This window comes from Pseudanabaena sp. PCC 6802 (assembly GCF_000332175.1).
Lineage (GTDB): Bacteria > Cyanobacteriota > Cyanobacteriia > Pseudanabaenales > Pseudanabaenaceae > PCC-6802.
On the sequence record NZ_KB235914.1, the window covers coordinates 3,889,577 to 4,004,919 of the forward strand.

101 protein-coding genes, 1 other RNA gene and 4 pseudogenes (1 of these 106 cut by a window edge) are annotated in these 115,343 nt (G+C 47.4%); 60 read left to right on the forward strand and 46 right to left on the reverse strand.

Features of this window, described 5'->3' with window-relative positions:
• From PSE6802_RS0123980 to PSE6802_RS0123995, 4 genes are all read right to left on the reverse strand, one after another.
• On the reverse strand, positions 1 to 1,202 hold the 5' portion of the coding sequence (locus PSE6802_RS0123980; protein WP_019502551.1) for a ComEC/Rec2 family competence protein. Its footprint begins 1,072 nt before the window's first position; only the first 1,202 of its 2,274 coding nucleotides appear in the window; it begins with the start codon at positions 1,200 to 1,202; the stop codon falls past the left edge of the window.
• A 127-nt stretch (positions 1,203 to 1,329) separates the two neighbouring features.
• A complete protein-coding gene (locus PSE6802_RS0123985; RefSeq protein WP_225902705.1) occupies positions 1,330 to 1,743 on the reverse strand; it encodes a type II toxin-antitoxin system VapC family toxin in 414 nt (137 codons plus the stop codon).
• A gap of 11 nt (positions 1,744 to 1,754) precedes the next feature.
• Positions 1,755 to 2,063 (reverse strand): type II toxin-antitoxin system HicB family antitoxin, encoded by a 309-nt coding sequence (locus PSE6802_RS0123990; RefSeq protein WP_019502553.1) that lies wholly within the window; start codon positions 2,061 to 2,063, stop codon positions 1,755 to 1,757.
• A gap of 239 nt (positions 2,064 to 2,302) precedes the next feature.
• Positions 2,303 to 3,073 (reverse strand): TIGR00297 family protein, encoded by a 771-nt coding sequence (locus PSE6802_RS0123995; protein WP_019502554.1) that lies wholly within the window; start codon positions 3,071 to 3,073, stop codon positions 2,303 to 2,305.
• A gap of 15 nt (positions 3,074 to 3,088) precedes the next feature.
• Here PSE6802_RS0123995 and PSE6802_RS0124000 point away from each other — a divergent pair, with 15 nt between their 5' ends.
• Positions 3,089 to 3,718, forward strand: a complete 630-nt coding sequence (locus PSE6802_RS0124000; protein WP_019502555.1) for a DUF1361 domain-containing protein — start codon at positions 3,089 to 3,091, stop codon at positions 3,716 to 3,718.
• A 150-nt stretch (positions 3,719 to 3,868) separates the two neighbouring features.
• Here PSE6802_RS0124000 and PSE6802_RS0124005 read toward each other — a convergent pair whose 3' ends face one another.
• Together PSE6802_RS0124005 and PSE6802_RS0124010 are read right to left on the reverse strand one after the other, a co-directional pair.
• Positions 3,869 to 4,192, reverse strand: coding sequence for a 4a-hydroxytetrahydrobiopterin dehydratase (locus tag PSE6802_RS0124005; protein WP_019502556.1), 324 nt, complete (start codon positions 4,190 to 4,192; stop codon positions 3,869 to 3,871).
• On the reverse strand, positions 4,173 to 4,985 hold the full coding sequence (locus PSE6802_RS0124010) for a SpoIID/LytB domain-containing protein (protein WP_019502557.1): 813 nt from the start codon (positions 4,983 to 4,985) through the stop codon (positions 4,173 to 4,175). The genes PSE6802_RS0124005 and PSE6802_RS0124010 overlap by 20 nt, the downstream gene beginning before the upstream one ends.
• Before the next feature lie 228 nt (positions 4,986 to 5,213).
• On the opposite strand from PSE6802_RS0124010, the gene rnpB reads away from it, so the two are divergent.
• From rnpB to PSE6802_RS0124025, 4 genes are all read left to right on the forward strand, one after another.
• Positions 5,214 to 5,736, forward strand: an RNA gene (rnpB, locus tag PSE6802_RS31590) — RNase P RNA component class A.
• A 25-nt stretch (positions 5,737 to 5,761) separates the two neighbouring features.
• Positions 5,762 to 8,155, forward strand: a complete 2,394-nt coding sequence (locus tag PSE6802_RS0124015; RefSeq protein ID WP_026103517.1) for an HD family phosphohydrolase — start codon at positions 5,762 to 5,764, stop codon at positions 8,153 to 8,155.
• Positions 8,152 to 8,988, forward strand: a complete 837-nt coding sequence (locus PSE6802_RS0124020) for an inositol monophosphatase family protein (protein WP_019502559.1) — start codon at positions 8,152 to 8,154, stop codon at positions 8,986 to 8,988. Before PSE6802_RS0124015 ends, PSE6802_RS0124020 begins: the two co-directional genes overlap by 4 nt.
• Positions 8,989 to 9,092: 104 nt before the next feature.
• On the forward strand, positions 9,093 to 10,757 hold the full coding sequence (locus tag PSE6802_RS0124025) for a GMC oxidoreductase (RefSeq protein ID WP_019502560.1): 1,665 nt from the start codon (positions 9,093 to 9,095) through the stop codon (positions 10,755 to 10,757).
• A gap of 93 nt (positions 10,758 to 10,850) precedes the next feature.
• Here the strand turns inward: PSE6802_RS0124025 and PSE6802_RS0124030 are convergent, their stop codons facing one another.
• Both PSE6802_RS0124030 and PSE6802_RS36000 read right to left on the reverse strand, forming a co-directional pair.
• Complete coding sequence (locus tag PSE6802_RS0124030) at positions 10,851 to 11,156, reverse strand: helix-turn-helix domain-containing protein (protein ID WP_019502561.1); 306 nt, start codon at positions 11,154 to 11,156, stop codon at positions 10,851 to 10,853.
• Positions 11,153 to 11,506, reverse strand: a pseudogene (locus tag PSE6802_RS36000) (type II toxin-antitoxin system RelE/ParE family toxin). Before PSE6802_RS36000 ends, PSE6802_RS0124030 begins: the two are co-directional and overlap by 4 nt.
• 374 nt (positions 11,507 to 11,880) lie before the next feature.
• Between PSE6802_RS36000 and PSE6802_RS0124040 the strand changes: the two are divergent.
• The 4 genes from PSE6802_RS0124040 to PSE6802_RS0124055 all read left to right on the forward strand — a co-directional run bounded on the left by PSE6802_RS0124040 (position 11,881) and on the right by PSE6802_RS0124055 (position 15,037).
• Positions 11,881 to 12,189: a hypothetical protein gene (locus PSE6802_RS0124040; protein WP_071592321.1), complete on the forward strand. Its 309-nt coding sequence runs from the start codon at positions 11,881 to 11,883 to the stop codon at positions 12,187 to 12,189.
• Positions 12,186 to 12,341: a hypothetical protein gene (locus tag PSE6802_RS34355; RefSeq protein WP_019502564.1), complete on the forward strand. Its 156-nt coding sequence runs from the start codon at positions 12,186 to 12,188 to the stop codon at positions 12,339 to 12,341. The genes PSE6802_RS0124040 and PSE6802_RS34355 overlap by 4 nt, the downstream gene beginning before the upstream one ends.
• 348 nt (positions 12,342 to 12,689) lie before the next feature.
• Positions 12,690 to 13,700 carry a nucleoid-associated protein gene (locus tag PSE6802_RS0124050; protein ID WP_019502565.1) on the forward strand — a complete coding sequence of 337 codons (1,011 nt, stop codon included), beginning with the start codon at positions 12,690 to 12,692 and terminating at the stop codon, positions 13,698 to 13,700.
• Between the two features lie 2 nt (positions 13,701 to 13,702).
• Entirely contained in the window at positions 13,703 to 15,037 is a 1,335-nt protein-coding gene (locus PSE6802_RS0124055) for a hypothetical protein (RefSeq protein ID WP_019502566.1), read from the forward strand.
• A 91-nt stretch (positions 15,038 to 15,128) separates the two neighbouring features.
• Here the strand turns inward: PSE6802_RS0124055 and PSE6802_RS0124060 are convergent, their stop codons facing one another.
• The 3 genes from PSE6802_RS0124060 to tatC all read right to left on the reverse strand — a co-directional run bounded on the left by PSE6802_RS0124060 (position 15,129) and on the right by tatC (position 17,589).
• Positions 15,129 to 15,512 (reverse strand): hypothetical protein, encoded by a 384-nt coding sequence (locus PSE6802_RS0124060; RefSeq protein WP_019502567.1) that lies wholly within the window; start codon positions 15,510 to 15,512, stop codon positions 15,129 to 15,131.
• A 122-nt stretch (positions 15,513 to 15,634) separates the two neighbouring features.
• Entirely contained in the window at positions 15,635 to 16,732 is a 1,098-nt protein-coding gene (locus PSE6802_RS0124065; protein ID WP_019502568.1) for a potassium channel family protein, read from the reverse strand.
• A 20-nt stretch (positions 16,733 to 16,752) separates the two neighbouring features.
• A complete protein-coding gene (gene tatC / locus PSE6802_RS0124070) occupies positions 16,753 to 17,589 on the reverse strand; it encodes a twin-arginine translocase subunit TatC (RefSeq protein WP_019502569.1) in 837 nt (278 codons plus the stop codon).
• Positions 17,590 to 18,060: 471 nt separating this feature from the next.
• Here tatC and PSE6802_RS31480 point away from each other — a divergent pair, with 471 nt between their 5' ends.
• From PSE6802_RS31480 to PSE6802_RS0124090, 3 genes are all read left to right on the forward strand, one after another.
• Positions 18,061 to 20,889: a response regulator gene (locus tag PSE6802_RS31480; RefSeq protein ID WP_019502570.1), complete on the forward strand. Its 2,829-nt coding sequence runs from the start codon at positions 18,061 to 18,063 to the stop codon at positions 20,887 to 20,889.
• 69 nt (positions 20,890 to 20,958) lie between these two features.
• Positions 20,959 to 22,752: an iron uptake porin gene (locus tag PSE6802_RS0124085; RefSeq protein ID WP_019502571.1), complete on the forward strand. Its 1,794-nt coding sequence runs from the start codon at positions 20,959 to 20,961 to the stop codon at positions 22,750 to 22,752.
• A 418-nt stretch (positions 22,753 to 23,170) separates the two neighbouring features.
• Positions 23,171 to 24,352, forward strand: a complete 1,182-nt coding sequence (locus tag PSE6802_RS0124090; protein ID WP_019502572.1) for an AI-2E family transporter — start codon at positions 23,171 to 23,173, stop codon at positions 24,350 to 24,352.
• 394 nt (positions 24,353 to 24,746) lie between these two features.
• On the opposite strand, the gene PSE6802_RS0124095 is transcribed toward PSE6802_RS0124090, so the two are convergent.
• Entirely contained in the window at positions 24,747 to 26,612 is a 1,866-nt protein-coding gene (locus tag PSE6802_RS0124095) for a hypothetical protein (RefSeq protein ID WP_019502573.1), read from the reverse strand.
• Between the two features lie 879 nt (positions 26,613 to 27,491).
• Between PSE6802_RS0124095 and thiS the strand changes: the two genes are divergently transcribed.
• The 3 genes from thiS to nadB all read left to right on the forward strand — a co-directional run bounded on the left by thiS (position 27,492) and on the right by nadB (position 30,030).
• Positions 27,492 to 27,722, forward strand: a complete 231-nt coding sequence (gene thiS / locus PSE6802_RS0124105) for a sulfur carrier protein ThiS (RefSeq protein WP_225902706.1) — start codon at positions 27,492 to 27,494, stop codon at positions 27,720 to 27,722.
• A 177-nt stretch (positions 27,723 to 27,899) separates the two neighbouring features.
• Positions 27,900 to 28,286: a photosystem II complex extrinsic protein PsbU gene (gene psbU, locus PSE6802_RS0124110; RefSeq protein WP_225902707.1), complete on the forward strand. Its 387-nt coding sequence runs from the start codon at positions 27,900 to 27,902 to the stop codon at positions 28,284 to 28,286.
• 52 nt (positions 28,287 to 28,338) lie between these two features.
• The gene (nadB, locus tag PSE6802_RS0124115; RefSeq protein ID WP_019502577.1) at positions 28,339 to 30,030 is read left to right on the forward strand and encodes an L-aspartate oxidase; all 1,692 of its coding nucleotides are present in this window, start codon (positions 28,339 to 28,341) and stop codon (positions 30,028 to 30,030) included.
• Here the strand turns inward: nadB and PSE6802_RS0124120 are convergent.
• Together PSE6802_RS0124120 and PSE6802_RS0124125 are read right to left on the reverse strand one after the other, a co-directional pair.
• Positions 30,027 to 30,605, reverse strand: coding sequence for a Uma2 family endonuclease (locus PSE6802_RS0124120; RefSeq protein ID WP_019502578.1), 579 nt, complete (start codon positions 30,603 to 30,605; stop codon positions 30,027 to 30,029). The two genes, nadB and PSE6802_RS0124120, sit on opposite strands and share 4 nt — an antisense overlap.
• A gap of 61 nt (positions 30,606 to 30,666) precedes the next feature.
• Positions 30,667 to 31,905, reverse strand: coding sequence for an FtsW/RodA/SpoVE family cell cycle protein (locus tag PSE6802_RS0124125; RefSeq protein ID WP_036945736.1), 1,239 nt, complete (start codon positions 31,903 to 31,905; stop codon positions 30,667 to 30,669).
• Positions 31,906 to 32,121: 216 nt separating this feature from the next.
• On the opposite strand from PSE6802_RS0124125, the gene PSE6802_RS0124130 reads away from it, so the two are divergent.
• Positions 32,122 to 32,991, forward strand: coding sequence for an alpha/beta fold hydrolase (locus PSE6802_RS0124130; RefSeq protein ID WP_019502580.1), 870 nt, complete (start codon positions 32,122 to 32,124; stop codon positions 32,989 to 32,991).
• Positions 32,992 to 33,122: 131 nt separating this feature from the next.
• Here the strand turns inward: PSE6802_RS0124130 and PSE6802_RS0124135 are convergent, their stop codons facing one another.
• The 11 genes from PSE6802_RS0124135 to PSE6802_RS30200 form a co-directional block, all read right to left on the reverse strand.
• On the reverse strand, positions 33,123 to 34,418 hold the full coding sequence (locus tag PSE6802_RS0124135) for a glucose-1-phosphate adenylyltransferase (protein WP_019502581.1): 1,296 nt from the start codon (positions 34,416 to 34,418) through the stop codon (positions 33,123 to 33,125).
• 151 nt (positions 34,419 to 34,569) lie between these two features.
• The gene (locus tag PSE6802_RS0124140; RefSeq protein WP_019502582.1) at positions 34,570 to 36,276 is read right to left on the reverse strand and encodes a DUF3352 domain-containing protein; all 1,707 of its coding nucleotides are present in this window, start codon (positions 36,274 to 36,276) and stop codon (positions 34,570 to 34,572) included.
• 205 nt (positions 36,277 to 36,481) lie between these two features.
• Positions 36,482 to 36,808, reverse strand: coding sequence for an MGMT family protein (locus tag PSE6802_RS0124145; RefSeq protein WP_019502583.1), 327 nt, complete (start codon positions 36,806 to 36,808; stop codon positions 36,482 to 36,484).
• A gap of 76 nt (positions 36,809 to 36,884) precedes the next feature.
• Positions 36,885 to 37,571 carry an SH3 domain-containing protein gene (locus PSE6802_RS0124150; protein ID WP_019502584.1) on the reverse strand — a complete coding sequence of 229 codons (687 nt, stop codon included), beginning with the start codon at positions 37,569 to 37,571 and terminating at the stop codon, positions 36,885 to 36,887.
• Between the two features lie 58 nt (positions 37,572 to 37,629).
• A complete protein-coding gene (locus tag PSE6802_RS0124155; RefSeq protein ID WP_019502585.1) occupies positions 37,630 to 37,884 on the reverse strand; it encodes a ribbon-helix-helix domain-containing protein in 255 nt (84 codons plus the stop codon).
• Positions 37,885 to 38,141: 257 nt separating this feature from the next.
• Positions 38,142 to 38,537: an MliC family protein gene (locus PSE6802_RS30195; protein WP_019502586.1), complete on the reverse strand. Its 396-nt coding sequence runs from the start codon at positions 38,535 to 38,537 to the stop codon at positions 38,142 to 38,144.
• 184 nt (positions 38,538 to 38,721) lie between these two features.
• A complete protein-coding gene (locus tag PSE6802_RS0124165) occupies positions 38,722 to 39,963 on the reverse strand; it encodes a sensor histidine kinase (protein ID WP_026103524.1) in 1,242 nt (413 codons plus the stop codon).
• Between the two features lie 31 nt (positions 39,964 to 39,994).
• A complete protein-coding gene (locus PSE6802_RS0124170) occupies positions 39,995 to 40,687 on the reverse strand; it encodes a response regulator transcription factor (protein ID WP_019502588.1) in 693 nt (230 codons plus the stop codon).
• A gap of 7 nt (positions 40,688 to 40,694) precedes the next feature.
• Positions 40,695 to 41,414: an ABC transporter ATP-binding protein gene (locus tag PSE6802_RS0124175; protein WP_019502589.1), complete on the reverse strand. Its 720-nt coding sequence runs from the start codon at positions 41,412 to 41,414 to the stop codon at positions 40,695 to 40,697.
• Between the two features lie 8 nt (positions 41,415 to 41,422).
• Positions 41,423 to 42,715, reverse strand: a complete 1,293-nt coding sequence (locus PSE6802_RS0124180; protein ID WP_019502590.1) for a homoserine dehydrogenase — start codon at positions 42,713 to 42,715, stop codon at positions 41,423 to 41,425.
• Between the two features lie 220 nt (positions 42,716 to 42,935).
• Positions 42,936 to 43,844, reverse strand: coding sequence for a ferredoxin reductase domain-containing protein (locus tag PSE6802_RS30200; RefSeq protein WP_019502591.1), 909 nt, complete (start codon positions 43,842 to 43,844; stop codon positions 42,936 to 42,938).
• Between the two features lie 549 nt (positions 43,845 to 44,393).
• Between PSE6802_RS30200 and ilvB the strand changes: the two genes are divergently transcribed.
• Both ilvB and PSE6802_RS33890 read left to right on the forward strand, forming a co-directional pair.
• Positions 44,394 to 46,139 (forward strand): biosynthetic-type acetolactate synthase large subunit, encoded by a 1,746-nt coding sequence (ilvB, locus tag PSE6802_RS0124190; protein WP_019502592.1) that lies wholly within the window; start codon positions 44,394 to 44,396, stop codon positions 46,137 to 46,139.
• Positions 46,140 to 46,260: 121 nt separating this feature from the next.
• Complete coding sequence (locus PSE6802_RS33890; RefSeq protein WP_019502593.1) at positions 46,261 to 46,437, forward strand: hypothetical protein; 177 nt, start codon at positions 46,261 to 46,263, stop codon at positions 46,435 to 46,437.
• Between the two features lie 34 nt (positions 46,438 to 46,471).
• On the opposite strand, the gene PSE6802_RS0124200 is transcribed toward PSE6802_RS33890, so the two are convergent.
• The 4 genes from PSE6802_RS0124200 to PSE6802_RS0124215 form a co-directional block, all read right to left on the reverse strand.
• Positions 46,472 to 47,242 (reverse strand): COP23 domain-containing protein, encoded by a 771-nt coding sequence (locus PSE6802_RS0124200; protein ID WP_019502594.1) that lies wholly within the window; start codon positions 47,240 to 47,242, stop codon positions 46,472 to 46,474.
• Between the two features lie 125 nt (positions 47,243 to 47,367).
• Positions 47,368 to 48,192, reverse strand: coding sequence for a fumarylacetoacetate hydrolase family protein (locus PSE6802_RS0124205; RefSeq protein ID WP_019502595.1), 825 nt, complete (start codon positions 48,190 to 48,192; stop codon positions 47,368 to 47,370).
• Positions 48,193 to 48,266: 74 nt separating this feature from the next.
• Positions 48,267 to 49,766: an anthranilate synthase component I gene (gene trpE / locus PSE6802_RS0124210; protein ID WP_019502596.1), complete on the reverse strand. Its 1,500-nt coding sequence runs from the start codon at positions 49,764 to 49,766 to the stop codon at positions 48,267 to 48,269.
• A 155-nt stretch (positions 49,767 to 49,921) separates the two neighbouring features.
• Positions 49,922 to 50,362 (reverse strand): photosystem I reaction center subunit II PsaD, encoded by a 441-nt coding sequence (locus PSE6802_RS0124215; RefSeq protein WP_051050598.1) that lies wholly within the window; start codon positions 50,360 to 50,362, stop codon positions 49,922 to 49,924.
• Between the two features lie 563 nt (positions 50,363 to 50,925).
• Here PSE6802_RS0124215 and PSE6802_RS0124220 point away from each other — a divergent pair.
• From PSE6802_RS0124220 to PSE6802_RS0124235, 4 genes are read left to right on the forward strand one after another with little or no spacing between them, the layout of a single operon-like run.
• Positions 50,926 to 51,888, forward strand: coding sequence for a phosphate/phosphite/phosphonate ABC transporter substrate-binding protein (locus PSE6802_RS0124220; protein ID WP_019502598.1), 963 nt, complete (start codon positions 50,926 to 50,928; stop codon positions 51,886 to 51,888).
• Positions 51,889 to 51,910: 22 nt separating this feature from the next.
• Positions 51,911 to 52,666, forward strand: a complete 756-nt coding sequence (locus tag PSE6802_RS0124225) for a phosphonate ABC transporter ATP-binding protein (protein WP_026103525.1) — start codon at positions 51,911 to 51,913, stop codon at positions 52,664 to 52,666.
• Positions 52,663 to 53,478: a phosphonate ABC transporter, permease protein PhnE gene (phnE, locus tag PSE6802_RS0124230; protein ID WP_019502600.1), complete on the forward strand. Its 816-nt coding sequence runs from the start codon at positions 52,663 to 52,665 to the stop codon at positions 53,476 to 53,478. Before PSE6802_RS0124225 ends, phnE begins: the two co-directional genes overlap by 4 nt.
• 32 nt (positions 53,479 to 53,510) lie before the next feature.
• Positions 53,511 to 54,344 (forward strand): carbohydrate ABC transporter permease, encoded by an 834-nt coding sequence (locus PSE6802_RS0124235; RefSeq protein ID WP_019502601.1) that lies wholly within the window; start codon positions 53,511 to 53,513, stop codon positions 54,342 to 54,344.
• Here PSE6802_RS0124235 and PSE6802_RS0124240 read toward each other — a convergent pair.
• Complete coding sequence (locus tag PSE6802_RS0124240) at positions 54,307 to 54,774, reverse strand: GIY-YIG nuclease family protein (RefSeq protein WP_019502602.1); 468 nt, start codon at positions 54,772 to 54,774, stop codon at positions 54,307 to 54,309. The genes PSE6802_RS0124235 and PSE6802_RS0124240 overlap by 38 nt on opposite strands.
• A gap of 211 nt (positions 54,775 to 54,985) precedes the next feature.
• Here PSE6802_RS0124240 and PSE6802_RS0124245 point away from each other — a divergent pair, with 211 nt between their 5' ends.
• The 7 genes from PSE6802_RS0124245 (at position 54,986) to PSE6802_RS0124275 (ending at position 61,665) form a co-directional block, all read left to right on the forward strand.
• The gene (locus tag PSE6802_RS0124245; RefSeq protein WP_019502603.1) at positions 54,986 to 55,300 is read left to right on the forward strand and encodes a muconolactone Delta-isomerase; all 315 of its coding nucleotides are present in this window, start codon (positions 54,986 to 54,988) and stop codon (positions 55,298 to 55,300) included.
• 167 nt (positions 55,301 to 55,467) lie between these two features.
• Positions 55,468 to 56,118 (forward strand): Uma2 family endonuclease, encoded by a 651-nt coding sequence (locus PSE6802_RS30205; RefSeq protein ID WP_051050599.1) that lies wholly within the window; start codon positions 55,468 to 55,470, stop codon positions 56,116 to 56,118.
• Entirely contained in the window at positions 56,115 to 57,989 is a 1,875-nt protein-coding gene (locus tag PSE6802_RS0124255; protein WP_019502604.1) for a sensor histidine kinase, read from the forward strand. The genes PSE6802_RS30205 and PSE6802_RS0124255 overlap by 4 nt, the downstream gene beginning before the upstream one ends.
• 100 nt (positions 57,990 to 58,089) lie before the next feature.
• The gene (locus tag PSE6802_RS0124260; RefSeq protein ID WP_019502605.1) at positions 58,090 to 59,151 is read left to right on the forward strand and encodes an ABC transporter ATP-binding protein; all 1,062 of its coding nucleotides are present in this window, start codon (positions 58,090 to 58,092) and stop codon (positions 59,149 to 59,151) included.
• Positions 59,152 to 59,154: 3 nt separating this feature from the next.
• Entirely contained in the window at positions 59,155 to 60,081 is a 927-nt protein-coding gene (locus PSE6802_RS0124265; protein WP_019502606.1) for a substrate-binding periplasmic protein, read from the forward strand.
• On the forward strand, positions 60,000 to 60,896 hold the full coding sequence (locus PSE6802_RS0124270) for a J domain-containing protein (RefSeq protein ID WP_019502607.1): 897 nt from the start codon (positions 60,000 to 60,002) through the stop codon (positions 60,894 to 60,896). Before PSE6802_RS0124265 ends, PSE6802_RS0124270 begins: the two co-directional genes overlap by 82 nt.
• Positions 60,853 to 61,665: a hypothetical protein gene (locus tag PSE6802_RS0124275; RefSeq protein WP_156815647.1), complete on the forward strand. Its 813-nt coding sequence runs from the start codon at positions 60,853 to 60,855 to the stop codon at positions 61,663 to 61,665. Before PSE6802_RS0124270 ends, PSE6802_RS0124275 begins: the two co-directional genes overlap by 44 nt.
• 303 nt (positions 61,666 to 61,968) lie before the next feature.
• On the opposite strand, the gene PSE6802_RS0124280 is transcribed toward PSE6802_RS0124275, so the two are convergent.
• Positions 61,969 to 63,240 carry a glycosyltransferase family protein gene (locus PSE6802_RS0124280; protein WP_019502609.1) on the reverse strand — a complete coding sequence of 424 codons (1,272 nt, stop codon included), beginning with the start codon at positions 63,238 to 63,240 and terminating at the stop codon, positions 61,969 to 61,971.
• 91 nt (positions 63,241 to 63,331) lie between these two features.
• On the opposite strand from PSE6802_RS0124280, the gene btpA reads away from it, so the two are divergent.
• From btpA to PSE6802_RS0124335, 12 genes and pseudogenes are all read left to right on the forward strand, one after another.
• Positions 63,332 to 64,207: a photosystem I biogenesis protein BtpA gene (gene btpA / locus PSE6802_RS0124285; protein ID WP_019502610.1), complete on the forward strand. Its 876-nt coding sequence runs from the start codon at positions 63,332 to 63,334 to the stop codon at positions 64,205 to 64,207.
• Positions 64,208 to 64,262: 55 nt separating this feature from the next.
• Positions 64,263 to 65,156 carry a vitamin K epoxide reductase family protein gene (locus tag PSE6802_RS0124290; protein ID WP_019502611.1) on the forward strand — a complete coding sequence of 298 codons (894 nt, stop codon included), beginning with the start codon at positions 64,263 to 64,265 and terminating at the stop codon, positions 65,154 to 65,156.
• Positions 65,157 to 65,208: 52 nt separating this feature from the next.
• On the forward strand, positions 65,209 to 65,481 hold the full coding sequence (locus PSE6802_RS30210; protein WP_019502612.1) for a hypothetical protein: 273 nt from the start codon (positions 65,209 to 65,211) through the stop codon (positions 65,479 to 65,481).
• A 376-nt stretch (positions 65,482 to 65,857) separates the two neighbouring features.
• Positions 65,858 to 66,775, forward strand: a complete 918-nt coding sequence (locus PSE6802_RS0124300) for an EthD domain-containing protein (RefSeq protein WP_019502613.1) — start codon at positions 65,858 to 65,860, stop codon at positions 66,773 to 66,775.
• A gap of 62 nt (positions 66,776 to 66,837) precedes the next feature.
• Positions 66,838 to 67,173, forward strand: a pseudogene (locus tag PSE6802_RS36005) (carboxymuconolactone decarboxylase family protein); the annotation flags it as partial.
• 102 nt (positions 67,174 to 67,275) lie between these two features.
• Positions 67,276 to 67,548: pseudogene (locus PSE6802_RS36010) on the forward strand (carboxymuconolactone decarboxylase family protein); the annotation flags it as partial.
• An 80-nt stretch (positions 67,549 to 67,628) separates the two neighbouring features.
• A complete protein-coding gene (locus tag PSE6802_RS0124310) occupies positions 67,629 to 68,813 on the forward strand; it encodes a low temperature requirement protein A (RefSeq protein WP_019502615.1) in 1,185 nt (394 codons plus the stop codon).
• Positions 68,814 to 69,074: 261 nt separating this feature from the next.
• Entirely contained in the window at positions 69,075 to 69,641 is a 567-nt protein-coding gene (locus tag PSE6802_RS0124315; RefSeq protein ID WP_019502616.1) for a hypothetical protein, read from the forward strand.
• Between the two features lie 164 nt (positions 69,642 to 69,805).
• Positions 69,806 to 70,417 (forward strand): DJ-1/PfpI family protein, encoded by a 612-nt coding sequence (locus PSE6802_RS0124320; protein ID WP_019502617.1) that lies wholly within the window; start codon positions 69,806 to 69,808, stop codon positions 70,415 to 70,417.
• A gap of 96 nt (positions 70,418 to 70,513) precedes the next feature.
• Positions 70,514 to 71,452 carry a DUF5602 domain-containing protein gene (locus tag PSE6802_RS0124325; protein ID WP_019502618.1) on the forward strand — a complete coding sequence of 313 codons (939 nt, stop codon included), beginning with the start codon at positions 70,514 to 70,516 and terminating at the stop codon, positions 71,450 to 71,452.
• Positions 71,453 to 71,717: 265 nt separating this feature from the next.
• A complete protein-coding gene (locus PSE6802_RS0124330) occupies positions 71,718 to 72,236 on the forward strand; it encodes a GNAT family N-acetyltransferase (protein ID WP_019502619.1) in 519 nt (172 codons plus the stop codon).
• Positions 72,237 to 72,317: 81 nt separating this feature from the next.
• Positions 72,318 to 73,154, forward strand: a complete 837-nt coding sequence (locus PSE6802_RS0124335) for a Cof-type HAD-IIB family hydrolase (protein ID WP_019502620.1) — start codon at positions 72,318 to 72,320, stop codon at positions 73,152 to 73,154.
• Positions 73,155 to 73,225: 71 nt separating this feature from the next.
• Here PSE6802_RS0124335 and PSE6802_RS0124340 read toward each other — a convergent pair whose 3' ends face one another.
• The 3 genes from PSE6802_RS0124340 to PSE6802_RS0124350 all read right to left on the reverse strand — a co-directional run bounded on the left by PSE6802_RS0124340 (position 73,226) and on the right by PSE6802_RS0124350 (position 78,797).
• Positions 73,226 to 74,065 (reverse strand): SWIM zinc finger family protein, encoded by an 840-nt coding sequence (locus PSE6802_RS0124340; protein ID WP_019502621.1) that lies wholly within the window; start codon positions 74,063 to 74,065, stop codon positions 73,226 to 73,228.
• Positions 74,066 to 74,209: 144 nt separating this feature from the next.
• On the reverse strand, positions 74,210 to 77,686 hold the full coding sequence (locus tag PSE6802_RS0124345) for a DEAD/DEAH box helicase (RefSeq protein ID WP_019502622.1): 3,477 nt from the start codon (positions 77,684 to 77,686) through the stop codon (positions 74,210 to 74,212).
• A 97-nt stretch (positions 77,687 to 77,783) separates the two neighbouring features.
• Positions 77,784 to 78,797, reverse strand: coding sequence for an adenylate/guanylate cyclase domain-containing protein (locus PSE6802_RS0124350; protein ID WP_019502623.1), 1,014 nt, complete (start codon positions 78,795 to 78,797; stop codon positions 77,784 to 77,786).
• Between the two features lie 312 nt (positions 78,798 to 79,109).
• Between PSE6802_RS0124350 and PSE6802_RS0124355 the strand changes: the two genes are divergently transcribed.
• Positions 79,110 to 80,030 (forward strand): carbohydrate ABC transporter permease, encoded by a 921-nt coding sequence (locus tag PSE6802_RS0124355; protein ID WP_019502624.1) that lies wholly within the window; start codon positions 79,110 to 79,112, stop codon positions 80,028 to 80,030.
• Positions 80,021 to 80,875 (forward strand): carbohydrate ABC transporter permease, encoded by an 855-nt coding sequence (locus tag PSE6802_RS0124360; RefSeq protein ID WP_019502625.1) that lies wholly within the window; start codon positions 80,021 to 80,023, stop codon positions 80,873 to 80,875. The genes PSE6802_RS0124355 and PSE6802_RS0124360 overlap by 10 nt, the downstream gene beginning before the upstream one ends.
• A gap of 21 nt (positions 80,876 to 80,896) precedes the next feature.
• Here the strand turns inward: PSE6802_RS0124360 and PSE6802_RS0124365 are convergent, their stop codons facing one another.
• Positions 80,897 to 81,766, reverse strand: a complete 870-nt coding sequence (locus tag PSE6802_RS0124365; protein ID WP_019502626.1) for an Rpn family recombination-promoting nuclease/putative transposase — start codon at positions 81,764 to 81,766, stop codon at positions 80,897 to 80,899.
• Positions 81,767 to 82,083: 317 nt separating this feature from the next.
• Positions 82,084 to 82,263 (reverse strand): 50S ribosomal protein L32, encoded by a 180-nt coding sequence (rpmF, locus tag PSE6802_RS0124370; RefSeq protein WP_019502627.1) that lies wholly within the window; start codon positions 82,261 to 82,263, stop codon positions 82,084 to 82,086.
• A gap of 169 nt (positions 82,264 to 82,432) precedes the next feature.
• Between rpmF and PSE6802_RS0124375 the strand changes: the two genes are divergently transcribed.
• Both PSE6802_RS0124375 and PSE6802_RS0124380 read left to right on the forward strand, forming a co-directional pair.
• A complete protein-coding gene (locus PSE6802_RS0124375; RefSeq protein WP_019502628.1) occupies positions 82,433 to 84,112 on the forward strand; it encodes an AAA family ATPase in 1,680 nt (559 codons plus the stop codon).
• 154 nt (positions 84,113 to 84,266) lie between these two features.
• A complete protein-coding gene (locus PSE6802_RS0124380; RefSeq protein ID WP_019502629.1) occupies positions 84,267 to 84,881 on the forward strand; it encodes a class I SAM-dependent methyltransferase in 615 nt (204 codons plus the stop codon).
• 80 nt (positions 84,882 to 84,961) lie between these two features.
• Here the strand turns inward: PSE6802_RS0124380 and PSE6802_RS0124385 are convergent, their stop codons facing one another.
• Positions 84,962 to 87,175 (reverse strand): phosphoketolase family protein, encoded by a 2,214-nt coding sequence (locus tag PSE6802_RS0124385; RefSeq protein ID WP_019502630.1) that lies wholly within the window; start codon positions 87,173 to 87,175, stop codon positions 84,962 to 84,964.
• Positions 87,176 to 87,454: 279 nt separating this feature from the next.
• Between PSE6802_RS0124385 and PSE6802_RS0124390 the strand changes: the two genes are divergently transcribed.
• From PSE6802_RS0124390 to dxs, 3 genes and pseudogenes are all read left to right on the forward strand, one after another.
• Positions 87,455 to 87,862, forward strand: a complete 408-nt coding sequence (locus PSE6802_RS0124390; protein WP_036947000.1) for an allophanate hydrolase-related protein — start codon at positions 87,455 to 87,457, stop codon at positions 87,860 to 87,862.
• 143 nt (positions 87,863 to 88,005) lie between these two features.
• Positions 88,006 to 88,123, forward strand: a pseudogene (locus tag PSE6802_RS36015) (IS982 family transposase); the annotation flags it as partial.
• A 177-nt stretch (positions 88,124 to 88,300) separates the two neighbouring features.
• Entirely contained in the window at positions 88,301 to 90,220 is a 1,920-nt protein-coding gene (gene dxs, locus PSE6802_RS0124395) for a 1-deoxy-D-xylulose-5-phosphate synthase (protein ID WP_019502632.1), read from the forward strand.
• Positions 90,221 to 90,267: 47 nt separating this feature from the next.
• Here dxs and PSE6802_RS0124400 read toward each other — a convergent pair whose 3' ends face one another.
• From PSE6802_RS0124400 to PSE6802_RS0124425, 6 genes are all read right to left on the reverse strand, one after another.
• Positions 90,268 to 90,843 (reverse strand): antibiotic biosynthesis monooxygenase, encoded by a 576-nt coding sequence (locus PSE6802_RS0124400; RefSeq protein WP_019502633.1) that lies wholly within the window; start codon positions 90,841 to 90,843, stop codon positions 90,268 to 90,270.
• An 87-nt stretch (positions 90,844 to 90,930) separates the two neighbouring features.
• Positions 90,931 to 91,848 carry an SMP-30/gluconolactonase/LRE family protein gene (locus PSE6802_RS0124405; protein ID WP_019502634.1) on the reverse strand — a complete coding sequence of 306 codons (918 nt, stop codon included), beginning with the start codon at positions 91,846 to 91,848 and terminating at the stop codon, positions 90,931 to 90,933.
• 122 nt (positions 91,849 to 91,970) lie between these two features.
• Positions 91,971 to 92,858 carry an AraC family transcriptional regulator gene (locus tag PSE6802_RS0124410; protein ID WP_019502635.1) on the reverse strand — a complete coding sequence of 296 codons (888 nt, stop codon included), beginning with the start codon at positions 92,856 to 92,858 and terminating at the stop codon, positions 91,971 to 91,973.
• A gap of 217 nt (positions 92,859 to 93,075) precedes the next feature.
• On the reverse strand, positions 93,076 to 93,441 hold the full coding sequence (locus PSE6802_RS0124415; RefSeq protein WP_019502636.1) for a VOC family protein: 366 nt from the start codon (positions 93,439 to 93,441) through the stop codon (positions 93,076 to 93,078).
• Between the two features lie 133 nt (positions 93,442 to 93,574).
• Positions 93,575 to 96,490 carry a cation-translocating P-type ATPase gene (locus PSE6802_RS0124420; RefSeq protein ID WP_019502637.1) on the reverse strand — a complete coding sequence of 972 codons (2,916 nt, stop codon included), beginning with the start codon at positions 96,488 to 96,490 and terminating at the stop codon, positions 93,575 to 93,577.
• The gene (locus tag PSE6802_RS0124425; protein WP_036947003.1) at positions 96,487 to 97,047 is read right to left on the reverse strand and encodes a DUF192 domain-containing protein; all 561 of its coding nucleotides are present in this window, start codon (positions 97,045 to 97,047) and stop codon (positions 96,487 to 96,489) included. Before PSE6802_RS0124425 ends, PSE6802_RS0124420 begins: the two co-directional genes overlap by 4 nt.
• Before the next feature lie 52 nt (positions 97,048 to 97,099).
• Here PSE6802_RS0124425 and PSE6802_RS0124430 point away from each other — a divergent pair, with 52 nt between their 5' ends.
• From PSE6802_RS0124430 to PSE6802_RS0124450, 5 genes are all read left to right on the forward strand, one after another.
• Positions 97,100 to 99,322 carry a glycoside hydrolase family 57 protein gene (locus tag PSE6802_RS0124430; protein ID WP_019502639.1) on the forward strand — a complete coding sequence of 741 codons (2,223 nt, stop codon included), beginning with the start codon at positions 97,100 to 97,102 and terminating at the stop codon, positions 99,320 to 99,322.
• 17 nt (positions 99,323 to 99,339) lie between these two features.
• On the forward strand, positions 99,340 to 99,891 hold the full coding sequence (locus tag PSE6802_RS0124435; RefSeq protein ID WP_026103532.1) for a late competence development ComFB family protein: 552 nt from the start codon (positions 99,340 to 99,342) through the stop codon (positions 99,889 to 99,891).
• Between the two features lie 110 nt (positions 99,892 to 100,001).
• Positions 100,002 to 101,135 carry a geranylgeranyl reductase family protein gene (locus PSE6802_RS0124440; RefSeq protein ID WP_019502641.1) on the forward strand — a complete coding sequence of 378 codons (1,134 nt, stop codon included), beginning with the start codon at positions 100,002 to 100,004 and terminating at the stop codon, positions 101,133 to 101,135.
• A 142-nt stretch (positions 101,136 to 101,277) separates the two neighbouring features.
• Positions 101,278 to 101,814, forward strand: coding sequence for a DUF4760 domain-containing protein (locus tag PSE6802_RS0124445; protein ID WP_019502642.1), 537 nt, complete (start codon positions 101,278 to 101,280; stop codon positions 101,812 to 101,814).
• 74 nt (positions 101,815 to 101,888) lie between these two features.
• Positions 101,889 to 102,680 carry an IS5 family transposase gene (locus PSE6802_RS0124450; RefSeq protein WP_019498649.1) on the forward strand — a complete coding sequence of 264 codons (792 nt, stop codon included), beginning with the start codon at positions 101,889 to 101,891 and terminating at the stop codon, positions 102,678 to 102,680.
• 810 nt (positions 102,681 to 103,490) lie between these two features.
• Here the strand turns inward: PSE6802_RS0124450 and PSE6802_RS0124455 are convergent.
• Positions 103,491 to 104,219 carry a biliverdin-producing heme oxygenase gene (locus tag PSE6802_RS0124455; protein ID WP_026103533.1) on the reverse strand — a complete coding sequence of 243 codons (729 nt, stop codon included), beginning with the start codon at positions 104,217 to 104,219 and terminating at the stop codon, positions 103,491 to 103,493.
• A gap of 184 nt (positions 104,220 to 104,403) precedes the next feature.
• Between PSE6802_RS0124455 and ndhC the strand changes: the two genes are divergently transcribed.
• The 4 genes from ndhC to PSE6802_RS0124475 are packed head-to-tail and all read left to right on the forward strand — an operon-like array spanning position 104,404 to position 106,577.
• Positions 104,404 to 104,793, forward strand: coding sequence for an NADH-quinone oxidoreductase subunit A (gene ndhC / locus PSE6802_RS0124460; protein ID WP_193372444.1), 390 nt, complete (start codon positions 104,404 to 104,406; stop codon positions 104,791 to 104,793).
• Complete coding sequence (locus tag PSE6802_RS0124465) at positions 104,790 to 105,533, forward strand: NADH dehydrogenase subunit K (RefSeq protein ID WP_019502645.1); 744 nt, start codon at positions 104,790 to 104,792, stop codon at positions 105,531 to 105,533. The genes ndhC and PSE6802_RS0124465 overlap by 4 nt, the downstream gene beginning before the upstream one ends.
• A gap of 16 nt (positions 105,534 to 105,549) precedes the next feature.
• A complete protein-coding gene (locus tag PSE6802_RS0124470) occupies positions 105,550 to 106,032 on the forward strand; it encodes an NAD(P)H-quinone oxidoreductase subunit J (RefSeq protein ID WP_263970416.1) in 483 nt (160 codons plus the stop codon).
• A complete protein-coding gene (locus tag PSE6802_RS0124475; protein WP_019502647.1) occupies positions 106,032 to 106,577 on the forward strand; it encodes a DJ-1 family glyoxalase III in 546 nt (181 codons plus the stop codon). The genes PSE6802_RS0124470 and PSE6802_RS0124475 overlap by 1 nt, the downstream gene beginning before the upstream one ends.
• Positions 106,578 to 106,726: 149 nt before the next feature.
• Here the strand turns inward: PSE6802_RS0124475 and psbQ are convergent, their stop codons facing one another.
• Together psbQ and PSE6802_RS31485 are read right to left on the reverse strand one after the other, a co-directional pair.
• Positions 106,727 to 107,167 (reverse strand): photosystem II protein PsbQ, encoded by a 441-nt coding sequence (gene psbQ, locus PSE6802_RS30215; protein ID WP_162139241.1) that lies wholly within the window; start codon positions 107,165 to 107,167, stop codon positions 106,727 to 106,729.
• A gap of 86 nt (positions 107,168 to 107,253) precedes the next feature.
• Positions 107,254 to 110,964 (reverse strand): response regulator, encoded by a 3,711-nt coding sequence (locus tag PSE6802_RS31485; protein WP_019502649.1) that lies wholly within the window; start codon positions 110,962 to 110,964, stop codon positions 107,254 to 107,256.
• 219 nt (positions 110,965 to 111,183) lie between these two features.
• Here PSE6802_RS31485 and PSE6802_RS30225 point away from each other — a divergent pair, with 219 nt between their 5' ends.
• The 3 genes from PSE6802_RS30225 (at position 111,184) to rfbG (ending at position 115,299) form a co-directional block, all read left to right on the forward strand.
• Complete coding sequence (locus tag PSE6802_RS30225; protein WP_019502650.1) at positions 111,184 to 113,364, forward strand: GumC family protein; 2,181 nt, start codon at positions 111,184 to 111,186, stop codon at positions 113,362 to 113,364.
• Positions 113,365 to 113,644: 280 nt separating this feature from the next.
• Entirely contained in the window at positions 113,645 to 114,073 is a 429-nt protein-coding gene (locus PSE6802_RS36020) for a hypothetical protein (RefSeq protein ID WP_026103535.1), read from the forward strand.
• Positions 114,074 to 114,222: 149 nt separating this feature from the next.
• Complete coding sequence (gene rfbG / locus PSE6802_RS0124500; RefSeq protein WP_019502653.1) at positions 114,223 to 115,299, forward strand: CDP-glucose 4,6-dehydratase; 1,077 nt, start codon at positions 114,223 to 114,225, stop codon at positions 115,297 to 115,299.
• Positions 115,300 to 115,343 lie beyond the last annotated feature (44 nt).

The window sequence follows — 115,343 nt, forward strand, 5'->3', positions numbered from 1 at the left end:
CTGTAAATACTGATGCGTCCAAATGTATAAAGCTGTAATGGTAAAGTCCAAATGTAGGCAGCCAGCAATACTGCCAATGTGTTAGCAAACAATGGGGGAATGCGTTCCAAGCGTTTAGCGATCGGCTCCGCAGTCGCGATCAAGCCAAACGTTGCCAGGAAACTAAACTGAAATCCCAGATCCCAAATCCACATGGGTTGCCAAATCAATAAAATGACAGCAGCTAGAGCTAGCCACGCTAAGGGTCGCCCTCGGCGTTGCGTTACCAAAGCAATTAGACCGCCAAATCCCATCACCACTGCCCGCGCTACCGAAGGCGCGCTCCCTGTCAGACAGAGATAACCGAGCAAACAGATCGTGCCGCGCAAAAATTGCTGTAAAGGCGAGCTTTTCCTGCTCAGAAATAAAACCGTGCCCAGGATTAAAGACACTTGAAACCCAGATGCAGCTAGAGCACAGGCAAGTCCAACATCTACGAATATATCTTTGAGATCGTTGGGTAAATCTACAGCCCGATTACCAAGAACTAGAGAGCTGAGAAGCACGCCCTCTGGAACTCCTGCTCCTGAGACATGGGCGCGTACCATCCGACTGCGAATCGTCCAGCCGCCCCACGTTGGTGAATCGCCCTGTAATTCCAGGCTGCGCCCGCTCAAGCCTGCGAAGATCCCCGATCGCGCTAAATACTTTTTAAAATCAAACTCGCTTCTATGGTCTGGACTGGCAGGCTGATACAATCTCCCTGAAACTCTCACCACTTGCCCAGGTACCAAACCCGTCGCTTGAGTTAAGGAAATGGTCGCGTACACGTCACCCGACACTGATTCCGACCGATTTTCCCCTAGTTTTACCTCCTCAGATGCCAGGATGAATTTAGCGCGTCCGCTGCGAGTTGTACTGGGAGACTCTTTCACCGTGCCTCTCACTACAACCTCAGCACCAGTAGCAAACCTGGAGATATCATTTGCCTGCGGCTGTGGAGTGCGAAATTGGGCATAGGTACAGGCTAAAGCGGCAACTAAAGCAGCCAGAAACCATATCCATCGCTTTGGCACGCGCTTGCGCCAGATAGCAGGTACAAACAAGCCTAAAGCTATGCCGACACCAAACACGGTGGCACTACTCGTCCAGTCTGGATAAATGCTGGCAAAGGTGCCTACTATAAAAGCAAGGCACAGAGCTAGAGCAATCTGGGCAGTCATTTTTAGTTATTTTAGGTTCAGCAATCAACGCAGTTTTCAGTTAACCATGCTTACCATATTTATTGACACTTATTTGGCTGAGTTGCTTACCTGTTTGTAAGATTCAAAAGTTTGCTAATTAACTCGGTTAAATTGACCAGTCTTGAATCATAAGTCCTGGAACTTTCTCAAAATCACGGCTGTTTCTTGTCAAGAGAATGCCAGCATTGACTAAAGAGATTGCAGCAATTCGCAAATCTCGTGTTCCAATGTGGAGTCCAGTTTTTCTGAATTCGCGAAAGCGCTCGTCAGCTCTAGTGTCATAATCCAAAATCTCTAAATCAGAGAATAAAACAAAGGTGTTTCTGAGGTATTTATAAGCTGAAATCAAATTCTGGGGAGTCGTAGCTTTGCGAATTTGAGCCAATCGTCCGGCAAACTGCTCCTCCACGCTAATTACTGTAATAAACAGAGCATCATCGGTATTTTGTTGGACTGCAAAAATGCGATCGCGAATCGCTGAATAGCCTCGTTCATAGAGGCTGAGATGATCTGTATCCATCACATAAAGGGTCATTCTTCAGACTCTTCGTTAGTTGCTTTACGGTAGGCAGCAACTTCCTCTAGAAAATCTTCAAATGTCGGATCGTTGGCAAAAATCCCGAAATGTTTTAACCAGGGATCGATCTTGGGTTTGATTGCTTGAGGCTCGATCTCGATTGTGACTAATTCACCACGATTCATTTTTTCTGTTAAAACAGTTTTAGCTTTTGAAATGGCTTCTTCTTTAGAAGCTCCCTCAGCAATGCAGTTTGGTAATCCAACTACAGAAGCAACAAACTGATGCTCCGATCGACTCTCTACAAAGACTTGATACTGCATGTTTGACTTTCGTAATTTCATGGGGTAGCTACCACCCTGCTCTTAATTTTAATACAATCCTCTCTCCAAACCTCCTCAACAACCGCACAAATATATCGCAAAGAGCCGCCAGGGCATTATATAAAGTCCCTGGCATGGTTGGTAACGATTCAATCAGGGTTGAAGGGGCTACGCCCCTGCTTGAGAGCAAGCCCCCAACCTTCAAATATCCTTACTTAGTTAGAGCTAACAGGTTCCTGTTATGAGACGATCGCTGCCCAAGCCACCGCCAACAGAACTGCAACTATCGCTCCGATCGCTGTATTAATGCCATTTACTACCTCATTGGTGAGCCAGTTCCATTTAGCTTGTAGGGTCGCACCGATCAGGCTTTCCAGGTTAGTGGCGACAAAAGCAGCGATCGCGCACCAGGCTATTTCGAGTGGGTTGACGAGGATGCCTACCAATAAGGCGATCGCCGCGATCGTAAGGGATCCGACGATGCCAGCAACAGTGCCTTCCAAGCTAATTGCACCTTCGGTTCCGGCTGGCACGGGCTTGAGCGTCGTGATTAAGTAGGTAGTTTTACCGTAGGCTTTGCCTATTTCACTGGCAGTGGTATCGGATAGCTTGGTAGCAATACTGGCGGTATATGCCAATAACCAGAAGGGATGAGGCAAAAATGCGTAGCCAATGGCGCATACCGTACCTGTCAAAGCCGAACCCCACAAATTCTCGGGGCCTCTAGCCCCCTTGCGCTTTTCAGCAATTCCTTTTGCAGTTTTGATATCTTTACCAATATATGTAATGCCCGTGCCTAAAATGAGATAGCAAAACATGATGGCGTAGCCTTGCCATCCCACACAACCCCACAGGGTTATACCTAAAAACCAGGCATGAACGATTCCAGCCGTCGTAAGCGCCTTTCTGGGTAAGAATAACGCGATCGCCACCAGCAAGGTATTAAAACCGAGAGCAATTAACCAATTCCCTAGCGGTTGACTATTATATAAACCTATAAGGTCTTGCATACCCTAAATACTCACATGTTAACAGCATTAGAATTTTTTATTGACAACATCACCGGTTTCATGGCGTGGAATCTATTTTTAGCATTTATTCCACTTGTCTTTAGTATTTTTCTATTTAATCGGCGATCGCGTCGTAATATTCTATGGTGGTTAGGCTTAGTTATATTTATTCTCTTTCTGCCCAATGCGGCCTATGTAATTACGGATATTATCCACTTCGTGAGTGATGTCCGCAATCCCGACATACCGCCAAACGGGATCATTTTCTTAATTATTCCTCAATACATTATTTTCATCCTGGCAGGGTTTCAGTGCCACGTCTTATCTGTAATGGCAATAATTAACTATTTGCGCAGGCAGGGTATTGTCTCAAAGCGGAATGGGATAATTGGGATGGAGCTAGGAATCAATTTGCTAACTGCATATGGTGTCTATTTAGGCAGGTTCAATCGCTTAAATAGTTGGTATATCGTAACCAGGCCAGAAAGATTAGTTTATGAGGTTATTGACAGCTTTATGCGCGGTAACTTTTTGCTAGCAATGTTTATTTTCTTCGTTACGATTACATGCTTGTACTACATCTTCAAATGGATAGACATATCCATAATTGCATGGTGGCAAAGAGGGAAGCTCACTAAATCATAGCCAGGGCAAAGGCATATTAACTTCAAAAGCCTTAATGGATAATGGTTGGAGCGATTACATGCAATTTTTTGACAAAATGCTGAAATCCTTGCTAGACAAGGATTTCAAAAAAGGACTTCAAAAGCAGTATGCGTTTGCCCTAGTTAAGTCCTACAGAGAATTGATTTTTTTAGCTAGCTCAATATCTAGATGGCTGATGCCACCAGCATCATGAGTGGTTAGATCTATGACTACGCGGTTGTAGACGTTAAACAGCTCGGGATGGTGATCCATCTTCTCTGCTACGATCGCCACTTTAGCCATGAAGCCAAACGCTTCGACAAAGTTGCCGAAGCGAAAGGCTTTGTTGAGTTTGCCATTCACAATCGACCAGCCAGATAGCTTTGCTACCTCATCGGCAAGCACGGATTCGGGTAATTTCTCGATTGGCATGGTAATCAGAAAAATGGGAACGTTAGCGTTTGATAGGCTCATCTCTATACCACCAGGCAAGGATTTGCTGCCAGTTCCAACCTAGTTTTGCCATCTGCTGGCTCATTTCTTGATCCAGGTGGTGGCCGTCAGATACGGGCATATAACCATTACCCCAACTTACCCAGTTCACGGGTAGCCTGGCACGATAGTAACCTTTAAACCCCGGTCTCAGCATGTAGCCGGAGGTAGAAGCAACAGCCTGGTCGCTGCGAGTATGGATTAATGGCTTGGTTGCAGAAGTGAGGGGATCGAATTTAAAAAATCCCGAATAAACTTGATCGCGAGTATCGCTAACCAGATCGTAGGGAGCACTGCCCCACTTGCGCTGGCGCTGCGTGTTAATCGCATAGCTGCGGGCAGCAACAGCTTGTGCCATCAATGCATCTAGATGCCAACTAGCTGGCATTTCACTGGGAACAACACTGCGTAAATATTCTTCTAAGGGGAGGACATTGACGGCGATCGCCTTACCTCTCCACGGACGCACCTCCATTTCACCAGGGTAAAGTTGATTGCCAATTTGGATTAAGCCGTTGTTGGAGGGTTGGATGCGGTTAACACGGTTAACTGGCAGGATATACCAACGACCGGGATCGAGCCTTGCAGCAGACTGTCCGTCTGTTTGCAGTACCGCAGTCTGAGTGACTGCCACTGGCATGTTCTTCGCACCTGGATCCTCTTTAACCAATACGCGAAGAATAGTTGCAGACGCAGCTTGGGAAAAACCAGCGGACAGCACAAATGCTAGTGCAAAGCCTAGGCTGCGAATACTTCGTGTCAAGCTTGTAATCATGGAGTAACTCTCACACCTAGAAATGAACAAAAAACAAAAATCTGGCTAGCTATTAGCTATTGCAGAAGCCAGGACTTATGAGTATTTCCACCCTAGTAAAGTCATTATACTAGAAAGCTATTGTTAATTTAATTTTACTTTTTGCAGATTAGCGCAACTCTAGAAGTATTGCTAGACTTTTTTAAAGTTTTTATGAAATTATTTTAACTCGGTTAATATGGGTATGAGAAGAGTAGGCGTGGTGGTTGCGGAGATGAAAATCTCTGAGGAAAGTCCGGGCTTCCCTGAAGACCGAACTGCTGGGTAATGCCCAGTGCGAGCGATCGTGAGGATAGTGCCACAGAAACATACCGCCTTAAACAAGGCAAAAGGTAAACGGTAAAGGGCAAAAGAAATTACTTTTTACTTTTTACTTATTTGAGGTAAGGGTGCAAGGGTGCGGTAAGAGCGCACCAGCAGAGTCGTGAGGCTCTGGCTAGGTAAACCCCAGTTGGAAGCAAGGCGAGAGGGTAAAAGGATACTGGTCTTTATATTCTTTGACCCGTTGTCCGCATCTGTGCTACAGCGAAAGCTGGGCGCGGCGATCGGGCGTGAGCCGCTTGAGGTGACTGGTAACAGTCATCCTAGATAGATAACTGCCAGATAGTTAAGATTGAAGATCCTTAAAGAGTTATGGGGTTTACAACCCTAAGACTTAAAAATCTACAGTCAAGGCTATTAACAGAACCCGGCTTATGTCCTGCTCTTCTACAAAAATACTCTGCTTCTGATAAGTTATGGGGAATTTTCCCACTTCGGTTAAGAGACTTGAGACTTGCCCGTTCCGGCGCTGGTTTGGGCGGGCAGTTGTTGGTGTAACTTTCGTTAGCTTGAGTGCGACGTTTGGCGCGCGCTATGTTTGGGAGCCGCAACTGTCTGTTGATTCGGTAGCTCAGAGCGATATTAAAGCCACAAAAACCATCAGGGTTATTGACGAGGAGGCTACCCGCCAAGCTAAGGAAAGAGCGCGCCAGCAGATACCTCAAACTTATTTGGCAAATCCAGAAGCTAACGAGAATTCCCAAAAACATCTCGAAGAGCTACTTCAGATTGGCGATCGCTTGCGGTCTTTGGCAGGCAAAATGCCCTACGTCAGTACGGATGCGATCCCTTATAACGTGCAGTTATATTTGCGCGCATATCCAGAACTAGCCTGGAATGCCTTGCTACAGCAGATCGAATTGATGCATGCCCAGCCCAAGCTATTTTCTACGCCGCTTTTACCTGCTCCCTCCTCATCCGATCTATCTGGGCAGGCGATTAAAGCACTACTAACAAGTAAAGCAGAACTGGGCGATGCTGCTTATCGGCAGTTAATTAACGAGATCGCCAATGCGAGGAAGTCTTACAAGCAAGCAGCAGAGAAGGTGTTAGAAGGTCCAGAGATGTATCGCGAACATCTGCTCGACCTCAAAAATAGCGAATGGGAGGCTGATAAGCAAGCCGTACGAAAAGCATTAAAGGAGATTCTAGCTTGGGGAATCGTACCTGGGTTGCCAGATGAATTTAGAAAATATCGAATCGAACATCAAAGGGATCTCCCTAAGGAACCGAATCGACGCGCGATCGCGACTGGATTGCTCGATCTGGTAGTAGTTTCCAACCTGGAGCCAGATTACGAACATACTGAGCAATTAGCACTCAAAGCCGAGTCTGAAATCAAACCTAAGTTTGTTACGCTCAGAGAAGGACAAATAATCGTCCATGCCGGGCGAAGGGTTACAAAAAAGGAATTTGATTACCTCGATCGCCTTGGATTAGTGCAAAGACGACCTAATCTGCCCATGCTTGCAGCGATCGCGATCGGCGTAGCTGGATCGATGTTCGTTTTTTCCAGGATTAATCGCAGGTGGTCGATATGGTTGAATACCAATCTCAAAAATGGCGATCTCGCTGCAATTGGTATAGTTTGTACGGGAACGGCACTGGCAACCGTGTTGTTAGCACCGGGAAGTATTGCACTCGTACCTTTGGCCAGTACGGGTCTGATTTTAGGTAGTTTTTACGGCTCTCGATTGGCGCTGCTGATTACTTCGCTAGTTTCAGCCTTAATAATTATGAGTGTTAGTGCGCCAATTATTAACTTTGCCCCAATCCTATTGGGTGGTTTGTTGGCAGCAGGGTTGACGAATCGCCCCCATACGCGATCGCAATTGGCAATGACGGGTTTGTTGATAGCAGCGGCTCAAACTGCTACTTACATTGCCTGTGCTATCTTCTTGGGTAATTTAGCACCCATGGGTCTGGCACTCAATGCATTGGGATATGCATCGGGCGGAATTATTGCTTCGATTTTGGCGCTGGGAGCCATTCCCTATCTAGAACAGATATGCTATGCCATCACCCCTATTCGTTTAGCCGAACTAGCCAATTTAGATCGACCTTTGCTCAGGCGGCTGGTTACGGAAGCGCCTGGCACGTTCCAGCACACCATGTTTGTAGCGAATCTAGCTGAGGCGGGGGCGCGAGAACTGGGAGCCGATACGGCCTTAGTCAGAACTGGCACGCTCTATCACGATGTCGGAAAGACATTACGACCGGAATATTTTATTGAAAATCAGTTTGGACAAACTAATCCCCACGATGTGCTGAACGATCCCTGGCGTAGCGCCCAGATTATTAAAGAGCACGTTACAGGGGGCTTGAAATTAGCCCAAAAGTATCGCCTGCCAGAACTTTTACAAACTTTTATTCCCGAACATCAAGGTACGATTACGATCGCCTATTTTTACCACAAAGCCAAGACTCAATCGCCAGAAACGGTTAAAGAGTCTGACTTTCGCTATGACGGCCCCATTCCGCAATCGCGGGAAACAGGGGTAGTAATGTTAGCCGATGCCTGTGAGGCAGCACTGCGCTCCTTGGGCAGCGAGGCAACGCTCGAAGAAGCCAATGAAATGCTCATGCGCATTTTCAAAACTCGATGGGATGACGGTCAGCTCGTGGATTCGGGTTTAACCTTAAACGACTTAGAACGCATTGCCCCCGTATTTTTTAGGGTTTGGCAAGAGCGCAACCACGGTCGCATTAAGTATCCAGCACTGGCGCAAAAACTCGATCCTACGGGTTCTGCCATACCGGAGCAAAAAGCTAGAGAGATCGAATCAGTAACAGGAGTCGAAAAATTTTGAACTGGGATCGTACGTTGGCGATCGCTCAACAGATTACACAGGTAGTAGGCGATCGATTGCTAGAGAATTTTCAACAATTGGAGAGACAAAACCGTTCTCCCTCTGCTAAAGCTGATGGCAGCTTGGTTACTCAATCAGATCGGTGGGCAGATCTGACAATTACGCAGATGTTGAAAGACGAGTTCCCCGATTGCGGCGTACTCAGTGAAGAATCTATCCAGGCTTTCCCAGATCGTGATTGGTGCTGGGTTGTCGATCCGCTGGATGGCACTTCCAATTTCGCCCACGGCATACCAGTCTGGGCGATTTCCCTGGGATTGCTATACAAGGGAGTGCCAGTATTTGGTTGCGTCTACCTGCCGCCTTTACGCCAGTCTTTGCATGGCTGGTTTGCGAGCGATGGCATGGATATCGATCTCCCACCTAACGGTGCGTTCCTAAATGGCAAGCCAATTAGCAGTACTCAGGACTTGCCTTCAGAGATTCCGCTCGGCAACTATTTTTTCAGTTGTTGTTCGCGCAGCTTGGAACGCATTGGTACTACTGTTAACTATCCCTGCAAACTGAGGATGCTTGGTGTTGCTAGCTATAACCTGTTAACTGTGGCGATTGGCTCGACACTGGGCGCAGTAGAGGCAACACCTAAGATTTGGGATATTGCGGCGGCCTGGCCGATCGCTCGAGCGGCTGGTGCAATATGGATACCCTTAGAATCTGGCTCTATCTTCCCCCTCCAAAGTGGTGTTGACTATAGCGATCGCAGTTTCCCCACACTAGTCGTAAGTAATCTGGAAATGAAAGCCATCTTCCAACCGATTGTGGCGGGTATGTAGCGATCGGTTTAGCACCGCAAAGCTCTATAAGGTCTGTAAAGAGTTGGTACTGCTCGATCTAGTGTAAAATCGCAATCTGTGCGTGTAGTTAGGTAGATCGCTGAATGCCCCCCCAACATACTCCTGAAATTTACGATGCCATTGTGGTTGGCTCTGGAGCTACTGGAGGTGTAGCGGCCAAAGAGCTGAGCGATCGCGGCTTAAAAGTTCTGGTATTGGAAGCAGGACGAGCCGTCGATCCGCAGGCCGACCTGGGGCATCAAGTCCGCGATATGGCAAAGCGGTTCTATAATCTGGCGATCTCTCGCCGACAGTCATACCAGTCAGCGCACCCAGGTTATTGGAAAGCCAATCCCGATTTCTTTATTGACGAAAAAGAAAATCCCTACACCACCCCCCCCGATAAGCCCTTCTACTGGATTCGCGGTCGGCAGGTAGGTGGCAAAAGCCTGACCTGGGGCGGCATCACGCTGCGCCTGTCCGACTGCGAATTTAAAGCTGCCAGCCGCGATGGTTTCGATCGCGATTGGCCGATCGCCTATCAAGACCTGGCCCCCTATTACAGCAAGCTGGAACGTTTTTTCCAGGTGCGCGGCGCGCGGGACGGGCTGGCGCAACTGCCAGATGGCGACTATCTGCCGCCCGCGCCGCTAACACCATCCGAACTGCATCTCAAAGCAACGATCGAGGCGCGATGGCCCGACCGTCGCCTGATTGCCTCGCGGGGTTTTCCCCTGCACCGCTCCACCGACGACGATCCCTGGCCCCGTTCCTCCAGCCAGGGGGCTTCGCTGAAAGCTGCGATCGCTACGGGCAACACCACCCTACAATCGGATGCCGTCGTCAGTCACGTTATTTTCGACCGCCACACGCGCAAGGCTCGCGGCGTGGCATATGTCGATCGCATCGCTAGGACAGCGCATGAGGTATCTGGTCGTATCGTAGTCCTGTGCGCTTCGACAATTGAGTCGGTGCGCATTCTCCTGCACTCCACGGAACGCTACCAACCTGGTGGTTTGACTGATGCCTCGGGCACCCTCGGTCGTTTTCTGATGGATCACGTTTCTACTTCAAACTTCTTCTTCTTACCTGGTCTTAAATTTGCAGGCAAGCCCTTCGATCTGTCCGGCTGCGATAGCTTTTTCATTCCCAACTTTTGCAACTTGGGAACCCAACAAGAGGATTTTCTGCGCGGCTATGGCATTTGGGGTGGCGTTCAGCGCTTCGATTTGCCCGGTATTCTGCGTAAAGTGGGAGAGGGCGCGATCGGTTTTCTGATCGCGCACGGCGAAGTTCTACCGCGCTGCGAGAATCAAATTCGCCTGAACTCAGAGGTTGTCGATGCCTGGGGCATTCCCGTTCCGCATATTGAATGTGCCTGGTCGGACAACGAAACCAGCATGCTGGCCCACATGCACGCCCAGATCGATGAAATCATCGACAAGGCGGGGGGACAGTCCATGCAGTTGACCGATATCTTTCACGTTCCCATCTTTGCCGACTACGTCAGCGGCATGCAGTCAAAAATGGCCTTTTCTGCGCCACCCGGCTATTACGTTCACGAGGTGGGAGGAGCGCGCATGGGAACTTCTCCCACCGACTCAGTTGTGAACGATCGCAATCAGTGCTGGGAAGCTCCCAACCTCCTCGTTACCGATGGCGCTTGCTGGGTATCGGCGGGATGGCAAAGCCCTACTTTGACCGAGATGGCAATTACGGCGCGTGCCTGCGAAGCGATCGCCGAAGAGATGCGCAAAGGTAACGTTTAGCACTAAACGAATTATATGACTGCAAGTGCTAAATCGACTTAAAGCTTTGATATAGGTTGGACTTTCTTCTCAAAAAAATCGCGTAGGAAGCTTTTAAGCAACCTTTATGTTTACTTCAAGCTGAACGTCCATACCTGCGCGAGCGAGCATCATTACTAATTTATCAATGCTGAATCTTTCAATATCGCCATTCATCAAGTCGCTAATGCGAGGTTGTGTTTCGCCAAAAAACAGGGCAGACTGCTTTTGAGTCCATCCTTGTACCTGAATAAACCGTTTAATATTCAACATCAGATCGGCTCGAATTTTGAGATTGAGGGCTTCTTCTGGCTCAAAACCTAAATCTTCAAAGACATTGTTGCGACCTTGAGTAACTGTGGAAAACTCGGTTTGACTCATTTGTTCTTTCCTTTTGTAATAGACTGTCGGTATTTCAACATCTGCTGATAACGCTTCTGCCCAATTTCTATGTCTATTTTTGAAGTCTTTTGAGTCTTCTTTTGGAACGCATGAAGTACGTAAATAGCTTCTTCAAACCTCGCGATATAGAATATCCGGTAAGCTTCACCAACTTAAATGCGAATTTCTTCAACTCCTAAACCAACAATTGTCATTGGTTTAAAGTCAGAAGGTGCTTCCCCACTCTGAATCGCTCGGAGCTGAAAGCCAGCTTTTCGACGAGCTGATTCTGGAAAACTTGATAGATCTTCCAGAGACGATCCCATCCAACGAATTGGCTTAGCAAGCATATCTTAGTATATACCTTATTTGGCATATCCAAGGCTATATTTTACAGAGAGATCGCCACGAAAGACGAATTAAAAAACGATTGCCCAAAATTCTCCCTATTGTCAGTTAAAGCGCGATCTCAGTTTTAAGCCGATGGCGCATAGCCTTAATCTCGGTGTAGCGATTGCTTTTCTTCAACAAACATTAGCTGTATGCTCTTAGCAAAGACACATTTTTCTGCCAAATGCCTATTTCCCCGGAGTTAACAAATCTCATCGAGCAACTTAACCAAGAACTATAGCGGTTTTCAGATCAGAAAGAGTAGGGGGTTTGGGGGCGTTGCCCCCAAGAAGGGGTTCCACCCCTTCACCCCAAAAATAAAACCCGTTCTCAAGTGAAAACCGCTATAGATCTGACTGAACAAACTGCTACAAAGGGAATTAACTTAGTGCAGTCTGTAATGTCTCTTTTTCCCAATAATGACGTTTTGATTCAATTCTATGCCTCTTTGAACACCGTATTATTTTTTGCACATACTTACCGACAACGGCTTCAAATCACAACGCAAACTTTCTTGGATGTAGATATGACTGCTGCAGAAGTTCAGGAAACGGGTGAAGAATTGGCTGCAATGCTTGGGGTAGTAATTGAGGTTAAAATAAGGGTTAGTAAAACTGTCACTACTTTGGAGGGTATGCTGTGAAACAATTACCAGATGAAAAGACATTACTAGAGTTGCTGAAACTTGCTAAGGAAGCTGAAAGTAAGGCTAGAGAACTTTATGAGATGGGTGAGTCTTTTGCTCAAAAGTGGGAATCCAGGTTAGGAGATAGACGATTAACGAAAAAGCAGTAGCTCTTGCGATCGCAATTTTATCGATTCTTGTCAAGGGCGATCGCAAAATCACAAATCCAAAAGTGCTATTACTAAGTGGATTTTGCTACATGATGATTTGTTCCTGTCTGAAAAGAGCACTTAAAGTAGTTTAGGAAAAGCACTTTAAGGTAATAATATCGACTAAAATAAATGAATATATTAACAATAATCCATGAACCCAATCATCACTGACCAAGTTTTTGATGGATTTCTTATCATTGGCACTGAGTTATGACTCAACAGTCAGTTTTTATTTCGACAACAGCGCTTCTGCATTGTCAAAGTTACCAGACTCTCTTTCATTGAAATGCAAGTATAAATTAAACTATGCAAATTAATCACGTTATTATTCATGAACTTATTAAAGAGCAATATATCACTGAAGCAAAAGTAGAATTTTCTTCTAATGTTTTGACTGTCGATGATAAGGTGAGTTTATTAATTGCAAAGTTAAATGAAAGATTCTCTATCAGTAGTAGAGCAGGTGTAACTTATGGAGTATTTGACCAAGATGAAGCACTGTTCTTTCCTCAAAAGTATAGAGATTATCACCAAAGTCAAACAGTTGATAGTTTTGTTACTATGACTTCTTCAGTAATGGATAATCTACGGGAGCAAGTTGTAAATATTCCTTTAGCAAAGGGAGGATACTTAGTTTTTGCAGATTATCAATTAAATCATGACTACTTTGGAATTTTCCTAATAAGAAATACTTCGGGAATGCTTTTTTCGAAAGATACTACTTTAGATACTTATAGCATAAATTCTGTTACGCACATAGACCTTGAAAAAATCGCAATGGGCTGTAGAATAAACCAAAATAATTTTGAAGTTGAAGAAATTCGTTACCTAAGTTTCATAAAAAAAGATATTTCAGATGTTTCTGGATATTTTATCAATTGGATATGCGCAGTTGAGCTAATTAACAATCTAGTGTATACGGAAACACTATATAAAATTGCAAATCGCATCCCTCTACCGAAAGATGAGAATAACTCGGATATCATTTCAAGAGAAGAATTAAAAAAGAAGATACATGATATATCACTGACCTCTCCTAGTGAAACTATCAATCTTGCAGACTTAAGTAGCATTTTGTATGGGGATGCAACAACAATTCAACAATTTGCCGAAGAAAATGATTATGAAATTGATTCGGAATTTAAGCCTGATAAAAGGATCTTAAAAAAATTCACAAATATTTCTGTGAATGAAGATGGCATTAAACTTGAATTCACTTTCAAAGACTTTAACGACAAGATAAAAGTAATTGACAATCAAGTCATTATCGAATCTGAAAGACTTGTTGCCGAAATCCAACGAATAATTAGTGAATAATTATGACTTCAGATAATCTTATTGGTTTTCAAACATTATATACACTCTGGGCAGAGAGTCTCGATCAATCTTTTGATGGCAGAAAACTTCAATTAACTGTTGTCAATCAAGAAGAGGCGTATAATCAGTTAAACGAGAAATATAATACTGCTTACATTGAAGATGACAAAATCGAGATAGTTTTAGTTAATGATGAAATAAAGATTTTTTATGATAAAAACACTTTTCTAAAAGATTTTAATGATGAGGATTTAAGCAAAGACTTTGCAATCATCAAATATAGCAATGAGTCGTTTATTTTTTATTCTCATGATGATCAAAAGAAATATGGGCAAAATCTTAACAAGGAAATTGTAGAACTAACGGAAGATCTATTAATTGAAAATACTTGCTATTATTCTAAAATCCTGGACTTAATGAAGGAAAAACTCGCAATTTATCATGCATCAGCTAATCGTGAAATTGTCATTGCTTTCATTCCAATTCAAGAACCTATCTTTTGTATTGGTTATCCATCAATCAAAACCGAGATCCCGGATTGCAGCCTTAAAAAAATTTATACCAGGCTTGAGAGCGATCTTCAAAAAAAAGACTTCATAGGTTTTATAAAGATTCAAATATGCAAATTATTAGATGTTTTTGACAAAGAGAAAAGATATGTTGAGTTCCTACGCAACTTTGAGAAAATTCTTGATTTGGCAGAATTAGACTTTGAAATATATTTGAGGAACTTTTCATTTGAGGAAGTGAGAAATAAATTTAGAGAGAGCAAAGAAAAATATTTGCAATCAATTCAAGAGCAAAATAATAAGCTTTACTCAAGAGCAGGAGCATTAGTTGTTTCAGTCTCTGCTTCTGTTTTTGCTTCGTTCAAGTTTAATAGTGATTCAAATTCAATTGGAGCTTCCTTAATTCTATTTGTTTATGTTCTGTATAGTATCTATTGTTGTTTAGAATTTGCCTCTCTTAAGGATGATATTTCTATCCTTCAAGAGGATTTAAGAGAAGACTTAAAAGTGTTTAAAGAAAAGCTACCTAAAGCTGCTGATATTTTAATAAATGATTCTTCTAAGCTGGAGAGCAAGATCGTTAAGACTAAGGATAGACTAATGATCTTATACTCTTTTATTGCTTTATCAAATTTATCTGTATTTGTCCTTATTTCTCTTCAAACAGGATGGTATTGCTCCGGCAACCTGAGATATTACAGGAGATACGGTTGTTTCAAGGGTCACTACCTAAAAAATGCACGCTCTATCATTGCCGGAGCAATATTTACTTGCGATTATTTTCTGGGGGCTGGTCTTTCTTCTTTTTCATTACATGATTTGGATTGAGCTTCGAAAGCATAACCCAGATACTGACTTTACTACATCATGATTTACCACTTGTAGTAAATCAACCAAATATTTCGCTTGAGAATCCTCGTCAAGCAGCAGTCGTAGACTCAACGGAAACTCCTTTTGCTGCTAAACGGTATCGTTCCTCATCTGCCTCTAATTTCAGCAATTCTTGATGGCTCTCACAGTAACGGACAACTTCGTCGATCGCAGATAAAGGTAAATCCCAATTTTCGGCTACCTGCTCTACTGACATCTCATTGACAAGCATGTCTTGCCAGATAGTCGAAGCAAGCAGCTTGCGTCCTTTGATGTAGAGTTGTCGCCGCCAGGGATGAGTGCGCGTTACCAGATATTGCCAATCTTCAATCTCAGCAGTGTTTTGCAAAGATTGAATGATGGCACCGATCAAAGCCAGGCGATCGCTTTCTGATAGTTTGATAGCTTGTTCTTTAAGTTCTTGCAGTGACATGAGGATGGCTCCACCAATGCTTGATACCTATTCTAGTATGCGCGATCGCGCTTGACCAATCGTTGAGCTTGATAAAACTTGCGATCGCAAAATCATAAACTCAAAAACGCTGTAGCTATGACTCAATCTTTTGGAGGCAAGGACTTAGGTTCGCGGGGCGGGGGTTGCCGTTCGGAAATCGGGCTGAGAATCTGATTGAGTTGCCGCAATTGATCGGATGTCCCCATACAGATCAGGAGATCGCCTTCTAGTAAAACCGTATTAGCATTGGGGCCCCCCAGTAACGTACCATCGGCGCGGCGGATTGCCAAAACTAAAGCACCGGACTGCGATCGCAAGCGGGCTTCATTCAGGGTACGGCCTACCTGCGGGCATTTAGAGTCAATTAAAAATTCTTCGATATAGTACGAGCGATTAGCACCGGAAATAATGCCATCGACAAAGTCCATCACCTGCGGTCGCAGCGCCGCTGCTGCCATGCGCTTGCCGCCCGTAATGTAGGGAGAAATCACCTCGTCTGCACCGCCCCGCCTCAGCTTTTTCATCGCTTCTTCGCTACTGGCTCTGGCGATCGCCCGAATATTAGGACTGAGCGTTTTAGCCGACAGCACCGTATACAAGTTCTCGGCATCGGATGGCAGCGTACAGACAATGCAAATCGCCCGCTCGATTGCTACGCGCTGCAAGGTTTCATCCAGCGAGGCATCGCCTTGCACGGCTCTGTAGCCCAGTTGCTCTGCTTGTTGGATCTGCTCGATTTCCTTATCTAACACGACAAAGGGAATGTCCTCAGAAGCGAACTCAGCAGTTACCTGTCGTCCCGTGCGCCCGAAGCCGCAGACGATGTAATGCCGATCTAGAAATTCCATGAGGCGCTTCTGTTGTCGCAAACGAATTACTTCCTGAAAATAGCCCTGAACCACAGCTTCCGTAAAGCGATTTACAATGAAACCAATGCTGATAATACTCATGAAAATCAGCGCAATTGTAAATATACGACCTTTTTCGTCGAGGGGGTGGGTTTCGCTATAACCGATCGTACCCAGGGTAATCGTAGTCATGTATAGCGCATCCAGCCAGTTCCACCCCTCGATGACCTGATAGCCCACCGTACCGATCAGCAACACTGACAAAAAGATCAGAATGGCGATCGTTAATTCCTGACGCAGGCGTTGGTATTTTACTGCCAGACTGAACCGCTTTGAAGCTTCTGATGCCATTGTTTTAGGATTTATAGGAATTAACGACCCAATAGCTTAACTAAGCCAATGCCACCGAAATACAACCCCCCGATCGCTCCGCCTAATAAACTCTGCGTCATCGGATCGGTGGATGGGGTCAGGACGGCTCCCACTATTGCCGCACCTAGAACCACGTAGCGCCAGCCCGACAACATGCGTTGCGATGTCACGATTCCAGTCAGGGCAAGTAAGGCTTGGATTACAGGGATCTGAAAAGCCAGTCCCGTACTGAAGAGCAGCAACAACACAAACTCAAAGTAGCGATCGATCGACCACAACTGCTCCACCACATCGCCGCCATAGCTGATGAAGAAGTTAAGCGCCGCCGGAATCAGAGCATAGTAGGCAAATAAAATGCCACCCAAGAACAAAATGCTGGACCCAAATACGATCGGCGCCACAAATCGCTTTTCCTTTTTGGTTAAGCCAGGTAGAACAAATCGCACGATCTGGTACAGAATCGTCGGACTGGCCAACAGCAGACCGCTGTAGCCCGCCACCTTGAGCGAGACAAAAAAGTATTCTCCCGGTGATAGCTGCAAAAATTTAGCGCCGTGGGCGGGAATTTCCAGCAAATAAACAATTTTGTTGACAAAGATAAAACAAATAATTATTGCTGCCAGCACAGTCGCGATCGCGTAGAAAATCCTCGTCCTCAGTTCTTCCAGGTGATCGAATAAGGACATTTCCACATCATCAACGGCTTCATCCTCAGAGTCATTATGCTCCTCAAAGTCAGAGTCGGCTGCCAATGCCTCAGATTCAGGGAAAAGCTGCTCGTTACTTGTCGTTTCAATAATAGCTGTTTCGGTAGGATCGGTAGCTGGGCTAGTCATGGGTAAACACTGTGCTTTATCTCAATCCTATACTGTATGACAATGCCTGTAATTGGGCAAAATCTAATAGCACAAGTTAGCAAAAACCCAAATAAAATATCTATATTAGGACTTATGCATGGAATGCTGAAATTCAAGATCCCCCTAGCCCCCCTTTTTAAGGGGAGAAACCCAAAAGCCCCCTTTTTAAGGGGTTTGGGGGATCTGTTGTGCGTAGGTCCTGTATATCTATAACGATCTATAGCGGTTAAAACTGCATATAGTTATTCATAAGCTATTCGTAAGTTTTTCATATTATTCAAACAGTAAATAGGCCAAAAAGCAGTAAGTTTAAGAGCAAGGTTATATCTGCGAAGCTTAACCCCACAATATATGCAGGCAAAGTAGGGTGCCAAAATAAGGTGACCTAGCGATCGAGCTAGAGGTGCAATGAAAGGCTACGGGTTCTTTTGCCGAAGGAAAAGATAGTATATGCAGCAAATCGGTGCGAGTAGTGCCAACATTTTGGTGGTCGATGACAACTTAGATAACCTTCGTCTTTTATCAAAAATCTTGATACAAGAAGGTTATGCGGTGCGCAGCGTTACCAATGGCAAACTGGCACTGATTACTGTTGATGCTGCACCGCCCGACCTCATCCTTTTGGACGTTAACATGCCGGAACTGACAGGTTATGAGGTTTGCCAACAGCTTAAGAGCAACGAGAAAACTGCTGAGATCCCCGTAATTTTCATTAGTGCCTTTAGCGATACTAAGGATAAGGTTAAGGCATTTCAAGTTGGAGGTGTAGACTACATCACCAAGCCATTTCAAGTGGAGGAGGTGCTAGCGCGCGTTCGCAATCACCTCAATCTCAAAAGGATGCAAGAGCAACTGCGATCGCAAAACCAACTGCTCCAACAAGAAATTAACGATCGCAAGGCGATCGAGAGTCAACTACGAGAGGCAGAGAGCAAATATCGCAGTATTTTTGAAAATGCGATTGAAGGAATTTTCCAAACAACCCCCGATGGTCGTTACCTCAATATTAACCCTGCCCTGGCACGCATGTATGGCTATAGCAGTCCAGAAGAAGCGATGGCAGCATTAGTTAATATCGATACGCAACTTTATGTCAAGCCCCGGCGACGACTGGAGTTTGTCACCGCGATCGAGCGCAATGATATCGTGACCAACTTTGAATCCCAAGTGTATCATCGCGACGGTCGCGTAATCTGGATCTCCGAAGCTGCCCATGCCGTTCGCGATACCGAGGGCAAGATTATTTACTATGAGGGTACGGTTAGTGACATTACCAAGCGGAAACAAGCCGACGATACATTACAACGCATTAACTCTCAGTTAGTTGCCCAGTACGAAACGGCGATCGATGGTATTCTGGCGGTTGACGAGCAGGGGCGCATTGTTAATTACAACTTCCGTTTCTGCCAGATGTGGGGCATTGCCCCCGAGATATTACAGGAATGCGATTCTGGTTTAATTGCCTACCTATCAGCTCAGGCAAATATCCCCCGCAAACTAATCGCAGTAATTGAAGGAGCCTACGATCGCGCAGATCGCTTCGATCGCGGCGAGATCCAGATGGATGATGGTAGGGTACTCGACTATTATTCCGGACGCATCATTTCCCCCGACGGGCATTTTTATGGCATCGTCTGGTATTTTCATGACATTACGGAGCTGGTTGAGGCTAGAGAAAAAGCGATCGAAGCCTCTAAGTACAAATCGCGCTTTTTAGCAAACATGAGTCATGAAATTCGTACGCCAATGAATGGAGTCATGAGCATGACCGAGCTATTGCAAAAAACATTGCTCAGTACCGAGCAGCAGGACTACTTGCATACTTTGAGGGTATCAGGTGAAAACTTACTACTGATAATTGACGATATTCTCGATCTATCCAAGCTAGAAGCGCGCGAGATGCATCTGGAATCGCTCGATTTCGATCCAGTCAATAGCGTAGAGGCAGTTGCCGATCTCCTCGCCCCACAAGCTAATGCTAAGGGAATCGAGCTATTTACACTTCTGGATACTAACTTGCCCGCCTTGCTACGCGGCGATCCCACGCGACTGCGCCAGGTAATTATGAACCTGGTAGGCAATGCAATTAAATTTACCGAGCGCGGCGAAGTGCAGATCCAGGCTTCTCTCTACGACACAACCGATACTACAGTAACGGTCAGCTTTACGATTAAAGATACGGGTATTGGGATTGCATCTGAAAATCAGAAATTATTGTTTCAGCCATTCACGCAGGTTGACGCTTCTACAACTCGCAGGTATGGCGGTACGGGACTTGGTCTGGCTATCTGTCGGCAATTGGTGGAAATGATGGGCGGTAATATACAGGTTAAAAGCGAAGTCGGTCGAGGCTCTGCGTTTTCTTTCACTGCTACGTTTGAGAAATCCCAAGAGCAGTCTGCTAACACTTCCATTTTTCAAATCAGGCCACAGTTAGAACATAGAAGGGTATTAATTGTTGACGTTCACCCCACTAGTCGAAGAGTTCTCTCTAATTACGCGCTTACTTGGGGTATGTCGGTGACGGAGTTCGATCGCATCGATCTTGCTTTCAATTCTTTAGATCGTCTCGCGGCAATGGGACAATATTTTGATATCGCATTAATCGGTTTAGATGAATTGGACAATTGCAGGGAACTTTTGGGGAAACTGGGGCAGCTATCGCCAGGGAGTCATTGCACCCACAGCATTATCTACACATCGATTGGTAATCGAGAGACTGCAATTAATTTGGTAGAGAACGATTGCGCCTATGCCTACTTGATCAAACCAATTCGGGCATCGCGCTTGCTGGAATGCTTAATCGGTGCTCTGGATACGGGCACAGCGGTCAGTCCCTCAGTTACCAAAACCTCGATCCCTAACGACGATACTCAACATGCAGAAGATTTATTAGCTAACCTCAAAATTTTGATTGTTGAAGATAATCCGGTGAATCAGAAAGTGGCAATACGTCAACTGAAAACTCTAGGCTGCACTCAGGTGAGTAATACCGCCAACGGTCAAGAAGCTCTGGCTCTACTCAAAGACCATGATTTCGATATTATTCTGATGGACTGCCAGATGCCTGTATTGGATGGTTATCAAACAACCCAAGCAATTCGACAGCTCGAAAGGGGGGCAAAACGCAAAACCGTAGTAATTGGATTGACTGCCAATGCCATGAAGGGCGATCGCGAAAGGTGCCTGGCATCTGGTATGAATGACTACCTGAGTAAGCCAGTTGCACTAGACGAACTATCAGCGATGCTGCGTACTTGGTCAAACCGCCGGTCGTAAATCTGAGATATTTACGATCGCAATAGGTATTAATATGTTGAGGTGGGTGTGTACAAAGGGGATAAGTGAATGCCTAAATTAACACGATATTTAGTTGCCACAGCTTTAGGTTTGACTGTGTTGGGGGCAACAGCGACGATCGCGTCTGCCAATGAGCCAGATAAATTAGATAACGGATCGGCGATCGCGCCAATCAGTCAAGATAACCAGGATAACCAGGATAACCAGGAATTAAGCTTAACCGAACAGTGGAATCGCGATAGCCTGGCGCAAAATGCAGATATCAATGCCCAAAATGTGACATCGGTGTCGCAGCTTAGCGACGTGAAGCCAACCGACTGGGCATTTACGGCTCTACAGTCGTTAGTGGAAAGGTATGGCTGTATTGCTGGCTATCCGGATCGTACTTTTCGCGGCCAGCGTGCCCTCAGTCGCTACGAGTTTGCGGCTGGTTTGAATGCTTGTCTGGACAAAATTAACGAGATCCTCACAGCGGGGCTAGCCGATAAGGTAAGCAAAGAAGATCTAGCCGCCGTACAAAAATTGCAGGAGGAGTTTGCCGCCGAACTAGCAGCTTTGCGCGGTCGCGTAGATGCTTTGGATGCCAAAACTGCCCAAATAGAATCGCAACAGTTTTCTACTACAACCAAGCTGAATGGACTAGCTTTCATCAACATTACTGGTTCGACGGCCAGCAGACCCGTGCTACGGGAACCTGGTCGTCGCTTTCCAGTGCCAGGCGGTGCACCCGTAAGGGAATTCAAAAAAAATCCCAATGTCACATTTAGCAGCCTGGTGTGGTTAAATTTCCTCACATCCTTCACGGGTAAGGATTTGCTCGTCACGCAATTGGTGGCAGGCAACGGAAACTCTCCCAACAGCGAAGATAGTTTTGCTAGTGCGGGATTGCGCAATACCTGGGGCACTCCCTTCACGGAGCAAACGCCAGCAGGGGCAGGGGCAAACTTATTTGCTCTCCAGGAATTCTCTTATCAGTTTCCAATTTTCAACGATAAAACTCAACTCAAAATTGGCCCTGCAATTATTTGGTATCGCGTCTTCGATCAGAATCGATTTACCTTATTCCTAAATGGCAGCGGCACATTTAATTCCATCAACAGTACGCTCAGCAGTCCTGTCAAGCAAGGCGCTGGTGCCATTATTACTACAGCGCTCAGCGACCAGTTTGAGGTAATGCTGGGATATCTGGCAGAAAACAATACCTTCTTGCCGTTTACTCGATCTGCTGGCAATCCCCAAGAGGGTTTATTTGGTGGCACCAATATCTTTACCGGGCAGCTTACTTTCAAACCCAGTTCCGATTTCAATCTACGGCTCTTGTACAGCCATACCAATCAACAACCCAATCCTCCATTCGGTCAAGTTGGTGGTCTGGCTCCTATCAACGGTTTAGCTGATGATGGGTTTGGAGGGGGGTTAAATAATGCCCAATCGGATATCTATATTGCCAATTTCGACTGGCTGGTGACTAAAGGATTTGGTCTATTTGGTCGGTATAGCTTTAGCAATACTAATCTCAATCCCACCAATCCATTACTCAGTAAAGGAAGCATCTCAGCCCAATCATTTCAGATCGGCTTAGCTTTCCCCGATTTATTTAAGGAAGGCGCGCAAGGAACGATATCTTTTGGGATGCCATTTAACTATACTAGCGGACGGAATTTCCTCGTATCCGGCGGTGGGGATGGGGGTATCCAATACGATCTCGAAGCGACCTACTTCTTGCCAATTAGCAGGAATTTAGCGATCGTGCCGAACCTGTATTTAATCTTCAACCCTAACAACTTCAAGAGCAATCCCACTATATTTACCGCGAACCTGCGCATGCAATTTAGTTTCTAGCTCGTTGGCTTTTTTCTATCTTCACGCATTTTAGGCTTTGCGGTCATACCAATTCTCTTAATTAAAACTACACGTTGGCGAAAGGGGGTGTGGGGAACGTTGTTTGTATAACCACGATTTCTAGTCGCCAGGCAATACAGGCTTTGGTTTCTGGTGGAAGTTGCTGTTTGTCAAGTAGCTCGATATGCAACCCCTACCACTAGTGTTTAAGATTCATCGCTTCCCAGATTGTAGTAGGATGGCTTTGATGCGATCTATGCTGTTCTGCGGATTAAAATTTTAGCTATAAACATAGCTAGATTTAGGACGAGTACAGGGTTAGAATCCTTGCGTGCGGCACCGCCCCCCTTTGAATTAACCAAGATGTCTACAACTATAGATAGTTTCAATTTACTGTGTAAAAAGGTAAAAGTGGTGCATGGCTAGACCTGAGTCACCTACAAAGGAACGTAATTTGCTAGGCTGGTGGAAAGCACTAATGCCTATATCGCGTTTATTGGCGATCTCGCTGGCAGCGCCAATTATCGTGCTTAATGCCTGGGCGTTCTCGGAAATTTTTGGTTATTTCGAGTCGCTCTTTGTCGTGATTATTATTGCCTCCTTAGTATCGTTTCTGTTGAACTACCCTCTCAGTTGGCTAGAAAAGCGAGGATTGCGACGGGCTCCAGCAGCAATATTGGTGTTTCTGGTGGCATTGCTCGTACTAACGGCGATCGGTGTCACTTTAGTACCTCTAGCGATCGCGCAGGCGCAACAATTGGTAGCGCGCTTGCCAGAATGGATTGACTCGGGACAGCAACAACTGATGATGCTGAACGAGCGCGTTGATACGATGGGTCTACCAATTAGCCTTGATGGGCTGATTACGCAAATCAACGATCGCCTTAAGGTAGAACTGCAAACCATTGCAGGACAAGCATTAAACCTTGCTCTCAGCGTTACCGTATTGACGGTGGTGAGGTTGCTAGACGTGCTGCTGACGATCATATCCGTCCTTTATTTGCTGCAACACGGCGATGAGGTATGGGCTAGCTTAATTAGTTGGCTCCCAGAGCGCATCCAGCAACCCTTTTCCCGCACGCTCAGCCGCAGTTTCCAGAACTACTTTATTGGGCAAATTATCCTGGCTACTTGTATGGCATCGGGGTTAACCTCCATATTCCTTTTATTAAAAGTGCCCTTTGGCTTACTATTCGGTCTGACGATCGGGGTAATGGCACTCGTACCTTTTGGGGGGTCGGTGGGGATTGCACTAGTTACTACACTTGTTGCCCTGCAAGACATTGGGTTAGCCTTGCAAGTATTAGCTGCATCTTTGGTCGTACAGCAAATCATCGAGAACCTGATTGCGCCAAGAGTACTGGGAAGCGTGACCGGATTAAACCCATTTTGGGTTTTCATTGCAATTCTCACGGGCGTTAGGGTAGGAGGGCTTTTGGGAGTAGTAGTTGCAGTCCCCACCGCAGTTGTGATTAAAGAAGCGCTAGAAGCGATCAAAACAACACAAGCGACCCAGAGGGAACCAGTTGCTAAAGTAGAAGAAGTAGTAGTAGAAACAGTAAGAGAATTACCTCAGAAAACTATCTCTGATGGGGTTTAACTATAGCGGTTTTCAGATGAAAACGAGAAGGGGGTTTGGAGGCGTTGCCCCCAAGAAGGGGTTCCACCCCTTCACCCCATCAATAAAACCCGTTCTCAATTGAAAAGTGCTATAGCTAGGAGATTTCTGGCAAAGAAAATACCCGTAGGGCAGCGCCCCCGTGTCTGCCCTCAACCAATTGGGGTAACCACAGGGGAATTGCCCCTACAATTATCGGTATATTTTTTCATGGCAATCTCCTTAGGGTATTGCCAACAAATAATACCAATTCTCTAAAGCCATACTACGGATTCAGATCCCCCTCAATCCCCCTTAAAAAGGGGGACTTTAAGTAGTTCCCCCCTTAAAAAGGGGGGCTAGGGGGGATCTTCACGTACATTGGTATTAGTTTGAGTCAGTCAGAGGCTGGCTTTAGTTTTTTGATGTTTTCATCGACGGAGCGATTTAGATAATTAACCTTCACTTCTTCCAGTAGATCTCCCAAGAGAGATTCTATCTCTGCTAGAGTGTTGCCATCTTTTAGTTCCAATTGTAATTTGCTCGCGAACTTCTCTACTAAGCGTTTCTGTAGTTCCTCGCTCACCGGATCGGGGATGGCAGTTTGCTTAGATTCGTACGATCTCTTGGGTGTTTCCGCGACCAATGTCACGATTTGGGCGACCAAACTATCTTTAATCTGTTTTGGTAAGCGTTTGAGTAGAGGCCAGCGTTGGAGTTTTTGATAGAAGGATGTCGATCGCATGGCTTTATCTACCTGGTAGTCCAGCCAGGATTCTAGATCGGGCTTGATTTCTGGTAGAACCCTACAAGCGATAATTTCAACTAACCGATCTGCGATCGCTTTCATCTCATTGGTAGCATTTAAATCGACATAGGTAGACTGTGGTTTCTTGTCCTGTTTAAAGATTGCCCTCTGCAAACCACCCTGCGTCACCGATGTTTGCAATCGATCGATGCCCTTACCGATTACTGCTTGCGTCATTTCTTCAGCAAAACTCGTGACAAAGCCCAGACGCAGGTAAGCACGAATTTGGGCAAAGCTAACCAGACCAGCACGATCGAGACGAATCAATGCTGTAATAATCCGCAACGGCGCTAGGAAGGGTATTAGCAAGAATAGATCGAACCAGCGTCTTCCCAATGCCGTCCATAGAGAAATCTTCTCTCGTTTCCGCATTGAGATAATTCTAATTAATAGTTCCGCGCCAAATAGCATCGACCAGGGTAGATCGACTAGCCAGAAGCGATCTACAGGCTTATTATTCACTGCTACATGTCGATAGTAGTTAGAACTGAGAAGGAAGCTAATCTGGCGATCGAAAAAATCTAGTTCGTTCTGCCATCCTGCCGCTTGCAAGTTAGGATAGCTCCAAAATTTGGTAAAGGCTTCATCAGAAGATAAATTTGCCCACAAAAGTTCAGGAGCCAGGAGATCTAGAATCCCAATAGAATCTAGTATTTGTAGTGCTGGTGTCAGTTCGCTGCGATTTTCTCGGTCATGTCGAAACATGTGTCTTTTGATGCGATGTTTGATTTCTTGCAGAGTACCAGTCCTTTGCGATCGCTCAAAGTAATTCCCGTTCACTAATTTGAGACTTAGCTCCCGTAGCTCTGCCAAAATGGGATTAACTTCCCTAGGATTCAAACCACGTAACGTTAACTGAGAACGCAATTCTGCAACTTTGCGTAGATACACTTCCGTATCGGTATAAGGCTCAATTCCCTTAATTAGATCGTAACCCAGTACGGGCTCGTACATTGAAACAAGATAGCGGATTCTAAGATCGAAGAAATCCATCTCTTGCTGCCAACTTCGTTGGGTGAAATACTCTCTACTCCAAAAAGTTTCTAGAGCCTGCTTCAAGTCTTTGTTGCCGACTCGCTGCCGAAATTGGCGCTGAATTACAGCGAGAGTTCCACTCTTATTCAACACCTGAAAAGGTGGATGCTCTGAGAATAGCTGCACGCTATCTTGTCTGATTTCTTGTAATAGCGGGTTAACTTTAGCAGAGGCAAGTCCTTCCTGTTTTAAGATCTGCTGCAAAGTATCTACTTTAGCTAAATATTGTTTCTTCGCACTCGGCTGGGTTTTCTGTAAGCGTATATCTAGCCACAAATAAAAATCCCTTGCTTCTAAATAGCTCAGATCGAATATGGCAAAGACAACATTCACAACTACTAAGACAGCCATAAAACGCTCGCCTAGGAGTTGTAAAGGCGATCGCTTGGAGGGAAATAGTTTATTGTCGTACGAGCGCATATGAACTACAACAAACTGGGGCAACCATCACAGTCTACACTTTACCAGCAGCTACAGGGAGGTATTAAAAAACACCCGCCTTTAAGAGCGAGTGTCTTTCCCCCCTATTTACTTTTTTCACTTCAGTCAAGCACTACCTTGATGTTCTAAATCTAACAGTATCTATTTACTTAACGCTTCACTCGACTGTTTATTCATTGGGGCGATCGATCTCTAGCCAACTGGGTGAGAACTTTATGATTCAAGTGGGGGGTGGCATGACCGAGCTGTAATCCTAAACTAAAACTAGTCATCAAAATCATCTCTCTCCTATCAACCCCCAGCAGATTCTGCTGGGGGTTTTGCCCTTTGATTGCAAGGCAGCTAATGTATTTTGGAGCGATCGCAGCATAAATCTTCAAAGAGCTATTATAGCGTTTTTCAATTGAGAACAGGTTTTATTGACGGGGTGAAGGGGTAGAACCCCTTCTTGGGGGTAACGCCCCCAAACCCCCTTCTCGTTTTCAGATGAAAGACGCTATAGCTATAAAAACACCCGCAATTTCTTGCGAGTGTTGGTTCCCTTTTACTATTTCACTTCGAGTCAAGCAAGTTCTACTTGATGTACTTAGAATAACTAAAATGAGATGTCGAGTACTTCACCTATGCGGCCAGCTTACCGGGCGATTGCTGTTTGTACTGATGGGTGAGGCATAGATGCGGCAGCCAGGTGAGGCGAACGCGATATCCACCAGTTAGTATTTAAACAATCATTTTTACCTCTTTTAGAGACCTGCCAGGCATTCTGTCAGGTTTTTTTATTTATCTGAACACTGTCGTATTGCAGTCCAATCGTACGCACGGGCCTATGGTTGGATTACAATTGAAACTAGACCATCAGTGTTAGTTATTAAGTGTTTTGTGGAAACGATCGCACTACAGGTGAATGGCAGTAGCAAAACTTGTGCCCCGAATACCAACATGCCCCAGTTGCTTAGCTTCCTAGGCTTAAATCCGCGTTTAGTAGCAGTTGAATACAACGGTGAAATTTTGCATCGCCAGTTTTGGGACGATACTATCCTCAAAGAAGGCGATCGCCTGGAGATCGTCACTATTGTCGGCGGCGGGTAAGTTAGTTACATGGAGTGAAACCTGTAATAGCCTGGGTAAAAACCGTAATGGCAGTCTCCAATTACTGATTGGCTAACATAGGTTAAAGTCCCGATTTTACATTACCTTTTTCTGGTAATCTCTAGGATCAGGATTCTTTTCATAAACTAAATTTCTAGATTTGATTTGAGAAATACGATGATGAAAGCTTTAGCCCGCTTTTTGGTTGCCACCGCAGCAATCGCAATGATTTTTGTGGCTGGATTTTTAGGTACGAGCAATAGCAATTATGCTTTTGCCGCGGATTTACCCGATACTAGCTATATCAAAGCTGATAACAGCAAGATCGATCTCAATAATGCCAATATTTATGAATTTCGTAAAATTCCAGGCATGTACCCCACGCTTGGACGCATTATTGTTGAGAATGCTCCCTATAACTCTCTGGATGAAGTCTTAGCAGTCAAGGGACTCACCTCCGAGCAACAGGCAAAAATCAGGGAAAACGCCGATCGCTTTACCCTGTTCAAACCAGATAATTCCATGCAACGCGAGCGCATTAATAATGCCAATTATCGCCTCTAACTTTTGAGTAATTTTTGGGTAATACCAAAGATTGATGTTTGGATTTGTAAGGATGGGCGGCCCCGTGCTTTGTCCATCCTTAATCTATTTAGGACTAACCTTTCATCGAAGCGTGACTGCTAAAAACTTCGACGCAGTAGTGATAGGTGCAGGTGCTGCCGGATTGTATACTGCCCTTTCACTTGCTGACAAATCATCGGGCGATTCTGCTCAGTGGCAAATTGCTCTCATTGCTAAAGACAATCTCTCCATATCGGCTAGCGACTGGGCGCAGGGCGGTATTGCTGCTGTGGTGGCGGGTGACGACTCCCCCAGCTTACATGCCGACGATACGCTCAAGGCTGGCGCTGGTTTATGCGAACCCAGTGCCGTTGCCATTCTAGTTGCTTCAGCAAAGCAACAAATTGAAAACCTGCTCGCTCTGGGCGTAGATTTCGATCGCCACGGGCAGTCGCTAGCTGTCACCCTGGAGGCAGCACACTCGCGGCGACGGGTCTTACATGCTGCCGACGCAACAGGTCGAGCGTTGGTAAGTACGCTAGCTGCTCGAGTTTTGGCTAATCCGAATGTTCATGTTTTTGATTCGACTCTAGCTCTGGATCTTTACCTCAATCGGGGTAGATGTGCTGGGGTGTTTTGTGTATCTTTAGCACCGAATAGTATGGTGGAATGCCTGCTGGCTCCTGTGGTAGTGCTGGCAACAGGTGGTGGTGCTCAGGTGTTTGCTCAGACTACCAATCCGCCGTCTAGTACGGGTGATGGGGTAGCGATCGCCTGGCGAGCAGGTGCTGCAATTAGGGATATGGAGTTCGTTCAGTTTCATCCTACGGCGTTGGCGGTAGAGGGCGCGCCGCGTTTTTTGATCAGCGAAGCCGTGCGGGGCGAAGGCGCGTATCTAGTTGATGCCAATGGCAGGCGGTTTGTATTTGACTACGACTCCAGGGGCGAACTGGCTCCCCGCGATATCGTCAGTCGGGCTGTGTTTAAGCACCTGAGTAAAACTGGCGATTCCACGGTATTTCTAGACTTGCAGGCGATCGCGCCAGAGACGATCTCCCGTCGTTTCCCCAACATTATGCGCATCTGTCAAAATTGGCAGATCGATATTTTTTCAACTCCTATCCCCGTAACACCCGCTGCCCATTACTGCATGGGTGGCATTGTCACGGATACCTATGGAGCCACTTCTATCCCTGGCTTGTATGCGGTGGGCGAAACTGCAAGTACGGGCGTGCATGGTGCCAACCGTCTCGCCAGTAATTCTTTGCTGGAGTGCTTTGTATTTGGGGCGCGTTTGGCCGAACGCGTTCGCGATTTACTCGAAGTGTCAGAATTCCCCGCACCCGTGAATTTAGCAAATCTGGATCTGGATTTGTTAGATCGGCAGGCAGATCGAGAGGAGATAGGGCGTTTGCAAATGTTGAAATCCTCTTTGCAAGAGTTGACCTGGCAAGCGGCGGGAATTTGTCGGAGTGGTGCGGAGCTAGAAACTGCCTTGAGCCAAATTCAGGTTTGGCGGCAAGAAATTACAGCTAAAAAGTATAGCGATCGCCTCTGGGTAGAAACCCGCAACCTCATGGACTTTGCCTACTTATTAGTGAGATCGGCTTTATTTCGCAGCGAGAGCCGTGGCGCTCACTATCGGATCGACTATCCTCAAATCGATCCAGAGTGGCAAGTACATACGGTAATTCAGTTTGAGGAGATCTGGCGATCGACACCGCTCGCGTCGCAATCTGCCTAGCTCAATATCTGTGACAGATCGAGCATAAAACCAGGCAATACATCTTCACCTGAAAGCTTAGTTGGTGAATTTAAAACTTCTACGGGGCGATCGTGGCGATAAACTTCAACGATTTTTGTTTTTGAGTCAATTAGCCATCCTAAACGCAGTCCGTTGGCTAAGTATTCCAGCATTTTTGCCTGAATGGTATCTAGCCTGTCGCTTTCAGAGCGGATTTCAACCGCAAAATCGGGACATAGGGGTAAAAACTTTTTTCTTTGCTCTGGTAAAAGAGCTTGCCATCGCCCTACGGTAATCCAAGCAGCATCAGGAGAGCGCGTCGCACCATTAGGTAGTCTAAAGCCAGTGGAAGAGTCGTAGACTTTGCCAAGTTTAGTTTGTTGGTTCCAATACCAGAGTTGGCCGTTGACATCTGAGTTGCGCTCGCCTGTATCTCCACCTGTAGGCGGCATAATTACTAATTCTCCCGTAGACATTCGCTCCAGTCTTAAGTCAGGATTTTGGATTGCTAGCAACAAAAACTGCTCTTCGGTCACTGCGATCGCTGGATTCCAATTAAGCGCATGCGCATACATACACTGCTATACCTTAATCAATTAGATCTTCAATACACTTAATTTTATAGCAGCCTCAAGGTTACTGACGTTTTGCCGCTAATCTTGCCTGCCTCTCATCTCTAGATTCAGATCTTGTCGGCCTTGAATTGGGAGAGCGATCGTTTCTTTTGGGCTGGAGGGGAATCACTTCCGCGCTCGACACTTCGCGGGCAGAGCGCACGAGCAGTCCCGCTACAATCAGACTCGATAGCATGGAACTGCCGCCGTAACTAATCAGCGGGAATGGTAGGCCCGTAGTAGGCAGCGCTCCTGACGCAACGCCAATATTCAAGAAAGATTGCCCCACTAACAATACTGTCGTGCCAATCGCGACCAGACTAACAATGCGATCCTTACTCTTGAGAGCTACGCGCAAGCCGATCGCGCCAAAAATTAAAATTGCGACAATCAGGACAATTCCACCAATTAGGCCGAATTCTTCTGCAAAAACACCAAAAATGAAGTCAGTGTCTTGAATGGGTAAATATAACTTCATGCCTGACATGCCATAACCCACACCCGTAATACCGCCGGAACCAATTGCCATCAGGCTTTGGGATAGTTGATATCCGTCACCTGCTCGATCCAGCCAGGGATTTAAAAAGGACAGGATGCGCTTAAGCTGATATGGCTTTGAAGCTATGCTAGCGACGGCCACTATAACTCCGAGAGCAGCAGTACCAAGTAGTTGCGACATGGGCAACCCTGCCCCCAGAGCGATCGTCCAGAGCGTGATGCCGCACAAGGCTGTCATGCTCAGGCTGGGTTGCAGGAGAATACCAGCAAGGGCGATCGCAAATATCGCCAGCCACAGCAGGCGCAATTGCCACTTAGTTTGTTGCCAACGCCCAAACAGTTGAGCAGCTTGCAGTACTAAAAATGGCTTGATTAACTCAGAAGGTTGGATTAAAAACGATCCAAATTTGATCCAGCGGGTTGATTCGTTTCTAGTTTCGCCAACACTAGTATGGGTAGCAAACAGGAGGGCTAGAGCAATAAATAGGCCAACACTAGCAACCTTGAGTGTAGTCCGCAGGGGTAAATGGACTATGATGCCAAACAAAAACAGTCCGATCGTAATCCATATCAACTGTGCTTTGAAGTAATAAAGCCCGTCTTTGATGTTGGGATCGGCAGCAGCGGAGGCAAAGGAAGCAGAGAACATAATCGCTAACCCTGCCAGTAACCATAGGAAAGTCATCCACCGTAGCAATCTAGCTTCGGCTGCCCAATTTCCTACTGTGGGATCGAAAAATGGAATTAGTCGCAGTATTTTCACGAGAGCTATGCGTGTGAAGGACAATGCAAACGTATTAGTTTACATGGCGGATTCGATCGTGCCACGAAACGCACTTAAGAATTAACACAGAAACAGCAAATTTTAAATAGTTATACCAAATAAGCCAAATAAACCATAAAGTGTATCGATGATCTCTGAGATGGCTTCAGTACAGCGATCGCTATAATACGGACAACAAACTCGTGGTTGCCTCGCATGTCTCCGTCAAAATTATTAGTGCAAATCCAGGCTCATCGCCAAATTTTAAATCTGCCGCACATCGACCTCAGCTATTTGGAGTGGAACCAGGGACAGGAGCCGCTGCTTTTGCTGCACGGGTTGGCTGATAGTAGCGCGGTATGGCTGAGTTTGGCAGAATCTTTGCAGGATCGCTACCATATTATCGCCCCAGATTTACGCGGACATGGAGACAGCAGCAAACCTGCCAATGGCTACCGTTGTGGCGATATCATTGCCGATTTAGAAGCTTTAATGGATAGCGCTGGCTGGCGATCGACCCATGCGATCGCTCATTCCTGGTCGGCTAAAGTGGTGGCGGTGTGGGCCAGACAAAAACCACAGCGCTTGCGCAGCGCGATCCTGGTCGATCCGTTTTTCATCGATCGCATGCCCAATTGGCTGGGATTGACCCTACCGATTATTTATCGCACGCTGCCCTTCCTCAAAACGATGGGGCCATTTGCCAGCTACGAGCTAGCAGAACAACAGGCACGCCAGCTCAAACAGTATCGAGGTTGGAGCGATCTTCAGCAGGCGGTATTCCGAGCCAGCATGGAACAGAAACCGAACGGACGGTGGGGCAGCAAGTTTGTCGTACAGGCTAGGGATGAGATCTTTGAGGACACAATGCAGGTAACAGGGCTGACGGAGCCATTGGAGATTCCTACTCTTTTCCTCCAACCAGACGGAGGCTTGAATCGCCTGGAATGGCAGCTAAAGTCCTATCGCACTTACCTCAAAAATCTACAGATTCAAAAAATACCTGGCAACCACTGGACTTTTTTGGTAGAACCACTAGCATTTAACCAGGCTGTAGCCGATTTTCTAGAGAAGCACAGTGCTTGAAATAACTGCATCATCTATTGACAGGGACGGCAATGGCTTGCGCCGCCTCGATACTGGTCTGGTTAGGGCAGGCACGAGGCACTGCCCCTACAGCCCCTATAATTATCGTTGCATTTTTGCGAGGCGATCGCCTAAATCGTCGTGTAATCCGGGATGGTCGCGCCCTTGAGCACCACCACTATCCCATTGCAAATGCAATATCCCTTGTCCTCGCAACTAGTAGTGTCCTGAATCCCTTCCTTGTTGATAATCTGTACGTGCTTGCCGATCCGCGCGTTCTTGTCCACGATCGCGCGCCGGATAATCGTATTCTCACCAATTCCTATCGGTATCTTACCCGCACGCAAGTCTGCCGCGCGCTCTTCCTCCGTTTGGTAAAAGTCGCTCCCCATCAACAAAGAGTCTTCAATCGTACAGCCACTACTCACCTGCACCCGCACGCCCAACACCGAATGATTCACCGTGGAGCGATCGATAATGCAGCCATCGCTGATCATCGAATCCCTCACCTGACATTCCAATACCTTAGTCGGGGGCAAATACCTCGGTCGGGTATATATCGGCGCGTCTTCCTCATACAAGCTAAACGGTGCCTTGGGATGCTTCGTCAAGTCTAAATTAGCATTGTAAAATGCTTCTATCGTTCCGATGTCCTCCCAATAATCCATGAACAGGTGTGCCTGTACGTTCCGTCCTGAAGCGATCGCTCCCGGAATGATTTCTTTGCCAAAATCCGTGTGTTCTTTTTGTTGATTCAGCAGATCGATCATGGCTTCACGCTTGAACACGTAAATCCCCATCGAGGCAATGTAGGGATTATCTTTGGCTGCTGCCGCATCCAAACCCAGAGTGGTAGTATCCACCTTCATGCTCTCCAGTTCATCACCCTTGGGCTTTTCTTTGAAATCCACCACTCGACCGGACTCGTCAATTTTCAGCAAGCCAAATGCCGATGCTTTCTTCTGGTCTACGGGTAGCACCGAGAGGGTAATGTCAGCATCAGTGCTGCGATGGCGCTCCACAAACTGGCGGTAGTCCATGCGATAAAGTTGGTCGCCGGAGAGGATGAGAAAGTCTCGCACCGCCCACGACTCCAATAACCAGAGATACTGGCGCACGGCATCGGCTGTACCTTGGAACCAGCCTGGATTGTCGGGGGTTTGCTGCGCCGCGAGAATATCGACAAACCCGTCAGAAAAGGAGGACGGACGGTAGGTTTGATTAATATGGCGGTTGAGTGAGGTAGAGTTAAATTGCGTCAAGACATAGATCTTTTCCATGCCGGAGTTGAGGCAGTTGCTGACCGGGATGTCGATGAGGCGATATTTGCCCCCCAGTGGCACTGCTGGTTTAGCGCGCCGTTTTGTAAGGGGATAGAGGCGCGAACCTTGTCCGCCGCCCAAAATTACCGACAGTACGTCTTTCATAATAGGTTGTTTAACTTCTAGTTGCCTTGACTTGCTTGCTCCTTCTTATTCTCTGTCTTTGTTGTTACCGTTGGCAAGGTCATCGATCGCACCCATTATGTTAGGTGGGGCACGTGAGGGCAGACACTATAGATCTGCCCCTACAGTAGTACTATTTACCGCCTTTTTTGAGGGCGAGGAGTAGTTCAAACCTGCTGGTAGACTTGTCGGGCATGACGGCTGTACCAGCTATCCCCCGTACTGAACTAATAAAGGCATTAGCTTCTGGTGGAACTTCAGATTTTACAGTTGGCACTTTTTCAGTAATCAACGCCCAGGTTTTGTCTGCATCCAGGTAAAAATAGCCAAGGTTAGGACTTAAAAGCGAACCTGTAATAGTCTTAAATGCTTGGCTGCTATCGAGAGCGTTAGCAGGCTTTGTAGCTAGTGCATTTGCCAAAGGCCCAGCCGTAACAAAAAATGCATCTTGTGCGTACCAACCATGACTAATGACGTTTTGGGCACCAGGGAACGACCACTGCGTCACTGCAACACCACTAACATCTTTAGTCTCTACCGTGCCACTATTGCTTTTGATGTAGTCATCCAACTTCTTCAGCAAAGCTTCAGCCGCAGGACGGTTGCTGGTTTGGAAAACCAAAGCAGGGGCAGCTCCAACTGGAGCTAGAACCCCTTCGCTGTTGGTAATGCCAGCCAGCGCAAACTCACCATCCATCCATCCAAAGATATCCTTGTCAACATCGATCGCTAGGGGTGACGACTTGGCCTGCTGCCTTACCTCAGTCAGGGCTGTTTTCAGTTCGGGAATTTTCTCCGCATCTTGAGTAAATTGTTCCCACCGTGCTTTGATATTTACACCTGAAATTAAGGCAAATGTCTCAGATGGGAACTGGGCGATCACTTTGCCTGGAGATGGCTTGAATTCAACCTTCAAGTAATTAGGGTCGATCTTGGTAACGCCCTTTAATCTAATGCCATCACCATCTATGCCCACACCAACATTGACAGATTTGATCAACTTCAGTTGCTCTAAAGATGCTTGGGGGATTTGAGCAGCCTCAGGATTAAGAGCAGTCAACTGCTGCACGGCATCGGGGAAGTTGGGCATGTAGAACTGAATAACTGGATTCTTAAGCTCCAAGTTCTCGGCAGTCAATGAATTAGCAACAGATGCCCCACCTTTATAGGTGTCGATCGCTTTTTCTAGTGAGGCTTTCTGGGGTGCTAGTACGAGAAAATTATCCACAAAGGCATAGATCGTCGGTTGGCCGGTACTGCCTGTTTCCTCATTAATTTGAATGCCCCTATAGTCAATTTGCTGGAATTTCTGGTTGTTCTTAGACTTTGTCTTTTCTATAAATTGGTTAGCCTTCTCCTTGTCTTTTATTTCAACCACAAATAGCAGATTGGGTTCGCCTTTACCTGTGGTTGCAGGGGCTTCTTGAGCAAGGCTGCTAGTCGAGACAGGCAACGCACGTAACTGGCTGCGGTTGGACTGCGATACGGCAGGTTTGCCAGGTAGGATCGCAAACATAATGTTACCTGCCCAGGGTTTGATGTCTTTTTCAAAGTCAACTTCATTCTTAGCGGCTGATGCCTGAATTTGCTTTAAGGCCTCATCAAAGATTTTTTTGGTCTCAGGCGTTTGGAACTGCTCTAATTGCGACCAAGCTGCTCCATCAGTAGAGATAGAGGCAGCCATAATTACCTGCTGGGGTACGATCTTTGCCGCGCTAACTACCTGGGCTGGCCCCAGCGTGATATTGTTTTTGAAGTAGAAGTAGGCTCCTGCCCCCCCTGCTGCGACAATTGCCGCGCCAACTACGGGTACCAGGATATTTGATTTTTTTTCAGACATAACAATTTAACTGGGTTTACCTTAATTTTTTAGTTTACTATTCGGGCAATTTCAGGATCGGTGACGTAGCTCACTGCCTTTAGGTAACACCAAATAGTACAGAATCTATTCAATTAATGCCAATTCTTCAACATCGAACTACAGCAGTTATTGTAGTCGAGCCTACCTGAAATTTTACAAAGCTTTAATTTTGCTGAGTACCTGATTAATTACCCAGCGATCGCGGCTGCCAGCGAAACTGCCGCAGGTTAACTTTACCGTCAACGCTGAATGTGATGCCTTCCTGTTCGAGCAGCGATCGCTGGAGGTAATCGGCTCCACGTCGCAGGGGGGAGTAGGATATTTCGCCTTTGGCATTAATGACGCGATGCCAGGGGATATCAGAGGAGGGGGTATCGATCTGGAAAAGGGCGTAACCAACTAACCTGGCTTTGCCAACTAGATCGGACAACTCGGCAATCTGCCCGTAGGTCGCCACCTGACCTTTCGGGATCTGGCGCACTACGTCATAGATGCGATCGTAGGTAGACATTATGTTTAATTTGAGTTTGGGTTAGCGATTTGCTAAAGTCCTTGCATGGGAACAAAAGATAACTGTATTTTGGCGGTCAATCGCCAGAAATGAATGTTTTCATTGTCCATCTCCCATTGACCTGAATAAAAACCGCGCGATAGTCTATCGGACTGCGAACTTCTTGATGTAGTACGTATCCCTCCTTATTATTGGGAGTAGTAATCTTTATCCATTGAGAATCTCTATATTCCTGATTTCGTTGCACGATGTCATGGGATAATGTTTCTACTACTGGAGCATTAGCACTGGGAGTTTTTCTCAGAGGAACGTTGGGTTTAATAACTACTACGTTAGTAAAAGCATCTAGCTTGTCTGGAAATTTACAGAAAACGTAGGGCGTGCAAAATGTCTTTTGGCCGCGATCGCTAGATTCAAATACCCCACCGAGCGCTAGTACTTCAATCAAATCTCCCCAGATAGCATGGTTGGGATCGCTAAAGCCGGAGTGCTTCTTGAAATCTGCTAAACCTTCACCGCGACCAAAGGTATATTTGATATCAGGTGCGGTAATGCTAAAAATGTAGTTCTTATCCCGTCGCCTGGCAGCAGCTAATAACTCCTTGCGAAAAGATTGGAATGATGGATCGGTTGCGCCTTCGTCAATGGGCTGAAGCTTCTCTGCCCAAGCATCCCCTTTATATAGGCTCCCTACGAGCGATAGGCTGAATAGCGTTACTCCTAAAAGTATTGGTCTGGCTATTAGGAATCTAGACTTACTCAAATATTTCAACTTTCGTTAGACTCCTCAAATAAAGATGATAAGTTACAGTGAGGCATACCTAATGCGATCGCTGGAAGCGCTCCAGTATTTGATGCACAAATGTCTCTCCATCAATTGGAGCGGTATGATTTGAGACGGCAACTGCTTCTTCGATTTTTCTCCTGGTATCCTCAACCCATTTCAAATTGTAGCGATCGTATTCATCCAATAAACGTAGGAGAATTTCCAGAACTTCTTCGGCAGAACGGTACTTACCAGCCTGAATCTTAGATTGAATAAAGTGTTCTTGAGCGGGGGGAAGACTAATGCTCATAGTATGTTTGCAGCTAATCTGCCTACCATTTTAAACCAGCGAGTGAGTGGAGGGGGCGTAGCCCCCTCCACTCACTCAAAACTTTTGTTTCGATCTGCTATAGCGTTTTTCAACTGAGAACAGGTTTTATTGACGGGGTGAAGGGGTTCCACACGGCAGTGGCTCTAGCGGGGAACCCCCAAGACCGCCCTGCCTCCCCTTCTTGGGGGCAATGCCCCCAAACCCCCTAATCTTTCCGATCTGAAAAACGCTATAGCTTATTTTGCGACGCATCGATCGAGTACCTTTTTGCCGTTAGCCTCGAGAGAAGTTAGTTTGTCTTTGGTATAAAGAGTAGTTTTGCCATCGCTGTATTTTGTGCCGGAGCCTGCCTTGGCAGAAGCTAGAGTCAGTTGTTTTTTATCCCATTCGAACTTTGCGCCTTTGTCAGAGTACTCTACTTTCAAAGTCTTTTTGTCAGCACACGTATATTCAACCGTTTTAACGGTAGATGCAGCGGGTTTAGCAGTAGGCGCAGGTTTGGTTTCAGCTACTTTGGGGGTGGTAGCGGGCTTGGTTTGAGTTGCGGTATTAGCAACTGCAATACCTGCGGAAAGAGAACCCAACGCGATAGTAGCAGCGATTATAGAATTACGAATTGAATTTGATTTCATGGTTAATATTCTTCTGAAGCTAGACACTTTTAGTTGTAGACAGATTTGTTAGTCCAGGGGGCGGGGCTGTGCCCTCACGCAGGGGGACACCCCTGCACCCCGTCCTAAGCCTGTTAGCTATAGCTATATCAACTTAGAAGATAAAGGTGAGGAATTGGTGAGGTTTGAGATCGCGCGTACCGAATTAAATTAGCTTATGCTTTGCAACCGGCAGTCTGACTGTAAAGGTAGATCCTTTGTTTAGGTGGCTGGTGACGCTAATTAGCCCGTTGTGATGGTTGGCGATCGCTCTGGCAATTGCTAACCCGAGACCAGAACCGCCAGAATGATAAGAACGGGCGCTATCAGCTTGCCAAAAGCGATCGAATATTTTGTTAATGTCCGCTGGGGCAATGCCAATGCCAGTATCCTCAATTGAGACCTGGATGTATTTGCGATAAAAAACCGTGTTAATACCTATCTGACCGCCGTTAGGCGTGTATTGAATGGCATTTTCTAACAAATTGCGAAATAGACGAGACAGTTGGGGGGCATCACCAGCAACGGTTAAACCAGCCATCAGATTTTGGTTTAACTGAAGTGCTTTATCGTCTAACTGTGGCCGCAACTGTTGGATCAGTTCTTCCAAGATGCTGTTGAGTTGATGTACCTGAGTTTGCAGTTTAGAGCGATCGACCCTGGCAAGCAGGAGCAGATCGGAGGTGAGCTGGGTAATCTGATTAGCAGCACTGATAATTGCCTCAAACTTTTGCCGATCGCTAGAGCGCATTCCTGCTGGGTACTTGAGCGCAACAGCAGCATTATTTTTGATGGCGGTAAGGGGACTGCGCAACTCGTGGGAGGCATCAGAGGTGAATTGCTGCAGTTGCGCGAAGCTGCGCTCGATCGGTTGCATTGCTTGACTGGTAAGCCAAATCCCACCTATACCGCTGAGGAAGATCGCAACAAAAATACCGCTGCCAAGCCCCCAATTTAATTGATCGATGGTTTTGTCTATGGCTTGTAAGGACTGACTAGCTCGCGCAAAACCGATGCGATGCCCGTCGTTGCTTGTAATTGGTAGGGTAACGCTTTGAATGTGTCCCTGGATAGAAGAACTCTTACCTTTACGGTCGAGTGCAACTGGTACAGTAGGAAAGGTCATGCCAAGGGTAACGATGAGTTTTCCATGCGAGTCAAACCATTGCAACGAGCGATCGCGATTTTTGAGATCCTTGTCAGAAAAATCGCTATCTACTTTAAGTTTGCCATCTTCATACTGTAGTTCTCTAGTTGCAGCATCGGCTATGGTGGTGAGATCTTCGGTGAGTTGGTCGATCCGGTTGTGCTCGAACACAATTCTGACTGACAGGGCGAATACGCTCAGAATTGTCCCGAGAACTAGTAAATACATGAATAAAAGACGATAGCGAATAGCTCTAAACATAGTCGATATAGCCGCTAGAGGGAGCTAGTTATTAGTTGGGAGGTGCAGGGGCGGGCGATCGCAGGCGATACCCCATACCATGGACTGTCTCAATTATGTCCTCTGAGGCTCCGACTGCCTTGAGCTTTTGCCGCAGTCCTTTGATGTGCGTTTTCACTGCGTCTTCCCCCGGACAGCGATCGAAGCTCCACAGTTTATCGATGAGCGCGCTGCGACTAAAAATCCGGGTAGGATGTCTCAAAAATAGCTCCATCAACATATACTCTTTAGGGGTCAGATTTAGGGGAGTCTCCTTATACATGACCTTACAAGCAACGAGATCGAGCTGCAAATCTTCGCGTGCCAAACTGATGAGGTTGGCGCGATCGCCTCGTCGCGAAAAAGCCCTCACCCTAGCTTCTATTTCTTCCAATTCAAAGGGCTTGACGAGATAATCATCCGCTCCCGCATCCAGACCGATTACTTTATCTGCAGTCGTATCTCGGGCGGTTAGCATCAAAATAAAAGCGGAGAAGCCATCGGCACGCAAGCGCTTGCATAAGGTAATCCCATCCAAACGCGGGAGCATGATGTCTAGTAAAATCAGGTCGTAGTCAGTGGCTTGAGCGCATTCCCATCCCTGCTCGCCATCTCTGGCAATGTCCACCAAATGATGTTGGTGTTCGAGATCCTCGGCAAGGGGTTGAGCTATGCGATCGTCGTCTTCAACCAGTAAAATTCTCATTAACAGCTCAACCCAAATATGCCTTTTTCACACCCTCATCTTCTAACAATGCCGATGCCTGACCCGACAGCGTAATTTGTCCCGCTTCTAAAACATAACCGCGATCGGCTACTTGCAATGCCAGATTAGCATTTTGTTCGACTAACAAAATCGTCACGCCTTGGGCGTGCAGGTCGCGAATCACGCCAAAAATTTCGCGGACGACCTGGGGTGCTAAACCCAAACTCGGTTCGTCTAAAAGCAATAGTTTAGGGCGACTCATGAGGGCGCGCGCGATCGCTAACATCTGTTGTTCGCCGCCGCTCAACGTCCCTGCTAATTGATGCTTGCGTTCTTGCAGTCGGGGAAATACCCGAAACTGACGTTCGATGTCCTCCTGCACGCCCTTGGCATCGGAGCGCGTATAGGCTCCCAACTCTAAATTGGTCAGAACCGACTGACGTGCCAATACCCTGCGACCCTCCGGACTTTGAGCGATGCCCATCTTGACAATCTGGTCGGGGCGCGATCGCCGAATATTTTTACCGCGATATTGCATCTGCCCGCTGCGAATATCCACCAGTCGCGAAATTGCTCGTAGTGTCGTAGTTTTGCCCGCACCATTGGCACCAATGAGCGTAACGATTTCGCCTGGATAGACGACGAGATCTAGATCGCGTAGAGCCTGAATGCCACCATAATTAACGTTTAAGCTGCTAATTGCCAGAAGAGGTTGCGATTCGTTCATAGAGAGGCTCACAGAATCCTCAGCACGGTAGCAATGCTCTCGATCGCATCGAGGTTTTTAATATCGGCGATCGCGGTCTGAAAATTACGCTCGACCACTTGCTTAGTTACCACCACAACTTCAGCAAATTCGCCGTGGCTATTTTTCTGGATGATACTTTCGAGGTTGACGAGGTGCTTGCCAAAACGCATGCCGATCTCGCCAATTACACCAGGGCGATCGCGGGCAATTAAACGCACGTAAAACTGAGTTTTATTACTATCAACTGAATGTACCTTGGCATAGTGCTGGTGCGAACAACCCATCAACTGATTGATCTTGCCAGTGCCTGACTTGAGTGCGGCGACAACGTTAATTATGTCAGCTACAACCGCGCTTGCTGTCGCTCCCGATCCAGCACCTGGCCCGGAAAATACCACTTCGCCTATTGGATCGCCCGCTACTGTAACTGCATTGGTAACGCCATTAATACTGGCTAGAGGATGGGTAATGGGAATCAGGGTAGGATGAACGCGGATATCTAAGCCGGACTCACCATCAACAACTGCATGTCTGGCAATGCCTAATAACTTGATCGCAAAGCCCAACTCGGTTGCCCAGTGAATATCAATACTGGTAACGTTGCGAATCCCTTCGCGATAGATTTCGTCGAGCTTGATGCGATCGCCAAAAGCCAGACTAGCCAGAATCGCAATTTTGTCAGCAGCGTCGTACCCGTCTACATCAGCGGTGGGATCGGCTTCGGCATAACCCAGGGCTTGAGCGTTTGCCAAAATGTCCTCAAAGGCTCCACCTTCCTGGTGCATGCGGCTGAGGATGTAGTTAGTCGTGCCGTTGATAATGCCCGTCACGGCAGCGATGCGATTGGCTCCCAGCGCTTGCTTTAAAGCCTGAATAATCGGAATCCCACCCCCTACGGATGCCTCCAGCATCACGTATACGCCATTGGCCTTAGCCGCCGTAAAAATCTCGGCTCCATAGCGAGCCAGCACGGCTTTATTTGCCGTCACGACATGCTTGCCATTGGCGATCGCCTGTAAAATTAGGCTCCGCGCTGGTTCCAGTCCCCCAATTAGCTCTACGATAATTTCGATATCTGGATCGTTAACAATCGACTCTAAGTTATTGGTGTAATAGCTCGCAGGTAGGTCAACGTCGCGTTTAGTAGAAAGCGATCGCACGCCCACGCTTTTAATTTCTATTTCGCGCAGAACTGGGTGGCGACCCTCAGGATCGAGCAAAATCTTCGCCACGCCCGTACCAACAGTTCCCAGTCCTAAAATGCCAATCTTGCAACTCACGATTTTACAGCTATAGCGGTGATGGATTCGGTTAGTGGAGCAAGCAGGGTTCTACCCTTATACGCCCGTTCTAAACCTTATGGTCAGAGCTATACCAGCGATCGACCATCAGCTATCAGCATACACTGAGTGGAGCGATCGACGCGGCGTAGAACTTATGTAAAAGGGTGGCTATTTCTGCCACCCTAAATAAAAACTACTTCATTGAGTCGAGTTGGGACTAGTAAGTCTCAATGTGCCAACGTCCTTCTTTCTTCATTTGCTTTTCGTAGTCTTTCCAGTGCACGCCGGACTTAGCAGCGGTATCGATCATGAACTCGTCAATGCCGCTCTCCATGCCTTTGAGACCGCAGATATAGCCGTGGGTATTGGGCTTTTGCAGTAGTTCCCACAACTCGTCAGCATACTGAGCCATGCGGTGTTGGACGTACATTTTTTCACCCTTAGCATTTTTTTGCTCGCGGCTGAGGGCATAGTCTAGACGGAAATTTCGCTCATTCTTATATTGCAGCCAGTCCAGATCGGCTTTGTACAAAATTGAAGAATCAGTAGCTACACCAAAGAAGAGCCAGGCTAGACCATTAAATTTGTAGTCATCGTGCTTTTCTTTGAACATGCGCCACAGAAATGCGCGGAATGGCGCAATACCCGTACCAGTCGCGATCATAATAATGTTGGCATCAGGATCTTCAGGTAAAAGCATCTCCTTACCAACCGGCCCAGTAATTTGGACATCATCGCCGGGTTTGAGGTCGCAGATAAAATTAGAGCAAACACCATAGACAGTTTCGCCCGTTTCCGGATGCTTGTACTCCAAGCGGCGCACGCTTAAAGATACAGTCTTGTCATCAATATCATCGCCATGTCTGGTCGAGGCGATCGAGTAGAGTCGGATCTTATGGGGCTTACCATTTTTATCCTCACCAGGCGGGATAACCCCAATACTTTGCCCTTCTAGATAGCGCAGATCGCCACCTGAAATGTCAAACTTGACGTGGCGCGTATCTCCAGGTGCTCCTGGTCTTAGTAGGGACTCGTTTGATATGCATTTGCCCACAAATGGGCTGTTAGGACGATAAATATTTACAGGGATATCCTTCTTTTCTTTTTTTTCTGTCGTCTGATCCATGAATTTTACTGCTTGAGGTATTAGGGTTTGCTTATTAACAGCTTAAAGAGTCTACATCTTAGAGCTGCCAGGCCTTGAAATTGCTAGGTTGTGATGCCAAAGCTTTGATTTGAGGGAAACCTCAAACATTAATCTTACGCTGAAAACGGCTCAATCGCTTTCCTAATAACTAAGCTAAAACTGCTTTGAGAAATGTTTACAAAAATACTAAAGTTTTAATTTTAAATATTGGGCAGCCCTATAATCTACTCCTATAGCGTAATTGTCTGAAAGTAAAAATCCGACCCAACTAATCGTTGGAATGTCAAGATACTATTGCTACAATATGAAAAACTTAAGGGTCGATCTTTGGTCATCCCTACAAAGTTATAGTTTTTTAGTTAAGCTTGCCAAACCGTGGGCTAGTGCCGCACTTTAGAGCGCTAAGGTAGTCGGTTTTGCTATACGAGGTATGGCAAAACCTGATTGAGTTTTGGCAGTAGCACGTCAGTGACACATCATTGAGATCGCCGTAATCCATTCAAGATCGCACATTTTTAGGAGGCTGCTTTGCGTACATCTGGTGCCTTTGCGCTGATTGACAGTATCAGAAGACAGGGTGTCAAACACCTATTTGGCTATCCTGGTGGGGCAATCCTACCTGTCTATGATGAAATTTATAAGGCAGAAGCTAGAGGGGAAATAAGCCATATTCTGGTACGCCACGAGCAGGCAGCCGCCCATGCCGCCGATGCCTATGCGCGCGCTACGGGTCAGGTGGGTGTATGTATTGCCACATCTGGACCTGGAGCTACTAACCTCGTAACAGGCATTGCCACTGCCCAAATGGACTCCGTACCTTTAGTAATTGTGACGGGGCAGGTACCATCCTATGCCATTGGTACCGATGCCTTCCAAGAGACAGACATTTTTGGGATTACGCTACCCCTGGTCAAGCATTCATATGTGGTGCGTCAGCCTGAAGATATTGCCCGCGTGGTAGCAGAAGCATTTCACATTGCTATTACAGGGCGACCGGGGCCAGTTCTAATCGATATTCCCAAGGATATCGGGCAAAAGGAGTTTGAGTACGAGCCTGAAAAAGTAGAGTTGCAGTTGCGCGGCTATCAATCCAAAATTAACGGAGATCTCGATCGCGAACAAATTGATGCGGCTGTTAGCTTAATTCGTACGGCTATGCGACCGCTGTTGTACGTTGGCGGTGGAGCGATCGTCTCTAATGCCCATGCTGAGGTTAAGCAACTAGCGGAGCGCTTTGCTGTGCCTGTAACTACTACGCTGATGGGTAAGGGTGCGTTTGACGAAAATCATCCCCTTTCCGTGGGCATGTTGGGGATGCACGGTACTGCCTATGCTAACTTCGCCGTACAGGGATGTGACTTACTAATTGCTGTAGGTGCCAGATTCGACGATCGCGTGACGGGCAGGCTAGACAAATTTGCCCCAGAAGCCAAAGTAATTCACATTGACATCGACCCGGCGGAAGTAGGCAAAAACCGCAAGCCAGACATACCGATCGTGGGCGATGTGAAGGTAGTGCTGGCAGCTTTGTTGGCGGCAACTACCTATGAGGAAGCAACTCGCACAAAGGCATGGTTAGAGCAAATTGCGGAATGGAAGGTCGATTATCCTCTGGAAATTCCCCACTACCCGAATGCACTCTCGCCTCAGGAAGTAATCGCCGAGTTTGGCAAGCAAGCCCCTGATGCTTACTACACCACTGATGTGGGTCAGCATCAGATGTGGGCGGCGCAGTTCCTCAGAAGCGGCCCCAGACGCTGGATCTCCAGTGCTGGTTTGGGCACGATGGGCTACGGTATGCCTGCTGCTATGGGTGTAAAAGTGGCATTGCCGGAGCATGAGGTGATCTGTATTAGCGGGGACGCTAGTTTCCAAATGAACTTGCAGGAGTTGGCAACTCTGGCGCAATACGGCATCAACGTGAAAACAGTAATTATCAATAACGGCTGGCAAGGCATGGTGCGCCAATGGCAGGAAAGCTTCTACAGCGAGCGTTATTCCAACTCCAACATGGAAGCGGGCATGCCCGACTTTAAAAAGCTAGCCGAAGCTTTTGGGGTGAAGGGCTTATTAGTCACCCATGAAGATGACCTCTCCGCCATCGTGGCAGAAATCCTGGCGCATGATGGCCCCATCGTAGCTGATTTTCGCGTGAAGCGGGATGAGAACTGCTATCCGATGGTGCCGCCCGGAGCGAGCAACTCGGAGATGGTGGGCTTACCGGAACCAAAGAGGTTGCAACAAAAGTTAGAACGCGCTAAGGAACTGGTTTAACGGAAATTGCGACTATACCCAAGCGATCGCAAAAGCCCTCCCGAACTTTAGGAGGGCTTTAAGCAGTAATTTCTTGGCAAGATGTCCGAGACCAAGCTCTCTCACGAGCGAAAGCAGATCGATGAGTTTGCCAATAGTCTTTCGGGCTGAGGCTCAGGCTGAATTTGACGACGCGTTTGATTGGTACGAGCAACAGCAATCAGGGCTTGGGGTTGACTTTCTCATGTGTGTTACCGAAGTGCTGGAGCGCATTAAGTTATTACGATCGATTCACCAAATTTTAGGTGCGTTGCTATGAAGCAACACACCCTACGGCGGACTGGAGAATCAAACTAACGGAATCTACCCGGTCTAAATTGTCTGCCGATCGGTACGCCATTTTGCAGTCCCGTACCAGTACCGCCATCGGATGGATCTAGGAAAGGCTTGAGATAAATGCCATCGCCACTAAAACTAGAGCGGCTGGGCGTACGTGCTGGAGTATTATTATTCGTATTTCTTTGCGGTCTGCCGCCTAGCAAGCCACCTAAATCTATGCCAAGGATGTTGTTGCGCTCGCCTTCGACGAAAGTAGCAACGGGGGCAGTAGTCTGACCGCTATCTGCAACTGTTAAGTTACTAAATACGCGATCGCGTGTAGTAACGGGATCTTGCCCGACTGGCACCGTGAGAATAATCCGGCAAACGGGATTCTTTTCAGTGGTAGCGCAGATGATATTGTAGCCATTTTCAATCCCGGTACGCATTTCTAACAGACCATCGGGGCGATAGGACTCTAGACGGCGGCTAATCTCGTAGCAGCGGCGATCCGATGCCCAGCCGCCGCCCATCGCCGATGGGGTAGCCCAGGGGAATACCTTACCTGGTTGGCTTTTAGGTTGGTATACCACCGTATATTGACCGCTTTGTAATTGGCAGGAAAAACGCGTTCCGGTGAGGACATTAGGCTGTTCCGACGATTCAATAGGTACAGGGGCATCGCTTTGAGCGCGCACAGGCAAACCTACAGGCACGGTGACTGCTGCGATCGCCCCTATAGCCAGAGCTAATTTCCCTGAGCGCTTATTTTTGATAGTAAAGTGTGAGGTAAAGAGCTGCTGCATAGCCGCATGTCCCCCTTAGGGCAAAACTAAGATTACGTTTAGATATGACGCAGAAAATCTCTAAATGGTGCTGCACCTTTATGACAATTTTCGTGCCATTTTTTTGCTGAATTCTATATCAAAATCTACGCTAAGTTTTGACTAATATCATCCAACTCTGGTTCAACGGGCAGTGGATTGCGAAGAGCCACATTATTATGTAGCTTACCGATGCCCTCAATTTCTATATAAATGCTGTCACCTGCCGATAGCGGCCCAACCCCTTCGGGAGTACCCGTAAGAATAATATCGCCTGGGTAAAGAGTCATGATCTGACTGATATAGGCAACGAGGAATTCGGGTGTAAACACCATTCCATCGACCGTTTGCGACTGTAGTGCTTTCTTATTACCCTGCAAAAAGGTTTGCAAGAGTGCCGTAGGACTAATATCGCGCACTACCCAGGGACCGAGCGGACAGAAAGTATCGAAGCCTTTAGCTCTTGTCCATTGACTATCGCGGCGCTGTAAATCCCTTGCCGTAACATCATTGGCAATGGTATAACCCCAGATCGCGCATAATGCTTGCTTGGGCAGGCAATTAGTGCAAGTATTTCCAATTACAAGTGCCAGCTCCCCCTCATACTCTACTTGTTCGGACTGGGGTGGTAAAAGGATCGTGCCATCCGGTGGCAAGATCGCACTGGTAGGCTTGAAAAAGAGTAGAGGTTCCTCAGGTACGACCCCACCCATTTCTGCGGCATGGGCAGCGTAGTTTCTCCCCACCGCAATAATTTTGCTCGGCTCGCAGGGAGCCAGCAACTGGTAGGTATCTGGTGCAAGTAGCTTACTGGTAGGGCTACCCCCAACCCAAGGCGCAGCCGTATATAACTGCACGGACTGATTCAATTCTAGTAAGCCGTAATGAACTTGCCCTTGAGCAGTTTTTACCCGAACAAAGCGATCGGCCATAGCATCCTAAGATGATGATTGTTAAGGCTGTTTAGCATGGTACATTTTAGCGAATTACCGCCGCGCGATCGCGTCTAGCTAAGACAGCGAATAGACTCTAGCATACCTCTGGCCTTGTTTAAGGTTTCTTGATATTCCTTTAGGGGTTCTGAGTCGGCCACGATACCTGCTCCCGCCTGAACGCTAACCGTACCTTCCCGCACGATCATCGTGCGAATTGTAATGGCGGTATTGAGTTGGCCCTCAAAGTCGTAGTAGCCATAGGCTCCGGCGTAGGTACTGCGGCGATCGCCCTCCAGAGCATGAATAATCTCCATCGCTCGAATTTTGGGCGCGCCGCTGACCGTACCGGCGGGGAAAGAAGCTTGTAACAGATCCCAAGCCGTTTTATGGGGCAGCAGCTCGCCCACCACATTGCTGACAATGTGCATGACATGGGAATAGCGTTCGATCGACATTAACTCGTCCACCTGTACGGTGCCGCTGCGACATACCCTCCCCAGATCGTTACGCCCGAGATCGACCAACATGACGTGTTCGGCAACTTCCTTAGGATCTGAGAGCAAATCCCTAGCTAACTCTGTATCTTCTTTTGCCGTAGCACCACGCGGTCTAGTGCCAGCAATTGGTCGGAGCACGGCTTTAGTAACATCGTCAACTCTATCGGCTTTCACCATAATTTCAGGACTGGAGCCAATTACCTGCCAATTGTCAAAGTGCAGATATGCCATATATGGTGATGGATTGATTACCCGCAGGGAGCGATACAGACTGAACGGATCGCCGCCGAACGGTGTCGATAAACGCTGCGACAGCACGACCTGAAAAATATCTCCGGCCTTGATGTGTTGTTTTGCCACCTCTACAGACTTGCAGAAGTCTGCCTGGCTGACATTGCTACTGTAGGTTAACGGCGGTTGTTGAGCGGGGTTCACCCAATTAATCGCTGTTTTTTGCCGATCCAGCGGAGATCGCAGCTTGTTCACCATTAAAGCGACGCGATCGCAGGCTCGATCGTAGGCTAACTTCGGGTCGGCTCCATCGCGCAGATCGGCATAGGCGATCGCCCAAACCTTACGCTTGACCTGATCGAAAACCAGTAAGCTATCAACCTGCATCCACAGACCGTCGGGCAGATCGCTGGCATTACACGGAAATACTGGCACCCTGGGTTCGATCCAGTGAATTAGTTCGTAACCCCAAAAGCCAATGAGTCCAGCCAGATTGGGCGGCAGTTGCGGTAGGTGAACGGGATGAATAGGGGCAAGGCAGTCAGCCAGGTGTTTAAAGGGATTGCCAATGTATGCCTTCTCCGTACCATCGCGAAAGATCTGAGTAGTGCGATCGCCTCTTGCTTCTAATCTCCAGAGCGGGTCGCAGCCCAGGAAACTATAACGACCAACCCGTTCCCCTCCTTCCACTGATTCCAGTAAAAAACTAAATGGTTGTCCCTGGCAAACCCGGTACCACGCCGATACAGGCGTATCGAGATCTGCCACCAATTCCTGATACACGGGCACGAAGTTGCCCTGACCGACTAACTGCTGAAACTGAGAATAATCTGGCAAAATCATGAGCTACAAATACCCAAAATGTAGAAATCAGGAGCCAAGATCTTTCCTGACTCCTGAGCAATGTGGTGAATGCCATTTGGCTTTTTATAGATTGGCGTTCTAAAGCTAAAATCGAAAAATTGCGACAGCACAGCGATCGCAACTCTCTAGGTAACCTAGTTATCGTGAGTAGCTTTACCCGTGAACTTGACCGAAATTGGGTTGGGATTATCGCCAATCTTGCGGCTAACGCTGTTGACGGCAGCCCGACCGGCATTTACCTTTTCAGGGAAAACGCCATCGGCAGGGTGCAGGTAGACTTGATCGCCATTTGGGAACTCGCGCCAGATCTTATAGTTATTGATCTTAAATTTTCTAAGCTGCGTGCCGAGCGCTAGAGCTTGTTCTTTCTTGGCGAGATAGAGCATGTTATCGCCACTGTGCATGGTAGCAGCGCCACCAGTAGGCATTTCAAACACCTGCTGTTTGGGGCTAGACCAGGTAATCACGTATTTTTCTTCAGTGTTAGCAGATGCTAGCAAACCACCTGTGCTACCAGGCCACATAGGGACTTTACCTGATGGTTTCCCGGATGCTTCTTGCTGTTCTTCTGACATTGAGTATTCTCCCAGATTTGGTTTTAGTTTGAATATATGGAATGAATGAGGGCAGAATGCCATTTGTTATATGAAGCAAGATTATCATTTTTGCATACCCCTCAGCCAAGATAACTTAACGTTCCTTTACGCTTTGCGACACTCATACACTTATATAACCTTTATAGTTAGTGTTAATTTTCGCCTCAAAAGTGTCCGGAGCAAGCCTGACATCGAGTATTGGCGGGATAGCACATCTTAAGATTGCTATGGGTTTTCCAGACTCGCTGAATTTCCTTGAGTATAGATCCACCCTTACTAACCAGCTCTCAACCAATTGGGGCAATCATGGGGAGATTGCCCCTACAATTATCGGCATATTTTTTCATGGCAATCTCCTAAATCCCCATTACTGCAAAAATCTTGAGACAACTGCATGGGGGTACCCATATAAATACTTCATAAATTTGACTAGCTATTTGAGAATTACTACTAATAGGCTAGACAAAAGAATGATTTTAATGCAAACTATAGTAGTTATTTTTATTTAACTTTTGTAGCGTCCGGTAAGTTTAGGGTAATTAATGTTTTCACGAAAATTAGTACTGGGTCTTGGTGCGACAACTGCGGCACTAGGCAGTTTGGCTTTTTATTTAACATCAAATACATCGCAAGCAACTACAGAACTGGGTCAAACACCGCAAATAGTGGCTCAGGGTTCCCTCAAAAGCATCAAAATTGCATTCGCCAGTCGATCTGATTCTACCGACCTGCAAAATAAAGCAAATCGGGTGGCACAACTGCTCTCCAAGGAAATGGGAATGCCAGTGGAAGCCACGATCGCTGCTGAAACTGCGGCTGTAGAAGCGCTAAAAACTAATCGAGTTCAGGTTGCATTTGTAGCAGGTCGCGGAGCGCTAAAAGCCGAACAATTAGCAAAAGCTCGCATGTATTTAGCAGAGGTTCGCCCCAATTATTCAGGTAGACATACTTACAGATCTGTGTTTGTTGTAGCCAAAAATAGCCCTCTGAAGTCAGGCAACAGCAAGCAGACCTTGGCACAGCTACGCGGGAAGAAAGTGGCATTTGCCTCTCCTACATCCGGTTCTGGCTTTATATTCCCCACCGCTGAGTTGGTAAAAAATAACTTTGTGCCCAATCGCGATCGCCTCAAAGATTTCTTTGGCAGTGTTTTTTTTGGCGATGGTTACAGTAGCGCCTTGCAACAGGTCTTGCGAGGTCAAGCTGACGTAGCTGCCGTATCGGAATATGCGGTTGCTCCTCCCTACGTCAAAGCCGATGAAGTACAGAAGCTGCGAGTTCTGTACTCCATTCCTAACGTACCAGCTCACGGTATAGTGATTGATGACAGCGTACCTGCGGCAACAAGGGATAAACTGATTAATGCTTTCCTCAAGTTAAATCAACCCGCTAACAATAAAATGCTTAAGGATCTATATAACTCAACCGAGCTAGTCAAGGTCGATCATAATAGCCATCTAGCTCCTATCCGCGATGCATTAAAACTTGCTGGGTTTGAGCCATAAGTTAGTGCCAGAAGTCATTTCAGTGCCAGATCCTATTATTGACTGCTGCGATGTGGAAACTGCTTATATCCCCACATTGCAGCGTCCGATTTTGTGCGGCATTAACTGTCAGATTCAGCGGGGTGAGTTTGTGGGTTTGCTAGGACTAAATGGAGCAGGCAAGTCCACCCTTCTCAGAGCCTTATTAGGTCTGGTACCCTTACAAAAAGGGAGCATACATATTCAAGGAGTTGCGGTCGCGCCCCGCACCTTAGCCGCAAGTAGGCAAGGCGTGGGTGTGCTATTTCAGGGCGGTGGACTAATTCCCCAGTTGTCGGCGTTGGAGAATGTTTTGTGCGGGCGCTTGGGAACGCTGTCAACATGGCAAACATTGTGGGGATTTAGCCGCAGCGATCGCCGCCTCGCTCTCAGCCTCTTGGCCCAATTCGGCTTACTAGAGCAGGCATACCAAAGAACTAGTCAACTAAGCGGCGGGCAACGACAACGGGTAGCGATCGCCCGCACCTTGATCCAATCTCCCCAAATTCTCCTAGTCGACGAACCGACCGCAGGTTTAGATATCGGTGCTACCCAACAGGTGATGGAGATTCTGTCGGATTTAAATCGCGATCGGGGCATCACTACGATCGCGGTCTTGCACGATCTCTCATTGGTAAAAGAATACGCGCAACGAGCGATTATCCTGGAACAGGGGCAAGTGAAGTACGATGGTTCCTGTAGCAATGTATCCACTCAATTTTCCAGAATTGGAATTAATTTGAATCAGACTACTTTATGAGAAAACAAATCTCAAATGTAAAGAAGCAGATAGGGAGATTTTGGTATCGCTACCCTTGGTTTGGGCGCATCTTTATCTTAGGGATTCTGATTCTAGTGTATGGGTGGGCGTTTCAAGGCTTAAAGTTAGACTTAGAGGCTTTGAACGGAAGCATTCCCTTCATGCAGGATTTCCTTTCCCGCCTATTCCCACCCGATTGGAGCGTGTTGGATCTAGCTGTGAAGTCGCTAATCGAGACCGTTCAGATATCCCTATGGGGAACGACAATTGGAGCGGTGTTGTCTCTACCAATAGCGATCGTGTCTGCAAAGAATCTAGCACCCAGGTGGTTGCGCTGGATGGCAAATCTACTGCAAAATGCAGTTCGCTCCGTGCCATCGATTGTCTTGGGGCTGTTTTTCGTGTCGGCAACCGGCTTGGGAGCACCTGCAGGTACGCTAGCACTCAGTATCTATACAATTGGTTACCTGGCTAAGTTTTATCAAGAATCAATTGAATCAGTCGATCGAGACTCCCTTGAATCTCTAAAGGTAATTGGAGCCTCAAGCCTGCAGATTGCTCAGTATGGTGTCATCCCACAGGTTTTGCCGCTGATGTTGGGATATACATTATGGATGTTTGAGTATAATATCCGCGCTGCCTCTGTTTTAGGGGTAGTTGGCGCTGGTGGTATAGGTTTTGAACTCGTGAATTACATCAGGAGCTTTGAATATACAAAAGCTACTACAATGATTCTGGTGCTGTTAGTTGTAGTCACGGCGATTGATTTCTTAAGCAGCCAACTGCGCGATCGCCTTGAGGCAAAATACTAAAGGCGATCCTAAAGAAGTAAGGATGCATCGTAATGGCGAACAAAGTACTGCAAAAGCAAGCCATCCTATCATTAATCCTGGCGATCGCCCTCAGCATCGGCGCGATCGCGCTTCTGCTGCCTCTCATTTTTGTCCTAATTACCTCTTTCGCCACGGCAGATTTCAAGCCCTTAGATAGTTTGTTACCTAAAACCTGGACGGGAGATAATTATGCGAGAGCCTGGGCGCAGGGGGAATTCCTGCTGGCATTTGCTAATTCGACTCTGGTGGCGATCGCCGTTACTGCTTGCCAGATCGTAACTTCTGCCCTAGCTGGCTATGCCCTCGCTCGGTTAAATTTTCGCGGTCGTAATGGCATCCTGCTGTTTGTGCTAGCGACTTTAATCGTGCCATTTCAGTTATTGGTAATACCAATTTTCCTGGTATTGAAATGGGGACATCTGGTCAACACCTACGCTGCCTTAATTTTGCCTACCGCTGCCAATGGCTTTGGCATTTTTCTATTGCGACAGTATATCCAAACTATTCCCATCCAGTTAGAAGAAGCAGCAATTATCGATGGTGCTAATCGCTGGCAAGTGCTGTGGCGCATCGTTTTACCCCTCACCCGTCCGGCTCTGGTTACCCTGTTTCTCTTTACGTTCATCGGTGAATGGAATGACTTGTTTAAACCCCTCGTATTTACAACCCGCCCGGAATTGAAGACAGTACAACTGACACTGGCGGGATTCCAAGAACAATTTACCGCCGACTGGCCGTTATTAATGGCTGCGGTGGCGATCGCGACCATTCCGATTGTGGTGCTATTTTTAATCGGTCAGCGCCAGTTTATTCGCGGCGTAGCAGCAGCCGGGATAAAAAATTGATCGATACCTCCCAAAGATGCCGCCCTGCACTAGAGCGAGCGTAGTTGAATGCGTATATTGCCAGAATAGCTAGTAATACTAACAAAATCAGATTCAAAATTAGCCCGATCCACACCAACAGGAAATGGCGGATTAAACCATAAAATTCCGGTACGGGACTGTTATTCCAAGGTGGCTGACAGCGCTGAATTTCCGCTCTCTCGTAGTCGTCAATTTTACTGGCGGGCATGGTTTTGTAGTGCAGCCGCCCAAATGGCAAGATTTTGAACTGGTTGTACCTTTGATGATTTTTGCGCCAGCGACGGCGGAGATTGGTAGCTTTGCCAATATAAAATAAACGCCAGAGTGCCGTGACATAGTAAATTCCTGCCACTTCTGGTAGTTCGTGCAGTTTTGCGATCGCTTTAGAGGGCAGAAAAAAAATGCGCACAAGTTTGCAAATGCGGCCTGCAAAGGTCGTTTAATTTTAGTCTAGGATCGTTTAACTTTGATGAAAACGAGAAGGGGGTTTGGGGGCAATGCCCCCAAGAAGGGGTGGAACCCCTTCACCCTGTCAATAAAACCCGTTCTCAAGTGAAAACCGCTATAGCTATAGAATAAATACCTAACAAAATATCGATTGAATTAGAATAACTCAGATAATGCTGTACCACTTAGATTTTCAAGTTGAATATGCGGCTGATATGTCGCAACAAGATTTATTCACCATCTGGGTAGAAGAAGCTGACGCTGCTCTTGGAGCTAAACAAAAAGGAATTGTTGTCGATCTATGGAAGTGCGTCGGGATGCGTCGGGTAATTGCTATCGTCGATGTTGCCTCCCCCGATGTACTCGACCAAATCCTCCTCGATCTACCGATTATGAAAAAAATGGGTCAGCACGTTCGCGTGCAAGTGACATCATTAAGGCGTTACGAAGACTTTGCCGCCGATCTCCGCGAACGCATTGACACTTAAACATATCGTGCATTTATAGCTATAGCCAATAGGCTTAGGACGGGGTGCAGGGGTTCCACCCCTGCGTGGGGGCTGCGCCCCCACACCCCCTGTCCTAACAGATCTGTCTACGGCTATAGATACTGGGCATTCGCTAAGATATATAAGGGTCATCGTGTTTAATAACTATGGTTATTGCCAACTTGCCATCACCGTTAACTATCCTTGAGAATGGCGATCGCCTCAATCGTAAAGAATTCGAGCGCCGCTATGCCGCTTCAAATATCAAAAAGGCCGAACTAATCGAAGGAATCGTGCACGTGGCATCTGCCTTGCGCTTTATTTCCCATGCTAAACCCCACGGACAATTATTTGGTTGGCTGGCAGCCTATCAATCCATGACCGCTGGATTAGAAATTGGCATAGAACCAACTGTCCGTCTCGACAATGATAACGAGCCTCAACCCGATGTCGTGCTCTTCCGTTTGGGAGGCAATGCTCGAATTGATGCTGATGGTTACATTACAGGCGCGCCAGAACTGATTGCCGAAATTGCTGCCAGTACAGTTTCCTACGACCTGCACAGCAAAAAACGCGCCTACGAACGCAATGGCGTGAAAGAATATATTGTCTGGCGTACGTTAGATCGGGAAATCGATTGGTTTGTTTTGGAAGACGGCATATACCAGAATTTAGAACCTGACTCAGAGGGAGTTATCTATAGCCGAGAATTTGCTGGGTTGGGTTTAAACGTGCAGGCGATTTTGGGTAATGATTATGTTATCAGTCCTCAAGACACTACAAATTGCTATGGCGAGCCAGTAAAGTCAATATTGTGAAGGCAGGTTTTCTCAAAAAAATTCAGTGGAGTTTCAAAAACTGGCAGCAGTTTGCTCTGCCTGGTTTAAGCATCGTAGGTTTAGTTGTCCTGGTACGTTTGTCTGGGGCGTTGCAGATGCTGGAATGGGGCGCGTTCGATCGCTTCATGCGCTACCGCCCCATCGAACCAGTCGATCGACGGGTGGTAATTGTTGGGGTCACGGAAGAAGATATTCGCCACGTTGGCTATCCCGTGCCAGATGGAGAATTGGCGCAATTAATTACCAAACTCAACAGCTACAAACCAAGGGCGATCGGTTTAGATATTTTCCGCGACCTGCCCGTACAGCCCGGTGAGGCGGAATTGGTTAAGATATTCAAAACTACCAGGAATGTCATTGGGATCGAGAAATCGATCTTGCCCGATGCGCAAAACTCGATAGTTAATCCCCCACCAGAACTACCAACTACACAGGTGGGTTTTGCCGATGTGATTCTCGATCGCGATGGCAATGTCCGCCGCAGCTTAATTGCCAGCCCCAGGCTCAATGGTGGCTATCAGTTTTCCCTGGGGCTGCGCTTGGCAGAAGCCTACCTCAAAGCTGAGGGCATCGAGATCGATAACGGCATTAAGGATAAAAATGCGATTCGATTTGGCACGGTAGAGTTCCCTCGCTTGCAACCCCATGATGGCGGTTATATTGGCGTTGATGCGGGGGGCAATCAAATTTTGATGAACTGGCGAAGCGGTCAAAAAAGATTCCCCATGTTCTCTCTCAAGGATATTAAAACCAATAATTTCAATGCGGATGCCATTCGCGATCGCATCGTGATTATTGGCATGGTCGCTGCCAGTGTTAAAGATACGCTCACCGCTCCAGCGGTTAACGAGGATCTCGTCGAAGGAGTGGAATATCAAGCCCATAGCACCAGCCAGATTATTAGTGCTGTTCTAGACGGGCGATCGCTATTGCAGGTATTACCTGATGCCTGGGAATACGTATTGATTATTTTCTGGGGTGGTGCGGGCATTGCGATCGGGAATATCCGCCGCCGCACAAATACGCCAGCTCAGGAACGCGATTCCCCCATTCCCAACTTACTGATGATGACAGCAATTACCATTAGCCTGGTTGCGGGCTGCTATGGGTTGTTGTTACTGGGTTGGTGGGTGCCAGTCATACCGACCATATTTGCCTTTGTCGGTGCGGGGCTGGTAACGCGCTATATCCAGGACTTGCGATCGCTGATCGAGCAAAGACAACTAATGCTAGAGCAGCGGCAGAATACGCTCGACGATGCCTTTAATGCGTTGCACAACGGCCCCTTGCAAACTCTAGCTGGCATCCTCAGCTCCCTCAGGACCGATGGATTGGAGCCACAGGTAATAGGAGTCAAACTAGAAAGTTTAGATCGAGAGTTACGGCAAGTCTATGAGTCCCTGCGCCCGGAACGGCTGGCAAAACAGGGAGCAGCCCCGCTACACGAATTGCTTTATGAGGTATATCACAATACCCTGCAACGGGATTTTGCTGGTTTTAAGGGACTGAAGATCAAACTACCAAATATCAACCCTGTCGAAGACTTTTACTTGACTGCCGAACACAAGCACGAACTGAGCCTGTTCCTGGAGGAAGCTCTCTGTAACGTTGGCAAACACGCTCGGGATGCCACGCAACTAAGGGTTATCTGCAAGCAGGAAAATGGTTGGTGCAGTTTGCGGGTGGTCGATAACGGCGCTGGCATCAGTCCCACCCAAACGATCGTAGAACAAGGAGGCACCAAACTTGCCAAAAGCCTTGCCAAAAAGCTAGGCGGTAGTTTCACGCGATCGCCAAATACCCCCAAAGGCACGATTTGCGAGCTAACCTGGCCAGTTGGTAAAACTTAGCCGCGAGATTTCAGAGGTCGATCGGCAGCTAGTTAGAAAATCTAGCTTACAATTAAGGCTGAGATTTGAGACTTCAGTTGACCGTACCTTGTGACAAAATATGACGACCGCTACTCAGACCACGACAGGTGATGCTTCAGATGCGATCGCGGTTAGCGCTGAGAATCTGAGTAAAACCTATCGGACTGGCTTTTGGCTCAATCAAAAGGTTAACTCCCTCCAAGACTGCACGCTGGTGGTCAAAGCAGGCGAGACATTTGGTTTGCTCGGTCCAAATGGTGCTGGTAAAACTACTTTGTTAAAGTTGCTGCTGGGGATCGTGCAACCAACATCCGGCACTGGTAAGCTGCTCGGTAGTGAAATTGGTAATCTCGACAGTAAAAACCGCATCGGCTACCTACCCGAAAATGCCTACTACTACGATTACCTCACAGGGTGGGAACTACTAGAGTTTATTGGTAGCCTGTTTGGCATATCCCCATCCACCCGCAGACAGCGCATTGCGGATTTATTAGATCTGGTGGGACTATCGCAGGCATCAGCGCGCAAAAAGCAACTACGACAATACTCCAAAGGAATGGTGCAGCGGATTGGTCTGGCACAGGCTTTAATTAACAATCCCGATTTAGTGTTTTTAGACGAACCGATGTCAGGATTAGATCCGGTGGGACGCTACCAAATTCGTGAAATAATTCTGATGCTAAAAAAGCAAGGTAAAACCGTATTTTTCAACAGCCATATTCTTTCGGATGTGGAAATTATTTGCGATCGTATTGGTATCCTCAACAGAGGCAAGCTGGTTGCCATCGGTTCGCTTAACCAGCTCCTCGGCACCGAGCAGTCATATCAAGTACGAGGACACGGCGGTTCGCAGGTACAGTTAGAACCCTGGCTGCAACACTTGGAATTTCAAGGAGATTCCTGGCACGGTCAGTTGACTTCGGATCCCAGCCAGTTCATGGGTTTTATCAAGGAGATCGGCGCTCAGATTACTAACCTGCACCTGTCAAGACAGTCGTTGGAGGAGTTTTTTATGGAACGCATCGGTCATCAGGGGGGATTTGCTTCTCAGGATATGGCTGGTCTCGCCGATGACGATAACGGTCGCGATCGCAAACTCAAGAAAGACAGAAAAAACAACCAGGCGAGGGCAAAGCTCTAAAATATGGCAACGCTTACTGGGGGATGGCGATCGCTATTACTGGATATAGCTTTGACGGTGGGGATTTATAGTATAGCGCTGCTAAATCCTGGCGCGATGGCACCGCTCCTATCCATTCCACCTGCTCATGCAGATAGCAGCCTTGCAAATGTCACGCGTCGGGGACATTTGCGTGTAGGCATTGACGCTTCTGTAGGCGGTGCCTATATGTTCTGGAATCCCAAGACCCAATATTACGATGGCTTTGAGTGGGAGATCGCCCAGAAGATTGCTGAAAAACTGAACGTAGAATTGAGGCCGATCAATATCCCATGGAACGGTCAACCAGAGCAACTGGCAGCTAGACAGATCGATCTGATTTTGAGCGCCAGAGAGCAAGGTGGATTGGATGGCGGTCGCTATAAAGATCGGTTTGTCGAAACCGCGCCATACTACATAAGTTCGCAACGTATTCTCGTACGCAAAGATAGTAGTAAAATTTCAACACTGCGTAACTTAATTGGTAAACGAGTTGGTGTCGTAGCTAACAGTGGCGGAGCCGCAGTTATAGAAACATACAATAAGAATCGGGGTAACGCGATTCGTGTATTTTCTTCCCGCGATCTCAATCGCGTGCTGGCAAAATTACGCGATCGCCAGCTAGATGCTATGCTTCTGGACGAGCCGGTGGCAATGTGGCAGATTACCAACAATTCTAGTTTTACAGTTGTGGGGGAACCTTTCTTGCCAATTGGCCTGGTTGCGATCCTCAACAAAGACGATCGATCTCTTTACAAAGAAGTGGATCGAGCGATATATCAAATTAAACAAGAGGGTACACTAGAAGCAATACTCAGGAGGTGGAAGTTGTGGGACAGCCAGAAGTCCTTGGAATCAGTCGGGGGATCGCCAGTTATAAGGTCGACGATCATTATGCTGTTCTGGGCGTAGCAATTAATACTGACGCCACGCAAATCAGGAGAAAGTTTCTCAAAATAGCCAAGATCCTGCATCCAGATGTGGCAGCTTACAGTCCTACCGAAAAGGAATTGGCTACCAAATACTTTGCCAAGCTAGTTAGTCCAGCTTATCAAATTCTGACCGACGATCGCGAACGGGCAGAGTACTTTATTGCCCTCCGCCACCTGGCTCAAGCACTCAAGCAAACCTCTGCCAAACTCGATCTGCAATCCGAATTGGCACGACAGTTTTTGCAGAATCCACATCCATCTAACTATCTCAAAGCAGTGAGCGAAATTGCGAATATGCAATATCGTTCTTTAGACAAGTTTCTGGACTACTCTGCCGATTTGAGCGAACTTAACCTGGTCTATCTCATGACTCAGGAAAACATCTTCCAGACTGCCAGGAGCACGTCTTACGGTCAAGCCTCAGAAGATGAAACTATAGTTCAGGATCCTAACCAACTGAAAGTAGAGCGCGGCATGCAGCTAGCCGAGATGTACATTGGTAAGAAGCTGTGGACTGAAGCAATGGCAGAGTTAAAAACTCTGACTAAACTGGCTCCAAATAATAGTAAAGCTCATGCGTTGATGGGGGTGGTGTATACAAATCAGAATTTAGCTGTGATGGCTAAAACCTGCTTCCAAAAAGCACTGAGTCTCGATCCTAAAAACCAGATCGCGCTCAAATATATGAACCAGCCCGGCGGCGCTCAGCCAAAGGCAGCTTCAGGATCGGCAAAACAACCACCTAAGAAAGATGAAAAGAAAGGCGGCGGCTGGTTTGGTTGGGGTAAAAAGTAGCATTTTCCATCGTCGTTCGCTCCGACAGCGTTTCCGTTCGGCTTTGAGCAGTACGTGCGTATTATTGCCGCCACTAGCAGCTAACCATTTACCTAGCTCGATCGAGGCGGTAATTTTAGATCGCTCTCAAGATACTAAGGAGCCAGTGCTCCGAACCGTAAGCGCGATCGCCATCGGGCTATGGCAACATCAAGATCTAAACGCACTGTCTCGCTACTTTTCGTATCTCGAAGATCAGATCGTAGCTCTTCTCATTGCTGTAGCCTGCCGCGATGCTTTAAGTCCTAAAAGCGCGATCGCCGAGATCGAAGATTTCCTGAGCGATCGCTTTCGCTGGAGTTCCGATCGTCAAGACGAGATCGCCCTATTGTCACATCAACTCGATCTGGTGCGTACTTTAGTCGATCGCGGGGCTAGCGGTGCGATCGCCCAGTCCGCACTAATTTCCTCAAGTCAGGACGATCGTGCCATGAATGGCAAAATAAACATTGCTTATGGTCTATACTGCTGGCTCAGTACGCCGTATAACTGGCAGCTTGCCGTATCCCGCGCCCAGCAGGTACGGCCAGAATTAGGAGTAGCGATCGGAGCGATCGCCGCTGCCCACAACGGCAATCTACCACCAGGCGATACAGGTGCCATAGAAACAGGCACGATCCTGGGCGATCGGCTACTGGCTGCCTGGGCAGGGGTCATAAATTGGCAACACCCCGACCCAGATTTTTATGCCACGATTACCGCCCCAGATATTTTGGGGAAAAGATTCTAGTAATCGCTCTGCCAGCATGCTATAGCGGTTTTCAGATGAAAACGAGAAGGGGGTTTGGGGGCGTTGCCCCCAAGAAGGGGAGGCAGGGCGATCTTGGGGGTTCCCCGCTAGAGCCACTGCCGTGTGGAACCCCTGCGCCCCGTCAATAAACACGACTTGGAAGGTTAACACTTGGATATAGGGTTGAAACCCAGCATTTCCGTTAAAGAGGCGAAAATGCCCACGCTCTAAACCCCATATTTGGCAAGACTTTCAAAATAACCTTCCAAGTCGTGAATAAAACCTGTTCTCAATTGAAAAACGCTATAAGCAGGGTTTGGTATTACTAGAGATCGCTTTAATCGCCATATCGGCAATTTTGGCAGCGGCTCCTGGCTGCCCGCAGACGGCACGGAGGCGATCGCGCATGTGCTGTAATTTTTCGGGATGCTCTAAAAAGTCAATAACCATTTCTGCCACGCCATCCGGTGTCAGGTTACCCACCAGTTCCGGCACGATTTGTTCGCCTGCCCAAATATTCGGCCAGGCTAATAAATTCAAGCGATCGAGCATAATGCGATTGATAATTTTGGCGATCGCGCTGCCAACTCCGGGCAAATTAGCCAGAATCCCCAGGATGCCGTCCCAACTACGCATGGCATCGAGTTGATTCGTAGGCAATAAGACCAGCATGGGTACCCCCAAAGCTGCTAGCTCAGCCGTATTTGCCCCCACAGTTGTAATGCAAAGTTCGCATCGTTTCAGAAAGTCATATGCTGGGAACTCCTGGTTAATTGGTATTTCATTTCCTGCCTGAGTCCGCAGCACGTAAAGCGATCCTGACTCCACCAGCTCGGCAGTTGTCCCCTGCACCAGAGCGATGACGGGATTGGGTTGGGCAAATTTGGCGAGATACTGTGGTGTAATCGTTGGTGCCAGAGCGATCGCCACATCTACATGCGGCATTTTCTGGCGTAATAAATCGCAGATCGCCAGACATAAAGGTACGCCTTGACTGAGTTTCATAGACTTAGATCCAGGCATAAATACAATCGATCGCCTTGATTTAGGTTCATTATTCCGATCGTCGGCAACCTCAGAGCGATCGACCATCAAGTCCCCCACAATCTCGCTCTTGTGGCGAAATCTGGCGGGAATGCGGTTGTGTACGCTCTCGTTGCGGACGGCAAAACGATCGATCCAACTCGCCCAGCGCGCTTCCCATTCCGCATAAACAATCGTGCTGTAGCCCAGGCGCTTACCGATCGCGACCGGAAAGATCTGATCGCCACCCAAAAAAATTACGACCCCCCGCTCGTGCCAATCCCAATTAGGCTCAGGTGTTTTACCCCATAGTAAGAATTGCCAAAAGCGATCGGGAGCTAGCACTCGATCTACGCCGGGATATTTGCTGGCGATCGCGGCCTCCTGGCCGCTGGCATTGGTACAGGGCGACAAAACAACGGAGATACGTATATTTAAGCTATTTAAACTGTCATTTACTCTCCTCGCCAACTCGCGCAAAACAGGATATACCCATGTTGTTAGCTCGCCTGGGGCATTGGAAAGAATGACAAGATCGGCGAAGTTATCCATAAAACCAGTCTAGATCTAAACTTTGCGTACCTAATTCAGGGTAAAGTAATAGCAAGCAATTGCCCTTTTCTTAACGCTAAGAAACAAGCATGTGGTTTTGAGCCAATTATTCGACAAACCGAAACCAATTATCGGTGTAGTTCACCTGCTACCGCTACCAACTTCACCACGTTGGGCGGGTAGTTTTAAAGAGGTGATCGACCGCGCTGAGCAAGAAGCAACTGCCCTAGCGGCTGGTGGCGTGCAAGGCATTTTAATTGAAAATTTCTTTGATGCTCCCTTCACTAAGGGTAGTGTCGATCCTGCCATTGTCAGCGTCATGAGCCTGGTCGTGCAGCGCGTAATTCAAATGGTAGATCTGCCCGTTGGCATCAATGTCTTGCGTAATGACGGGCGTAGTGCCATGGCGATCGCCGCCTGCGTTGGAGCGCAGTTTATTCGCGTTAATGTTTTAACCGGCGTGATGGCAACGGATCAGGGCATCATCGAAGGCGATGCCTATAATTTATTGCGCTATCGCCGCGAGTTGGGTTGCGATGTCAAAATTTTTGCAGATGTCCTCGTAAAACATGCCCAGCCTTTATCTCAGCCTAATTTAACCCTGGCAATCCAGGATACAATTCATCGCGGTCTGGCGGATGCGATCGTACTATCCGGCTGGTCTACGGGCGATCCCCCACAGTCAGAGGCACTCCGAGAAGCGATCGCTGCCTGTGGCGGCACGCCTATGCTGATCGGCTCCGGTGCCAATTGGGAGAATATTTCGCAACTGATTGAATATGCTGACGGTGTAATTGTCTCTAGCTCGCTCAAGCGGCATGGTAAGTTGCAGCTACCGATCGATCCAATTCGAGTAAGTCGTTTTGTGGAGTCGATGCGTTTAGCATTGGATGGCTCGGATAATGCCACAAAAGCTAATGCTAAACTAGGCGAAAAATTAAGTCATACTTCTTTGCCAGTTGGGTAAATTAGGTATTAATATTCACCCAGATTGGAACTAGCACTTTACATCTGCAAACCCTATGCGACAACTGAGACAACGCTCTGAGCCATGGATTTTCCGTTGGGCAAGGCCGCTAATCGTAGCGATCGCTCTCTTTGGTGCAGCGCTCACCACCTACCTCACAATTACCCACTTTGCTGGTAGTGGTCCCGCTCTTTGTACTACTCAAGGGGAGGGTTGTGACTTAGTTCTAAATAGTGAATATGCCAAGGTATTTGGTATACCACTGACGATTTTTGGTGCTTTGGGCTATCTGACTTTAGGCGGTTTAGCCGCTGCCCCTTTCCTGCTAGCTAAAAAAGATGATGTTAAAGCCAGGGACAAGCTAAAGAAACAGACAGCTTTTCTGCTGTTCCTGGTGTCAACTGCCACCTTTGTTTTTAGCGGTTACTTGATGTATCTGCTCGCTTTTGTCATCAAAGATGCCAACGGTCAAGCTGCTTTCTGCGTTTATTGCGTGACCTCTGCGGTCAACATGACAGCAATCTGGCTGCTTAACCTATTCGGTCACGACTGGGAAGACAGCGGTCAGTTATTTTTCACGGGTTTGATTGTGGGCGTGCTGGTCATAGTTGGCGCGGCAGGTCTGTACTCCTTCCAAAGCAAGTTAGCGGCACAGAATCAAACCTTTGCAGGTAGATTAGTCCAGCATTTTAGATCGACAAACACTAAGATGTATGGGGCTTTCTGGTGTCCCCATTGCCGCGATCAAAAAGTGCTATTTGGCGATGCCGCCAAACAAATTCCCTATGTAGAATGCGATCCCAGAGGCGAAAACCCGCAACCAAAGCTGTGCCAAGACAAGCAGATCAAGAGTTTCCCAACCTGGGAGTTTAACAACCAGTTATATGAGGGCCAAAAAACTTTAGATCAATTAGCCGATCTCACAGGTTACAAAGGGGCAAGAAATTAACAGCCATAGCAAGCCTGCGCTTGTAAAGATACTAGCCTGTTATAATGGCCCTATGAGCGAACCTACCAACCAGGACATCAAAGATTTAATTCTTGCCTTAGACAAGCAGATAGATAACCTCGACCAAAAAGTCGAGGTACAGCTTGTTGAAATCAAAGGTGAAATCAAGCGTATTGAAGAAAAACTTGAAGCAAAGATTGAAGGTGTTGAAGCAAAGATTGAAGGCCTTAAGAATACACTAGAAGCAAAGCTTGATGGTCTTGATAAACGACTAGGCAATGAGGAAATTATCAGTCGCGGTGCGCATTTACTGTCGCGATCGTAGGTGCGCTAGCAGGTATGGTCAAATATTTGTTTTTCTCTAAGATTTGAGCGCTAACACAGATATACGTATAGCCGTAGACAGATCTGTTATGACAGGGGGTGTGGGGGCACAGCCCCCACGCAGGGGTAGAACCCCTGCACCCCGTCCTAAGCCTAGTGGCTACAGCTATAGGTATATGTTTGGCATCCTGCAAATCTTCACAAGATCTTAAGCTGAACGATCGCGCAGACTAGGTACATTCATAATAATTCTGTATTTTTGCCATAGCGTCCCTAAAATCATGACATTTTTGGCGAGGTGCAATTGCGCCTTTAGGGGAGTGGGGGTAAATTGCCAGAACTTTGGATAAATCTAGCCTGGAATAAAGAGGGAAATTGTGAGAAAAGACGATTTTTCAGCACGAGACGCAGAGGGTAAGGTTGTCTTCTATGTACCTCTATGGAAGCGGAAGGGGATAAGCCAGGAGCTATTTGATGACTACTGGAGAAACGTACACGGGCCAGTCTGTGCCAGACTGCCAGGACAATATCAATACTGGCAATTCCATGTTGACCATAACGATGGGGGGATATGGCCGACCATTGATGGGATTCAGTACAGTTGCGATCCCGAGGATCAATTTGATGGCATTGCCGAATTAACCTTTAAGTCCGTTGAAGATCGCAACACCTGGTTTAAAGCCGCAGCGATTCTGATGGATGACGAGCACAATATCTTCAGCAAAGCGATCGGCTACAACACCAGCATTGGGAACTCTAAAACCTTTGTCGATGGAGTGCCGATCGGCGATCCCAACGATCGCGCCGACTACGAGTTGGTAAGGCTGTTTGTCCTGCTCAAAAAACAAAATGACATCAGCGTGGAAGCATTCCGCAGCTATTTGTTCGATAAATTTGCTCCCACAGTGGGGCAAGATCGAAACTTGCTCAAGCTGCGCGTGCATCAATTTGAGGAGGTGGATAATTCCCGTCCTCCTGCGGCTGGTGTCGATCACGGTGAAGCTCCCGAGAAGAACTATCAAGGGGCGCTTGAGGTGGCCTTTAGCGATCGCCTGCACATGGAGAGATTTTTTGCCTCATCGGAATATCAATCGACGATTGCGGATCAACCTCGGTACATTAAGCAGCTTTGCACGTTCCCCTGTCGTGCTACCTACACGTTTGTCTATGACGGCAAGATGACCTTAGCCGGTCAGCGCAGCTCGACTGTCGCGCAGCTAATAACGAGCATTGGGGCTGTGAATCAGCTCCAGGATGATATCTCGCAATTGATGTTATATCAAAAACTGTCCTGAGCGCGTCAAAGCAGCACTTAGAACGGATGTAGACAAAATATCTAGCCTTTAGAGGAGATGTAATGGCTTACAAAAATGCGGTTTTAGATGATGAGGATTTGAAGGCTGCTTTAATGGGCATCAATCCTAAGTTTGGTGACTTTTGTATCCGTGCTGCGGGAGAAGCTTGGGGGCTGCCTCTAATTTCTCAGAAGACAAAAGCCCTGATTACGATCGCAATTGATGTAGTTAACCAGGATCAAGTCGGTACGGGGAATCCATTTGGCGCTCATGTCACTATGGCGATCAAGCAGGGTGCAACCCGCGACGAGGTAGAAGAAGTTCTATTGTTTGCCTGCATCTACGCAGGCTTTAATAAGGCCGCAGGCTGTTTCGGCACCTTAAACGATATCCTCGGCCCTTCAACTGAAAAGCTAGAACACGGCATTATCTATAACAAAAATGCCTTGAGCGATACTGGTTTAAAAGAAAGCTTGGCGGAACTTCATCCCCAGTTTGGCGATCTATTTTACCGACTGGCTTCCGAAGCTTGGGGGCTGCCGATTATTAGCATTAAAGATAAGGCATTTTTAGCGATCGCCATTGATATCGCCAACCAGGATAAATCATCTGGAGTTGTCGATCCCTTTGTGAAGCACACTGAAATTGCGGCCAGGCATGGAGCCACCCGCGCCGAAATTGAAGAGCTAATCACCTTTACCTGCGTCTATACAGGCTTCAACAAGGGAGTCAGTTTCTTTGCTGCCCTCCAGGGGATTCCCAACTTAGTATGAGTTTGCTAGACGCTTGTCATGCCCAAACAAGCACCCACAATCTAATCTCCCAACTATAAACTTAGAGAAGGAAAAGCGCTGTGAAGCACCTATGGCAACCGCCAAAACTGCGCGTTAGCGAGGAGGATGGTGAAGAGAGACATGCAACGTGGCTGGAGTTATTCTACGATCTAGTGTTTGTCGTGGTTATAGCTCAGCTCGCCCACCATCTCAAAGATCATCCTTCTGCGGCTGGGTTCACTGAGTTTGCCGTTGTGTTCGTACCCGTCTGGTGGTCTTGGGTAGGTACGACTTTTTACGCAACTCGCTTCGACACGGATGATACGCTGCATCGCGTGCTTACTGTGATCCAAATGTCGGCGATCGCCGCGATGGCAGTAAATATTCATAAGGGAATGGATTATGCCTCAGTTGGATTTGCGCTGTCGTACGTAATCGTGCGAGGCATTCTGGTGATTCAGTACCTGGTGGCGGGGCAGCATATTGCGATCGCGCGACCGTTAACCAATAGATATGCTAAGGGATTCGGTCTGGCTGCCGCAATCTGGGCGCTATCAACGCTTGTATCGATTCCGTGGCGTTTTGGCATGTGGTGCCTGGGTATGGTCATAGACTTTGCCACTCCCATCGGGGCTGGCAAACTGCACGGTCAGATTGCCCCCCACGCTTCCCATCTACCGGAGAGATTCGGACTATTTACGCTGATCGTCCTGGGGGAATCAATCGTTGCCGTGGTAGGCGGTCTGGCTGCCCAAAAGTGGGAATTTGCTGCCATTGTCGCGGGCGTACTGGGACTTTGCATTGCAGCTAGCGTATGGTGGGTCTACTTCGACAATCTAGACGGTTCGGCAATCCGATCGGCTCGTTTAGGGCAGGTGGGAACGTATCAAATATGGCTATATGCCCATTTGCCCCTAGTCGCCAGTTTGACAGCAATGGGGGTAGGGATGCAAAAGCTACTGTCTGGTAATATGTCAGCGGCATTACCAGATGAGAACCGCTGGCTTCTCTGTTTGGCACTAGCAATTTGCTACGCTGCTTTGGGGTTTATCCACTTGAGTACCGATGCTGGAAGCCTGCGTCGCAGTCAGACTCAGGCGCTGGAGAGATTCAGCGCGGCAATTCTATTATCGTTAATCGCCTGGTTGGGATGGAATCTCTCACCTCTAACCTTAATGTTCCTTCTAGCCGCTATTTGTATTTCGCAAGTCGTGCTAGCTCACTTTGGCATGCATCATATCAAACCGGAAGAAATCGGTGAGTAGGTAGTCGTTAGTGACTAAATCCAGTGTTTTTTATTAAGGAAGGGTAAAGTTCCATGCCTGTTGACTATATTAATAACTGATGTTACGCGGAATCCTCATCTCTTTTAAACTGCACGCACCTTTACACATAAGGGTCGCAGGGGCACAGCCCCCGCCCTGGTTTTGTTCCCCTCTCCCTCAGGGAGAGGGGTTAGGGGTGAGGGTTTCAGGATCTTCCGCGCAAGGTGAGCTAATAATTTCGTAAATTAAGGAGATTGGGAAATGAAAAAAAGAACTAACTACTATAAAGACCTGGCGGCTGACTACTCTAAACCTGGTCTTGTCTCTGATGACATGAAGAAAAAACTACTTGAGGATGCGGCAAAATTTATCGCGCTCAAGGAAGCAACTTTGCCTCAAATTGGTCCAGACTATACCCCCGAACAGATTGAGAAGGAAAATAAGGAATGGTGGCCGACTCACTGCGAGGCGCTCAGGCAGGGTAGAGGCGACCTCCTGACAGGGGAATACAGAGAGGATCTCGTCTATTTTTGTCAGGATGGCCCCTATTATGGCTTGAACGAGCAAAAAGAGCGTGAAAAACATTGGTGGGCGCTGATTGCCCAGCCCAACGTAACGATGTGTTGGCCGATCGTGATGTTTTGGTCGGAGTTCGTGCATTTTGAGTGGCATTGTATGGATGACGAAACGAATGAGGCGATCGCGAAGGGAACGGTGTCTTGGGTGCGTCGAGGGCATCGTGGCGCTTGTTACTACAAGAGCGAGCAACTGACTTTCTATCGCGATGTCTTTGCTGAGCCAGAGTTACTGACATTGATTACTACATAGGAAAGGAAATACCGATCGATTTCCCTGTGGTTGGCACCATTGTTTGAGGGCAGGCACAGGAGCACTGCCCCCTGCGATTATCGGTATATTCTTGTATAGAAACCCTTCAAAAAGTCTCGGTTAACATCAGTCAATAATACTTATTTGGGAACGGGAGAGCCTGTATGACTGCATCTAAAGGAAAGATCGGTGTAATTATTGAGGATCACTTCGATCAAACAGAATTCAAAATGTTCAATGACTATTTCCCAAAACAGGGATATGAAGTTGAATATATTTCTCATCTGTGGGGACAACCAGAACTGCATTTCGGCGCTAACCCCGATGATGGTGACTATGTCAATGTGGAAAAAGTCACGGTTACCAAAGAAATTAATGATGTCAATCCCGACGACTATAAAGGATTTATCTGTATTGGTGCCTATGCAATGGATCGGCTGCGCTATCAGACCAATCTCAAAAAAGGACAAAAGAATCAAGCTCCTGCCGTGGCATTCCTCAGAAAGGTGATTGACAATCAAAATCTCAGACTTGGTACTATTTGTCATAGTCTGTGGCTATTCTGTGCTGATTCAGATTTGATTAAGGGACGGAAAGTGACTTGCGCCCACAATATTGTGTGTGATGTCGAGAATGCTGGTGCGGAGGTAATCTACGATGGTGATGCTACGGCTAATTTGGTGATTGACGGCAACCTTGTATCAGCGAAGCATCCAGGTGTAACTCAGGAATTCATGGAAGCTTACATTAAAGAGATTGAATCTATAGGTAATTAATTAGCCATCAGCTATTAGCTATCAACTGACAGCTAACTGCTAAAAGCCAATTTTTAATTCGCATGATTCTCCCAAATTAAGTTTAAGGAAGTGAATATGGGAAGTATAAAGAGAGCATTTTGGTCGTTATTTCTGGCGATCGCCCTTGTGGCTGGGTTAGGGTTCTTTACCATACCCGAGCAAGCTATGGCCGATGATCGCGCGATCGCACCGATTATACCTGATCGACAAGGTATCTACGTGGCACAGGCGTTGCAAGCAGGAGAGCGCCTGGTCAAGGGAGAAGAGAAAAAAATCGGGGACGGCACCGTTCGTACCTGGGTGAAATTAGGCAAAGATAATAAACCTGTCAGTATTGGAGTCACCATGACAGAAGGTGGATTGTACGGTCTGCCAGACGATCCCGATACCGGCAGGGAAAAAGGCCAAGAAGCAACAAAGCTTCAACTACTCGATCGAATCGGTCATTACACTTTCGAGAACGAGCTGATGTTTCCAAAAGAAGCTGCTCCATTCATTCATATGGGATACAACTGGAATCCCTACGGTCACTGGCCGCAGGCAGTTTTTACAGAACCCCACTATGATGTCCATTTCTATATGGAAACGCCAAAATATCGGTATGAGATTGCTAAGGCTAACTATAAGGATGTCTTGAAGGGACATAAAAAGCTACCCCCTGAGTTTGTGCCCAAAGGGTACGATATTGCCTACGGTACTTTAGAACCGCGTATGGGTATCCACTGGGCAAACTTTAGCTCGCCGGAATTAAACCCTGGTAAGTTCAATAAGATTTTCCTGTTTGGTTCCTTCGATGGCAAAATGCTGTTTTGGGAACCGATGATTACGCGGAGGTTTTTGCTGGAAAAGCCAACCAATTACTCTGAGGCTATTTCTCAACCAGCAGCATATCCGAAGGGCGGCTACTATCCGATGTCCTATAGCGTTAAGTACGACAGCGATCGCAAAGAATTTGATATCTCTCTCGACGATCTAGTTTACAGAGAAGGTACAGAGGTGGCCGCAGCTCGATAGATCGGGTTCCTAATCTGAAAACGCGAGATTTTGCCCCCTAACTCCTAAATTGGGATAAGCTATACGGCACCCAAATGCATAGGATCTAGGGGGAGCCGATTCCAAATCCTGGGTTGCCAACTCCCTTTTACTTGAAGTCCGCCTGCGCGGACTTTGTTTGTGTAGCGGCAACTTCCAGTCGCCAGGCAATCTTAGGTGGTTAATCAATAAAGATACTCTAGCAGTTTCCCCCGATCGCAATTTATCCCGAACTGAGGAATTCTTTATGAATCCAGTTATTGAAACAGAGCGCATGATTCTTTCTCCTGTATCTGCAAGCGATGCCAGCGAACTTCATCGAATATGGATACAACCTGCCGTCCGTAAATATCTATGCGACGATCTAATTTGGCCGCTGAATCAAATACAAAGTACGGTCGAACAAAGCGCGATCGCCTTCCAGGAAGGTCGCTATGGCATGTGGATTGCCAGGTTAAAAAGTCAGGAAGCCATGGTAGGTTTTACCGGGTTTTGGCCGTTTTTCGATCCCCCTGACATTCAGTTAATCTATGGTTTGGCAAGCGCGAATTGGGGTAAAGGCTTAGCAACAGAAATGGGGCAAGCCATGCTAGACTATGGCTTTCAAACCTATGGCTTTGCGAGAATCCGCGCCAGTTGCAACGTGCCGAATACGGCATCGATCGCCGTGATGGAACGTCTAGGAATGACATTTCTAAAACAAGAAGCGATCGACGGGCAAGAAATTATTTTCTATGAGGCGCAAAAGACCGCCTCTGCGAAGTAGATTGGTAGCAGGCGAAACCAGGGTGCGATCGCACGATCTACTACACTATGTGGGTAGTAATTTTTAATTCTTAAACTTGAGATGGGTCAAGCAATTCGGTTAGTAGTCCTGGATATCGACGGTACGATCAACGGTGACTCCAATCAGGTCAGAGAACCAGTCAAGCAGGCGATCCTCGCTGCTCAAGCAAAAGGCGTGAAGGTCGCGATCGCCACTGGACGCATGTATCGTTCCGCCCTGCGATTTCATGGCGATATCAGGTCAAATGCACCGCTGATTTCCTACCAAGGCGCGCTGATTAAAGATCCGCAAACCGAAGAGTTAGTCGGCCACTGGCCAGTAGATCTAGAATATGCCCTGTCTCTCATCGATGATTTTGCCGAATACGCTGATACGGGCAAGCTATCCGTTCATCTCTACATTAACGACGAACTGTACGTACGCCAAATTACTGCCCAAACAATGGCTTACGCCCAGCGTTCCAATGTTGAAGCGATTCCAGTAGGAGATCTGCGGCAGTTTCTGATAGAGCAAGCACCTGCAAATCCCCCCACTAAAGTACTCGCCCTCAGCGACGATCCCGACTTAATTACCATGCTATTGATCTCGCTCAAACAGCGCTATACACCAGGACAACTCTACCTGACCAAATCAGTCGCCACCTTCTTTGAAGCCACCAACCCGATCGCGAATAAAGGCACGGCAGTAAAGCATTTAGCCGAAAACATTCTCGGCCTCGATCGCGACGAAGTCATGGCCGTAGGCGATAACTTTAACGACCTGGAAATGATCGAGTATGCAGGCATTGGGGTAGCAATGGGTAACGCCCCTCAAGGTTTAAAGGAGCGGTCGGATTGGGTGGCACCGGATGTCGATGCCGATGGTGCGGCAGCGGCGATCGCCAGGTTTGTCCTGTAGGGATATATAGCGGTTTTCAGATCGAAAAGAGTAGGGAGTTTGGGAGCGTTTTGTTGTGTTTGGGCAATCTCCTAAATCACACCTTTATTCTTTGTTTTAACCCGCACGTACAACTCTTCCATGGCTTCGATGAATGAATTGTCTCGATGCCAAAAAGCGGGAAAGTCACCCTGCTTTTTGATGGCGATCGCGGAAACGCCAGAATGAGACGGAATCTCAAGATTTTGGGGCAATCGCTTTCGTCCCTGCCAAAATTCTTTCATGCTGGGAGTCGATGTCATAGGAGCAGTTTTGGGTTGCGTGTAATAGGAAGCCGCAGGTTCTGGCAACGCGGATTGTTTGGTAAGTTCTGCGGATAGGACTCTGCCCAGTGGTGACTTTGCTAATTCGGCCTGGAGTTCTGTTTTTGACAAGCCGCGCAACTCAAATAATAGAAATGGATCTCGATCTAGCTCTGTGGACAGGCGGTAGCAAAGTCCGGCGATGTGCTTGCAGGGGTTGGAATAGTCGGGGCAGGAACATTCCGTTTGGAAGTCTTTGCGACTATAGGGCAGCAGTTGCTTGCCAACTTCGCGAAAGCTCTCCTCGATATTATCTGGAACTTCATTCAGCAGGAGTTTGGCTACTATACTCGCTTTAGAGGACATGCGTTGGATTATCTGCGACCAGTCCTTACTAGCAATGGGATTTAGCTCGATCTGAGTGTGATATTTTGGTTCTTTGTAAACGCCGAAGTAGGGGTTGACATTACCCCGAATCGTGGCCGTAACTTTGCCATTATCGATATCGAATTTTAAAATGCGGCTGGGTCCAGCATAGGAACGACCGCGTTGCAATCTACCAGAATCGGTAAAGGATTCTAAGGCGGTGATGAATTTTTGTCCCCACCAGGTGCGACTGAATTTTGCCATATGGGTTACCTCGATTTGTGTTTGGGCGATAGGAGTTGGGGGTTAGGGGTTGGGGTTGGGGGTTGGGGGGCGGAACGCAGGGGTTTAGCATTTGTCATGAATTCTTGTGTTTGATGCCAAGACTGTCGCACAAATGCTAAACCCTTACAGGATGGCATCTTTGTTGAGGGCGATTAGTTTTTTGAACGTATCGTTATCTAGTTCTGTGAGCCAGGACTCGTCTGCACCGACGATCGCACCAGCCAACTTTTTCTTATCTTCAATCATCGCATCGATTCGTTCTTCTAGGGAACCAATGGTGACGAACTTGTGTACGAATACGTTTTTCTTTTGGCCGATGCGAAAGGCGCGATCGGTTGCCTGGTCTTCGACAGCGGGATTCCACCAGCGGTCGAAATGGAAGACATGATTGGCTTTGGTGAGGGTAATTCCCACTCCGCCAGCTTTGAGCGAGAGAATAAATACTGAGGGTTCAGTTTCGGGATCTTGGAATTCGGCGATCGCTCGTTCGCGTTTATCGCGACTGGTGCCGCCGTGAATGTAGTAGGTATTGTAATGGTAGACGTGCTTGAAATGCTTGGTGAGAGCATCGCCAATCTCGGTGAACTGCGAGAAAATCAGCAGGCTCTCTCCTGCTTCGATCGCTTCTTCCACCATTTCGGATAAACGACTGAGCTTATGCGATCGCTCTGGCGCGAATTCGCTGGCATCGTGGAGGAATTGCATGGGATGGTTGCAGATTTGTTTGAGTTGCAGTAATGTCGATAGAATCAAACCCTTGCGTTCGATTCCTTCTGCATCGTCTAGTTTGCCCTCAATATTCCTGACTACGGCTTCATAGAGAGAGGCTTGCTCTTTGGTGAGGTTGGTATAGATTTTTTGCTCGATTTTATCGGGTAAGTCTTTAATAATGGAGCGATCGGTTTTGACGCGGCGGAGAATAAATGGCTCGACCAGTTTTTTGAGAACTCCCGCTTGCATTTTGTCATTATTTTTCTGGATCGGTACCTCAAATGATTTCTTAAACTGCGATTCTTTCCCGAGATAACCAGGGTTGAGGAAATTAAAAATCGACCACAAATCCAATAAGCGATTCTCCACGGGCGTACCTGTGAGGGCAAGGCGATGCCTGGCTTTTAGTTTCAAAATCGCTTTTGTCTGAGCTGCTTTGGGATTCTTGATATTCTGGGCTTCGTCAATTACGACCCTGTGCCATGGAACCTCGCTAAACAGATTTTCATCCTTACGCACGAGCGTAAATGAGGTAACGATCAGATCTCGATCGAGGCAGGATGTTTTGAATGTCTCGACATCCTGGGCGCGATCGCTGCCATGATGCACGGTGACGCGCAGATGCGGCGCAAATTTTTCGACTTCCTTTTTCCAGTTACCAACTACGGATGTGGGTGCAATTAATAAGGTTGGTTTTAGCTCTGTTTTGTCGGCAACGGCGATCTCGATTTCATCTGCTTTGCTCTTACTGGTTTTGCTGGTTTTACCAGCAATCTTTGCCGCTGATTTAGTCGCAGTTGTGCGGTTGGGTTTCTTTGTAATGGGCGTTTCCTTTGCTTCTGCTCGTTCGTTTACTAATCGTGCGATGACCTGGATGGTTTTACCCAAGCCCATATCATCGGCGAGACAACCATTCAAGCCTAAATTCTCCAGATATTGCAGCCAGGATACGCCACGGCGCTGGTACTCCCGCAAAGTCCCATTGAGTTGCGGTGGATTGGGAATTGGCTCAAATCGACTCTTATCATTGAGCTGCGCTAGCATTTCTTCGAGAGTGCTGTCGCGATCGACTTCGAGATTGTCATCTGAGGCAACCAATTTCATAAACTCGGTCAAGCTCATTTCTGGCTGCACCTGCTGATGCTGTTGCCAGAATTGCAACATCTCCTGCATTTTGTCGCGATCTAGCTCCATCCACTCACCGCGAAATTTAACGAGAGGGGCTTTAGCCTTAACCAACTGTTCCCATTCTTTCGCAGATATGCTTTCGCCTCCGATCGCCAGTTCGTACTGATACTCCACTAACCGATCTAAGCTGAAATAGCTCTGCTTTCCCTTTTGACTTCCAGCACTGAAACTTTTACCAACAGCTTTGAGGCGCAGCTTAGCCCGCCTGCGTCCGGCAGGAGTCCACCAGGCAGGCACGATCACCTTATACCCTGCATCTTCTAATACCCAGGCCGACTCCTTGAGAAAGTCAAATGCCCGATCGAGATTGAGGGACATGCCTATGGGGTGCTCGGTTTCCAGACCTTGCCACAGATCGTTGTAAATGCGAGCTGCATAGCCCAAATTTAGCAGTAAATCTTGCTCGAAGTTCTTGCCAAACTGTTTTTGCAGAGCCTTCTGCTTCGCCGGAGTCATGTTCCAGTAAGTTGACAGCGGTAGCTTGAGCGCAGGATCTTGCTTAGGTGCGACTTGAAATTCCAACTGCCACGGCTCTTCTTCTTTCAGCGGAGCTTGAAGTTGGAAACAGAGATAGAAGGATGAGTCGGTTTGGGTGCGACCGATCTTCTGCTGCCAAACCTGCCACTGTTGGTAGAGTTCTAAATCGGCTGCGGTTTTGCCAGGGGAATTGAGGGCATTGGGAGCTAAGCATCGCTCGAGGAGCGATTCTGATAGCTTGCCTGCAAATGCAGCTGTGACTGGTGTATGAGTAACAAGATCGTGAAGCAGGCATTCCGAAAAATGACGTAATAGGGTTTCGCGATCGTGAAATTCCGGTTGGCTAACTGGCTGACTAAAGCCCGCTACGCAAGCAAAAGGCATGTAGTCGGTGTATTGTTGCATATCTGCCTCATACTGCTCTGAGACAATTTGCCAGCCTGCATAGATCGCGAAATTAGATGTTGCTGGCGATGCTTCTGACGTTTCTAATGTTCTTGCGGATGCTTTTGGAGATGCCTTTTTCGCTGCGGTAGCTTTGGCTGCTATGTTTTTTGCCATAGCCGACGTTTTCTGTTTTCCTTTACTGGTAGCAATCGCTAATTCCTGATATTTAAGCGCGGGAATATACTGGTCTTTCTGGATAACTTGCAGAAAAGAGCGCGTATAGTGATACCAAAATAGAAGATCTGCACCTAACTGCACCTCTGCTAGATTGTTTAAGGCAATAAAGTGCAGATCGTTCAAGAGGGCGATCGCATTAACGACGCGATCGTGGCGCAGCGACCCAGTAGCGGGGTTGGTTGTAACTTTGTAACAGTCAATTTGCCAGGATTGCAGCGCAAACGTCTCTGGAAGTTCTGTTTCCAGATATCGTGCTAATTCTAAGGATGGCAAAGCAGCGCGATCGGCTGTGGGCAAGAGAAAATATTTAGGCAAGATAGCAGTCTTATCATCTCTACGCACTGCATTGGTTAAAAGATCGTCTTTGATGGCCAGATCGTTGTACAAAAATTGCTTCAAGGCATCTGCGCGTAATGCATATGCGTGCATATCTTCTGGTACGCTGTCTGCCGCAGTTTTTTTCCTGGAGGCTCTACCTTTGGTGGCTGGGGATGCGGGTAGCTCTGCTAGCTCGGTTGATTCCACCCAAATATAGAAATTGCCCCTCTGGATAAAATCTGCTTCTGCATCCGGGATCCAGGTACCGTGAAGAATTTTCATGTGTGCCACCACAGGCGATCGAAAGTCTTTATGCTTCAGCCTATCAAAAACTTATAGCCTTGCGGAGCCTTAATTTACAAAAATAAGCTTGGGATCTCTACTTGGATCTGCCCCACGACCCAGCAAATTTCTGGACAAAGCTGAATATCCTGTTCTTGATTGGCATGTTGTTTTCCATCTTCACCACCTTAGACGGTGCATCGCCATTCATGCCGACTAACTCATAAACAACCTTGTAATGGCCGCCGTCTTTTCCGCTCAGATCCATACTATAGCTGCGATTAATCTTAGCTTTTTCCTTTACCCGATCGTACACTGCCTCTGAGATCAACAACTCGCTTCCTAGTTTTTTATTCATGTTCTCAATGCGGCTGACAAAGTTTACCGCATCGCCAAGCGGCGTTACTACTTCGGGTTTGGATGGATCTACGGAAACAAGGACGACAGAACCGTAATGTATGCCAATATTGACTTTGAGAGGACTGTAAGACAATTGCTGCAAGCGCGCGTTCAACTCTTTAACGAATTCCTGAATTTCTAAGCCAGCCCAAACGGCTCTTTCGGCGATCGCTTCATAGTTATCTATACCAAACACTGCCATTACCCAACCACCCATATAGTTGTTGGTAACGCCACCGTACTGGCTGATTACTTTATTGATGCCGTGAAAGTAGCGACTCATGATGTAAACAATATCGTAGGGAAAATTAACTTCATCAAAATTAGTCGCACCCCGAATCGCCGCAAACAAAATAGCGACCGTTTTCTCATTCCCAATGGAATCTTTGGATAGTTGTCCTTCAACGATATCGATATCATCGTTATCGAGTACCATGCGGCGAATTGCCACATCACCCGATACCTTTGTCTGACAGGCAAGCCGCACGTGCACTGGAAAGTCTAATTTTTTCGCCAGAATTTTCTCGGCACTAGTGGGGGTGCTGCAATGTTGAATACCATCCAGGATCATGATGCGACAGGTCGAACAGTAGGCATTCCCACCACAAACATGGGTATGGGGGATTTCGTTGGTAAGCAGAGCCTCCAGGATCGTCTCCGATTTCTCAACCTCGATGAATTGGTTATCTGGCAAGCAAGTAATCTGTGGCATGTTCCCCATCCTTAGTTCTAAATAGCCCCAACACTAATTACGTCATACCGGATAGCTTGGATCTGTAACCTATAGACTAAATTGCCACGACTTCTTACCCGCCTGACATAATTCAGGCAGCAGTCTTCACAAAGTGGGCAATCAACGTCCAGATCTCAAACCCTATAAAGCAAACTAAAAACACGAAAATGAGGATATTGAGGATATTTCTAAGGTTTGCCAGCATAAAAACCACTCAGTTTTGACGCAAGTTTGTACAAAAACACCATAGCAGCATTTGCCAGTGTAATGTAATGTAAAGTAGTCGACTTCATGCTGCGCAAGTTGCCTCGCAAACCTCACAAATCATCCGAAAAATTTCAGTGGACTCCCTATTTGTTCCTGTTACCAGCAATTCTCTTGTTGGTGATTACTACGTTTTTCCCGGTATTTCAGGCGATTTATCTGAGCTTTACTGACTATGATTTTGTTAGTCATCCCAGTTTTATTGGCTGGAAGAATTACACGAATTTGTGGGGCGATCGCGTATTTTGGCAAGTCTTTTACAACACGCTGATTTACCTGGTAGTTGCAGTTCCCTGCTTGGTCGTGCTGCCATTGATTATTGCAATTCTGGTGAACCAGAAACTGCGGGGCATTCAAGCTTTTCGCGTCATTTATTATTTCCCGGTAATTGTTTCTGTGGTGATTGCGGGGCTGGCCTGGAAATGGATTTATGCTGAAAATGGTTTGCTGAATTACTTTGTCTCGTTATTAGCATTCCGTCCAATTAAAATCCCCTGGCTAACCGATCCGAATCTTGCGATTTATTCGATCGCAGCGGTAGTAATTTGGCGCGGCTTAGGTTATTACATGGTGATTTATCTAGCGGGCTTGCAAGCTATTCCCCAGGATTTATACGAAGCGGCGGCAATTGATGGTTCGGACGGTTGGCGCAAGCATTGGGATATTACCGTTCCCTTGATGCGTCCCTACATTCTGTTGGTATCCGTGATTTCCGCGATCGCTGCCATGAAAATCTTTGAAGAGGTTTATATTATGGCGCGAGGCGACCATACCAATAGTACGAAAACCCTGGTTTATTACCTCTACGAAAAAGGGATTGGCAGTTTGGAAATGGGCTATGCTTCCGCGATCGGCGTAGTTTTGTTTGTTGTAGTCTTTGCGATCTCCATCGCCACGGTCAAACTCACTAATACTACTTCCAGTACAGGAGTAAAACGATGGCAGTAAATCGCAAACCAATCGGCACATTCCTACCTAAGAACCTGCTGCGGTATTTGGTATTGTTCGCGATCGCTATCCTCACAGTCGCTCCTCTACTATGGCTGGTGAGTACGGCCTTCAAGTCACCCACTGAGAATATATTTCGGTTTCCACCCCAGTTCATCCCCGCTCAACCTACATTTGAGAACTTCATCAAGGTGTGGCGCGACAACCCTTTTCACATCTATCTATTTAATAGTTTCCTAGTTTCCAGCATCACGGTTGTCCTCAATCTCCTGTTTTGCTCCCTAGCGGCTTTCCCATTGGCGCGATCCGAGTTTAAAGGGAAATCCTGGCTATTTTGGGCAATTATCGGCACCAGCATCATTCCGTTCCAAATCACAATCGTGCCGCTATATATTCTCGCAGTAAAACTCAATCTCTATAACACCTACGCGGGTTTAATCTTCCCCTATGTAGTTTCAGCATTTGGCATCTTTTTGATGCGTCAGGCATTCCTGGGAGTACCGAAGGAACTGGAAGAAGCCGCTCGCATGGATGGGTGCTCCAGTTTGGGTATCTGGTGGCATGTGATGTTACCGTCAACGCGCCCCGCCCTCACCACGCTAGCTGTATTTACCTTTGTTGCTATGTGGGGCGATTATTTATGGCCGCTCATTGTTGTCAGCGATAGCAACCCCGCCCTATTCACTTTGCCACTGGGGGTAGCAAAACTAGAAAGTGCCTTCGATCAAAACTGGCGACTGATTGCCGCAGGCGCAGTAATTTCGATTCTGCCGATCTTGATTTTCTTTCTGTTCATGCAACGCTACGTTATTCCCAGCGACACTGGTGCGGGTGTTAAAGGTTAGGTTTAATTTGGCGCGATCGCTCTATTCCTTTAGTCGTTCTACCTCTGCAACGGTCAAACCAGTTTTCTGAGCGATCGTTTCCGCATCCAGTATATCCAGTAGGGAGCTAGCAATCTCCAGCCGTTCTTCTTGCCGTCCCTCTAATCGTCCTTCTTGTCGTCCTTCTTTATAGCCAGTTTGTTGCGCCAGTAGAATCATATTGCGACTGTCATGCAAGACTCTCTGGCGTTTCTCCAAAATCTCTAATTCCTGTCTGCTCAGCCTGCTTTGCTCTGCTACAACAAACGCATGGCCGATCGCTGGAACTTCTCCCATATTTGGCGGTACCGACTCCAACTTATTCGCTGACTTCAAAAAGTAGATCCACTTATCTACTAATGTCTCCAGTCGATCTAGATCTTTCTGGAATTTTGGTAACTCTACGAACACTAGCTCGATATCATCGCTGTAGTCGGTTAGATCGTCTTTTTCCTTCAAACGATAGCGCGATATGACGCGATCGCTATCTGAAAACATCTCAAAATCAGTAATTGTCAGCGCAATTACTGGATTGAGCAAAGTGTAATCTTCACCTACATCTAGTTGAATCGAGAATGCTTTTGCTGCGTTATATAAAATTCGTTTGTCAAACCCCAGGACATTCAAGACCTGCATCTCGATGATTACTGTTTTACCATTGGTTAACGTTGCTTTTACATCCAGGAATGATTCTTTTATCCCTTCAATTTGTGGTGCTTGATATGGATCGAGAATCACCAGGTCTCGAATCATATTCTGAGCATCATACAAAATGGCATCCAGAAAACTGATTAAGATATCTTTGCTTTGCTCGGAGCCAAAGATTTTCTTAAAGGCAAAATCAGTTTTGGGGTTAATGAATACGTTTGCCATAACGCAAAATAAATTTAGCTATTAACTATAGCCATAGACAGATCTGTTAGGACAGTGGGTGTGGGGGCTGCGCCCCCACGCAGGGGAGGCAGGGCGGTCTTGGGGGTTTCCCCCTAGAGCCACTGCCGTGTTTCACCCCTGCACCCCGTCCTAAGCCTGTTGACTGTTGACTATAGCCATACTTCAACGTTAACCCAACTTATGCTCTAAGGATCGATAACCACAACAAAACAAGGGCTAGAAAGCTTTGCCCTTGTTTGTGCTGCAATAATAATTCAATACCTAGCTAAAAGTGTCAAAAGCAGTTAATAGGTGCTCTATTCTTCGTCTTCGGCATCTTCTTCAGCCATAGGATAGATAAAGCCGTCGTTTCGGCCTGTCAGGATGGATTTACCGAGGGAAATGGCTTTTTTTGCTTCTGCCGCAGCTTTACGCTTCCAGTTAGCTTTGCGGCTATCGCGCTTAGATTTTGATGTTTTCTTCTTGGGGACTGCCATGACTTTAGTTAGCTAGTTAAAATGATGAATCTACAGCCTATCTATTCTAGGGCATGTGACTGCTCCCTGCGAAAAAATTACAAAATTAGCTATTAGCTATCAGCGGTCAGCTTTTAGCTGGGAATTTTACAATTCAGATAGGATTGCTTGTCTAAATTGGTACTAAAACATGGTTAATAATCTGCATCCGTCCAGTCTCAGTGAGGAATTTGGGAAAAGTGAGGTAAGTAAGGCGCTGGTAGCTGAAATCGACCTCATGATTCGCGCTCGCTATCCCATCCTCTATATTGTGGCGGTGGAGGAGGAACCTGTAGATCGGATCCTGGAGCTAGTGGCAACCCAGGGCTTGCAAAGACGACGGGTTTTGTTCTGGGATATCGTGCGCGGCTGGAGTGACAGCGGTGCGGACAAAGGCTCGGTAATGGGTGCCCTGCTACGGGTGGGGAAAAACCTCGCGTCCGGGACTTCCCCTCATCCTAATTCTGCCAATGCCAACAGTGATGACCAGGACAATGCTATTTTTGTCCTGCGGGATCTGCACCCGATTCTCAAAAACCCGACCGTACCTACCAATGTGCCGGTTATCCGCGAACTCAAAAATCTCGCTCGCGAGTTAAAACGCAGTCGCCGCACCCTCATAATTACTAGCTACACTCTGGAAATACCGCCGGAGATGACAGAAGAAATCACTGCGATCGAGTTTCCTTTACCGGACGTGCAGGAAATTAACTACCTGGTGCGCCAATCGATCGCGCCCGATAAGTTAAAAATAACTGGCTTAGCTTGGGAGCAGTTAGTCAAAGCCTGTCAGGGTTTGAGCCGATCGCGCATCCAGCGAGTACTGGCGCGGGCATTAGCCGACAAGCAATGCGTAAACGAGACCGACATCGAAAGCGTTCTGGCAGAAAAGCAGCAGGCAATTCGCCAAACGGGGATTCTGGAATTTTTTACAGTTAAAGAATCTCTAAAAAGTGTGGGAGGTCTGGAAAACTTGAAACAATGGGTGCGGATGCGCCGCGACGCATTTACCGAAGAAGCCAGAAGCTACGGCATTCCCAACCCTAAAGGTGTCTTGCTAGTTGGCATCCAGGGTACGGGTAAGTCCCTGTCTGCTAAGACGATCGCCCATGAATGGCGTTTGCCCCTGTTACGTCTGGATACGGGACGCTTATTTGGCGGCATTGTCGGCGAGAGCGAAAGCCGCGTCAGACAAATGATTCAACTGACAGAAGCCGTCGCGCCCTGCGTGTTATGGATCGATGAAATTGATAAGGCATTTGGCAATATTTATGCTGGTGGGGGCGATGGAGACTCCGGCACCAGCCGCCGCGTATTTGGGTCGTTAATCACCTGGATGCAGGAAAAGACCAGTCCGGTGTTTATCGTGGCGACGGCAAATAATGTCCGGATTTTGCCAGCGGAGCTACTGCGTAAGGGGCGCTTCGACGAGATCTTTTTCCTGAACCTCCCCACCGAGGCGGAACGGCAGGATATTTTTAGGGTGCATCTGCAAAAATTACGCCCCAGCCGCATCCGCGAATTCGACCTGTCTTTATTAGCCAAACAAACTAGAAATTTCAGCGGTGCGGAAATCGAGCAGGTAATTATCGACGGCATCCACCATGCCTTTGGGCGCGGCAGCATTGGCGATCGCCAGGACTTCACCACCGAAGATGTAATTACGGCAATTCAGGAGACGGTACCGCTCGCGGCGATCGCCCGCGACCAGATCGAAGCACTGAAGCAATGGGCATCGGAGGCAGGTGCGAGAACCGCATCTAACGACGAGCAGTTATTAAAAGAGCTACGGCGCTTTACAGCTCAACGCGATATCGATTTTGATGAGTAAAGAGACTCTATTAACTAATGATGCGTCCACCATCGCTGAGATGCTTTGGCTTCTTGCAAGGCAAAAAATGTTCGTTTAGCATTGGTGTCAAACAATCGGTTACACTGAAGCACGGGCAATCAGTTTTTTTACCTTCCGGCAAAGAGTGCTAATTATGTCTACCAACGAGCGACACGAATTCCCACGCTGGGAGGAACTCTACCAAGAAGCTCAGATCGAATCCATGCCCTGGTTCAACCCCGAGCTGGATGAAGATCTCAGAATAGCACTGGACGAACTTGGTCTGAAGGATGGGAGCGCGCTCGACCTCGGCACTGGCCCTGGTACTCAGGCTATAGAACTGGCGCGTCGGGGATTCAGCATGACAGCTACGGATCTCTCGGCGGCGGCGATCGCTCGAGCGCAGCAAAGGGTAGGGCAAGATGGACTGAAGATCGATTGGAAGCAGGATGATATCCTCGACACTTGCCTCGATCGCCAGTTCGACTTCATTTTCGATCGCGGCTGCTTTCACGTCCTCCCCCCTGAACGCAGGCAGGATTATGTCAGGACAGTTGGCGAGCTATTGAAAATGGGTAGTTACCTGTTCTTGAAATGCTTTAGCCGCTTGCAGTCAGGCGAGCAAGGGCCTTATCGCTTCACCCCAGAACAGATTCGGGAGATATTCGGAAGCCAACTGAAAGTTATCTCGATTAAAGAAACCGTTTATCAAGGTACATTGAAACCACTCCCCCAAGCACTGTTCTGCGTTATGCAGCGGGAGATGTAATACCAAATCCTGTTTAGTTACCCTTTTTTACTTGAAGTCCGCCTGCGCGGACTTTGTTTGCATAGCCGCGACTTTCAGTTTTAGCCAAGCAAGGCCACTGCCCTACTCGCCAATGCATCCGCCGTCAAACCGTTAAACTCCATTAACTGTGCTGCCGTCGCCGTGGTTTCGCCGCGCTTCCAGGCAAACGTATCGCGCTTGGCGTTGCTGCGCAGCATAATCGGTTCGAGCGGTGCGCTCGCACCACCCGTAACACCAATTAAGACATCGCCTCCAAACATTTGCTCGAAGCCTGCATCATCCAGGAAACCGCCATCAGGCACCGCGCAGGTATCCCACGCGACATCGTGAGGGCGATAGAGACGACGGGGACTGATCGCAGAAACAATTTTGGAACCAATGCCCTTTGCTTGTAGCTGTTCTGCTGCCGCATATACGGGCAGCAGGGTCATATCGCCAATGACAGCGAAGACGACGGTTTTATTGCCAGGAATTTCTTGCAAAGCGATCGCGCCATCTTGCAAACCTTTACGAGTTTGCTCGAATGTAGTGCGAATTGGTAGGGGTGATTTACTTGCGGTAATAACTACGCCCTTATTGTAGGTGCCGAGCGCCCATTCGTAACACGCTTGAATGCCATTGGCATCCGGTGGAAACAGAGGGAAAACGTTGCCGTTCCGCATCATGGCAGCAAAGTAGGCTTCGACTTCCGGGCGTTGGTGCGTCCATCCATTGCGCCCCTGCTCCAAAGCCCCCGCTGTAAACAGACAGATTGTGGAAGGGGTAGGGCGGCGCAATTCTGCCATCGCCTGCGTCACGGTTTGCCAGATCGGCAAGCCATTAATCGCAAAGGATTCGTAGGAGCACCAGAGCGTACGGCTGCCCAGCAGCGATAGGCCTGCGGCCAGACCCGCACAGGCATCTTCGCTCAGCGGTTCGTAGACTTGTCCGTTTGGAGCCTGATTGTATAAGTCGTCAGTGGTGGGATGAACGATTTTGAGCGCCTGGTTGATGTTGGCAATGCCCGAAGCTTCGTTCCCATCAGCATTGGTGACGATAAATCCCGGATCTAACTGTCCCACCTTCCCAACAATAATTCCCATTGCGGTGGTAGAAACCTTGGCATCACCGCCAATTGGGAATTCCTCTAAAGGCAATCCATTAATCTCTGGGAGCGACAATATCGATTCGGTCACCGCTACTTTAGCAGCGGGGCCGCCGCCAGCGCGGACAAAATTTTCGCGCACTAGCTGCCATGCTTCTGGCGCGATCGCGATCGATTTCAACCCAGCTACGATATCGGCATTGTCGAGCGTATGGTGGGCGTAGAGATTGTGGGATTTTGCTCCCCGCGCGTGCACGCCAGCACCTTTGAGTTGTTTGATGATGAATACGGTCAGTTTGCCTGACATGGCGGACTTGTCGGCGCGATCGCAACCTGCCAATACCGCTTCCGTAAATGCCAATCTCTGTTCGAGCGAGAACATCGTGCTATCGACATATGCACCCGGTTGGTCGCGATCGTCGAAATCCTTGGCATCCACCAGAATGACTTCCTCAAAACCGTTACCCTGCCAGTAACTAATCATCTCCGCGTTAGTTTTGGTGGAAACCATGCTGTGGTGTTCTTGACTAAACCCATTCCAAACCAGAACGGGTAAGAAATTTGTCACTTCCGGATAGGCAACGTGAAAGTGCTGCATCGCACTCATCGGATATGGTTCGCCCATACCGCCATCGCCCATGGTGAAGGGGAATAGCTTATCGCGGTGCAAGCGCGCCCCAGCCATAGCAAAGTGCTGTCCCTGACCCAACGGCCCCGCCGGTGCCAGGATGCCTGGGATAAAGCCGGAGAGGTGCCCTAGCAGACCGTGCTTTTCTCGAAATCTCGCCCGCAGATCCAAGACGGTGTGGATGCCCATATCTTCCAGCGATCGATCCACGAACATGGCGCTGTAAAAGCCAGGGGCATGATGGCCGACCTCAGTGGGGATATTTTTGTGCCCCAAGAGAAATAAAGAAACATAGGCTTCGACCGAGCTAGCAAACCCGCCAGGGTGACCGGATGCCTTACTACCAGTAATTTGTAAAGCCAGGTAGCGCAGCGCGTCAGCGGCAAGTAAGGTTTGGAAGACAGCAGCAGGATCGTGGGGATCGGCGATCGCGCCAGTAGCGGAGTTAACGGCAGGGGATTTACCCAGAGTCTCGAACCCAGGCAGAGTCTCGCCAAAATATTGAATACCTTCGCAAAAAGCGGGGGTGGTAAGTATAGATTCTGCTGGGGTTGCAACCATAATGATTAAGACCTATCGATAGTTGTATGGAATGGGCTGGCTTTGCCAATTTCAAGCCTACATTATTAACGTGCAGGTATCCTGCGGACATTTAGTTAATCCGCAAGAAATAGCCAGGCGCTTTTGCGCCAGTTACAGCCGATCTCACCCTAAATTTACTATGCTTTTACGCAATCTGAGGTAACTAATGTCCTATGGATACGATAGACTAAAAAACTTTTGTTTTTTTATCTGAGCTGCAAGGGCAAAGAACTGTTGAATAAATTAGACGAAATTCCTATGACTTTTTCCGAATCGGTCGATCTAGCAGTAAATGGGACATTGATGCGCGGACTGGAGTTGAATCCTAATCTGCTGAATGTGGGAGCAACCTTTGTCCGGGAGACGACGACGGCTCCAATCTATCGGCTGTGGTCGATTGGCGATCGCCACCCCGCCATGCTGCGCGTGACAACAGGAGGAAGAGCGATCGCTCTGGAGATCTGGTCGGTTCCAGTTACGGGAGTTTGTCAGATTTTGCAACAAGAGCCTCCAGGTTTAAGCATTGGCAAAGTAATTTTGGCTGATGATGCTGTTGTGTTGGGCGTGTTAGGCGAGCCGTTCCTCTGCGAGCATCAACTAGAAATTACGGAATGGGGCGGCTGGAGAGTATACACGCAGGCGATCGCTTTACCCCAAGATATTTGAATGACTCACTATACTTAAGACTGGAGAAGCTTTTCTGCTCATACCAAATCCGGTATTGCTATCCCCTTTAAGAAGATATCAATTACACGACTTGGAAGGTTAGCACTCAGTTACAGGTCTGAAACCCAGTATCCTCGTTGAAAAGGCTAAGCAGTCCCGTCAATTGCTTGGTCAATTATCGTTTGCGGATTGATTGCCTACTGCCGCCAACCCAAGAAGCCTGCGATTGCCATCGATCGCAATTTGCTACCTTCGGCTTAACCCGAACTCACGTAGCGTACTAGCTAATCCCAATCTGTTAGCTGCTATTTTTGTGCTGTTTATGTAGCTTATACGACAATATTAAATTTGTCGCTACGTTTGCCCAAGTATTTGTCTTCAGCAGTGTAATTTGTTTGTAGACTAGATCATTATTATTTTCTTTTTAAGATTAGCCTTATGCGCCTGAGTGAAATTGTCCATCCCAACCAGTTGCACGGTTTATCAATACAACAGCTAGAGTCGATCGCAACGGAAATCCGAGAAAAGCATTTGCAGACGATCGCAGCGACAGGCGGTCATTTGGGGCCAGGACTCGGCGTAGTAGAGCTAACCCTTGGCTTGTACCAAACTCTGGACTTAGATCGCGACAAAGTGATATGGGATGTGGGTCACCAGGCATACCCCCACAAGATGCTGACGGGGCGCTACAAGAACTTTCACACTCTGCGACAAAAGAATGGTGTGGCGGGGTATCTCAAGCGTTGCGAGAATAAGTTCGATCATTTTGGGGCGGGGCATGCTTCTACCAGCATCTCGGCAGCTCTGGGTATGGCGATCGCCCGCGATGCTAAAGGCGAGAATTTCAAATCGGTAGCCGTGATCGGTGACGGTGCCCTGACTGGTGGTATGGCCCTAGAAGCAATTAACCATGCCGGACACTTGCCCAAGACCAACCTTTTGGTGGTGCTCAACGACAACGAAATGTCGATTTCCCCCAATGTCGGTGCTATCCCCCGCTACCTCAACCGGATGCGCCTCAGCCCGCCCCTAAAATTCATCACTAACAACATTGAAGATCAAATCCGCAACTTGCCCTTTGTAGGCGGTTCGATCGCTCCTGAGATCGATCGTATCAAGGACAATATTAAAATTCTGACCATGGTGCAGAATAAGGTGGGTGCAGTATTTGAGGAACTGGGCTTCACCTATATCGGTCCGATTGACGGGCACAACCTGCGCGATCTAATTGAAACGTTTAATATGGCGCATAGCCTTCAGGGTCCAGTAATGGTACACGTCGCTACCACCAAGGGCAAAGGCTACAGCTATGCGGAAGAAGACAAAGTTGCTTATCATGCCCAAAATTCCTTTAACCTGGCAACGGGTAAGTCAGATGCCCCCAGCAAACCCAAGCCACCCAGCTACTCTAAGGTATTTGCCGATACTCTGATTGCTCTGGCAGAAAAAGATAAGCGCATTATCGGCATCACTGCTGCCATGGCAACGGGTACGGGTTTGGATAAACTGCAAGCCAAATTACCCGACCAGTACATTGATGTAGGTATTGCCGAGCAACATGCCATTACGCTCGCGGCTGGTTTAGCCTGTGAAGGTATGCTTCCCGTAGCGGCGATCTACTCCACCTTCTTGCAGCGTGCCTTCGACCAGATTATCCATGACGTGTGCATTCAAAACCTACATGTCTTTTTCTGCATGGATCGGGCTGGGATCGTCGGTGCAGATGGCCCCACCCACCAGGGTATGTACGACATCGCCTATCTGCGTTGCATCCCCAATATGGTGCTGATGGCTCCTAAAGACGAAGCGGAAATGCAGCAGATGATGGTGACTGGCATTCAACATAATGGGCCGATCGCCATGCGCTATCCCCGTGGTAATGGCTACGGCGTTCCTATGCAGTCGGGCGGTTGGGAAGCTTTACCAATTGGTAAAGCGGAAGTACTGCGCCAGGGTAATGATGTTCTGCTGGTGGCATACGGTTCGATGGTTTACCCTGCCATGCAGGTGGCAGAAATCCTGATGGAGCACGGCGTACAGGCGACGGTTGTAAATGCCAGATTTGCGAAACCTCTGGATATCGAGACGATCGCACCTCTAGCCCGCCGGATCGGTAAAGTCTTCACGCTCGAAGAAGGCTGCACGATGGGTGGCTTTGGCAGCGCCGTGATGGAAGCTTTAATGGATGAGGGAATTGTCGTACCAGTGGATCGTATTGGCGTACCGGACATTCTGGTCGATCATGCTTCGCCCAACGAATCCTTTGCCGACCTGGGGCTGACCAGCGGACAGATCGGCGATCGCATCCTCAAGAAACTAAACGCGATCGGCGATCGGCAAGCGATTGCAAGTAGCTAAAACCTGGTAGGGTGGGCAATGCCCACCCTACCGTCTTTTTGGGAAAATCACGATCGAGTTTTGGGATAAAGCCAGCCTGCAAATAGCTTTGTCATGTATGGCATTGCGATATAGGTCATGATGGCAACCATCAGTAGTGTCACCACAAGCTTCCGCAAAAATATTGGGAGGGGGTTAATTAGGGGCAAAACCAGCATGTCGATCGAATTGATCAGAACGTAAATAGCGATCCCAGACACTACCATCATTTTGTAGCGAGGAGGAGCTGGCAGTCCAGGCTGTTGAGGCAGGGTGAACCAAGTTTCTAAGCCGGTGAGAATCGCAATCTGACCCGCACCCTCTGTGAACTGATGGGCACGCCTTAACAATTTTTGGCGAATCGGAGAAATTTCCCATTGTTTGAGATGGCTAATTCGAGCGAACTTGAATACAACTCGATATTCGGGATGTTTGGGATCGATAGGGCGAAATACGTTCACCCCCAAGTGACCTTCAAAGGCTTTGGCAGCTTCAATCAGGTCGCGCAATGCAGCTTCAAATGCGCCTTCACAGCCCGGCTTTACCCGTTGCAAAACATCAACTGTTGCGGGAGGATCTGAACTTGAGTTTTCGAGAATGTTCATGGCAAGACTAGGGTTTACTGGGTTGGCTACCTCAACAAGAATCGCTACAGGGCGTTGCTGAAACTGTAATGAAAGCTGTCACGCCCGCTACAGTAATGGCTGTCCAGCAATGCCAATGTCCAATCGCACGATTCTGGCAGGTTCCAGTCCTGTAGGTGGAGGAAAAGACATACCACCATTGGTGACAACGTAAATGCTGGTGAGATCGTTTTTTGTGCGTCCAAATGCCAGTGCCGTACTCCCAGTCATGCCTTGTTCGGCTTGGGCGACGATCGTTACGCTCCCGTCAGGAGCAATCTTGACCACACTATTATAGATATGGGTTGTGCCATATAAATTGCCCTCCCGATCGAAAGCAAAATCATCTAGATTAATTGGCTGGACAAAAATCTCTGGCTCACCTGGTTGCCCATCGGGTTGAATTGGGATTTTAACAAGTTGCATCTTTTCTGTATTCGAGGCATAGAGGACGTTGCCGTAGACTTTAAGTCCATTCACTGCCGGAAACTCTTTGTCCTCAGAGCTACGGGCAAGTGCTGGATGTTCTAGCCAAATTCTGACGCTCTTTTTTGGTTCGTTGAGTTCCCAAATAGTGCCTCGATAGGAATCTGCAATCAAGTAGGAGCCTTCTGCTAAAGGTGTTAAGCCATTTAAGAAAACGGCATCAGGCAAGGTCACTAATACCGCTACATCCCCTTGGGGTGTAATGGTAAATACAGTAGAAAGGTTTTCAGAGTTCCAGGCTGTCAGTAACAAGTTGCCCAGCGGGGTCAACGTCAACCCAGTGGCTTTCCCCGCGATCGCAGCATGAACCACAGGCACTCCGTCAGATCCAATCCGCAAGATTTTTCCGTCCAAATGACTGCTAACAAACAAAGTGCCATCGGAACGAACCACAATGCTTTCCAGAAAGGTATTAACTGGCAATTCCGCAATGGGGTAAAATGGAGCAAGAGCGACAGGGGTTTCTGCAAAGATAGTTGGTAATTCGTCTGAGGCAGACATATGCGTTCCTTTCGACAAAGTGCAATTGCGTCGAGCTAATGTTAGCGTATCAGTAAAATATCGATAGGTCTTTCCCAATCTTTTGAAAAAATTGCACAATTTTTCGATCGAATGATGCCGGATTATTTCACCTCATTGCGATAGGTTTTAGGGGTAGTACCCAGATGTTTGCGAAACAAGCGCGTCAGATGGCTCTGGCTGGAAAATCCGCACTGAATCGCAATATCTGAGATCGCAGCATCTGATTTTTTGAGTAGGTGCTGCGATCGCTGCAAGCGACATCGAACAATGAACTGGTGGGGAGAAATGCCTGTGGCTTTTTTAAAGCTTGAGGCAAAATAACACGTACTCATCCCGACCAGTGCAGACAGGTCTGCTAACTTAAGGTCTTGCTCCAAATGTTCCTGGATATAAGCAGTCACCTGCTTCAAGACTGATTGAGGTAACTGTCCCGCTTGGGAAAAGGTTGGTGGAACTGCCGAGTACTTTCTGAGCAAGTGTATCCCCAGACAATTCACCAGCGCTTCAACGTACAAGCGATCCTGTCCCCCATTCATCTCCAACTCGGACTTAAGGGTTAACCCAATCTGCTGAATCAACGGATCGACCTGAGGTAGACAGGGCAGCAAATCTACTCGATCTGGTGCGATCGCCTCATAGGCAAGCTGGCTTAAAACATCAGGATCGAGCGTCAAGATCGAAAACTCCGATGTTCGATCCCACTGCACTTGATGTGTAACGCGAGCAGGAATTACGATCGCCTGTTCTGTTAAAACTTGCTCGCACTGCACTCGTCCATCCAATCGCCGCTTCACGTGCAGATTTGGAGAAATATGAGTATGAATGGCAATTTTATGGTTTGCATAGGAGTACTCTGGAGTTTCAAAAGGTGGATAGCGAAAATGCTCTAGGGTTATCCCCTGCCAACCTGCTTCAACACTGGAGAGTAACGGAAGGCGTGGCAAAATTGGAGCCAGAGACGCTTGTCTAGTGTTGGGAACGTCTGCCATGACAAAAGATGAGCCGTTTAGTGATACTGCTATTACAACTATAAGCGGCTCATTTGCCGCTTGTAACCTTTTGGACTCCACCAGCCAACTTGATACGGTCAGCGTGCAATGGGATTGTTATACGATGGCATGCTTTCCTATCTTTCCACTGAGCGATCCATTATTCTGTAACGATCTGCAAATCATACTTTCAAACCTGCTAAGGCAGTTTAGCAAATTAGATGTTCTGTGCAATTCGCCAAAGAACTCCACTCGGATCGTATAAAATAAAGTCTCTCATTTTCCATGGTCTGTCTTCAGGTTCTGTAACCTTAACCTGATATTTGTCCGCGATCCCAACACTCAGGATATGTTGATACCAACTTTCAACATCTTTCACTAGCAAGTGCATCATAAAGTTATTCGCATGTTCTCTTTCGTAAAAGTCTTGCAGTAGAAAACTGTGGTTGCCGCAGTAGAAATAGGCTATCCCATCTTCATCAGAAGCCATGATAAATCCTAAATCACGGTAAAAGGCTTTGGATATCTCGAAATTTTGAGCAGGTACAAATGCCTTGATTTCTACAACCTCTAATCTTTCCATACTAGATAACTCACTCTATGATTTTCCTGTTAGTTCCTTGAACTTCTAGCGATCGCCTCAAAGTAGCTGCCCTCACTGGGAATTGAAGTCGTTTAACGGCTCAGAACGAAAGGAGAAATTGACGTAAGCCCTATTAGACTGTCTGGGAGGGCTGCTTGCGCTGCCGTTTCCGCAGCCAGACTTTGCGCAGTTCTTCCGCACCTAGTAAAATCGGCGGACAGACTAGCAACAATAACCATTGCCAAGCTGTTAGTGGTGCTGTAGAGAAAATACGACGCAGAGGAGCAATCTCGATAATCGCTAAAATTAACGTCCATTCCGTCAAAATCCCCAGCCAGATGAGAGGATTAGAAAAGAATCCCAATCGCAAGATGGAAGTTCGTTCAGAGCGACAAGCAAAAACGTTGCCATCTTGACAGGCAACGATAATTGCCAAAGTCATAGTCGTAGCTTGGGCGTAAATGAGGGTTATAGCTGGATCGGCAGTGCGCGAGAGAATGGTTGGAGCGATCGCTTGCAACGATGCTAAATCGTAACCGTAGCTTTGCCAAACTATGAAGAAGCCAATCATACCCAATGTTGCCTCAATTGCCCCCAGGAAACAGTAAGCGCGCAAGAGCAAAGAGCGATCGAGGAGCGGTTTGGATTTGGCACGGGGCGGCAACTGCATCGTACCGACTTCAGCGCGCTCGGCTCCTAGTGCTAAGGCGGGCAAAATATCGGTTCCCAAATCGACGATCAAAATTTGCATAACGATCAGCGCTGGGGGGATTTTGAGGGCAACCATTGCCAGAAATGGCACTAATTCGGCAACGTTGGATGCCAAAATGTAGGTCATAAACTTGCGAATATTCTGATACACCGCCCGCCCTTGCTCGATCGCCGTGACGATGGTGGCAAAATTATCGTCTGTGAGTACGATATCGGCGGCTTCCCGTGCCACATCTGTCCCATTTAATCCCATCGCAACCCCAATATGCGCGGCACGCAGAGCAGGCGCATCGTTGACCCCATCGCCTGTAACTGCCACTACTTCGCCGATGTCTTTATAAGCCTGTACCAGTCGCAGTTTGTGCTCGGGTGACATGCGCGCAAATACCAAGCCAAAGCGATATTTCACAATTTGCCGGAGTTGGGCATCGGAGAGATGCCCCATGCCTTCACCCGTCACCACGCGCACTCGTTCGCTCACCAGACCGATATTTCGGGCGATCGCTTCGGCGGTCAGTCCATAATCGCCGGTTACCATCGTGACTTTGATGCCAGCTTGATGGCATTTATCGATCGCCTCCTCCACCTCTGGACGGGGCGGATCGAACATCGCCACCAGACCGATAAAAATCAGGTTTTGCTCCAGATCCTGCGCCTTGAGATCGAGCAACTCCTGGTTGCCACGGCGCGCTGCCAACCCCAAAACGCGAAATCCCTGCTTTGCCAGATCGTCATTCGCCTGCACGGCAGCATCCCAATCGTCGTGGGTTAATTCCTGCACTCCACCATCGCGCAGGATGCTATGGCAGTGCTTCAGGACTTCCAAGGGAGCACCTTTGGTGAAGGCTAAATAGGGTGACTCATCCGGCCATAACTCCGCCGCTTGCCAGTTCAACACCACGGTCATCATGCGGCGGCGGGAATCAAACGGAACTTCGCGCAAGCGCGGCAATTGCTGTTGCAGGCGTTCTAAATTCAGCCCCGCTTTGGCGGCTGCCACTAGCAATGCCGCTTCTGTCGGATCGCCAATTTCTTGCCAGCGGCTAGGAGCTGTGAGGTGAACCAGGCGGGCGTTAGAACAAAGAGCAGACCCGACGAGCAAAAGATTTGCTTTCCAGGCAACAGTGGCATCCGATGGCAAATTGACCTGACCAGTGGTGGGATCGTAGCCCGCCCCCGTGACCTCGATCGGCGTGTTGGAGCTAGCAGGTTCGGATGGGTGTTCTTGAGGCAGCCAGAGATAGCGTACCGTCATTTCATTTTTCGTCAAAGTGCCTGTCTTGTCTGTGCAAATTACGGTGGTAGCGCTCAGGGTTTCCACCGATGACAGCCGCCGCACCAGGGCATTTCGCCGCGCCATCCGTCGCACGCCGATCGCCAGGGATAAGGTTACGGTCGGCAATAATCCTTCTGGTACCAGCGCCACGATGATCCCGATCGCAAAAATGAAGCTTTCTTTTACCTCTATGCCCACCAGGAAGTACGCCAGCAAAAAGACAATAATTCCCATGCTGACGGCGATCGCGGTAATAATCCTGACAATGCGCGCAACCTGAACTTCCAGGGTGCTGGGTTCGCGCTTCACCACAGTGGTCAAATGAGCTACTTGGCCGAACTCGGTCTGGGCACCTGTGGCATAGACTACGGCAATGGCGCGTCCCGCTGCTACGGTTGAGCCTGCTAAAACGAGGTTGGCAATTTCCGAGGGGTTCACCTTTTCTTGCAAGGGTTGCTCGCCTGGGCGTAGCAAGGTTTTACCGCCGCGAATCGGCACTGCCTCGCGCAGGCGCACTGGATAAGCGTTACGCGCTACGGGCAAAGACTCGCCCGTCATCACCGATACATCTAAATACAAGCTATCGGCAGACACCAGTCGGGCATCGGCAGAAATGCGATCGCCTTCTTCGATCTGCATGACATCGCCGCGCACCAACTCCCGCGCCGGGATTTGCCTGAGTTCGCCATCTCGATACACTTTCACCTGCATCGGCAGTACTTTTTTCAATGCGGCAAGCGCCTGTTCTGCTTGAAACTCTTGCCAAAAGCTAAAGATGGCGTTAATCCAGATCACCGCCCAGATCGCCCAACCGAGTTCGGGCGTGCGCGAAATAAACGCTAAAATGCCTGCGACCCATAGCAGCAACGCCATGAAATGGGTGAGTTGGTCGGCAAACCGCAGCCACAGGGGGCGATGCACGGGTTCCGGTAACTCGTTAGCGCCGAATTGGGCAAATCTCCTTTGAGCTTCCTCTCCTGAGAGGCCATCCGCCGTGCTGCCGAGCGATTCGTAAACCGCCTTAACAGGTAATGCCCAGATAGGTTGATGAGGTGATGTCATTTACTGGTCACGACTATGCGATCGCCTACTTTTAAGCCTATTTCTTGAGTTAGACCGGCACGTAATTCAATTACGCGATCGGCAATTATGCCTTCGGCTGGATAAATGGGGCATGGTTCGCGATCGCAGGGAGGGGCGGATGCCGCGATCGCAACTACTTTATCCTGGTGAATAAATACCATATCCAAGGCCACTGGCACGTTTTTCATCCAGAATGCCACTGGACGGGCGGGGAAGAAATTAAATAACATACCGCGATCGTCGGGTAAAGCTTGACGGTACATCAAACCTTTAGCTTGTTCGGCAGGCGTGCGCGTGACTTCGAGCGCGATCGCGCGATCGGCAATTTGCGCCGTTGCCGTTACGGGGAGAAATTGGGCTAGCTCAGAATTTTGATTAGCTTTTGCGGGCGTTGTGGTAGTAAGCTTAGATGTATCCGCACGAACAATTTCAGTACTGTCTCTGGTTTCTGGTTTAGGAACAGGATTGCTAGCAACCTCTGTGTTTTGAGGCGTGCAAGCAATCAGGAGTATGCAACTTGTACTCACTGATAACATTAGTACTCGGCGAGATGTGCCACAATCTTTAAAAACATAGCCAGCCATAAATATGCCCTTTCCCTTACATGTTGCGTTTATCTGGCATCAGCATCAACCTCTTTATAAAAGCCCAGTAGCTGGGAAGTATCACTTACCCTGGGTGAGACTGCACGGGGTAAAAGATTACCTGGATCTGGTGTTGCTTTTAGAAAGGTTTCCACAATTACATCAAACTGTCAATTTAGTACCGTCTTTAATTACACAGTTACAAGACTACATTGACGGTACGGCGTTCGATCCCTACCTGGAACTAACGCTGAGAGCGGTCGAATCGTTTGACTTAGAACAAAAAAGGTTTGCGATCGAACGCTTCTTTGATGCCAATCACCATACGATGGTGGAACCATACCCTCGCTATGCCCAGCTTTTAGATCTCAAAAAAAATAAAGGGTTAGACTGGTGCCTCGATAACTGGCAAGTGCAGGACTATAGCGACTTGCTAGCTTGGCATAATTTAACCTGGTTTGACCCCATATTTCGGGAGTCAGATGCCAAAATCGGCGAATGGTTCGAACGGGGACAGGGTTATACGCTTGCCGATCGCCAGCTTATTTATTCCAAGCAACGGGAAATTCTGGCGCGCATTTTGCCCCAGCACCGCAAAATGCAGGATGCCGGGCAGTTAGAGCTAACTACTACGCCTTACACGCACCCGATTATGCCATTGCTGGCAGATACCAAGGCGGGGCGCGTTGCCGTACCGCAAATGATGCTACCCGGCCTGAGGTTCCGTTGGGAGGGGGATATCCCTTTGCATCTGGACAAAGCCAAGCAGATTTATCACCAGTATTTTGGCAGGCAACCGCGCGGGTTATGGCCGTCGGAGCAGTCCGTCAGTCCGGCGATTTTGCCCCACATTGCCAGACAGGGGTTTGAGTGGTTGTGTTCGGATGAGGGCGTACTGGGCTGGAGCCTGGGGCATTACTTCCGCCGCGACGAGCACGGTCAGATTACGGAGCCGCAGTTACTTTATCAGCCCTATCGCCTGGAAACCGTGCATGGCGATCTGGCCATAGTCTTCCGCGATCGCCGCCTCTCCGACTTAATTGGTTTTAGCTACAGCGACATGACTCCTGAAGCTGCCAGCGAAGATTTATGCGAGCATCTGCGGTCTACCTATCACGCCTACTTAAATTATCAACATCACCAACAAAACAGCGATCGCCCCTGGCTGGTCACAATTGCGCTTGATGGTGAAAATTGCTGGGAGTATTACCGCAACGATGGCAAAGATTTTCTGGAAACACTATACAAACAGCTATCTCAGTTGGATTTCCTGCGCCTGGTATCCGTATCTGAATTTATCGATCGATTTCCACCCGTTGATAAAATTCCACCACATCAGTTACACAGTGGTTCCTGGATCGACTCCAACTTTACAACCTGGATTGGCGACCCGATCAAGAATCGGGCATGGGAATTACTAGCAGAAGCGCGTCAAGTTTTAGCCAATCATCCCGAGGCGACCCAAGACAACAATCCCGAGGCATGGGAAAATCTATTTGCAGCGGAAGGCTCTGACTGGTTCTGGTGGTTTGGCGAGGGCCACAGTTCTACCCTGGATCATGTATTCGATCGATTATTTCGAGAACACTTACAAGCTCTCTATCGAGCCTTAAATGAATCTGTTCCCAATAACCTGCTCTATCCGCTAGAACCCCATCAAGTATCGGGCGACCAACATCCAACCCATTTTATCCATCCTGTAGTTGATGGCATGGGAACAGAGCAGGACTGGCAAGGAGCAGGAAGGATCGAAATTAATGCGGCGCGGGGTACAATGCATAGAAGTGGTTTAGTACAGCGCTTATGGTACGGGTTAAATCATTTTAATTTTTATCTGCGCTTAGATTTTGGAGCGATACAGCCAGAATTAAATACTAATTTGCATCTCCTCTGGTTTTATCCCGAGCGAACGCATTACAATAGCCCTATTCCCATGAGGAATTTACCCGATGTGCCACCGCTTAATTATCTATTCCACCACCACTTAACGCTATCCTTAGGGGAGCGCTCGGTACATTTACTGGAGGCAACAGAAAATAGTCAGTGGCAAAATATCTCCACTCATGCCAAAATGGGCTTTAATCAATGTTTAGAAGTGAGTCTGCCTTGGGGAGATCTTGCGATTCCACCAGGTAGCGCCGCAAGGCTAGTTATTTTACTTAGTCAAAACAGTATATTTCAGGCTTCGTTGCCAGAACATACTGTAATTCCGATCGAAGTGCCATAGTTTAAAGAGATAAGTCTGTGGAAAAGTCAAGCATAGAAAAAATTGTGGAGCAAGCTCTACACGATGGGTACCTTACTCCCACAATGGAAGCGGAAGTAGGACGTATTTGCGATAGCGCTTTTGAACTATCTGTAGAGGAATATATGGCTCTAGATCGACTGATGGGGGCTCTACTCACGGGCGAAGTCGTAGCAGTCCCGCGCAAGCAATTCATCAACGTGATGGAGGAACTGGTGCTTGGTGAAGCGGTAGCTCGGGTGGCTGAAATTGAGGCTAACAGCAACCAGGTGCTGGATCTAGGTGACATTGCTGCCTATGCCCTCAACCGCCTTCCCCCATTGTATGCAACGACAGAGGAAGGGGCTATTTACCAGCGAGAAAGGGCGATCGCCGATTTGCACGTCCTGATCGCGCAGCAAGTTAAAGAAGCGATCGAGCGCAATCAGGATAGGCCGCAATTCCACAAGGAACGCAAGGTGATCAAGCAGAAAACTGAAGACACGGTTCTGACGCAACTCAATACCTTGCTGCAGGCATACGCTCCTAACTACGAGACTAAGCCAGAATAATGCCAGAATTTGCACGTCAAATTGTGTCTGACGATCGCCCCTAGGATCGTCGCTTTTGGCACAAGATTGGCGCGATATTTGTTAACTATCTGGAATGAATGACTGGAATTATGTACGACTGTATTGTTGTGGGTGCTGGACCGGCTGGGGGTTCTGCCGCCTATCATTTAGCTAAACGCGGTCGCTCCGTGTTAGTACTGGAGCGCGAAAGTTTGCCGCGCTACAAACCCTGTGGGGGTGGTGTGTCGCCTATGGTGCAGCAGTGGTTTGATTTTGACTTCGCGCCCGCAATTTCATTAACGGTTAAACAAATTCGCTATACCTGGCAGATGGGCGACCCGCAACTGGCGGAACTCGACACCGCCGCACCCGTATGGATGGTGCGCCGCGATGTCTTCGACCATTACTTGATCCAGCAAGCGCAAAAACAGGGGGCGGAGATCCGCGACTCTACAGTCGTGACGGGGATTGAATGGCAGAGCGATCGCTGGCAAGTCAAAACCGATCGAGAAGTACTTTCAGCCCGATATCTAATTGCGGCGGATGGTGCCAAGGGTTCGATGGCAAAGTGGCTGGGATTTAAAGATCGCAAGCGACGGATGGGGGCTGCTTTAGAAGTAGAAGCTCCGGTTAACGATCATGACATCCAGGCCGCGCATTTTGATTTTGGCTCGGTCGTTAACGGCTATATCTGGAATTTCCCCAAAGCTGAGGGCTACTCAATCGGCATTGGTACGTTTCGCGGGAGCGATGAAAAACAGAACCTCAAGGAAATTGCGGCTAATTACGCCAACGGATTTGGCATCGATCTGAGCAGCATCAAGCAATACGGCCATCCCCTTTGTCTTTGGGACGGCCACCAAAATCTGCATGCGCAAAACGCAGTGCTGGCAGGCGAGTGCGCTTGTATCGTAGATCCCTTTACCGCCGAGGGTATCCGGCCTTCAATGCTCACCGGCGTGCTAGCAGCTGAAGCTGTAGACGAAGCGATTGGCGGTAATGCCGATGCTCTGCCAAACTATACCCTAAAAGTACAAGAGGAATGGGGCGAGGATATGGCTTGGGCGCAACGCATTTCCGGTATCTTTTACCGCATTCCCGGTTTTGCCTACAAAATAGGGGTTAAGCGTCCATCGGCAACAAGGCGCATGGGGAAAATCCTCTGCGGCGAGATGCGCTACCGCGATGTGGCGGGCAACGCGATCGCCAAACTAACCAAGGGGTTAATCCCTGGCATGGGCTAATCCCAAAATTGGCAAAAATGTAAGGATGTGGCTTGAATTTGGAATTCCTGACTTGACAAAGTTTTGGGGATGATTGTCACTTCATTCAGATATAATTCTGACTGTGGTTTCAATCATTGACAAATGACAGTCAGTGAATACTATGCAACCAAATCTTATAGGAAGACTGAGATTAAAAGCAGATTTACCCATAACAATAGGTGTACTTGCAACTTTATTTGTAATTCTTTTTACATACCTTTTCCTGGTTGTGCCCAAAGAGCAAAAGCAAGATGTTGCTTATGTATCTGGTATTATTGCAACCGCATCAGCTATATATGCTGCATTTTATGCGGGACGTGCATTACATCAAAACATTCATTCTAGGAAAGTTGATAGAACCGTGGAATGCTCTATACGCTGGCTTGACTCAAGCCTTGCTAATTCTAAGCAATTGACAACACGTATAGCAGCGCAAGTAGTATCAATTACAGATGAAGAGGCTCGTGGTAAAAAAATTACGGAGTTGATAGGTGACCCATCTGTTCCCGCTCAAGCAGAAGCAGCAGAAGCAAATGAATTAGCTATATCAACTGTTTTTAATTTTTTTGAGCAGCTTGCTGTTTTTGTCGAGCAAGGTGTCATAGAGGAGACTTTGTTGCAAGAATTTTATCTTACTATTTTAGTAAAGTACTATTAGAAGCCATTTAGGAAGTAAAAGGCGCACCAAAAGCAGGTATAAATACTGATGAAGTCTAGTATAAACCTGAAGAGATGCGCCGATCCTATAATACCGATTTATCCAACCAAGAATGGGAAATTATCGCACCCATGCTACCCAAACCATCAAAATGGGGTAGGCCACCCAAAACAAATATGCGAGAGTTACTGAATGCCATTTTCTATATACTCAAAAATGGTTGTACATGGCAGAATCTACCCCATGACTTTCCGCCTTACTCAACGGTCTATTTCTACTGGCAAAGGTGGGAAAGAACTGGGCTACTGGAGGAGATTAATCGCAAATTGAGCCAACAATTTAGGGAAAAGGTTAGTAAAGAGGCGACCCCAAGCTTGGTGAGTATCGATAGCCAGAGTGTGAAGACAACAGAAAGTGCGGGCAGTCGAGGTTTTGATGGCGGTAAGCAAATCAAGGGCAGAAAACGCTTCGCTATGGTTGACACCTTGGGCTTAGTTGTAAAGGTGTTGGTGTGTGCAGCTAACATCGGTGAAAGAGCAGGAGCTAAGCAGTTGTTACAGAATCTCACATCTCCATTACCACGATTAGAGAAAATTCTGGTTGATGCTGGATTCTCTGGTGATGAAATCACACAATGGGTCAACGACAACTTCGGATGGCTTTGGGAAGTTAGCAAACGGGCAGACAATCAGAAAGGTTTTGTAGTGGAGTCAAAGCGTTGGGTGGTAGAGCGAACCTTTGCTTGGTTAGGTAATTGTCGTAGACTAAGCAAGGATTATGAATTTTATGAGCAAATGTCTGAATCGTTTATTTACTTGGCTTTAATCCGCAAAATGCTAAGAAATCTGGCAACTGCGACTTCCTAAATGGGTTCTTACGCATTTAAGCCTTGGATCGAAGAAAAGCAAAAGAATGCACGTTTAAGATCGAAAAGAGTATTCAAAAGCCTTTCAGCATTGTATGAGCGGTGGGATAGAAAGCTTAAAGAGAGCTAAAATACTCATAGCTTTTTTATGTTTTATCCAAAATGTATAAACCTATCCAGAGAGACTCAAACCTCAGAAGCATTGCCTAACTTAAAGTTGATCTAGTATATTGAAGCAGTTTAGGCTTAAGGCTTACCCCAACATGCTTTAGAGATACCTGAAAGAAACTTCATTCCTTTGGGTAAGTTCTATAATGAATTTATAAGGTAGGTTATGTTAATTATGTATTATTTTTTACCAAACCAAACCAAATTCACTAGTACCATTGTGCCGTGTGCACAGAGGAGGAAATAAAGTTATGTCTGTATTTAGTTTTGATGATGGATACGCTGGGTTTTAGGAGCTTTTTCTTATAGCTCTGAGTTACCAAAAATGAATGCGAGTTCTTGTTAATTGTAATCTTTCGATTTGCCATCTCCCTCTTAAGCAAGAGAGATGTACGGTTCTGCGAAAGTAGGTTTGAATGTCTCTACAATTTTTGTATTTTTTTAGCCTGTGGGGATGGCTTAGCCTGTGGGGATGGCTTAGGAAGTAATCTAAATATCAACCCGATACTTTAGCTAAGACTAAAGACTGTCAGTGCATAGCTAGCAGTGGGAAATAATTTCCCTGTCTGCGTTAAGCTAACAGGGACGATCGCAGGGGGAGGGTTCCCTCCCCCTGCGGTATTTTTAGTTGTGGAAAAATTCCCTATGAAGCGGTCGATGATTGCGTCGCAGGGGTGCTGACACTGGGCTGCAAGCGACTCATCAGAGAATTCCAGGTTAAACGCCAGAGCGCCACTAACCAATTACCCTTGAGTTCGTCAAACATTTGCATGTTGAGGTGAAAAGCATGATTGGCTTCATCAACAATGCGATCGGCTGTTTGTTTGTCCACAGGTAGAGTGTCTAAAGCTTCGCGATAGCCTTTCTTGAAGGCACCGTGGTTTTTAATCCCGTCAAAGTCATAGAAGGCTGTGCCGTTGCTTCCTTCTAGCTTCATAGCTTTTTTCGCAATATTTTTGAGAATCTGTCCGCCAGAGAGATCCCCCATATAACGAGTGTAGGCATGGGCAACTAAAAGCTCGGGATCGGTATCAGATACTTCCTTAATGCGCTGGAGATACTCCTTGCAAGCGGGCGAGGGTTGTACCTGCGATCGCCAATCATTACCGCAGTAATAAGCTAAGTCTTTCTCTAAGCTGCGCTCTCTCCACAATTCGCGATAAAACAGCTTGCTTAAAACCGGGTGATCCTGATGGCGAGTTATTTCAGCTTCTAGTGCTGCATAAATAAAATAGAAATTACCAGCTAGCTTACGATAAGAAGCCTTATCAACAACGCCTTTTAAAAAACCTTTAATAAAACTGGTACTCTCTGCCATAGTATGGGATTTTTGAGTACCCTCGCGCAGCATGGTTGCTAAACCTTGACTCAATTTTGCCTCCTATTAGGTTATTTGATAGTAGTTATAAAAATATTTAGAGAATATTTAAAGTTAAGCCTGTCTTTTCGCTTTCGATTGCCAAGTATACTATTGGAGCTATAGAAAAGTTTTAAATTCGCAACAAATTTTCATGTCCGTAGTTTGCGAAGGGCTGAGCAATCTATAATTAGTGTAAATAGAGGTAAGCGATCGGGAGGCAAGTCTATTGGTTTTAAACGGTTACGAGTACCTTTTGGTATTCCTCATAGTCTGCGCTCTATTGCCAGCAACCGGTCTGATAGTTGCTAAACTACTCAGTCCACAGGTGGCTGGTGCTGCTAGTCGTACTACCTATGAATCTGGCTGCGAACCCATTGGTGGAGCCTGGATTCAATTTAATATTCGTTACTACATGTTTGCACTGGCATTTGTGATCTTTGACGTGGAAACTGTCTTCCTGTATCCCTGGGCAGTCGCATTTAGTCAGTTGGGGCTTTTAGCCTTTATTGAAGCAATTATTTTTATTGCCATTTTAGTATTGGGTCTTGTATACGCCTGGAGAAAAGGAGCTTTAGAGTGGTCATGAAACCTGAGAATGTCGCCTTGGATTTCAGTATCGAAGAGCAAAAACAGCGTTTAATCAATCCGGCTCAGCAACCGCAAGTGACGCAGGATTTATCCAACAACGTGATTTTGACGACGCTCAACGATATCTACAACTGGGCGAGAATGTCGAGCTTATGGCCGATGCTATACGGCACTAGCTGCTGCTTCATCGAATTTGCTGCCATGCTGGGCGCTCGATTTGATTTTGACCGCTTCGGTCTGTTACCGCGTTCTAGCCCCCGCCAAGCAGATTTAATTATTACAGCAGGTACGGTAACCATGAAAATGGCACCAGCTTTGGTGCGCTTGTACGAGCAAATGTCCGAGCCCAAGTACGTGATCGCCATGGGTGCCTGCACGATTACCGGCGGCATGTTCAGTACCGAGTCCTACACAACCGTACGTGGTGTGGATAAGCTAATTCCCGTTGATGTCTACATTCCTGGTTGCCCTCCCCGCCCCGAGGCAATTATGGATGCCATCATTAAATTACGCAAAAAGATTGGAACGGAAGGGTTCACAGAACGCGCCAATATCCAGCGCACCCATCGTTACCACACGGTTAAACATGAAATGAAACCAGTACCGGAAATCTTGACAGGTCAATATCTGGAGTTGCCAACCCGCATTGCGCCTCCCAAAGTTTTAGTGGAATCTGGTATTCCTTTACCCGCCCTCGAAGTTGCCAAACAGGAGGTAGAGATCGTTGGCACAAGATAATCAAGAAACAACAGCGATCGCCACTAAAAGCCAGGTGTCTGAGTGGTTAGCTGCCAATGGCTTAGAGCATGAATTTTTAGGTTTGGATCGTCAGGGAGTCCCGATACTTAAGGTCGATCGGGAATTTTTACTGCCTTTTTCTACAGCGCTGTATGCCTATGGGTTTAATTACCTGATGTGTCAATGCGGCTACGATGCCGGTCCAGGTGAAGATTTAGTCAGCGTCTATCATTTAGCCAAACTGACTGATAGCGCGGAACGCGCTGAGGAAGTGCGGATCAAAGTATTTTTACCGCGCACCGATCCGCGCGTGCCCTCTGTTTATTGGATTTGGAAGACAGCCGATTGGCAGGAACGCGAAACCTTTGACATGTACGGCATTGTCTATGAAGGACACCCAAATCTGAAACGGATTCTCATGCCTGAAGACTGGATCGGCTGGCCGATGCGTAAGGACTATATTACGCCAGATTTCTACGAACTACAGGATGCCTACTAATGCCTAGCGCTCTAGTACCGTTGGTGGAAGGATTTGAGGAGATCGAGGCCGTCACGATCGTCGATGTCCTGCGCCGGGGAGGCGTTGAGGTGATTACCGCTGGTCTGGAATCTGCGATCGTGGAGGGTTCCCACCAAATGACCATAATCGCCGATCGCGTGCTCGATCGCATCGATCCCACTACCTTCGATCTCATTGTCTTACCCGGTGGCCCTGGAACCTACAAGCTCAAAGAAGATCCGCGCATAGCAGAGATGCTAAAGCAACATGCTCAGGCTGGCAAGTTAACAGCAGCAGTCTGTGCCGCACCGCTCGTACTGTCGGAAGCAGGCTTGCTGGAAGGCAAGAAAGCCACTTCCTTCCCTTCGGTACGGGAGCAACTCAAGGTGGGCGAGTATTTGACAGTTCCTGTCGTAGTTGACGGTCAAATCGTTACTGGTCGCGGCCCTGGCGCGGCTATGGCATTTGCCTTGAAACTGGTAGAGATACTGATGGGCAAAACCGTCGCGACTAAGCTAGCCCAGGATATGATTTTTAGCAGTTAGCGATCGGCTTTCGGCAGTTAGCCTTTAGCTTTTTAAGGATAACGCCTGCCAGTTGCCTATAGGCTTCGGCAGGCGTTGCTTGTAGGGGCAGTGCCGTGCCTGCCCCTACATTTATTGACTATTGATAGATATTTTTTGTGGAAATCAACTTAGCTGTTAGCAAACAGATCTAAAATGCCCTGGTAGTCCTTCCGAATTTGCGCGTAGATAGATCTGGTGCTTGATTCATTACGATTCGAAACAGCAAAGTCGAGCGCAACTAGATCGTCGAACAGTTTCTTAGCGAGAGCCTTAGCACTAGATTGGGCTTTACGGGGAAGGGCACGAATCAGACGACTGACATCAGATCTAATTTCGCCTAAAGGCCCGTGAATTAATCCTGTAATATCCGACCAGCTATCTTTAGCGATATAGGCTTCTAACCTATCGAGGCTACTGCTCAGTGCTTCTACCTTTGCCAGGTAGGAATCTGGCTGGCTGGTCTGGGCGATCGCGCTGGGTGCGTATACCCCTGAGATAAAAATGCACAGAACCAGTGATAAAGCAATGGCAATGCGTTTGAGTGGCTTCCAATTAAACAAATTAAGCACGAATCTAAATATCCTTTTCTTAAATACAAAGACTGCATCTAAGATTATCGTGGATTGTGAACCCATTGCGACTACTCGGCAAAATGTTAAGTTCGATCGCTTGGATCGGCAATCAGGAGCGATAGAACGTGCTCCATCCCCTTGTGCATCTTGATCGACTTTTGTTGCTCGGCAAACTTAGCCGTGGCAAGGATTAGATCTGGCTTGGTGGCGATCGCTTGTTGGACTAACTCTTCAGCACTAGAGGTACTGGTAACCTTATATCCCTTGGCCTGAAATACTTCGCTCAGAGCGATCGCGCTGCCTTCATGCTCGTCGGCAATTAAAACGTTGCGTCCGGATGCACTTTCAACCAGTAAAGTATCGACATCCTGGATCAGCTTGTGCATGTCAATGGGTTTGGTGATATAGCGATCCGCGCCAAGGCGCAATCCGACACCGCGATCGTCCAGGACTGACACCATAACAATGGGGATATCGGCTGTCAGGGGATCTTGTTTCAAGAGGGCTGCCACAGCATAGCCATTCATGTCAGGCATAATTACGTCCAGAGTAATTAAGTCGGGTTTGACTGACCGGATCTGGGCGATCGCATCGGTGGCATCCCTGGCTTCTCTAATGCCATACCCCTTAGCTTCTAGCTCCTGGCGTAGTAATTTCCGCGTACTGGCATCATCATCTACGACTAAAATCGTTTTTACAGATGCGGGTGCTTCTAAATTACTACTAAGCGGTAGTTGGAGCTGTCTGATTAAGGCATCAACATTGATGGCTTTGGCCTGGGTGCTGGTTACAGGATCGTGCACGGCAACCGCTGCTTGCGACTCTGTTGTTTGTCTCATTAACAGTCGATCTATGGTGCGGTTCAGCAGATCGACATCAATTGGTTTGGTCAAATACTCCTTAACACCAAGACTGGCAGCTCTCTCCCTCTCTTCAATTCCCGATAAAATGACAACGGGAATATTAGCGGTGCTCGGATCGTTTTCGATCACCAGTGCCACATCTAAACCACTCATTTTAGGCATCATAATATCTAAGAGTATTAGATCGGGCTGGAGCGATTTAATTTGGGCGATCGCATCCGCACCATCCCTTGCCTCTCTGACTAGATATCCTTTGGGTTCGCATACCTGTCGCAGTAGCTGTCGAATATGAATGTCATCATCAACAATGAGAATCGATCTTTGCGCAGAATTGACTTTATTTAGCGCAGCAATCTCCACAGAGCCAGATACAGGAGCATTTACCGAAGAACCTATTAATTCTGGCTGAGAAGATGGTTCGGACGGGGAAGCAGAAGCATCGGCTGTATTTGTAGTATCCTTAATTGGTAATGTAAAAGTAAATGTCGTGCCTTTGCCCAATTCGCTCTCAACCCAGATTTTGCCGCCGTGATGCTCCACAATTTCTTTGGAGATGGGCAAGCCCAAGCCCGTACCCTGGGGCTTATTGGTGAGCGTGTCGCCTACCTGTTTGAACTTCTCGAATACCTTTGGTAAGTCTTCTGGGGCAATCCCAATCCCCTGGTCGACGACGCTAATAGTTAACGTGTCGCCTGCGTGCTTGACTCGACAAGTTACTGCTCCGCTGTCTTGAAATTTCACGGCGTTAGAGATCAAATTGATCACCACCTGAATCAGGCGATCGCGATCGCCAATTGTCGGAGGAATGCCATCCTCAATATCCCTAATTGCCTGCAAGCCCTTATTCTCAAACAAAGCCGACGTGGCAGACATGGCGCGATCGACGATCTCTTCGACAGTCAACGGTTCCATATGCCAATCGGTTTTACCAGCTTCCATTTTGGCAATATCGAGTACGTCGTTGATTAGTTTTGTCAGCCTGGTGCCCTCAGCCACAATAATTTCAATATTCTCACCGACTTGACGTACGGCCTTTAGCGCTTTCTTATCTTCAGTTTGAACCAGCGGGAAAACCGTCTCCTCCAGTTTCTTTTGGATCAGCTTGGCAAAGCCCAACACAGATGTGAGGGGCGTTCTCAGTTCGTGGGAGACTGATGAGACAAATTCTGTCTTCATGCGATCGACTTGTTTCTCAACCGTGATATCGCGAACGAGCACTACCGAACCTAGATAGACCTCACTGTCATTATCGTGACTGGGAATCCGAATCGAAGAGACTGCAAGCTTACCCATCCGATCTTGAGGCAGATTCATATCGATTGTCATGGCGCGATCGTAGTTGCCTCTGCTGGCAGCAATTAGATCGAATAATCCATCACCCAAAACCTCTTGATAGTGCTTGCCTTCAACCTGGTCTCTAGAGCGATCGAACATATTGAGGAAAGCGGGATTGCACTGGGCGATGCGATCGTGCGGATCGATCGTGACCAACCCATCCACCATATTATCCAGAATTGCCTTTAGCTCGATCGTGCGCTGCTCGACTTTTTGCTCTAAAGTACGATTATTTTCTTCTAGCTGGTCTTTAAATACCCTTAGTTGACCTGTCATTTCATTAAAGGCATCAGCTAGAACTCCTATTTCATTGTCGGCTAGCTTGGGTAGCCTGACTGTTAGATCGCCACTGGCAACCCGCACGGCTGCATTGGTAATCTTCATAATTGGTTGGGCAATGCGGCGATCGGCCATTAAAATAGCAACACTGGCAGCTAATAAAACACAACCTGCCACCACAAACACTAAATTAGTATTGTTTTGTCTAATTTCACTTAAATAATTCGATTCAGGAATGACAGTACCAACTATCCAGTCGTGCTTGCCAAGTGGAGCTAAAGAGACATAGTACTTTTCCCCCGAAACAGGCTCCTGATAGACAAACTGCTTCTTCTCGCTTAAGTTAGCCCATGCCCGTGTTGGGTCGATCGCCCGATTTGCCAGTTGGAGATAATGGTTTTTAGTTTGTGCAAATGGCTTTAACTGAGGCGTATCTTTTCCCACTACCTGCACGGTACTATCTTCACCTGGATCCATAGAGGCGATTAACTCGCCCTTGGAGTTAATAATGAAAACAGCCCCCTCCCTTCCTTTTTGTTGTTGTGCTTGTAAGTATAGAGAAATATGGTTGAGTTCGAATCCTACACCAACTACGCCTATGAGATCGTCTATGCGATCGTCATTATTTTTGTACAGGCTAGAGCTGGACTTGTGTAGAGTAACATTGGCATCGATCCCCGGAGTGTTGGTAGAGCGATAAACGTAAACAGTCCATGCCGTTTTGCCCGCAGCTTTAACTGCATCTTGGTACCAAGGTCGTTGGGGGGCATACCAACCAGGTTCCTGAATTTTCTCTTTCCCGATAGGGGTTAACTCTCGATCTTCAATCCTATATATGGTGGTAGTCTTATCAGTTATGCGCGTCTGGGGGTTCCACTTCCGGAAATGTAATTTCAGGATATTATTTTTCCCGCCTGCTGTCTTGACCCTCTGGGCACCCACATAATCGCCATTGGGGTAAGCAAACTGGACAAATGTGAAGTTTGGATGCGTTTGCAAGACGCTGAGGAAAAAAGTATCTCGCTGCTGCGGATTATTTATATCGATCAGATCGCGTGTAATTGATAGACCGATCGCTTGTTGCGTGGATTGCACGCGATCGAAAATGCTCTCCACCTCTTGGGTGGTGTCCTGGGTAATATGCTCGTTTACCTGAGCAATAATGTTACTAATATTGCGCTGAGACGTGAGTAGCCACGGGATGTAGACTATAGCCGCCGTTACACTGACGGATAACAGCATAACCCCCACTAATTCTGCCTTTAATCCGCCAGCTCTCAGTTTTTTCCTTGTCAGTGTATTTAACTTTTGTAACATGTTATCGTATGGGCGCAGTTATTCAGTTCCCGCGCAGCTTCATTATTCCCCATTGTCATTAAATATAGAGCAATTTCGCCTGTACATAATTTTCCCAAGAAACTGTTAACATTTGAGTATGGTTTAGGCTGGATCGTCCACCCCCGCCAAAATTTAGTAGTCAAAATTTAGCCAAAGATTTATTAAATCGATCGATTCGCATTTCCCAGGGGCAAATCTATGAATATTACTCAACTCAACGAATCTCAACAAGAAGATAGCAAGCCCTTAATCAGTGTTAGCGGTTTACTAAATGCTCTACGTCGCCAGTGGTTACCTGCCTCCATAGTATTTCTCTGCGTGTTTGGCGGTACGGCATATTACACGTCAAAGCAAAAGCCAATCTACGAAGCAACTGGTAGTCTCATTTTCAAAATAGACAGAGTAGCGCAACTATCTAGTGTAAATAATACTGACTCCAGCCAATCAAATAATGCTGATGCTCCTGCTTCAAACCCCATCAGTCTAGAAAACGAAGTTCTAGCTGTGCGTTCTGCCAGTGTAGTAGATGATGCTATTAAAAAGGCAGGGATCTCGTTAAAGCGAGATGAGGTTTTGGGTAACCTGAAAGTAGATATTAGTAAGGGTACGGATATTCTGACTATTGCATATAAAGGTCGTAATGCTAAAGAGGTATCTACCTTTGTCAACCAGTTGATGAATAGCTACACGAACAATGCTTTAAAGGTCAGTAAGGAAGAAATCGTTAAAGCTAAAGAGTTCGTGCAGTCTCAGATCCAGAAGGTGGGGGAATCGCTGATGAAGTCAGAACTCGAACTGCGTAACTTTAAGGAGAAAAATGCGATCGCGGCGCTAGCTCAAGAGTCCTCAAACAATATCACCACAGCAGCAGGGCTAAGGCAAAAGATTTTAGATGTTAAAGTTCAGCTAAATAGTCTGGATGCATCTTCTAGGGCTTTAAAAAGCCGATTGGGCGTTACATCCGACCAGGCAGTTATCTTAAGTCGTCTCAGTGGCTCGGAAGCTGTGAAGCAAACGCTTGCAGAATTGCAGAAGGTAGAAGCGCAACTAGCTCTTCAGCGCACGCAGTATCAGGAAGAGCATCCAAGTATTAAGCGACTACAACGCCAAAAAAGTAGCTTGCAGGCTTTATTACAACAACGAGTTGATGAACTTGGGGGGGAGGGGAAATCGATCCCGCTTAGCGACTTGCAAGTAAGTGGGTTTGAGCTGAATCTGATTACAGACCTGGTTAAAGCAGAAAGCACTCGGGTTAGCCTGCAGGAGCAACTGGTTGCGCTCAACGAAGCCTTGAATGGCTACACGAGTTCCCTAAAAGTGGTTCCCCAGTTGGAACAACAGCAGCAATTTCTGGAGCGGAAAATTTTAATCGATCGCACTACCTACGAAAGCTTGCTAAAAAGGTTGCAAGAACTCCAGTTAGCGGAAAATCGAACCGTAAGCCGCGCCCGTATACTTTCAGAAGCTGACGTACCAACTCAACCGGTTTCCCCAAAAGTGGTAAATAATTTGCTCTTAGGTGGGGTATTGGGTTTAGCGTTGGCGATCGCCACAGCACTCGGACTGCAAAGCCGAGATAAGGTACTGAGAACGACAGATGAAGTCCGGCGTTTGTTTGGTTATAACCTGCTGGGTGTATTGCCGAATTTTGGGAAGAAATGGGCAGCTAGACAGGCTGTTTTTGTACGCTCCAATCCCCGTTCACCGATTAGCGAAGCTTATCGGACGCTACAAACTAACCTGCGATTCCGCAAATCCGATTCATCTGCTAAAGGAGTCAAAGTCATTGTAGTTACGAGTTCGATTGCTGCGGAAGGTAAATCAACCGTGGCAGCTAATCTGGCAGCGACTACTGCCCAGTTAGGAAGACGAGCTCTCCTGATAGACGCTGACATGCGTCGTCCGTCACAGCAGTTGATTTGGAATATAGCTAACACTCAAGGTCTAAGCGATCTGATAGCAGGGAAAATTTCCGAGGAGGTAGCTACCCAGAAATCGGTTATGCCCAATCTGGATTTGCTTTTGTCAGGTACTATTCCCAGTAATCCTCTGTCACTGCTAGATTCAAACCGGATGACTGCTTTGATGAAAAACTGGTCTGAGGACTACGATTTTGTAATTATTGACACTCCACCCCTACTAGCTGTAGCTGACGCTATGGTTCTGGGCAATTTAGCAAATGGCATATTACTGGTGGCTAGACCAGATTTACTTAATTCTAATAATGCTAGTAGGGTAAGAGCAACTTTAGAACAATCGGGCATGGTTGTATTGGGCATGGTTGTTAATGCGGCTGTCACCGACGATAAGAGTTACTACGAGCATCAATACGATTACGTTAGTAAGGAAGAGCCGTCCTCAACACCAATGGTTGGCTAAACAGGTAGTTGTTAAAAGCCTCAAAAATTTCCCTAGTTTTTCACAATTGCCCGCTACTATTTAGCAAGGTATCAAAGTAGGGGGAGCTTAGTAATAAGTACGCATATTAATAATTAATGCTACAAATTATTTGAGATATGAGATCTTCGCGATCGGACTGAAAATCAATCAATTGAATAATTCACTACTCAGGAGCGGGCTTTGACGGTCATTGAGATCTCAGTCTCTCCAACGTAATCTTCCGATTGTTGTTTTATTTTTGCGGATGCGGGAGGTCGAATTGCAGAATAGGTGTGACCGAAATCGGAAACGTTCGAAACGTCGAGCTATTTACTGTCCTATACATGGCTGTTATCTTGATAGCGTTAGCCAAAAATATCCATTATTTGCAGATCGCCCCGAACAGTTACAACAAAGAGGGATGGCTAAACGAGATGCATTGATGCTTGTTGCATCACGAACAGCGGTGCCATTAAAGGGGGAGTGGGTAGAGTCTTTTTGGTGCGAACAGTGTCAGCAGACAAAGTGGTATCACATTAGAACTAGAGAAGATCGTACTTTTGAGGTCAAATTAGCACCACGCGAACTGTGGCAGTATGCAATGGGGGCAATTAATCCTGACGGGAATCCTTCCGTAGGTGAGTTTACTCGTAGGAATTCGCGAATGGTTGCTTATAGTGTTATCAAGGGCTTCAAATTTGCTTGCTGAGTATTATAGCGATTTCTTCAGTTTTAACGAAAAATAGATAACGAGCTTCTTTGTCACCGCCCTATATCAATGCAAAAAACTATTTTGACTATTGTCCTATAATAACTCATTAGTAAATTTGGATATTTAACGGCTTCTAAGAATATTAAATGGATATTACTTTTTGGCATGGGAAGCGGGTGTTGCTGACTGGGCACACAGGATTTAAAGGCAGTTGGTTATCGCTCTGGCTCCAATCTATTGGAGTTGAGTTGTTAGGATATGCTCTACAACCACCTACAAATCCCAGCCTATTTGAGATTGCTCGTGTGGCAGACGGAATGACTTCTGTAATAGGCGATATTTGCGATCGCAAATATCTACAGGAGGTTATCATAGGTTTTCGACCTCAAATAGTTATCCACATGGCTGCTCAGTCAGTTGTAAGGGCATCCTACACCGATCCGGTGTTTACTTATAATACAAACGTGATGGGCACGGTCAATTTGTTCGAAGCGATTCGCCAGGTTGGAGGGGTTCGAGCTGTTGTTAATGTCACCTCAGACAAGTGTTACGAGAACCGGGAATGGTTTTGGGGATATCGAGAGAACGATCCGCTAGGTGGATACGATCCCTATAGTAGTAGCAAAGCTTGTGCTGAGTTAGTAACAACTGCCTACCGGAATTCTTTTTTTCACCCTAAGGATTACGCAGGGCATGGTGTTGCGATTGCCTCTGCACGAGCTGGGAACGTTATTGGCGGGGGTGATTGGACTCCAGATGGCTTGGTTTCAGATATTGTTAAGTCACTTCTCAAACAACAGCCTGTTTTGATACGTAACCCTTATGCAACCCGTCCCTGGCAGCATGTACTGGATGCACTTAATGGATATCTAACTCTAGTTGAGCATCTTTATAGCAAGGGGCCTGCATTTGCTGAAGCCTGGAACTTTGGCCCCTATGAATCGGCTGTGAAGCCAGTAGGCTGGTTGGTCGAACAATTGTTATGTCTATGGGGAGAAAACTCCTCATGGGAGCAAGATAAAGCCCATCAGCCCCATGAAGCTAATGCCCTAAGTTTAGATTGTTCCAAAGCGCGCCTTAAACTGGGATGGGAACCAAAGTTATCTTTAGAGGAAGCTCTAGAGCAAATTACCACATGGACTAAGTCTTACCAGGCAGGAGATGATATGCATAACGTGACTAAGACATCCATACATCAGTTTATGGCAATAACAGCTAAATAAACTGCTCGATCGCAATAATCTACAACCTAAATTTCAAAACTTTT

Excerpts from the sequence above, each read along its gene's own strand:
- PSE6802_RS0123985 (WP_225902705.1), bottom strand. The coding sequence starts at position 1,743 with ATGGATACAGATCATCTCAGCCTCTATGAACGAGGCTATTCAGCGATT.
- PSE6802_RS0123990 (WP_019502553.1), bottom strand. The coding sequence starts at position 2,063 with ATGCAGTATCAAGTCTTTGTAGAGAGTCGATCGGAGCATCAGTTTGTT.
- PSE6802_RS0123995 (WP_019502554.1), bottom strand. The coding sequence starts at position 3,073 with ATGCAAGACCTTATAGGTTTATATAATAGTCAACCGCTAGGGAATTGG.
- PSE6802_RS0124000 (WP_019502555.1), top strand. The coding sequence starts at position 3,089 with ATGTTAACAGCATTAGAATTTTTTATTGACAACATCACCGGTTTCATG.
- PSE6802_RS0124005 (WP_019502556.1), bottom strand. The coding sequence starts at position 4,192 with ATGAGCCTATCAAACGCTAACGTTCCCATTTTTCTGATTACCATGCCA.
- PSE6802_RS0124010 (WP_019502557.1), bottom strand. The coding sequence starts at position 4,985 with ATGATTACAAGCTTGACACGAAGTATTCGCAGCCTAGGCTTTGCACTA.
- PSE6802_RS0124015 (WP_026103517.1), top strand. The coding sequence starts at position 5,762 with ATGGGGAATTTTCCCACTTCGGTTAAGAGACTTGAGACTTGCCCGTTC.
- PSE6802_RS0124025 (WP_019502560.1), top strand. The coding sequence starts at position 9,093 with ATGCCCCCCCAACATACTCCTGAAATTTACGATGCCATTGTGGTTGGC.
- PSE6802_RS0124030 (WP_019502561.1), bottom strand. The coding sequence starts at position 11,156 with ATGAGTCAAACCGAGTTTTCCACAGTTACTCAAGGTCGCAACAATGTC.
- PSE6802_RS0124050 (WP_019502565.1), top strand. The coding sequence starts at position 12,690 with ATGCAAATTAATCACGTTATTATTCATGAACTTATTAAAGAGCAATAT.
- PSE6802_RS0124055 (WP_019502566.1), top strand. The coding sequence starts at position 13,703 with ATGACTTCAGATAATCTTATTGGTTTTCAAACATTATATACACTCTGG.
- PSE6802_RS0124060 (WP_019502567.1), bottom strand. The coding sequence starts at position 15,512 with ATGTCACTGCAAGAACTTAAAGAACAAGCTATCAAACTATCAGAAAGC.
- PSE6802_RS0124065 (WP_019502568.1), bottom strand. The coding sequence starts at position 16,732 with ATGGCATCAGAAGCTTCAAAGCGGTTCAGTCTGGCAGTAAAATACCAA.
- tatC (WP_019502569.1), bottom strand. The coding sequence starts at position 17,589 with ATGACTAGCCCAGCTACCGATCCTACCGAAACAGCTATTATTGAAACG.
- PSE6802_RS31480 (WP_019502570.1), top strand. The coding sequence starts at position 18,061 with ATGCAGCAAATCGGTGCGAGTAGTGCCAACATTTTGGTGGTCGATGAC.
- PSE6802_RS0124085 (WP_019502571.1), top strand. The coding sequence starts at position 20,959 with ATGCCTAAATTAACACGATATTTAGTTGCCACAGCTTTAGGTTTGACT.
- PSE6802_RS0124090 (WP_019502572.1), top strand. The coding sequence starts at position 23,171 with ATGGCTAGACCTGAGTCACCTACAAAGGAACGTAATTTGCTAGGCTGG.
- PSE6802_RS0124095 (WP_019502573.1), bottom strand. The coding sequence starts at position 26,612 with ATGCGCTCGTACGACAATAAACTATTTCCCTCCAAGCGATCGCCTTTA.
- psbU (WP_225902707.1), top strand. The coding sequence starts at position 27,900 with ATGATGAAAGCTTTAGCCCGCTTTTTGGTTGCCACCGCAGCAATCGCA.
- nadB (WP_019502577.1), top strand. The coding sequence starts at position 28,339 with ATGGGCGGCCCCGTGCTTTGTCCATCCTTAATCTATTTAGGACTAACC.
- PSE6802_RS0124120 (WP_019502578.1), bottom strand. The coding sequence starts at position 30,605 with ATGTATGCGCATGCGCTTAATTGGAATCCAGCGATCGCAGTGACCGAA.
- PSE6802_RS0124130 (WP_019502580.1), top strand. The coding sequence starts at position 32,122 with ATGTCTCCGTCAAAATTATTAGTGCAAATCCAGGCTCATCGCCAAATT.
- PSE6802_RS0124135 (WP_019502581.1), bottom strand. The coding sequence starts at position 34,418 with ATGAAAGACGTACTGTCGGTAATTTTGGGCGGCGGACAAGGTTCGCGC.
- PSE6802_RS0124140 (WP_019502582.1), bottom strand. The coding sequence starts at position 36,276 with ATGTCTGAAAAAAAATCAAATATCCTGGTACCCGTAGTTGGCGCGGCA.
- PSE6802_RS0124145 (WP_019502583.1), bottom strand. The coding sequence starts at position 36,808 with ATGTCTACCTACGATCGCATCTATGACGTAGTGCGCCAGATCCCGAAA.
- PSE6802_RS0124155 (WP_019502585.1), bottom strand. The coding sequence starts at position 37,884 with ATGAGCATTAGTCTTCCCCCCGCTCAAGAACACTTTATTCAATCTAAG.
- PSE6802_RS30195 (WP_019502586.1), bottom strand. The coding sequence starts at position 38,537 with ATGAAATCAAATTCAATTCGTAATTCTATAATCGCTGCTACTATCGCG.
- PSE6802_RS0124165 (WP_026103524.1), bottom strand. The coding sequence starts at position 39,963 with ATGTTTAGAGCTATTCGCTATCGTCTTTTATTCATGTATTTACTAGTT.
- PSE6802_RS0124170 (WP_019502588.1), bottom strand. The coding sequence starts at position 40,687 with ATGAGAATTTTACTGGTTGAAGACGACGATCGCATAGCTCAACCCCTT.
- PSE6802_RS0124175 (WP_019502589.1), bottom strand. The coding sequence starts at position 41,414 with ATGAACGAATCGCAACCTCTTCTGGCAATTAGCAGCTTAAACGTTAAT.
- PSE6802_RS30200 (WP_019502591.1), bottom strand. The coding sequence starts at position 43,844 with ATGGATCAGACGACAGAAAAAAAAGAAAAGAAGGATATCCCTGTAAAT.
- PSE6802_RS33890 (WP_019502593.1), top strand. The coding sequence starts at position 46,261 with ATGAGTTTGCCAATAGTCTTTCGGGCTGAGGCTCAGGCTGAATTTGAC.
- PSE6802_RS0124200 (WP_019502594.1), bottom strand. The coding sequence starts at position 47,242 with ATGCAGCAGCTCTTTACCTCACACTTTACTATCAAAAATAAGCGCTCA.
- PSE6802_RS0124205 (WP_019502595.1), bottom strand. The coding sequence starts at position 48,192 with ATGGCCGATCGCTTTGTTCGGGTAAAAACTGCTCAAGGGCAAGTTCAT.
- trpE (WP_019502596.1), bottom strand. The coding sequence starts at position 49,766 with ATGATTTTGCCAGATTATTCTCAGTTTCAGCAGTTAGTCGGTCAGGGC.
- PSE6802_RS0124215 (WP_051050598.1), bottom strand. The coding sequence starts at position 50,362 with ATGTCAGAAGAACAGCAAGAAGCATCCGGGAAACCATCAGGTAAAGTC.
- PSE6802_RS0124220 (WP_019502598.1), top strand. The coding sequence starts at position 50,926 with ATGTTTTCACGAAAATTAGTACTGGGTCTTGGTGCGACAACTGCGGCA.
- phnE (WP_019502600.1), top strand. The coding sequence starts at position 52,663 with ATGAGAAAACAAATCTCAAATGTAAAGAAGCAGATAGGGAGATTTTGG.
- PSE6802_RS0124235 (WP_019502601.1), top strand. The coding sequence starts at position 53,511 with ATGGCGAACAAAGTACTGCAAAAGCAAGCCATCCTATCATTAATCCTG.
- PSE6802_RS0124245 (WP_019502603.1), top strand. The coding sequence starts at position 54,986 with ATGCTGTACCACTTAGATTTTCAAGTTGAATATGCGGCTGATATGTCG.
- PSE6802_RS30205 (WP_051050599.1), top strand. The coding sequence starts at position 55,468 with ATGGTTATTGCCAACTTGCCATCACCGTTAACTATCCTTGAGAATGGC.
- PSE6802_RS0124260 (WP_019502605.1), top strand. The coding sequence starts at position 58,090 with ATGACGACCGCTACTCAGACCACGACAGGTGATGCTTCAGATGCGATC.
- PSE6802_RS0124265 (WP_019502606.1), top strand. The coding sequence starts at position 59,155 with ATGGCAACGCTTACTGGGGGATGGCGATCGCTATTACTGGATATAGCT.
- PSE6802_RS0124275 (WP_156815647.1), top strand. The coding sequence starts at position 60,853 with ATGAAAAGAAAGGCGGCGGCTGGTTTGGTTGGGGTAAAAAGTAGCATT.
- PSE6802_RS0124280 (WP_019502609.1), bottom strand. The coding sequence starts at position 63,240 with ATGGATAACTTCGCCGATCTTGTCATTCTTTCCAATGCCCCAGGCGAG.
- PSE6802_RS0124290 (WP_019502611.1), top strand. The coding sequence starts at position 64,263 with ATGCGACAACTGAGACAACGCTCTGAGCCATGGATTTTCCGTTGGGCA.
- PSE6802_RS30210 (WP_019502612.1), top strand. The coding sequence starts at position 65,209 with ATGAGCGAACCTACCAACCAGGACATCAAAGATTTAATTCTTGCCTTA.
- PSE6802_RS0124315 (WP_019502616.1), top strand. The coding sequence starts at position 69,075 with ATGAAAAAAAGAACTAACTACTATAAAGACCTGGCGGCTGACTACTCT.
- PSE6802_RS0124320 (WP_019502617.1), top strand. The coding sequence starts at position 69,806 with ATGACTGCATCTAAAGGAAAGATCGGTGTAATTATTGAGGATCACTTC.
- PSE6802_RS0124325 (WP_019502618.1), top strand. The coding sequence starts at position 70,514 with ATGGGAAGTATAAAGAGAGCATTTTGGTCGTTATTTCTGGCGATCGCC.
- PSE6802_RS0124330 (WP_019502619.1), top strand. The coding sequence starts at position 71,718 with ATGAATCCAGTTATTGAAACAGAGCGCATGATTCTTTCTCCTGTATCT.
- PSE6802_RS0124335 (WP_019502620.1), top strand. The coding sequence starts at position 72,318 with ATGGGTCAAGCAATTCGGTTAGTAGTCCTGGATATCGACGGTACGATC.
- PSE6802_RS0124340 (WP_019502621.1), bottom strand. The coding sequence starts at position 74,065 with ATGGCAAAATTCAGTCGCACCTGGTGGGGACAAAAATTCATCACCGCC.
- PSE6802_RS0124345 (WP_019502622.1), bottom strand. The coding sequence starts at position 77,686 with ATGAAAATTCTTCACGGTACCTGGATCCCGGATGCAGAAGCAGATTTT.
- PSE6802_RS0124350 (WP_019502623.1), bottom strand. The coding sequence starts at position 78,797 with ATGCCACAGATTACTTGCTTGCCAGATAACCAATTCATCGAGGTTGAG.
- PSE6802_RS0124355 (WP_019502624.1), top strand. The coding sequence starts at position 79,110 with ATGCTGCGCAAGTTGCCTCGCAAACCTCACAAATCATCCGAAAAATTT.
- PSE6802_RS0124360 (WP_019502625.1), top strand. The coding sequence starts at position 80,021 with ATGGCAGTAAATCGCAAACCAATCGGCACATTCCTACCTAAGAACCTG.
- PSE6802_RS0124365 (WP_019502626.1), bottom strand. The coding sequence starts at position 81,766 with ATGGCAAACGTATTCATTAACCCCAAAACTGATTTTGCCTTTAAGAAA.
- rpmF (WP_019502627.1), bottom strand. The coding sequence starts at position 82,263 with ATGGCAGTCCCCAAGAAGAAAACATCAAAATCTAAGCGCGATAGCCGC.
- PSE6802_RS0124375 (WP_019502628.1), top strand. The coding sequence starts at position 82,433 with ATGGTTAATAATCTGCATCCGTCCAGTCTCAGTGAGGAATTTGGGAAA.
- PSE6802_RS0124380 (WP_019502629.1), top strand. The coding sequence starts at position 84,267 with ATGTCTACCAACGAGCGACACGAATTCCCACGCTGGGAGGAACTCTAC.
- PSE6802_RS0124385 (WP_019502630.1), bottom strand. The coding sequence starts at position 87,175 with ATGGTTGCAACCCCAGCAGAATCTATACTTACCACCCCCGCTTTTTGC.
- PSE6802_RS0124390 (WP_036947000.1), top strand. The coding sequence starts at position 87,455 with ATGACTTTTTCCGAATCGGTCGATCTAGCAGTAAATGGGACATTGATG.
- dxs (WP_019502632.1), top strand. The coding sequence starts at position 88,301 with ATGCGCCTGAGTGAAATTGTCCATCCCAACCAGTTGCACGGTTTATCA.
- PSE6802_RS0124400 (WP_019502633.1), bottom strand. The coding sequence starts at position 90,843 with ATGAACATTCTCGAAAACTCAAGTTCAGATCCTCCCGCAACAGTTGAT.
- PSE6802_RS0124405 (WP_019502634.1), bottom strand. The coding sequence starts at position 91,848 with ATGTCTGCCTCAGACGAATTACCAACTATCTTTGCAGAAACCCCTGTC.
- PSE6802_RS0124410 (WP_019502635.1), bottom strand. The coding sequence starts at position 92,858 with ATGGCAGACGTTCCCAACACTAGACAAGCGTCTCTGGCTCCAATTTTG.
- PSE6802_RS0124415 (WP_019502636.1), bottom strand. The coding sequence starts at position 93,441 with ATGGAAAGATTAGAGGTTGTAGAAATCAAGGCATTTGTACCTGCTCAA.
- PSE6802_RS0124420 (WP_019502637.1), bottom strand. The coding sequence starts at position 96,490 with ATGACATCACCTCATCAACCTATCTGGGCATTACCTGTTAAGGCGGTT.
- PSE6802_RS0124425 (WP_036947003.1), bottom strand. The coding sequence starts at position 97,047 with ATGTTATCAGTGAGTACAAGTTGCATACTCCTGATTGCTTGCACGCCT.
- PSE6802_RS0124430 (WP_019502639.1), top strand. The coding sequence starts at position 97,100 with ATGCCCTTTCCCTTACATGTTGCGTTTATCTGGCATCAGCATCAACCT.
- PSE6802_RS0124440 (WP_019502641.1), top strand. The coding sequence starts at position 100,002 with ATGTACGACTGTATTGTTGTGGGTGCTGGACCGGCTGGGGGTTCTGCC.
- PSE6802_RS0124445 (WP_019502642.1), top strand. The coding sequence starts at position 101,278 with ATGCAACCAAATCTTATAGGAAGACTGAGATTAAAAGCAGATTTACCC.
- PSE6802_RS0124450 (WP_019498649.1), top strand. The coding sequence starts at position 101,889 with ATGCGCCGATCCTATAATACCGATTTATCCAACCAAGAATGGGAAATT.
- PSE6802_RS0124465 (WP_019502645.1), top strand. The coding sequence starts at position 104,790 with ATGAAACCTGAGAATGTCGCCTTGGATTTCAGTATCGAAGAGCAAAAA.
- PSE6802_RS0124475 (WP_019502647.1), top strand. The coding sequence starts at position 106,032 with ATGCCTAGCGCTCTAGTACCGTTGGTGGAAGGATTTGAGGAGATCGAG.
- PSE6802_RS31485 (WP_019502649.1), bottom strand. The coding sequence starts at position 110,964 with ATGTTACAAAAGTTAAATACACTGACAAGGAAAAAACTGAGAGCTGGC.
- PSE6802_RS30225 (WP_019502650.1), top strand. The coding sequence starts at position 111,184 with ATGAATATTACTCAACTCAACGAATCTCAACAAGAAGATAGCAAGCCC.
- rfbG (WP_019502653.1), top strand. The coding sequence starts at position 114,223 with ATGGATATTACTTTTTGGCATGGGAAGCGGGTGTTGCTGACTGGGCAC.